This window comes from Streptococcus didelphis DSM 15616, from assembly GCF_000380005.1.
In the GTDB taxonomy this organism is placed as follows: Bacteria; Bacillota; Bacilli; order Lactobacillales; family Streptococcaceae; genus Streptococcus; species Streptococcus didelphis.
On sequence record NZ_KB904189.1, the window covers coordinates 1 to 115343 of the forward strand.

The 115343-nt window shown below is 36.1% G+C and carries 104 protein-coding genes, 1 other RNA gene and 4 pseudogenes (1 of these 109 running past the window's edge); 22 read left to right on the top strand and 87 right to left on the bottom strand.

What is annotated here, in order from left to right:
* Positions 1-358 precede the first annotated feature (358 nt).
* The 7 genes from A3GU_RS0104025 to A3GU_RS0104055 all read right to left on the bottom strand — a co-directional run bounded on the left by A3GU_RS0104025 (position 359) and on the right by A3GU_RS0104055 (position 7303).
* On the bottom strand, positions 359-1360 hold the full coding sequence (locus tag A3GU_RS0104025) for a LacI family DNA-binding transcriptional regulator (RefSeq protein ID WP_018366262.1): 1002 nt from the start codon (positions 1358-1360) through the stop codon (positions 359-361).
* Between the two features lie 97 nt (positions 1361-1457).
* The gene (locus tag A3GU_RS0104030; RefSeq protein WP_018366263.1) at positions 1458-3380 is read right to left on the bottom strand and encodes a heparinase II/III family protein; all 1923 of its coding nucleotides are present in this window, start codon (positions 3378-3380) and stop codon (positions 1458-1460) included.
* Positions 3381-3451: 71 nt separating this feature from the next.
* On the bottom strand, positions 3452-4267 hold the full coding sequence (locus A3GU_RS0104035; RefSeq protein WP_018366264.1) for a PTS system mannose/fructose/sorbose family transporter subunit IID: 816 nt from the start codon (positions 4265-4267) through the stop codon (positions 3452-3454).
* Complete coding sequence (locus A3GU_RS0104040; RefSeq protein ID WP_018366265.1) at positions 4254-5120, bottom strand: PTS mannose/fructose/sorbose/N-acetylgalactosamine transporter subunit IIC; 867 nt, start codon at positions 5118-5120, stop codon at positions 4254-4256. The genes A3GU_RS0104035 and A3GU_RS0104040 overlap by 14 nt, the downstream gene beginning before the upstream one ends.
* Before the next feature lie 24 nt (positions 5121-5144).
* Complete coding sequence (locus A3GU_RS0104045) at positions 5145-5639, bottom strand: PTS sugar transporter subunit IIB (RefSeq protein WP_018366266.1); 495 nt, start codon at positions 5637-5639, stop codon at positions 5145-5147.
* 28 nt (positions 5640-5667) lie between these two features.
* A complete protein-coding gene (locus tag A3GU_RS0104050; RefSeq protein WP_040805353.1) occupies positions 5668-6888 on the bottom strand; it encodes a glycoside hydrolase family 88 protein in 1221 nt (406 codons plus the stop codon).
* Complete coding sequence (locus tag A3GU_RS0104055) at positions 6866-7303, bottom strand: PTS sugar transporter subunit IIA (RefSeq protein WP_018366268.1); 438 nt, start codon at positions 7301-7303, stop codon at positions 6866-6868. The genes A3GU_RS0104050 and A3GU_RS0104055 overlap by 23 nt, the downstream gene beginning before the upstream one ends.
* Positions 7304-7616: 313 nt before the next feature.
* Here A3GU_RS0104055 and A3GU_RS0104060 point away from each other — a divergent pair, with 313 nt between their 5' ends.
* From A3GU_RS0104060 to A3GU_RS0104080, 5 genes are all read left to right on the top strand, one after another.
* Positions 7617-8429: a gluconate 5-dehydrogenase gene (locus tag A3GU_RS0104060; protein ID WP_018366269.1), complete on the top strand. Its 813-nt coding sequence runs from the start codon at positions 7617-7619 to the stop codon at positions 8427-8429.
* A gap of 20 nt (positions 8430-8449) precedes the next feature.
* Positions 8450-9088, top strand: coding sequence for an RpiB/LacA/LacB family sugar-phosphate isomerase (locus tag A3GU_RS0104065; RefSeq protein ID WP_018366270.1), 639 nt, complete (start codon positions 8450-8452; stop codon positions 9086-9088).
* A gap of 31 nt (positions 9089-9119) precedes the next feature.
* Positions 9120-10127 carry a sugar kinase gene (locus A3GU_RS0104070; RefSeq protein WP_018366271.1) on the top strand — a complete coding sequence of 336 codons (1008 nt, stop codon included), beginning with the start codon at positions 9120-9122 and terminating at the stop codon, positions 10125-10127.
* Positions 10128-10141: 14 nt separating this feature from the next.
* Positions 10142-10777, top strand: coding sequence for a bifunctional 2-keto-4-hydroxyglutarate aldolase/2-keto-3-deoxy-6-phosphogluconate aldolase (locus A3GU_RS0104075; RefSeq protein WP_018366272.1), 636 nt, complete (start codon positions 10142-10144; stop codon positions 10775-10777).
* A gap of 155 nt (positions 10778-10932) precedes the next feature.
* Positions 10933-11298 carry a helix-turn-helix domain-containing protein gene (locus A3GU_RS0104080; RefSeq protein WP_018366273.1) on the top strand — a complete coding sequence of 122 codons (366 nt, stop codon included), beginning with the start codon at positions 10933-10935 and terminating at the stop codon, positions 11296-11298.
* A gap of 148 nt (positions 11299-11446) precedes the next feature.
* Here A3GU_RS0104080 and A3GU_RS0104085 read toward each other — a convergent pair whose 3' ends face one another.
* From A3GU_RS0104085 to A3GU_RS0104105, 4 genes and pseudogenes are all read right to left on the bottom strand, one after another.
* Positions 11447-12202, bottom strand: a complete 756-nt coding sequence (locus tag A3GU_RS0104085) for an ADP-ribosyltransferase (protein ID WP_018366274.1) — start codon at positions 12200-12202, stop codon at positions 11447-11449.
* Positions 12203-13580: 1378 nt separating this feature from the next.
* Positions 13581-14234, bottom strand: a complete 654-nt coding sequence (locus A3GU_RS0104095) for a hypothetical protein (RefSeq protein ID WP_018366275.1) — start codon at positions 14232-14234, stop codon at positions 13581-13583.
* A 96-nt stretch (positions 14235-14330) separates the two neighbouring features.
* Positions 14331-14489 (bottom strand): annotated as a pseudogene (locus tag A3GU_RS0104100) (HEPN domain-containing protein); the annotation flags it as partial.
* Positions 14486-15235 (bottom strand): MerR family transcriptional regulator, encoded by a 750-nt coding sequence (locus A3GU_RS0104105; protein WP_018366277.1) that lies wholly within the window; start codon positions 15233-15235, stop codon positions 14486-14488. The pseudogene A3GU_RS0104100 and the gene A3GU_RS0104105, both read right to left, overlap by 4 nt.
* Positions 15236-15328: 93 nt before the next feature.
* On the opposite strand from A3GU_RS0104105, the pseudogene A3GU_RS09555 reads away from it, so the two are divergent.
* Positions 15329-16235, top strand: a pseudogene (locus tag A3GU_RS09555) (DUF2268 domain-containing putative Zn-dependent protease).
* 170 nt (positions 16236-16405) lie between these two features.
* Entirely contained in the window at positions 16406-16705 is a 300-nt protein-coding gene (locus A3GU_RS0104115) for a YbaB/EbfC family nucleoid-associated protein (protein WP_018366278.1), read from the top strand.
* Positions 16706-17244: 539 nt separating this feature from the next.
* On the opposite strand, the gene A3GU_RS0104120 is transcribed toward A3GU_RS0104115, so the two are convergent.
* Both A3GU_RS0104120 and A3GU_RS0104125 read right to left on the bottom strand, forming a co-directional pair.
* Positions 17245-17832 (bottom strand): 3'-5' exonuclease, encoded by a 588-nt coding sequence (locus A3GU_RS0104120; protein WP_018366279.1) that lies wholly within the window; start codon positions 17830-17832, stop codon positions 17245-17247.
* A 44-nt stretch (positions 17833-17876) separates the two neighbouring features.
* The gene (locus A3GU_RS0104125; protein ID WP_018366280.1) at positions 17877-18407 is read right to left on the bottom strand and encodes a DUF536 domain-containing protein; all 531 of its coding nucleotides are present in this window, start codon (positions 18405-18407) and stop codon (positions 17877-17879) included.
* Positions 18408-18584: 177 nt separating this feature from the next.
* Between A3GU_RS0104125 and aao the strand changes: the two genes are divergently transcribed.
* Positions 18585-19757, top strand: coding sequence for an aminoacetone oxidase (gene aao, locus A3GU_RS0104130; RefSeq protein WP_018366281.1), 1173 nt, complete (start codon positions 18585-18587; stop codon positions 19755-19757).
* A 193-nt stretch (positions 19758-19950) separates the two neighbouring features.
* Positions 19951-20220: a 30S ribosomal protein S14 gene (gene rpsN, locus A3GU_RS0104135; RefSeq protein WP_018366282.1), complete on the top strand. Its 270-nt coding sequence runs from the start codon at positions 19951-19953 to the stop codon at positions 20218-20220.
* A gap of 152 nt (positions 20221-20372) precedes the next feature.
* Here the strand turns inward: rpsN and tsaD are convergent, their stop codons facing one another.
* Genes tsaD through tsaB form a run of 3 tightly spaced genes read right to left on the bottom strand, consistent with a single transcriptional unit; the run spans position 20373 to position 22498 of the window.
* Positions 20373-21380: a tRNA (adenosine(37)-N6)-threonylcarbamoyltransferase complex transferase subunit TsaD gene (tsaD, locus tag A3GU_RS0104140; RefSeq protein ID WP_018366283.1), complete on the bottom strand. Its 1008-nt coding sequence runs from the start codon at positions 21378-21380 to the stop codon at positions 20373-20375.
* A complete protein-coding gene (gene rimI / locus A3GU_RS0104145; protein ID WP_018366284.1) occupies positions 21370-21798 on the bottom strand; it encodes a ribosomal protein S18-alanine N-acetyltransferase in 429 nt (142 codons plus the stop codon). The genes tsaD and rimI overlap by 11 nt, the downstream gene beginning before the upstream one ends.
* A 1-nt stretch (position 21799) precedes the next feature.
* Positions 21800-22498 (bottom strand): tRNA (adenosine(37)-N6)-threonylcarbamoyltransferase complex dimerization subunit type 1 TsaB, encoded by a 699-nt coding sequence (tsaB, locus tag A3GU_RS0104150; RefSeq protein ID WP_018366285.1) that lies wholly within the window; start codon positions 22496-22498, stop codon positions 21800-21802.
* A 271-nt stretch (positions 22499-22769) separates the two neighbouring features.
* Here tsaB and A3GU_RS0104155 point away from each other — a divergent pair, with 271 nt between their 5' ends.
* Together A3GU_RS0104155 and rnjA are read left to right on the top strand one after the other, a co-directional pair.
* Positions 22770-23000, top strand: coding sequence for a DNA-dependent RNA polymerase subunit epsilon (locus A3GU_RS0104155; RefSeq protein ID WP_018366286.1), 231 nt, complete (start codon positions 22770-22772; stop codon positions 22998-23000).
* Position 23001: 1 nt separating this feature from the next.
* Positions 23002-24684 carry a ribonuclease J1 gene (rnjA, locus tag A3GU_RS0104160; protein WP_018366287.1) on the top strand — a complete coding sequence of 561 codons (1683 nt, stop codon included), beginning with the start codon at positions 23002-23004 and terminating at the stop codon, positions 24682-24684.
* A gap of 640 nt (positions 24685-25324) precedes the next feature.
* Here rnjA and A3GU_RS0104175 read toward each other — a convergent pair.
* The 21 genes from A3GU_RS0104175 to rsgA all read right to left on the bottom strand — a co-directional run bounded on the left by A3GU_RS0104175 (position 25325) and on the right by rsgA (position 49326).
* Positions 25325-26260 (bottom strand): ABC transporter ATP-binding protein, encoded by a 936-nt coding sequence (locus A3GU_RS0104175; RefSeq protein ID WP_018366290.1) that lies wholly within the window; start codon positions 26258-26260, stop codon positions 25325-25327.
* Entirely contained in the window at positions 26260-27306 is a 1047-nt protein-coding gene (locus A3GU_RS0104180) for an ABC transporter ATP-binding protein (protein ID WP_018366291.1), read from the bottom strand. The genes A3GU_RS0104175 and A3GU_RS0104180 overlap by 1 nt, the downstream gene beginning before the upstream one ends.
* A 12-nt stretch (positions 27307-27318) precedes the next feature.
* Positions 27319-28350, bottom strand: a complete 1032-nt coding sequence (locus tag A3GU_RS0104185) for an ABC transporter permease (RefSeq protein WP_018366292.1) — start codon at positions 28348-28350, stop codon at positions 27319-27321.
* Between the two features lie 9 nt (positions 28351-28359).
* Complete coding sequence (locus tag A3GU_RS0104190; protein ID WP_018366293.1) at positions 28360-29274, bottom strand: ABC transporter permease; 915 nt, start codon at positions 29272-29274, stop codon at positions 28360-28362.
* A 75-nt stretch (positions 29275-29349) separates the two neighbouring features.
* A complete protein-coding gene (locus A3GU_RS0104195; protein ID WP_018366294.1) occupies positions 29350-31005 on the bottom strand; it encodes a peptide ABC transporter substrate-binding protein in 1656 nt (551 codons plus the stop codon).
* Positions 31006-31230: 225 nt separating this feature from the next.
* Positions 31231-32577: a type I glutamate--ammonia ligase gene (gene glnA / locus A3GU_RS0104200; protein ID WP_018366295.1), complete on the bottom strand. Its 1347-nt coding sequence runs from the start codon at positions 32575-32577 to the stop codon at positions 31231-31233.
* Between the two features lie 49 nt (positions 32578-32626).
* On the bottom strand, positions 32627-32998 hold the full coding sequence (locus A3GU_RS0104205) for a MerR family transcriptional regulator (RefSeq protein ID WP_018366296.1): 372 nt from the start codon (positions 32996-32998) through the stop codon (positions 32627-32629).
* 74 nt (positions 32999-33072) lie between these two features.
* Entirely contained in the window at positions 33073-33594 is a 522-nt protein-coding gene (locus A3GU_RS0104210) for an FUSC family protein (RefSeq protein WP_018366297.1), read from the bottom strand.
* A gap of 295 nt (positions 33595-33889) precedes the next feature.
* Positions 33890-35086 (bottom strand): phosphoglycerate kinase, encoded by a 1197-nt coding sequence (locus A3GU_RS0104215; RefSeq protein WP_018366298.1) that lies wholly within the window; start codon positions 35084-35086, stop codon positions 33890-33892.
* A 255-nt stretch (positions 35087-35341) separates the two neighbouring features.
* On the bottom strand, positions 35342-36199 hold the full coding sequence (locus A3GU_RS0104225; protein WP_018366300.1) for a 5'-nucleotidase, lipoprotein e(P4) family: 858 nt from the start codon (positions 36197-36199) through the stop codon (positions 35342-35344).
* A gap of 183 nt (positions 36200-36382) precedes the next feature.
* Complete coding sequence (gene gap / locus A3GU_RS0104230; RefSeq protein WP_018366301.1) at positions 36383-37393, bottom strand: type I glyceraldehyde-3-phosphate dehydrogenase; 1011 nt, start codon at positions 37391-37393, stop codon at positions 36383-36385.
* A gap of 345 nt (positions 37394-37738) precedes the next feature.
* Entirely contained in the window at positions 37739-39817 is a 2079-nt protein-coding gene (gene fusA, locus A3GU_RS0104235) for an elongation factor G (protein WP_018366302.1), read from the bottom strand.
* 367 nt (positions 39818-40184) lie between these two features.
* A complete protein-coding gene (gene rpsG, locus A3GU_RS0104240; protein WP_018366303.1) occupies positions 40185-40655 on the bottom strand; it encodes a 30S ribosomal protein S7 in 471 nt (156 codons plus the stop codon).
* A 20-nt stretch (positions 40656-40675) separates the two neighbouring features.
* A complete protein-coding gene (gene rpsL, locus A3GU_RS0104245) occupies positions 40676-41089 on the bottom strand; it encodes a 30S ribosomal protein S12 (RefSeq protein ID WP_018366304.1) in 414 nt (137 codons plus the stop codon).
* Positions 41090-41297: 208 nt separating this feature from the next.
* The gene (locus tag A3GU_RS0104250) at positions 41298-43994 is read right to left on the bottom strand and encodes an SEC10/PgrA surface exclusion domain-containing protein (RefSeq protein ID WP_018366305.1); all 2697 of its coding nucleotides are present in this window, start codon (positions 43992-43994) and stop codon (positions 41298-41300) included.
* 24 nt (positions 43995-44018) lie between these two features.
* Positions 44019-44831 (bottom strand): pur operon repressor, encoded by an 813-nt coding sequence (gene purR, locus A3GU_RS0104255; protein ID WP_018366306.1) that lies wholly within the window; start codon positions 44829-44831, stop codon positions 44019-44021.
* A 125-nt stretch (positions 44832-44956) separates the two neighbouring features.
* Entirely contained in the window at positions 44957-45895 is a 939-nt protein-coding gene (locus A3GU_RS0104260) for a 3'-5' exoribonuclease YhaM family protein (protein ID WP_018366307.1), read from the bottom strand.
* Positions 45885-47156: a DNA recombination protein RmuC gene (locus A3GU_RS0104265; protein ID WP_018366308.1), complete on the bottom strand. Its 1272-nt coding sequence runs from the start codon at positions 47154-47156 to the stop codon at positions 45885-45887. The genes A3GU_RS0104260 and A3GU_RS0104265 overlap by 11 nt, the downstream gene beginning before the upstream one ends.
* A 1-nt stretch (position 47157) precedes the next feature.
* Positions 47158-47790: a thiamine diphosphokinase gene (locus A3GU_RS0104270; protein WP_018366309.1), complete on the bottom strand. Its 633-nt coding sequence runs from the start codon at positions 47788-47790 to the stop codon at positions 47158-47160.
* The gene (gene rpe, locus A3GU_RS0104275; RefSeq protein ID WP_018366310.1) at positions 47783-48445 is read right to left on the bottom strand and encodes a ribulose-phosphate 3-epimerase; all 663 of its coding nucleotides are present in this window, start codon (positions 48443-48445) and stop codon (positions 47783-47785) included. The genes A3GU_RS0104270 and rpe overlap by 8 nt, the downstream gene beginning before the upstream one ends.
* An 8-nt stretch (positions 48446-48453) precedes the next feature.
* Positions 48454-49326, bottom strand: coding sequence for a ribosome small subunit-dependent GTPase A (rsgA, locus tag A3GU_RS0104280; protein ID WP_018366311.1), 873 nt, complete (start codon positions 49324-49326; stop codon positions 48454-48456).
* Between the two features lie 347 nt (positions 49327-49673).
* Between rsgA and A3GU_RS0104295 the strand changes: the two genes are divergently transcribed.
* Positions 49674-51179, top strand: a complete 1506-nt coding sequence (locus A3GU_RS0104295) for an MDR family MFS transporter (RefSeq protein WP_018366314.1) — start codon at positions 49674-49676, stop codon at positions 51177-51179.
* Complete coding sequence (locus A3GU_RS0104300) at positions 51176-51892, top strand: DUF4811 domain-containing protein (protein ID WP_018366315.1); 717 nt, start codon at positions 51176-51178, stop codon at positions 51890-51892. The genes A3GU_RS0104295 and A3GU_RS0104300 overlap by 4 nt, the downstream gene beginning before the upstream one ends.
* A gap of 97 nt (positions 51893-51989) precedes the next feature.
* Here A3GU_RS0104300 and A3GU_RS0104305 read toward each other — a convergent pair whose 3' ends face one another.
* The 3 genes from A3GU_RS0104305 to argF form a co-directional block, all read right to left on the bottom strand.
* Entirely contained in the window at positions 51990-53549 is a 1560-nt protein-coding gene (locus tag A3GU_RS0104305) for a YfcC family protein (RefSeq protein ID WP_018366316.1), read from the bottom strand.
* Positions 53550-53652: 103 nt separating this feature from the next.
* Entirely contained in the window at positions 53653-54585 is a 933-nt protein-coding gene (gene arcC, locus A3GU_RS0104310; protein WP_018366317.1) for a carbamate kinase, read from the bottom strand.
* 12 nt (positions 54586-54597) lie between these two features.
* The gene (gene argF, locus A3GU_RS0104315) at positions 54598-55596 is read right to left on the bottom strand and encodes an ornithine carbamoyltransferase (protein WP_018366318.1); all 999 of its coding nucleotides are present in this window, start codon (positions 55594-55596) and stop codon (positions 54598-54600) included.
* A 102-nt stretch (positions 55597-55698) separates the two neighbouring features.
* Between argF and A3GU_RS0104320 the strand changes: the two genes are divergently transcribed.
* Positions 55699-56994, top strand: coding sequence for an ATP-binding protein (locus tag A3GU_RS0104320; protein ID WP_018366319.1), 1296 nt, complete (start codon positions 55699-55701; stop codon positions 56992-56994).
* Positions 56991-57839: a DNA-binding domain-containing protein gene (locus tag A3GU_RS0104325; protein WP_018366320.1), complete on the top strand. Its 849-nt coding sequence runs from the start codon at positions 56991-56993 to the stop codon at positions 57837-57839. Before A3GU_RS0104320 ends, A3GU_RS0104325 begins: the two co-directional genes overlap by 4 nt.
* 29 nt (positions 57840-57868) lie before the next feature.
* Here the strand turns inward: A3GU_RS0104325 and rsmA are convergent, their stop codons facing one another.
* From rsmA to A3GU_RS0104340, 3 genes are all read right to left on the bottom strand, one after another.
* A complete protein-coding gene (gene rsmA / locus A3GU_RS0104330; RefSeq protein WP_018366321.1) occupies positions 57869-58741 on the bottom strand; it encodes a 16S rRNA (adenine(1518)-N(6)/adenine(1519)-N(6))-dimethyltransferase RsmA in 873 nt (290 codons plus the stop codon).
* A 119-nt stretch (positions 58742-58860) separates the two neighbouring features.
* Positions 58861-59454, bottom strand: a complete 594-nt coding sequence (gene rnmV / locus A3GU_RS0104335; RefSeq protein ID WP_018366322.1) for a ribonuclease M5 — start codon at positions 59452-59454, stop codon at positions 58861-58863.
* Positions 59426-60199: a TatD family hydrolase gene (locus tag A3GU_RS0104340; RefSeq protein ID WP_018366323.1), complete on the bottom strand. Its 774-nt coding sequence runs from the start codon at positions 60197-60199 to the stop codon at positions 59426-59428. Before A3GU_RS0104340 ends, rnmV begins: the two co-directional genes overlap by 29 nt.
* Positions 60200-60491: 292 nt before the next feature.
* Here A3GU_RS0104340 and A3GU_RS09560 point away from each other — a divergent pair.
* Together A3GU_RS09560 and A3GU_RS0104350 are read left to right on the top strand one after the other, a co-directional pair.
* Positions 60492-61052, top strand: a pseudogene (locus tag A3GU_RS09560) (isochorismatase family protein).
* Between the two features lie 108 nt (positions 61053-61160).
* Positions 61161-61973, top strand: coding sequence for a MurR/RpiR family transcriptional regulator (locus A3GU_RS0104350; RefSeq protein ID WP_018366326.1), 813 nt, complete (start codon positions 61161-61163; stop codon positions 61971-61973).
* Between the two features lie 35 nt (positions 61974-62008).
* On the opposite strand, the pseudogene A3GU_RS09565 reads toward A3GU_RS0104350, so the two are convergent.
* The 27 genes and pseudogenes from A3GU_RS09565 to A3GU_RS0104490 form a co-directional block, all read right to left on the bottom strand.
* Positions 62009-62975, bottom strand: a pseudogene (locus tag A3GU_RS09565) (acetylxylan esterase).
* A complete protein-coding gene (locus A3GU_RS0104360; protein WP_018366327.1) occupies positions 62972-63874 on the bottom strand; it encodes an ROK family protein in 903 nt (300 codons plus the stop codon). The pseudogene A3GU_RS09565 and the gene A3GU_RS0104360 overlap by 4 nt, the downstream one beginning before the upstream one ends.
* 4 nt (positions 63875-63878) lie before the next feature.
* Positions 63879-64805, bottom strand: a complete 927-nt coding sequence (locus tag A3GU_RS0104365) for a dihydrodipicolinate synthase family protein (protein WP_018366328.1) — start codon at positions 64803-64805, stop codon at positions 63879-63881.
* A 52-nt stretch (positions 64806-64857) separates the two neighbouring features.
* A complete protein-coding gene (locus A3GU_RS0104370) occupies positions 64858-65310 on the bottom strand; it encodes a NanQ anomerase/TabA/YiaL family protein (protein ID WP_018366329.1) in 453 nt (150 codons plus the stop codon).
* Between the two features lie 25 nt (positions 65311-65335).
* Positions 65336-66697, bottom strand: a complete 1362-nt coding sequence (locus A3GU_RS0104375) for an ABC transporter substrate-binding protein (protein ID WP_018366330.1) — start codon at positions 66695-66697, stop codon at positions 65336-65338.
* A gap of 37 nt (positions 66698-66734) precedes the next feature.
* Positions 66735-67571, bottom strand: a complete 837-nt coding sequence (locus A3GU_RS0104380) for a carbohydrate ABC transporter permease (RefSeq protein WP_018366331.1) — start codon at positions 67569-67571, stop codon at positions 66735-66737.
* A 13-nt stretch (positions 67572-67584) separates the two neighbouring features.
* The gene (locus A3GU_RS0104385) at positions 67585-68469 is read right to left on the bottom strand and encodes a carbohydrate ABC transporter permease (RefSeq protein ID WP_018366332.1); all 885 of its coding nucleotides are present in this window, start codon (positions 68467-68469) and stop codon (positions 67585-67587) included.
* 19 nt (positions 68470-68488) lie between these two features.
* A complete protein-coding gene (locus tag A3GU_RS0104390; RefSeq protein WP_018366333.1) occupies positions 68489-69193 on the bottom strand; it encodes an N-acetylmannosamine-6-phosphate 2-epimerase in 705 nt (234 codons plus the stop codon).
* Positions 69194-69460: 267 nt separating this feature from the next.
* Positions 69461-70423, bottom strand: coding sequence for a D-2-hydroxyacid dehydrogenase (locus tag A3GU_RS0104395; protein ID WP_018366334.1), 963 nt, complete (start codon positions 70421-70423; stop codon positions 69461-69463).
* 181 nt (positions 70424-70604) lie between these two features.
* The gene (rpmH, locus tag A3GU_RS0104400; RefSeq protein ID WP_000831903.1) at positions 70605-70739 is read right to left on the bottom strand and encodes a 50S ribosomal protein L34; all 135 of its coding nucleotides are present in this window, start codon (positions 70737-70739) and stop codon (positions 70605-70607) included.
* A 220-nt stretch (positions 70740-70959) separates the two neighbouring features.
* The gene (gene jag, locus A3GU_RS0104405) at positions 70960-71844 is read right to left on the bottom strand and encodes an RNA-binding cell elongation regulator Jag/EloR (RefSeq protein ID WP_018366335.1); all 885 of its coding nucleotides are present in this window, start codon (positions 71842-71844) and stop codon (positions 70960-70962) included.
* Positions 71845-71858: 14 nt separating this feature from the next.
* A complete protein-coding gene (locus A3GU_RS0104410) occupies positions 71859-72689 on the bottom strand; it encodes a YidC/Oxa1 family membrane protein insertase (protein WP_026216443.1) in 831 nt (276 codons plus the stop codon).
* Positions 72655-73014, bottom strand: a complete 360-nt coding sequence (gene rnpA / locus A3GU_RS0104415) for a ribonuclease P protein component (protein ID WP_018366337.1) — start codon at positions 73012-73014, stop codon at positions 72655-72657. The genes A3GU_RS0104410 and rnpA overlap by 35 nt, the downstream gene beginning before the upstream one ends.
* A 407-nt stretch (positions 73015-73421) precedes the next feature.
* A complete protein-coding gene (locus A3GU_RS0104420) occupies positions 73422-74165 on the bottom strand; it encodes a response regulator transcription factor (RefSeq protein ID WP_018366338.1) in 744 nt (247 codons plus the stop codon).
* On the bottom strand, positions 74146-75138 hold the full coding sequence (locus A3GU_RS0104425; protein WP_245537476.1) for a sensor histidine kinase: 993 nt from the start codon (positions 75136-75138) through the stop codon (positions 74146-74148). The genes A3GU_RS0104420 and A3GU_RS0104425 overlap by 20 nt, the downstream gene beginning before the upstream one ends.
* Before the next feature lie 329 nt (positions 75139-75467).
* The gene (locus A3GU_RS0104430) at positions 75468-76829 is read right to left on the bottom strand and encodes a GHKL domain-containing protein (RefSeq protein WP_018366340.1); all 1362 of its coding nucleotides are present in this window, start codon (positions 76827-76829) and stop codon (positions 75468-75470) included.
* 76 nt (positions 76830-76905) lie between these two features.
* Positions 76906-78237, bottom strand: a complete 1332-nt coding sequence (locus tag A3GU_RS09570; RefSeq protein WP_018366341.1) for a GHKL domain-containing protein — start codon at positions 78235-78237, stop codon at positions 76906-76908.
* 5 nt (positions 78238-78242) lie between these two features.
* Positions 78243-79553, bottom strand: coding sequence for a hypothetical protein (locus A3GU_RS0104440; protein ID WP_018366342.1), 1311 nt, complete (start codon positions 79551-79553; stop codon positions 78243-78245).
* A 102-nt stretch (positions 79554-79655) separates the two neighbouring features.
* Positions 79656-81101: a glutamate--tRNA ligase gene (gltX, locus tag A3GU_RS0104445; RefSeq protein ID WP_018366343.1), complete on the bottom strand. Its 1446-nt coding sequence runs from the start codon at positions 81099-81101 to the stop codon at positions 79656-79658.
* A 556-nt stretch (positions 81102-81657) separates the two neighbouring features.
* Positions 81658-82158 (bottom strand): beta-class carbonic anhydrase, encoded by a 501-nt coding sequence (locus A3GU_RS0104455; RefSeq protein ID WP_018366345.1) that lies wholly within the window; start codon positions 82156-82158, stop codon positions 81658-81660.
* A 123-nt stretch (positions 82159-82281) separates the two neighbouring features.
* The gene (gene radA / locus A3GU_RS0104460) at positions 82282-83646 is read right to left on the bottom strand and encodes a DNA repair protein RadA (protein ID WP_018366346.1); all 1365 of its coding nucleotides are present in this window, start codon (positions 83644-83646) and stop codon (positions 82282-82284) included.
* Between the two features lie 56 nt (positions 83647-83702).
* Entirely contained in the window at positions 83703-84146 is a 444-nt protein-coding gene (locus tag A3GU_RS0104465) for a dUTP diphosphatase (protein WP_018366347.1), read from the bottom strand.
* 104 nt (positions 84147-84250) lie between these two features.
* Positions 84251-84610, bottom strand: a complete 360-nt coding sequence (locus tag A3GU_RS0104470) for a YbaN family protein (RefSeq protein WP_018366348.1) — start codon at positions 84608-84610, stop codon at positions 84251-84253.
* Between the two features lie 150 nt (positions 84611-84760).
* Complete coding sequence (locus A3GU_RS0104475) at positions 84761-85528, bottom strand: epoxyqueuosine reductase QueH (RefSeq protein ID WP_018366349.1); 768 nt, start codon at positions 85526-85528, stop codon at positions 84761-84763.
* A gap of 200 nt (positions 85529-85728) precedes the next feature.
* Complete coding sequence (locus A3GU_RS0104480; protein WP_018366350.1) at positions 85729-87513, bottom strand: ABC transporter ATP-binding protein; 1785 nt, start codon at positions 87511-87513, stop codon at positions 85729-85731.
* Positions 87513-89222, bottom strand: a complete 1710-nt coding sequence (locus A3GU_RS0104485) for an ABC transporter ATP-binding protein (protein ID WP_018366351.1) — start codon at positions 89220-89222, stop codon at positions 87513-87515. Before A3GU_RS0104485 ends, A3GU_RS0104480 begins: the two co-directional genes overlap by 1 nt.
* Positions 89215-89664 carry a MarR family winged helix-turn-helix transcriptional regulator gene (locus A3GU_RS0104490; RefSeq protein ID WP_018366352.1) on the bottom strand — a complete coding sequence of 150 codons (450 nt, stop codon included), beginning with the start codon at positions 89662-89664 and terminating at the stop codon, positions 89215-89217. The genes A3GU_RS0104485 and A3GU_RS0104490 overlap by 8 nt, the downstream gene beginning before the upstream one ends.
* A gap of 187 nt (positions 89665-89851) precedes the next feature.
* Between A3GU_RS0104490 and A3GU_RS0104495 the strand changes: the two genes are divergently transcribed.
* Positions 89852-90868: an NAD(P)H-dependent glycerol-3-phosphate dehydrogenase gene (locus A3GU_RS0104495; protein ID WP_018366353.1), complete on the top strand. Its 1017-nt coding sequence runs from the start codon at positions 89852-89854 to the stop codon at positions 90866-90868.
* A 26-nt stretch (positions 90869-90894) separates the two neighbouring features.
* Positions 90895-91800 (top strand): UTP--glucose-1-phosphate uridylyltransferase GalU, encoded by a 906-nt coding sequence (gene galU, locus A3GU_RS0104500; protein ID WP_018366354.1) that lies wholly within the window; start codon positions 90895-90897, stop codon positions 91798-91800.
* Between the two features lie 128 nt (positions 91801-91928).
* Here the strand turns inward: galU and A3GU_RS0104505 are convergent, their stop codons facing one another.
* Positions 91929-92603, bottom strand: coding sequence for a rhomboid family intramembrane serine protease (locus A3GU_RS0104505; RefSeq protein ID WP_018366355.1), 675 nt, complete (start codon positions 92601-92603; stop codon positions 91929-91931).
* A complete protein-coding gene (locus A3GU_RS0104510; RefSeq protein ID WP_018366356.1) occupies positions 92600-93127 on the bottom strand; it encodes a 5-formyltetrahydrofolate cyclo-ligase in 528 nt (175 codons plus the stop codon). Before A3GU_RS0104510 ends, A3GU_RS0104505 begins: the two co-directional genes overlap by 4 nt.
* A 1254-nt stretch (positions 93128-94381) precedes the next feature.
* On the opposite strand from A3GU_RS0104510, the gene A3GU_RS0104515 reads away from it, so the two are divergent.
* Complete coding sequence (locus A3GU_RS0104515) at positions 94382-95899, top strand: helix-turn-helix domain-containing protein (protein ID WP_018366357.1); 1518 nt, start codon at positions 94382-94384, stop codon at positions 95897-95899.
* Between the two features lie 50 nt (positions 95900-95949).
* On the opposite strand, the gene A3GU_RS0104520 is transcribed toward A3GU_RS0104515, so the two are convergent.
* The gene (locus tag A3GU_RS0104520; RefSeq protein WP_018366358.1) at positions 95950-97299 is read right to left on the bottom strand and encodes a glucose-6-phosphate isomerase; all 1350 of its coding nucleotides are present in this window, start codon (positions 97297-97299) and stop codon (positions 95950-95952) included.
* A 215-nt stretch (positions 97300-97514) separates the two neighbouring features.
* Here A3GU_RS0104520 and A3GU_RS0104530 point away from each other — a divergent pair, with 215 nt between their 5' ends.
* Positions 97515-98738 (top strand): transglutaminase domain-containing protein, encoded by a 1224-nt coding sequence (locus tag A3GU_RS0104530; protein ID WP_018366359.1) that lies wholly within the window; start codon positions 97515-97517, stop codon positions 98736-98738.
* Between the two features lie 109 nt (positions 98739-98847).
* Here A3GU_RS0104530 and A3GU_RS0104535 read toward each other — a convergent pair whose 3' ends face one another.
* The 8 genes from A3GU_RS0104535 to tgt form a co-directional block, all read right to left on the bottom strand.
* Positions 98848-99837, bottom strand: a complete 990-nt coding sequence (locus A3GU_RS0104535; protein ID WP_018366360.1) for an NAD(P)-dependent oxidoreductase — start codon at positions 99835-99837, stop codon at positions 98848-98850.
* Between the two features lies 1 nt (position 99838).
* Positions 99839-100924 (bottom strand): AEC family transporter, encoded by a 1086-nt coding sequence (locus A3GU_RS0104540; RefSeq protein ID WP_245537477.1) that lies wholly within the window; start codon positions 100922-100924, stop codon positions 99839-99841.
* A gap of 245 nt (positions 100925-101169) precedes the next feature.
* Positions 101170-101265: signal recognition particle sRNA small type (ffs, locus tag A3GU_RS10010), an RNA gene on the bottom strand.
* A gap of 27 nt (positions 101266-101292) precedes the next feature.
* Positions 101293-101802, bottom strand: coding sequence for a tRNA adenosine(34) deaminase TadA (gene tadA, locus A3GU_RS0104545; protein WP_018366362.1), 510 nt, complete (start codon positions 101800-101802; stop codon positions 101293-101295).
* The gene (locus tag A3GU_RS0104550; RefSeq protein ID WP_018366363.1) at positions 101802-102581 is read right to left on the bottom strand and encodes an MBL fold metallo-hydrolase; all 780 of its coding nucleotides are present in this window, start codon (positions 102579-102581) and stop codon (positions 101802-101804) included. Before A3GU_RS0104550 ends, tadA begins: the two co-directional genes overlap by 1 nt.
* A 149-nt stretch (positions 102582-102730) precedes the next feature.
* Positions 102731-103273 (bottom strand): biotin transporter BioY, encoded by a 543-nt coding sequence (locus A3GU_RS0104555; protein ID WP_018366364.1) that lies wholly within the window; start codon positions 103271-103273, stop codon positions 102731-102733.
* Positions 103274-103282: 9 nt separating this feature from the next.
* The gene (locus tag A3GU_RS0104560) at positions 103283-103582 is read right to left on the bottom strand and encodes a CHY zinc finger protein (protein WP_018366365.1); all 300 of its coding nucleotides are present in this window, start codon (positions 103580-103582) and stop codon (positions 103283-103285) included.
* A gap of 112 nt (positions 103583-103694) precedes the next feature.
* Positions 103695-104837, bottom strand: a complete 1143-nt coding sequence (gene tgt, locus A3GU_RS0104565; protein WP_018366366.1) for a tRNA guanosine(34) transglycosylase Tgt — start codon at positions 104835-104837, stop codon at positions 103695-103697.
* A 198-nt stretch (positions 104838-105035) separates the two neighbouring features.
* Between tgt and A3GU_RS0104570 the strand changes: the two genes are divergently transcribed.
* Positions 105036-105839 carry a DUF975 family protein gene (locus A3GU_RS0104570; RefSeq protein WP_018366367.1) on the top strand — a complete coding sequence of 268 codons (804 nt, stop codon included), beginning with the start codon at positions 105036-105038 and terminating at the stop codon, positions 105837-105839.
* Positions 105840-105905: 66 nt separating this feature from the next.
* On the opposite strand, the gene perR is transcribed toward A3GU_RS0104570, so the two are convergent.
* From perR to A3GU_RS10600, 6 genes are all read right to left on the bottom strand, one after another.
* Positions 105906-106376, bottom strand: coding sequence for a peroxide-responsive transcriptional repressor PerR (perR, locus tag A3GU_RS0104575; RefSeq protein WP_018366368.1), 471 nt, complete (start codon positions 106374-106376; stop codon positions 105906-105908).
* A gap of 40 nt (positions 106377-106416) precedes the next feature.
* Complete coding sequence (locus A3GU_RS0104580; protein WP_018366369.1) at positions 106417-106851, bottom strand: CoA-binding protein; 435 nt, start codon at positions 106849-106851, stop codon at positions 106417-106419.
* A 125-nt stretch (positions 106852-106976) separates the two neighbouring features.
* Positions 106977-109622, bottom strand: a complete 2646-nt coding sequence (gene polA / locus A3GU_RS0104585; protein WP_026216446.1) for a DNA polymerase I — start codon at positions 109620-109622, stop codon at positions 106977-106979.
* A 113-nt stretch (positions 109623-109735) separates the two neighbouring features.
* Positions 109736-111466: an ABC transporter permease/substrate binding protein gene (locus A3GU_RS0104590; RefSeq protein WP_018366371.1), complete on the bottom strand. Its 1731-nt coding sequence runs from the start codon at positions 111464-111466 to the stop codon at positions 109736-109738.
* Between the two features lie 22 nt (positions 111467-111488).
* On the bottom strand, positions 111489-112760 hold the full coding sequence (locus A3GU_RS0104595) for a quaternary amine ABC transporter ATP-binding protein (protein ID WP_018366372.1): 1272 nt from the start codon (positions 112758-112760) through the stop codon (positions 111489-111491).
* A gap of 1100 nt (positions 112761-113860) precedes the next feature.
* A protein-coding gene (locus A3GU_RS10600; RefSeq protein WP_018366374.1) for a serum opacification factor crosses the window boundary here: on the bottom strand, positions 113861-115343 show its end. It continues 1766 nt past the right edge of the window; the window shows 1483 of its 3249 coding nt (coding positions 1767-3249); its start codon lies beyond the right edge, outside the window; the stop codon is at positions 113861-113863.

The window sequence follows — 115343 nt, forward strand, 5'->3', positions numbered from 1 at the left end:
GGCAGGACGACCTGTTGAAGAAGTCTCCTCAAGCAAGACGTGTTGAGGAATGGTATCTACAAAGAGGCTGATTAATTTTGCTTCGTGAGTTTCTGGTAACTCGAAAGCAAGATTTAGTTCCAAGCTCATTTGATTTGTGTTATACTGTTGATACATCTAAAAACCCCTTCTGTTGTTTTGTCGTTATTACAATTATAGAGGATTTTAGAACAAAAGACGAGCAACTCCGTAAGGAAATGCTCGTCTTTTTTGGCTATCAGGACTAGTTTTTGCCCAGCCCCTTATGTTTATTAAACAGCTCTGCTATTTTAAAAAAGAGAGTAAGAAAAGGGACTGATTATCACATATCTCTGAAATGTTAATAGGTTGACCCCTTCCATTCAATCTGGCAGTCAAAAATTTTTTGTTTTTCACCCTGGCTGTCTCCTTCAATTTCCTTGATTAAAATATCTGCTGCTTCCATGCCTTCTTGGTAAGCTGGCTGAACAATGGTTGTAACAGAAGGAGATGAGAAATTTGTCCATTCTAAATTATCAAAGCCAACTAAACCAATTTGGGGCATGGTGAAATTCAAAGCCTTCATAGCACTAAAAACTATATGTAAGGCCCAGCAATTGGGAACAAAAACTAAGGTTTTTCTCTCTCTAGTGATTGCCTTTTCCAAGAAAGCTTCTATTTCTTCTAAGGTCATGCTATCTTGATCAATTACTAGTTTTTGGTAATCAAGGTTTTTCTCAGATAAGGCATCAATAAAGCCTGAAGCACGTTCAATGCGCGTGCTTAATAGACTTGTGTCTGCAGTTATCATGACAAAATCTTGGTAACCCTTCTCAAGTGATACCTGAATCATGTCGTAAACAGCATCATAGTTGTTGGTTTTGACCCAATTTGTTTTGTGCTCATACAACTGACTGTCGAAAAAGACCATATGCTTTTCTTTTTCTTTAATAATTCTTGAATACTTTCTGAAATTAGACGTTGGTTGAATAATAAAGCCATCGACGCCTAAACTAAGCATGTTTTCAATGTATTGATCTTCACTTTTGGAATCATAGTTACTATTGCCAACAATAATCTGGTAGCCTTTTTCTTTGGTAACATGTTCAATGCCTTTAACAATCTGGTTAGAAAAGGTATTAGTGATATCTCCTATTAAAACACCTATCAATTTTGTTTTTTTGGAATTAAGGCTACGGGCAATGGTACTAGGCCTGTAACCTGTTTCTTGGATTACTTTTTTGATACGCTGTCTTGTTTCATCAGACATCTTTTCATATTTTTTATTAAGATAAAATGAAACTGTTGTTTTAGAGGTTTGAGACAAGTTAGCAATATCAGTAATTGTAACTTTTTTAGACACTGTGTAGACCTCCTTTTTCTTTCATTTTTAAACTCCTCTTGGTTTAGTAAACCAATTTCTTTCTATCAGCAAGTTTACTAAATTATTATCCCCTATGTCAACTTTTTAAGCAGTAATACTTTTTATGTTTTTTATCATAAACTACTACTTTACCTCTACACTTATGGCCTTTAAGTCTATAGAGTTTGTCACCCTTAATCAGACTAGTTGGCAAGATAGCAATCAGATAGTGATTTTCTTCTCCTTTTATTTCCCAACCAAAACCTTCTTCAATTATCTTCTCAGAACCTGTTTGAATCAGTGGCAAGCTTGTAACACTATAGGATTTATCTACTAAGAGCGTCCAATCCCAAGCTTTAGTGTCAAAAGCTTTTACTTTTTTTAGGAGAATGGTCTCTGTTAACTGGTTATACTTCTGTGAACGAAAGCAATTTTCTGCTTCTAAAGGTTTTGGGCTAATAACTTTTAAATTATTAAGCTCTTGGCCACTATAAGTCACCTGTTCATCTAAGATAAACTGGGTCTGTAGCTCATGTTTTCCAGGACAAGTAAGACTGTCAAAAATAAGTGTTATTCCATCTGGCAATGCTAAAATCCAACGCTTATGCCTAAAGTCCCAAGAAGTACCTGTATTGCTCTGGTAAATCCCTTCAATAAAAGAAATAGGGCCTCTTTGAACCAATTGTGATACTTCTGCCTCTGGATAGTGGTCATAGGTCCAGGAATCCCTTATCTCTTCACTATCACAGTCCCTAAGAAAACAAGTTGAATGACTCTTAGCACTTTTTAAGTGGTAACGCCTTTTTTCTTCTTGATAGGTAAAACGACCCGGATCAATAAAAATAGGCTTACCTTGGTCATATAAGCAAAAACTATTGAGATCACTATGGCTATGGGCGCTCCCAAAAGGACCACATTTAAAAAAGAGATAGCGTCTAGAGTCTCTATGACAAATATGCCCACTTGAAGCAAAGTGATTAGCTTCTATTGATGCTGGTTCAACACTTTCTAATTTTTCAAAAATAGCAACACCTTTTTTGCCAAATAGCAAGAGCGATTCCCTATCTAGATAAGGATAAGCATAGGACTTCAATACTTTTGACTGGAAAAAAATGGCTGACGCTGTCAGAATGTCCCTAGTATCTGTCACATCACTATCACCAAAAGCTAACTGACAATGATCAGACCCTGTCATCATATAAATGTAATAAGCCATTTCCTCAAGCTTAGTCTCTAATTGAGGCTTGTATTCTGGAGCAAAAACAGCTAAGTCAAGAAGGGCTCGATAAACTTCGACATGGTACATAATTGACTGTTCATATTGGCTTCCATCATCAAGAATTTGCAATCTCAGTTGCTCTTCCAATTCCGTCTCTGCAAATACTTTTAAATGAGGCAAATTAATTTCTTTTTCAAAATAGAATAGACAAGCCAAGATAGCAGTGATTTGTAAAATCCCCCAATTACTAAGGCTATACTTAGCTTTATAGTTCTCCTGTAAAAAAGTTAATTGCTGGGCTAAAGAACGGATGATTTTATCAAGTTCTTCTTGATTAATAGCTTCAAAATAAAGTAAATAGAGAATCACTTTTAGCCAGGTAAAGCTTCTAATACCTGTATCTAAGGTACGTGATACTAGAGAATCAGCTTTTAGAGGATAGTGACAATCTATCCAATGAAAGATAAAATATTTGACCTTGTCCAAGTATCTGCTATCTTTTTCCACTAAGTAAACCAAAATGAATTTCATAAGATAGCCTTGCCGATTAAGCATGTAATTCCACTCTTTATCCTCGCTAACCTGCCTATCCCAGCTTAAGGGGTCTAAGTGATAAGGGGTTGAGCATGGTTCCATATCCCAATTATCATCAAAAATAAAGGTATTTGTCATCATCTTATCAAGGGAACTTTTAAGTTTTTGATAAGCTTCAAAATCCTTCTCCAGAATATACTGACGGCAAAAGTCTTCATCAAAGTCCTTAAAAAAATTAGCTACCTTTTCGTCTATTTTCTTATCCATATCTACCTCATAAGCTCTCTATTCTTATTAAAAAAGATGAGTTATCCAGCTAACCCACCTTTTTATTCTCCTTAAGCTAGAATACCTAACCAACTACCAATAATACCAATAATAACTGTCAAAATAACAAGCTTATAAGTTGTCCATTTTTTGTTCTTAATCAAATAAAACATGAGTAAGGTATAAAGAACTGGTAGGATAGCTGGGGCTATTTTATCAAGCATTCCTTGAATGGTCACAATTTTTTGAGAAGCATTGGTCACCTTATCAGGTGCAAAGGTATAAGGGATACTTAGCTTAACCTGACTCGCAGCCAAACTAGAGATTACCGTAACCCCAACAATATTAGCTGCTCTAGAAATCACTGTCATTTGCTCACTTAGTTTATCAATAAACCGGGTCCCCAACTTATAACCATAAAATCCTGTTGTGAGTTTAATAGCTGTCAAGATACCATTCATAGCTACAAAAAATAATATAGGACCTAAAACCAGACCATCAGAAGCCAAAGAAGCTGCAATAGTTGAAAATAAGGGTGCCAAACAAAATTGAGATAAGGAATCACCAATACCAGCTAAGGGACCCATCAAGGCCATCTTAATCCCACGGATTTCCTCCTCAGGACGTTCATTATCTAGCATGGCTAAATGAAGGCTGGTCACAAAGGGAAGGAAGTGAGGATTTGTGTTGTAAAATTCAATATTATCATCTAATGCTTTGGTTAAAGCGACCTTATCGTCACCATAATATTTTTTCAAAGCAGGATAGATAACATTGGCATAGCCTAAACCTTGATAATTACTATAGTTAAAACCATTTTGTAAATAAAATGCTCGAAGGGCTGTCTTAGTGTAGTCACTCTTTACTAACTTATTAGATCCAGTCATCTTGATTGTCTCCTTCTGTCTTAGTTTCTCCAGATACCTGGCTTGGTTTTTTGAAAACATCTATTAAGGCAAATATGGTCGCAATTAAGGCTACACCAATTGTTGGTACCCCTGCTACGGAACTACTTGTCACAGCTGTCAAAAGTCCATCACCATTAGCTGTTGGGGTTAAAACAGGTAAACCAAAGTAAACTGCAAGTACATAACCTAATATAATATAAGGAATAAGTTCTTTTTTAGCCATAACCGAAAGAATCATTGCAAATCCAATTGCTGGCAACATTTTTCCTGCCAAGGTTAAACCATTAAGTAAGACAGGTGGAATTAAGGCAAATAGTCCTGTTAGGGTCTGCATTGAAAGAGCACCAATCAATCCTAATAAGAATCCCAAAGCTGCAAAAGCCCAAATAGTCCCATTAGCTGCTAATTTAAATGTTTTGATATCTCCATTTTGCAAAGCCTTCTTAGCAGTTCCTGGTGCTCCTGCAAAGGCGGTATAAGTAGCTGTTTGTAAAAATTGGATCCCCACAGCAATTGGTGTTGATAGAGCAAGTGCAGCTTCTGGGCTAATCTTATCTTTGGCAGCTACCGTTGTAATAGCCATCAAGGTTCCAAAAATCCCAGGTCCTATTGGATTGGGAGGAACGGTTCCTCCTGCTCCCACACCAAAACCCATATAAGCTAGCTCAGAAATGGCTCCTATTGCTAGGGCTGTTGGAATATCTCCTAAAATAAGACCGACTCCTAGGGAAAGGACAATACAGCGATTGGTATAAAGCCCTAAAAGCATACCACTGAAACAAAAGGCGGTCCATAAACCAATTAAGATGGCTTGAACAATAGTGATAGTCATAATTTTCTCCTTTAGATTAGATGATTATACTTTACTTAGAATATCTACTTCAACAGCTCCATCATTGCCACTTGGGGTTGTTTTAGTATCAAAGCTGATATGGTACTTTTCGTGTAAGCGTCTAATAATGTCCTTGTCTTCTTTTCCTAAGAAGATAGAGCGGCTTACCTGTTCCTTACCTTGGGCATTATGAATATTTCCAATATTGATTTTTGAAATAGGCACACCACCTTCTACCAAGCGCAGAGCATCTTGTAAATCCTTGATGATGATAAAAATGCATTGTGCTGGGTTAGCCTTATGAATAACATCAATTACTTTTTGAATACTAAAAAAACGTAGGGCAATGGAGTCTGGTACGACTGTCTTCATCAAGGTTTGCTGAATCTTATCTTGTGAGACAGCATCATTTGCTACAATCACTGTATTGCAATTTAAAAATTTTACCCAGAGTTGTCCTTGTCCATGGATTAGACGTTCATCTATACGAGTCATTATAATATTTGGCCCACTTGTCATTACTTAATTCTCCTTCTTATATTACGGTTTACCAATAAACTTCCCAGTCTTTATAGAAACGAATAAGTGCTTCTAGATAGTAATAGTCCCCCCAGATATTTCCTTCATCAACACCTTTTCCAGAATGCCATGAATAAACACCATGTAAAAGTAAGGGAGCACCTGACACCACTTCCTTGTTAGCATAATTCTCAATAAGGCTACGAAGCATGGCGTGCATGGCATATTTGTAATTTTCTTTATCAGGGTCAGCTTCTGGAATATATTTGAGCATTTCATGAATCCCACAAACAGCTGTCGCTGTCGCAGAAGTGTCACGGGGTTGATCTGATTCATCACCAAAAATTAAATCCCAGTAAGACACATGGTCATGTGGGAGACGATTCAAAAAATAATGAGTGAGCCCTTTAAAAAGGTCTAATTCCTGCTCATCTTTCATTTTACGATAACTTAAGGGAAGACCATAAACTCCCCAAGCTTGTCCACGGGCCCAGCAAGAGGCATCATTATATCCTTGTCGTGTTACCCCCTTTAAGGGCTGGCCAGTTTGGGGATCAAAATAATAGGTGTGATAGGTTGAAGCGTCATCTCGAATAACAGTATTAACAGAAGCATAAAAATGACTTTCTGCTATGTGTTTGTAATTGCTATCTCCAGTTTGTTCATAGGCAAAGAAAAGTAACTGAATATTAAGCAAACAATCAATAATTAAACGATAGTCCTCAGCCTTTCCTAGTTGTCCCCAAGCTTGAATAAAGCCTCCTTTTTCTTGAAAACGTTCAATCAGCTTATCGGCTGCTTTTAAGGCAGCTTGACGGGCAGTCTCATCACCATTAATACGGTATTCAGCCATACAAGATGGTGTATATAAGAATCCTAAATCATGGTGGTCTAGTTCAATACGCTTATTAACACGCTCTAAAAATGATAAGACGTTGAGGTGGGCCAGGTCACTAATAGCCTTATCCTGACTATACTCATAGGCAAGCCAGAGGCAACCTGTCCAAAAGCCATTGGTCCATTCCTTGTTATCCATGATTTGATAACGATTTTCAAAGGTTGCTGGACTTGGGTAGTGGTCTTTAAAATAAGTCATATTAGCATAGACTTGTTGCAGGGCTAAGTCAATAGCTTGCTCAAGCTCTGCTTTACTTAAGAGGTTTGTTTGCCTGAAACGCTGAGGGTTCTCAATAGTTTCAATAGTTACCTTTTTAATATCGGGCACTTTAAATACCTCCTTCAAAGTCATTATTATGACAATCTGTATCGGCTAAGCAGCTTTCAAAATCAAGAATTCCATTATGGGCTGCAGCAAGAGCCTTATCAGCTAATTGATCAAGATCAGCTACCGTAGAACGTGATAATACAGCTTCCATTAGCATGGCTAGGTTTAAACCTGAAAGAACTCTGATGCTTTTATCTAGATAGTCCATAGACAGAGCTGAGCTGACATTAAAGGGACTACCACCAAGCAAATCTGTCAAGATTAGAACCTTATTAGCAGCTGACAAATCCTTTTGAATAAGAAGCTTAAGTTCCTCTGTTGACATACCAGCTACAAAATCAATCGCTAAAACTTCTTCTTGTTTCCCAGCGATTAATTCTAAAGCACTTAAAATGCCACTTGGAAAGTTTCCGTGAGCAACAATGATTAGTTTGATCATCTTTTCTCCTTCTAAGTTTACCGGTTTACTTTACAAACAAGATTATAGCGTTTTCAAAAACCTCTGTCAACCATCTTTTAAGAAAATTTTGGATTTTCATCCTAAAAAGAGATTCATTCAACTTTTTTAAAATGAATAAAGAAATTTTTACAGGAATTAAAAAGCCTGTAAATAAGTGTTTTGAAGTGTTGTTTACAACTTTTCTATACAGAGAAAAGAAAAAAGGAAAGAGACTTTGTTGACAAAATCGGTTTACTCTGTTACCATGCAAGTGAACAGGTTTACTACCTGAAATTACTCTGGAGGTCTTAAAATGACTGAAACATTTTTAAAGGAACATTTTTCACTAGATGGCAAAATTGCTCTCGTTACTGGAGCTTCTTATGGAATTGGTTTTGCTATTGCAAGTTCGCTTGCTAGGGCTGGAGCTACTATTGTTTTCAATGACATTAAACAAGACTTAGTAGATAAAGGACTGGCTGCCTATGAGGTACTTGGTATTAAAGCTTACGGTTATGTCTGTGACGTTACAGATGAAGAGGCCATCCAAAATATGGTCTCCCAGATAAAACATGATGTCGGGGTTATTGATATCTTGGTCAATAATGCAGGTATTATTAAACGAACACCAATGCTTGAAATGACTGCTGCTGATTTTAGACAGGTTATTGATATTGATCTCAACGCACCTTTTATCGTTGCTAAGGCTGTTTTACCAGGAATGATTGATAAAGGACATGGTAAAATCATTAATATTTGTTCCATGATGAGTGAGTTAGGACGCGAAACCGTCGCAGCCTATGCTGCTGCTAAAGGTGGTCTCAAAATGCTCACTAAAAATATTGCTTCTGAATTCGGATCTGCCAACATTCAGTGTAATGGCATTGGCCCTGGCTATATTGCCACCCCTCAAACAGAACCCCTTCGTCAACTGCAAGCAGATGGCTCTCGTCATCCTTTTGACCAATTTATTATCTCAAAAACACCCGCTGCTCGTTGGGGTCAAGCTGAAGATTTAGGAGCACCAGCAGTCTTTCTAGCCAGTGATGCTTCAAACTTTATTAATGGACATATCCTCTATGTGGATGGGGGAATCTTGGCTTACATTGGTAAACAACCCGAATAAAGAAGGAGAATTAAGATATTATGAAAATTGCACTCATTAATGAAAATAGCCAAGCTGCTAAAAATGCTATTATTTACAAAGAATTAAAAAAAGTAGCTGATGAAAAAGGCTTTGAAACTTATAACTATGGCATGTATGGTAAAGAAGGCGAAAGCCAACTGACCTATGTTCAAAATGGACTCTTAAGTGCTATTTTACTCAATAGCGGAGCTGCCGACTTTGTTATTACAGGATGTGGAACTGGTGTTGGAGCAATGCTTGCTTGTAATAGCTTCCCAGGTGTTATTTGTGGCTTTGCTGCTGACCCTTTAGATGCTTACTTGTTCTCTCAAATTAATGGGGGTAATGCCTTAGCTATTCCCTATGCTAAGGGTTTTGGATGGGGTGCTGAACTCAATCTCCGCTACATGTTTGAACGTCTTTTTGAAGAAACCATTGGTGGTGGTTACCCTAAAGAACGAGCGATTCCAGAACAACGCAATGCTGGTATTTTAAGAGAGCTTAAAAAAATAAGCCATTCAGATATCTTAAGTATTTTAAAAGAAATAGACCAGGATTTCTTGAAAGAAACTATTGCTGGAGAGCATTTCCAAGAATATTTCTTTGCTAATTGTCAAAACCAAGAAATCACAGACTACCTCAAAACCCTTATAGACTAAAAAAGACTTGCTTCATGAAAGGATATTCAACATGTCTAAAATACTCTTTTTTGGTGAACCACTGATTAGGATAAGCCCGCAAAATCCCCATCACTTTCACAATAATTGTCAAAGCAAGCTCTTTTATGGAGGTTCAGAAGTCAATATAGCAAGGGCTCTCCAAGCTTTTGGACAGAGGACCAAGTTGGCCACTTCTATACCTTGTGGGCTTATTGGTGATTCCTTTATCCAATTTCTTAAGGAAAATCATATCGACACTAGTCCTATTCAAAGGGTGGGGCAGAGAATTGGCTTGTATTTTTTTGAGAATTCTTTTGGCTGCCGTCAAGGACAGGTCCTTTATGACCGTGATAATAGTAGTCTACATGATTTTGATCCTTCTAATATAGACTTTGATAGCTTATTTAAGGATGTTTCTTATTTTCACTTCAGTGGCATTACCCTAGCTTTGGGAAAAGATATTAGACATACAATTAACATATTTCTAGAAGAAGCCAAAAAAAGAGGGGTAAGCATATCTTTTGATCTTAATTTTCGCAGTCGCCTCTTACAGCCAGAAGAAGCCAAGTATCTTTTTACAGAGTTTGCTGAATTTGCCGACATTTGTTTTGGAATTGAACCCTTAATGCTAGATGAAACTGACCTAAGTTTTTTTGATAGGGACAATGCTGCTCCTGATACGATTAAAAATCGCATGTTGGCTTTAACCAAACGTTTTAACTTTCAAACTATTTTCCATACCCACCGTAAGCAGGATAGCTTCGGGCGAAACCATTATCAGGCTTTTCTAGCGACAGATCAAGGAGAATTCTTCCTTTCTAAGGCCTTAAAAACCCAGCTACTGCAACGTATTGGTAGTGGGGATGCTTTTGTAGCTGGCGCACTCCATTGTCTGATTGAAGAAACTAACAAGCAAGAGATGCTCAACTTTGCCGTAGCTAGTGCTACTTTAAAATGCACACTTGAAGGGGATAATATGTTTGAAGCTCCCTCTCAGGTTAGACAAGTCTTAAAGGAAGGCAAGGATATTATTCGATAGAAAAGGAGGCTTTCATGACAAAATCAGAAACCATTTCACAGCTATTAGCAGAAAAAATAGTGGTTGTGATCCGAGGCACTAGCCAAAAAGAAGCTTTACAAGCTGCCCGTGCTTGTATTGAAGGTGGTATTAAAGTCATTGAAGTAGCTTATACTAATCCTCAAGCCAGCCAAATCATTGAATGCCTTACAAAAGTCTATGCTAGTCAAGAGATAATTATTGGTGCTGGTACTGTTCTTGACCCTCAAACAGCTCGGACGGCTATTTTAGCTGGGGCAAAATTTATAGTCTCACCAGCATTTAGTAGTCAAACAGCTAAACTATGCCATGGCAATCTAATTCCCTACTTACCAGGCTGCATGACCCCTACAGAAGTCACTAGAGCTCTAGAGCATGGTTGTGATCTCCTTAAAATTTTTCCAGCTGCCAGCTTAGGGCCTTCTCATATCTCTTCTTTAAAAGCAGCGCTTCCCCACTTACAGCTTATGGTAACTGGTGGAGTTAACCTTTACAATGCTAAGGACTGGTTTAAAGCAGGTGCTTCGCTTATAGGAATTGGCGGAGAATTTAACAAACTAGCTAGCCAAGGAAACTATGATGCTATCACTGAAATGGCCCAAAAATACCACAAGCTTATCTTTAATGACTGATGATACCTATAAATAAAGCTATTAAGAAAAGAGAGATTATCACTATAATGATAAATCGCTCTTTTTTTATATTAAGTTTCTTAGCTGCTAGAAAAATATTCCGATTTCAAATCTTTTATGATATTATAATCTGTAAAGAATGTAAGGAGCCATTTATGACAGGTAAGAAAACCTATTTTGCCAGCAACCTAAAATATCTTCGAATGAAAAACAAGATGGAGCAATTAGAACTTGCTAACTATTTAGGACGTAAAAGCGCCTCTTCCATTAGTGAATGGGAAAAAGGAAAGTACACACCCAAATCTGGACTTCTAAGTGAAATTGCAGGTTTGTTTAAGGTATCTTTAACGGATTTAATGGAAAGAGATCTTTCTATGGAAAACAATCTCTCACATGAATATCTATCAAGTCAAGAAATTGTTTATATTTCTGAGCATCTAGACCCTCGCTTGGTTGATGAATGGGTTAATTTTGGCAAGGACCTAATGGATAAACAAGAAAACTTGAAAAAAGACCAGTAACTTCTTAACCTTATAATAAAAAGCACCTTTTAAGACTGAAAGGTGCTTTTATGTGTACTTAACTTAAAACTACTCACTAGCAGCTAAAAAGGGAGAAATAGTTAGCTTTTAAGTAGGCAGTTAAGGAAGCATTGCAATAAGACTATGCTTAGTCACTAGCTTTAAACTGCATTTCAATAAGAAGTTTTGTCTTATCATCTGTCAAGTTTGCTCCAATTACTTCTAACTGACCATTGCGTGAAAATAAAAATTCATTTTCCCACTTGTAGGCAGAGTAAGGTTCTACAAAGGCCGCATGATTTCCCCTTGGAACTCGTAAACGTATCTCAATTGGTCTTGAAGTCATGGCACCATTTTTAAGAGCTGTTGTACTCATAAAACTATATTTAGTATAGAGGGTTTGTGGCTTAATTCGCTCTAATATTTTAGGATCAAATTGATTATTTTTATAATAGCTTTCATATTCTCCTTCAGAAAATCCTATATCCAGTAAAAATTGTGGATGAACATAGCGATAAACAATCATGTCCCAAGGAATGGTCATTTTATGTGTAGCACTATCTAAAAGTCCTACCTCTTCACCTAACTTTTGTGGTAATTTTGTAAGATCACCCTTAGCAGCATCCAAAGCCTCATTGATCGTCGATGCCGTACTAGAGGTATAATCATGCATGGCCTTTTTTTCTTCTTCCGTAAAATTAATATTTTTTGCCCAGCGATTATTGACTATTTCTCGTGTTACCCCTTCATCAAGGAATTTAAAATAGGCTCTTTCTGAATCAAATACAACTGAGCTACTCTCATCATAAGGGTACTGGTCAGCAGCTACCTCAAAGGTCAGAAAAGGACCTAGGGACACAGTAGATAATAAAGCTATAAATAGTTTAGTAAGTTTTCCTTTCATAATAATCCTCCTATATGATAAATAAATGATGATACAAAGCAGACTAGCACTATCTCCTATCAGAAACTATTGTCACTTTTTAGATGATCCTTTTACAGATTTCACTTAAAATAACTTTCTGATAGCAACAGCTTCCTCTCTTTTGTATTTTTATTAAAAATAAACTCATTTAATAGCAATTTATTAAAAAAAGTTTACAAAATTGTATATTAATTATAAAAAGACGTCAACTAAAAAATCTTCAAAAACGCTAGTTTTCCCTTTTTTCAGAACAAAAAAAGCTCCCCTAGTTAGGAGAGATTCCTTTCATATTGACTTTAGCAACAGCAGAGCCAGTAAGTAAAGGACAGTAAGTATAAAATTATCTCATTTATAAGGATTTCAACCACTCGTTAACCTGATTTTGATAGTTATGTTTTTCTATCAATTCTTGCAAATACAAGCTATCTCTCTTACTGTCACCAGATTCCAGACATTTCTGATAAAACTCTAAAAAAGGTAATTAAATCCTTTTAGCATAGGATAATTCTGCAAGACTATCATAGGCTACTTTTTTAAAGCTAACTTCAGAATAGCCACTGTCATCAATTTGTTAAATAGCATATTGGGCACGTAAATCACTTCTTAATCTTTCCCAAGGATAATAAGCTTGTCCCATACTACCGGGATTAATAATGAGTTACCCCTTACTGCTATACCTTAAAAGTTGTTGATGAATATGGGCATAAACAGCAATATCATCTTGTTGATTGATGAATAACTCATCAAAACATTTTTTAAACTTAGAAGGAAGGTGACAATCACACACAATCTCATTTGTTAGATTAGCCTTCTTTAGCTCTTTACCTCTGAGCTTCCATGTACAAGTCATCTACTTTATTATCATAATCTCTAAGATTAATAAATCTAATTTTTCACTATCATTAGGATATCACGATTCATTAAGCCTTGTAATCGTCATAAATGTTGATTTAAAGCCATTAATAACTTTCTAAATTTAACTAAAATAACTTAGATTTATTACAATAAGACAAAAAATAGACAATGACAGTATCAAATGTACAAAAATCACCCTCTTATATAAAAGGCGATTTTTTACTATTAAGTACTTTCTTTTTGAAACTTTACTAAGATTTGGGGACATTATTTAAGACTTCTTTGTTATCTTTTAGCCATCAATAATTAATTACTCGATGAGATTCATCTAGCGAAAAATCATTTTCGAATTTTTATAAGGTGAGTTCTATTCTTTCATTGCTCAAGACGTATACCTTTTTCCACGATCTCACTTTTTCAGTTTCAAGAAATTTAAATATTGAAATGCTTCTCTAAATAAATATACTAAAACCTATCTAGCTATTCTTAATTTCATATAAAGCTATTTACTTTTTTTTACCACGTTTTCAATATCATTAATAAAAAACGAAAGCAAACTTCCTTTACCAACCGATTTTACACCTAAATCTTTTCTCATCTCGTTCATTACCTCTTCCATCAAAATAAGAAGCTCTGAATCATCCTCAGATTTAACTTTTAATGAACTTTGTCTAAAAGTATTCCACTTTTTTACTACTTTAGGAGAGCCCCAAAGTGACAACTTGCTGTTAAAACTACTTATATCCTTGACCATTTCTTCTTGGGAGTAAGAAAATCCATTGTTCCCATTTTGAGTCATTTTATAAACAAGTTCAATAAACTCAGAATATGGAGCTTCTCTTTTAGCTGATAAATATTCTCTACGCTTATTTTTATTATCAGAATACCTAGAGTAAATTGAAATTAATAATGAAATAGAACCTGTGATTAAAGCAACCAAAACTACAGCATCTAAACTTGAGGTCATATTTTGTAAATACTTTATTGTATGGGTAATAAATATGGGTATATATTTAATCAAAAATTTCCCCACATAATATATATCAGTTAACAAAAAAAACAAAAGTAAATAATTCAATAATTTACTTTCTTTCTGTGTATTACCAATCATATACGCAATAATAAAAGTAAAAATCAAACCAATCCAAAAATACATAGTTTCCCTTTCTAATTTTCCCGAAATTTCAAAATATCATATACATCCAACATTCACTACTACAATAAATTCCTTTATTGTAGTAGTTCTAACTTCCTTCTCTTCAAATTCACCAAATAATTCTAGTACAATTTCCCTCAAAGAACAATTTAAAACACCACTCAAGTTATTTTTACTAATGATATCATCAGAATGTGCGGAAAAATAGCCCTTAATCTCAAACTCTTTATCCCAAGTATAATCTTTAAATTTCATTTTCTTCTTTCTAGTTGATTTTCAACAAATATGGCAATCGATTCTGAAATATATTTAGCTAAACCTTCACCAAATTTATCAATATTCTTTCTAAATTCTAGATTATTATAGTAAGTTTTACCTATTATTCCAAAAACTTCTAAAGAGCAATCAAAGGCATACGTATTTAATATGTCAAAAAGTTCTGAACACATCTTTTGAACTTCTTTTTCTTTAGCTTGTATCCTTCTGCTCATTTTTTGGGCAAACTTTATAAAAATATCATTAAATAATTCATTAACTTCTAGCTCTTTCCCTTTTTGTCTCTTTGACGTTTCGATCACGAACTCTTTACCAAATTGCTCCAGCGCTTTACTTTGATATTCAATATTATCTAATATCGTGAAGCCATTAAATTGATTTGAAAATGTAGTTGTAATTTGAGGCTTTTTTGTATCAATTGTCCTTTGTATATTCTCCATAAGAAGAGAAATCTTTTTTTGCTCACTAGCAAGTATTTCTAATTGAGATTGCAATGCTGTGGTGCTATCAAAGTCCTTCTCATTAATAATTTTTCCAATTTTTTCAAGAGAAAAACCAAGAAATCTATAGTATCTAATTATATTTATTTTCTCAATATCTTCATTAGTATAATATCGGTAACCATTATCGAATTTATTTACCTTTAACAAGCCAATTTGGTCATAATGGTGCAAGGTTCTAATAGTAACCCCTGAAATTTGTGCTGCTTCCTTAATTAAGTACATGTCTTCCCCCTCAAGATATTTTATCATAAGCAGTTGACTTTAACGTAGCGTCAAAGTGTATAATTTTTTTATTAAATCAAAGGAGTAAATACGATGAAATTACATTTAATTAAGTCTGATAATATTTATAAAGAAATTTTAGAGACGCCACTTGAAAAAAGAGATGAAGTTTTCAAACAAAATTTACTAGTTCCATTTAATAAGAAATTTGAAAAACAGAATATTTCTTTTGATGAAAATAAACCTTTTAATGTTATGACTCTAATAAGTTTTATGCATAAAATGCCTAAGGATTTGCTAAAAGAAGATATTTCATTTATTAATCGTTTTTTTTGATGAAAAATTCTGGAAAAGCATCACTGATGCCTTTTATCATTCACTTGAAGCTTTCACATCTAGAGGTGTTGATATACCTGAAAAAGATTATTTTCTAACAGCATTATTAGGTAATCCAAATAGTCCAATGATGACTATTAATGACAACTATAGTGGTGATGGTGGAATTCCAGGATATATTTTTCTTTCTCTTGTTCCAAATGATTATACAATTAATAGAATTCCATCAGCAGTTGCTCATGAGTGTAATCATAATATACGTTATCAATTTATTAATTGGGGAAAGGGCCCACTCAAAGAAATGATTGTTTCTGAGGGCCTCGCCGAAAACTTTGCGGAAAAAATGTATGGAAAAGAAAATATTGGACCTTGGGTTACGAAGAACAATCTAGATACCTTAAATAAAGTTATTAAGCCAATAATCAAAGAAAATCTCTATATTGATAATATGCAAGAAGCCATGCCATATTTATATGGTGATGAAATTACAAAAATGCAAGGTGGTATAGGTGTGGGGCTCCCTTATGCATCTGGTTACACATGTGGTTATTATCTAGTTAAATATTATTTACAAAAGACTGGACTATCAATTGAAGAAGCAACACTAAAAACTGCTGATAACATTCTAAATGAAGTAGAGGAATTTTGGACTGAAAATTTATAATTGAACAAACTTGTATGCATCATATTGATATTTTTAACAGAAATTAACTACTTCATCTCAGTTTGCTCTTGCATTCAGTCACTTTATCTAATTTTATCCTAAGCTTATGACACTCTACCTTTCCTATGTTATAATAATAAAGTATTAAAAACTGAGGAGAATAAAATCTTATGATGAATATGCAAAATATGATGAAGCAAGCGCAAAAGCTTCAAAAGCAAATGGAACAAAAGCAGGCTGACTTGGCAGCTATGGAATTTACTGGGAAGTCCGCTCAGGATTTGGTGACGGCTACTTTTACTGGTGATAAGAAGTTAGTTGCTATTGATTACAAGGAAGCTGTGGTTGATCCAGAAGATATTGAAACCTTATCTGATATGACAACGCAAGCTATCAATGATGCTCTTAAACAAATTGATGAAGCGACTAAAAAAACTATGGGAGCTTTTGCTGGCAAGTTACCATTTTAATCCAAAAAGAACCTGAGAAGTATCTCGGGTTCTTTTTGGGTCTAATTATGAAATGGGTTGAGGGAGTTGTGGGTGATTATCAAAGTAGTTTTCCCATTTTTAATAGGATATCCTTTTGTAACCCTCTTTATCTCCTTTATCACTTATTCTTTTAGCTAAGGCCACCGCCTATCTAGGCTTCTATTATCTCCTCCTTTTTATTATGTCTTTAGGATTTTTAATTATGTTAAAATTTACTATACTTATTTTAACCTATTTCAAAAGTGTTTTCAGGTCATTTTTTTAAATCATTATAAAATTTAAATGAGTTTTATATTACAATTACATTAATAAAACCAATTATTTAATAGATCTTCTAATTATGGTTAAGCGAGTTCTATATAAAATAAATCCCCAGCTTATTCAAAAAGACCTGAGATAGCTCTCAGATCCCTGAAGAGTATAAAGCAAAGCCCAGTATCATTTTTAATTATCTTTTGCTATTTCTAAACAATAAGGCATAATATCTCTTACCCAAGGGGATCTTTCTTTTTTTAGAATTAATCAAAAAAATTTCCTAATGCTGCGAATGGATTAGTCACTTCTAAGTTTTCTTGATTAGAAAGTAGGCTTTTGTTCTCATCACATTCTAAAAAGTAATGGTAAACACGTGCCGTCATACGAGCATCTTCTAAGCTATTATGGCCTTTGCCTGTGATGTTTAAAAATTCTGCCACAGTGGTGAGTTTCAGGTTCCGAATTCCATTTAAGTCTGTGCTACGTCTCTCATAAGCCTGATCATATAAATCAACTTTATATTGCTCATTTAAATCCAGCCCATTCTCAGCCAATATTGGAAGGTCAGATTTATAGGCATTGTAACCAATTAGGGGAAGATCTCCAACAAAGTCTTTAAAGCTAGCAATTACACTGTCAACTTTGGGAGCTTGCGCAATTTTATCAGCAGTAATACCAGTTAAGCCATTGATGAAACTTTGCAAGGGAACATCTGTGTAAACATAAGTGTCAAAGCTGTCAATCTCCTGATCTCCCCTATATTTTACAGCTGAAAGCTGAATTAAGTGACTCAGCTCATTAACTGTATTAAATTCTAAATCAAAGGCAATGTAAGTTTCTAATTTTTCCATAATTCTCCTAGCTAAAAGGACCCTTTTAGGGGCCCAAACTCTTTTTATTTCCCAAATAATCGGCCTAAAAAGCCTTTTTTCTTACCAGTTACAGCCTGAACTTCTTCCACTTGGCTGCGAGCTTGGTCAACTTCTGCCTTAGCTTCTTCAAGTTCTAATTTCAAAGTTTCTTTATCAGCCATAGCTTTAGCTGTCAATTGTTGCTGCTGATCAAGCTGTTTATCTTTTTCAGCAATCTGCACATCTTTGACACGCATCTGCTCATCTTTAGCAGCTAATTGGCTGTCTTTAGCCTTTAATTGATTATACAAGCGGGTAATTTCAGTATTCTTTTCATCTACTAGAATCTCTAACAACTCCCGTTGTTTGGTTTCTTCACTAATTGGCTCATCGTCAAAAATAGTTTTTTTGTAGATTTCTTCCAACTTAATAAGGCCACTACGCTTAACCACAGTGACTCCTTTATCATTTTTATCAAGGTCTTCATCTGGAAGTGATTTGACACGGTTATTGACAGCCTGACGGCTAACTCCCAAGATTTCAGCTAGTTCACTAACTGTCTTTTCTATTGCCATATTTTCCTCTTTATACTTAATACTGAATATTCTTACTATGAATAGTACCACAATACTAGAATTCTGTCAATTTCAGCAAAGTTAATTTCTCTCTAGCAGCCCTTAGCGAACTGCTTTCACCTAAAGAGAATAGCTCTATGACTATAATAATTCGCTACAATATGGTAAGATATGACTATGAATACGTTTGATACAATAATTATCGGAGGCGGCCCTGCTGGTATGATGGCTGCTATTTCCAGTAGCTATTATGGCTACAAAACCCTCTTGATTGAGAAAAATAGACGATTAGGAAAAAAACTGGCTGGTACAGGTGGAGGTAGATGCAATGTCACTAACAACGCTAGTCTTGACGACTTATTAGCTGGTATTCCAGGAAACGGTCGCTTTCTTTATAGTGTCTTCTCCCAATTTGATAACCATGATATTATTAACTTTTTCCAAGAAAACGGTGTCCCCCTCAAAGAAGAAGACCATGGCCGCATGTTCCCAAAGACAGACAAGTCACGCACTATTATCCAAGCTCTAGAAAAGCAAATCCAAGACCTAGGTGGTCAGATTCTAACAGCAACTGAAATTGTTTCTGTCAAAAAAATAGATCAGCTCTTCCACCTCAAATCAGCCGACCAAGAATTCACCTGTGACAAGCTTATCGTTACAACTGGTGGAAAATCCTATCCCTCTACTGGCTCAACAGGCTTTGGCCATGACATTGCCCGTCACTTTAATATTGCCCTTACCCCACTTGAAGCAGCAGAGAGCCCTTTACTGACCGATTTCCCCCACAAGGAACTCCAGGGGATTTCACTAGACGACGTCACCCTATCTTATGATAAGCATCATATCACCCACGATTTGCTTTTCACCCATTTCGGCCTTTCTGGTCCCGCCGCTCTTCGCTTATCTTCATTCGTCTCAGGCGGCGAAATAGCAAAGCTGGACTTATTACCCCAAACTTCTGCGGAAAGCTTGGTCCAGTATCTCCAAGAACACCGGGAAAAATCAGCAAAGAATGCCCTAAAACTCTTGATTCCTGAGCGGGTGGCAGAATTCATTTCCAAAGATTATCCTGAAAAAATCAAGCAGCTAAATCCTAAGCAAGTTGAAGAATTAATCACCAAACTAAAGAAATTACCAATTCCAATCACTGGCAAAATGTCCCTGGCAAAATCCTTTGTCACTAAAGGAGGGATTGACCTTAAAGAGATTAATCCTAAAACGCTTGAAAGCAAAAAAGTCCCTGGCCTGCATTTTGCTGGAGAAGTTTTAGATATCAATGCCCACACGGGTGGTTTTAATATTACGTCAGCCCTATGTTCTGGTTGGGTAGCAGGTAGCCCCCACTATTAATAAGAAGTCCTCAAGGAACTGATTTTAAGTCAGTTCCATTTTTTTACTGTTTAAAGTGAATTTTCACTTGCATTTTAATTCAAAAGAGCTATAATAGAATTACATTTACTTAACTGGTTATGCACCGGTTAAGTAAATTCGGAGTTCTGATAAAAAACTCCGAGATTATTAATATTAAAAGAAGGAGAAAGCAATGGCAAAAAAATCAAAAATTGCTAAATACCAAAAGCAGCTCCAACTGATTGAACAGTACGCTGACCTTCGTCGCGAGCTTAAAGCTAGTGGTGATTACGAAGCACTTCGCAAACTTCCTCGTGATTCTAATCCAAACCGCTTGAAAAACCGCGATAAAATTGATGGCCGTCCTCATGCTTACATGCGTAAGTTTGGTGTTAGCCGTATCAATTTCCGCGACTTAGCTCACAAAGGTCAACTACCTGGTGTCACTAAAGCCAGCTGGTAAGCTTATCTCACCTGATTTTGAATGACTTGTTGCAGCAGGTCGTTTGTACATATTAGTAATCATAGTAGCCAATTATTTATCGTTTAACAAGCCGGTATGCCAAGATACCGACTTGTTTTTTTATGTCCTACTAGGGCATCTGTCTCAACTAACTAGATAGAAGGAAAAGCTAGGCTTGGTTTAGCATTCAAGTCCATACCAGCAAAGTGCTGCTTATCATACTCAACCGCTGCTGCTAGGGCAATCATTCCTGCATTATCACCACATAATCTTAAAGGTGGAATAAGAAGGTCAAGATCTTTTATTTCTTGGGCTAGTCTTTCACGTAACCCCTGATTAGCTGCTACGCCACCTGCTACAACTAGCATCTTAACAGGGTATTTTGCTAAGGCCTTTTTAGTTTTAACCATAAGAATATCTAGCACAGCAGTTTGAAATGAGGCACATAAATCCTCTAAGACAAGCTTTTCTCCCTTTTGTTGGGCATTGTGATGAAGATTAATAAAGGCTGATTTTAGGCCTGAAAAGGAAAATTCAAGGTTATCTTCTTTAATCATGGCGCGGGGAAAGTTGTAGACATCTTTACCTTTATGTGCTAGCTGATCAATTTCACGGCCAGCTGGGTAAGTGAGCCCCATAACCCGTCCAACTTTATCATAGGCTTCGCCAACAGCGTCATCACGTGTTTCGCCAACGATATGGTATTCTCCCGCCTTTGGGACATAAACTAGCTCTGTGTGCCCACCAGATACCAATAAGGCCATAAGAGGATAAGTTAATTCTTTTTCTTGACGCGCAGCCATCAAATGGCCTGCCATATGGTTAACAGGAATGAGTGGCAAATTGTTAGCCCAAGCAAAGGCTTTAGCGGCAGCTATTCCTACAAGAAGGGCCCCAACCAATCCCGGACCATATGTTACTGCAACAGCATCTAAGTCACTAGCTGAAAGGCCAGCTTCTTTAAGAGCATCTTCAAAACAAGTGGTGATTACCTCCACATGATGGCGGCTAGCTACTTCTGGAACCACCCCTCCAAAGCGTTTGTGACTTTCAACTTGGCTAGCAATAATATTAGACAGCAAGTGATCTTCATTTTTTAAAATAGCGATGCTGGTTTCATCACAGGAACTTTCAATTGCTAATATATATCTATCTGTCATTTTTTAAATCTCTTTTCATTATCAATGCTGTTTCTAGTGGATTGTGATAATAGTTTTTACGTTTAGCAATTTCGACAAAGCCAAAATGCTGATAGAGAGTCTGCGCAACTAGATTAGACTCTCTTACTTCTAAAAATATTGGCAGCTGGACATCTCTTATTTTTTCTAAGAGCTTCTTAGCCAATCCTTGACCCTGAAAGGCTTTTAAAACAGCAATATGTGTTATCTCCATCTCTCCAACCAAGTGCTGTAAAGATAAAAAGCCAACTATCTTTTCTTCCCTATAAACAAAAAAATAATCAACTTGATCAGAGAGCAAATCTGCTTGAATCTGGTCTTTTGTCCAAGGAGATGTGCCATAAACATCCTGCAAAATGGCAGCTATGGCTGTAACCTTATTTCTAAGCACTTCATCCATATTACACACGCTTAATGTATTGGTCTGTCTGGTCAGATACATGATCTTTTAACCAGTTCTCCTCAGCCTCAACCCTCTTCAAATAATTAGGGACAAAGGCATTAACATCCTGAGCTTCAAGAGAAAGTGCAGCCTTACCCATTTCAAAAGCAGAAGGTAAGCTTGCCTTAATCTGAGCTTGCGGCAATAGCGTCTTAATCTGATCTTCAAAAGGAGCTGTCTCCCCTACAAAAATCAGCTTTTTAGCTCCTTCACCCTTCAAAGAATCAAGCAAATCTGTAAAGGCAATATAAGTATCTTGCTTGATAGCCTTTTTATTTTGATAGAATCCTGCGTACACAAACTGACGACGAGCATCAATCAAGGGAACAACTAACGCATCCGGCTGGCTGCTGGCTGCCGCTAAAGCATAGAGACTAGAAATTCCAACCAAGTCGATTTTTAAAGAATAGGCTAGGGTTTTTGCAGTAGCTACGGCAACGCGTAAGCCAGTATAAGAACCTGGTCCTTGGGCTACTGCGATTCTATCCAAATCCTTAGGGGTCAAATCAATGGATTGCATCAAAAAATCAATGGCTGGCATGAGACTGATGCTGTGGTTTTTTTTGATATTGAGGGTCAAATCGGCTAACAAGCTATCATTGTCAAGGATGGCAAGTGACAAAGTCTTGTTAGATGTATCAAATGCGAGTGTTTTCATTTTCTTTTTCTCCATGATATTCTAGTTTAGATTATAACACAAAAACAAGAGGCTAAGCAAAATCACTGGTTTGACTAGCTAAGACTTGTTCAGACAATTAATTTGGCCTATGCTTTTACTAAAAGCTCTTATTATGGTATAATCTTAATAATTGCACAGAATCACGTTAAATCTATTACACAATAATCAATACAAAAAAGGTCAGAATGTAAAGTCATTGGACTTATTTGTTATTGTTTGGATAAACGATTCACTATGAAAGGAAAAAGAAATGATTTATAAAGTTTTCTATCAAGAAACAAAAGAGCGTAACCCTCGTCGTGAGAACACAAAAGTTCTCTATTTAGATATTGATGCTGAAACTGAAAGCGAAGGCCGTATCAAAACACGTCAACTTATGGAAGAAAAAACTCCTTACAATGTAGAGTTTATTGAACTTCTTTCTGATAAACACCTTGATTATGAAAAAGAGACAGGTGTCTTTGAATTAGCGGAGCTTTAGTATGGCAAATATCGATTTAAAATCTCATGAAGTTGGTGTTTTTGCTATTGGTGGTCTGGGAGAAATCGGGAAAAATACTTACGGCATTGAATACAAAGACGAAATTATCATTGTTGATGCGGGTATTAAATTCCCAGAAGATGATCTTCTAGGAATTGACTATGTTATTCCTGACTACTCTTATATTGTTGATAATATTGACCGTGTTAAAGCTCTTGTGATCACTCATGGACATGAAGACCATATTGGTGGCATTCCCTTTTTACTTAAACAAGTAAATGTTCCTATTTATGCTGGACCTTTAGCTTTGGCTCTGATTCGCGGAAAACTAGAAGAACATGGTTTATTGCGTGATGCTCAGCTTTACGAAATTAATCATAACACGGAATTAACCTTTAAAAATATGAGTGTTACTTTCTTCCGCACTACCCATTCCATTCCTGAACCCTTAGGTATTGTTATCCATACCCCACAAGGTAAGGTTGTTTGTACGGGTGACTTTAAGTTTGACTTTACACCAGTAGGAGAACCTGCTGACCTTCACCGTATGGCAGCTTTGGGAGAAGATGGGGTCTTATGTCTACTATCTGATTCAACAAATGCTGAAATCCCAACCTTCACAAATTCAGAAAAAATTGTTGGCCAATCCATTATGAAGATTATTGAGGGAATCCATGGACGTATTATTTTTGCATCCTTCGCCTCAAATATCTATCGCTTGCAACAAGCTGCTGAAGCTGCTGTTAAAACTGGCCGTAAAATTGTTGTTTTTGGCCGTTCAATGGAAAAAGCCATTGTTAATGGAATTGAGTTGGGTTATATTAAAGTTCCTAAAGGTACCTTCATTGAACCTAATGAACTTAAAAACTACCATGCTAATGAAGTTCTGATTATGTGTACTGGTAGCCAAGGAGAATCCATGGCTGCCCTAGCTAGAATTGCAAATGGAACACACCGTCAGGTTAGTTTACAGCCAGGAGATACTGTTATTTTCTCTTCAAGCCCTATCCCAGGTAATACTACAAGTGTTAATAAACTTATTAACACCATTCAAGAGGCTGGAGTTGATGTTATCCATGGTAAGGTAAACAATATCCACACTTCTGGACACGGTGGTCAGCAGGAACAAAAATTAATGCTTAGTCTTATTAAACCAAAATTCTTCATGCCTGTTCATGGGGAATACCGTATGCAGAAAGTACATGCTGGTTTAGCCCAAGACACTGGAATCCCAGAAGACAATATCTTTATCCTAGAAAATGGTGATGTACTTGCCCTAACAAGCGATTCTGCTCGTCGTGCTGGTCATTTTAATGCCCAAGATATCTACGTTGATGGAAATGGTATTGGTGATATCGGTACAGCCGTTCTCCGGGATCGCCATGATTTATCTGAAGATGGGGTTGTTCTTGCCGTAGCTACTGTTGATTTTGACACACAAATGATCTTGGCTGGTCCAGATATTTTAAGCCGAGGCTTCATTTACATGCGTGAGTCTGGTGATTTGATTCGCGAAAGTCAACGGGTTTTATTTAATGCTATCCGCATTGCACTTAAAAATAAAGAAGCAAGCATTCAGTCTGTTAATGGCTCTATTGTTAATGCCCTTAGACCCTTCCTCTATGAAAAAACAGAACGTGAACCTATCATTATTCCTATGATATTAACGCCTGATAAAGAGTAATAGCTAAAAGTCCAATTCTATTGGGCTTTTTTGCTTGCCATAGACTAAAAGACTTCGAAAAGCAAACTCTTAATAGCTGTTAAACACTAAATAAAAAAGGAAAGACTCAACCTTGAGTTTTTCCTCTTTTCTTATTACAAACTTATCTTTATTGAATCATAATAATCACAGACTTTTTTCATACTTTTCCTATTTTTACACCCAAGGGTAAAGGCTATTTGGATGAATCTTTTTTTCTGAAAATTGGATATACATTGGCAAGAATCACAATTATGAAGATTCCAATGATTTCTAGTAACCTTGATCTTGTATGGTAAAATGGTTTGATAACCAAAATAGTGGTTACTAACATCCCAACAAAGACAACTATATCCATCTTAGAGACATGCTTGCAAATTTTTTTCCAGTTTATTTTGTTATGGTGCATTGTATTCCCAAACTCCCCCTATGATTGTGCCTACAAGAGCTCCCCCAGCTGTACAAATTAAATATGCTTGAGGTCCAGTTGCAACTGTGACAAACTTAGTATAAATCATTTTTTGTTATAAATTCCTAAATTCCCTAAATAGTCATTGAAACGTCCTAAATGGTAAAGTTACAGCTATAAAAAATACGACAAAAAAACAGCCTCGGCTGTTTTTTAGTTATTTAATGTTGCTTTATAAGCTTTTGCTTCTTCTTCAGTTGATAAAACAAAATGTCCAGGTGTGATTTCTCGCATCTCTCTTTCTTGTCCGTCTGTTTCTAGACTTACATCATAAACTTCAGCTTGACGTTTACGTTCTTTTTCAGGGTCTGGTTCTGGTATTGCTGACAAGAGGCTCTTAGTGTAGGGGTGAATGGGATTATTATAAACATCCTCTGATGTCCCAATTTCAAGCATTTTACCCCAGTGCATAACACCAATACGATCTGAAATGTATTTAACCATGGATAAATCATGAGCGATAAAGAGGTAGGTTAAACCTTTTTCAGCCTGTAACTTTTGCATTAAATTAACAACCTGAGCCTGAATAGAAACATCTAGTGCCGAAATAGGCTCATCTGCAATAATAAATTTAGGTTTAACAGCCAAAGCACGAGCAATTCCGATACGCTGGCGTTGCCCTCCTGAGAATTCATGGGGATAACGAGTCACGTGGTCCTTATTTAAACCAACCAAGTCAAGTAACTCTTGAACACGCTCTTCACGCTCTGCTTTACTCTTAGTAAGACCATGAATATCTAAACCTTCAGCAACAATATCCCTGATTTTCATACGACCATTAAGACTAGCTTGAGGATCTTGGAAAATCATCTGAGCATCTTTACGAAAGTCATGTAATTCCTTGCCTTTTAATCGAGAAATCTCTTGATCATTGAAAATGATTTGACCTTCATTAATATCATAGAGTTTTAATATGGCACGACCAACTGTTGTTTTCCCAGAACCTGATTCCCCAACAAGCCCAAAGACTTCACCTTCATAGATGTCAAAGCTGACATTATTAATGGCTTTCACTTCATTTTTCTTACCTTTATTGAAGCTTAAAGAGACATTTTTTAATTGAACTAATTTTTTACCTTCTTCAGTCATTAAGCCTGTCCTCCTTTCATTGTCTCCCATTTTTCCCAGCGTTTTTGAATTTGCATAGGTGGTGTTACTTTTGGTGCACGCTCATCTAAAAGCCAAGTTGCTGCATAATGACTGTCACTAACCTTAAACATTGGTGGTTCTTCTTGGTAATCAATATCTAAGGCATACTCATTACGGGCTGCAAAGGCGTCACCTTTTGGTGGATTTAACAAATCAGGAGGAGTTCCTGGAATTGATTCTAAACTTCCTGCTTCTGTACCAGTTGTTGGCATGGAATTAAGAAGACCCCAGGTATAAGGATGCTGTGGATTATAGAAAACCTCGTCAACGGTCCCATACTCAACAATCTTACCAGCATACATAACAGCAACCCTATCTGCCATCCCAGCAACAACACCCAAATCATGTGTAATAAAGATGATAGATGATGAAATTTGAGACTGGATTTCCTTCATTAATCTTAAAATCTGAGCCTGAATGGTTACATCAAGAGCTGTAGTTGGTTCATCTGCAATTAAAATTTCTGGATTAGCAGCTAGAGCTATGGCTATAACTGCACGCTGACGCATACCGCCTGACCACTGATGAGGGTAGTCATTAAAGTGTTCTTGAGCACTTGGAATCCCAACCTGATGCATTAATTGTAAGGCACGCTCATGAGCATCATTTTTAGAAATGGATTCATGAATCAGGATTGCTTCAGCAATCTGCTTTCCAATTTTCATAGTAGGATCAAGGCTGGTCATTGGATCTTGGAAAATCATGGCAATTTCTTTGCCACGAACCTTAACCCATTCTTCTTCTTTTAATTGATCAAGTCTTTTCCCTTTAAAGTCTATTTCACCAGATAATCTGGCATTTTTTGCATTTAAGCCCATTAGGGTTCGAGTTGTAACTGATTTACCTGAACCAGATTCTCCTACAATGGCTAAAGTTTCTCCTTTTTTAAGGTCAAAATTAATATCACGAATAGCTTTTATATCCCCAGCATAAGTTTTAAAATCAACATGGAGGTTTTTGACACTTAAAATCGTTTCATTTGTCATATACTCTTCCTCCTATTCATTATCTGATTTTGGATCAAAGGCATCACGTAATCCATCACCTAATAAGATAAAGGCAAGAGATATAAAAACGAGAGCCAAAGCCGGTAGCAATACCTGATAAGGATAATATTGCAAGTTTTCTTGAGCATCTGTAATCAATGATCCTAGAGAGGCTGTCGGTGGCTTAACCCCCAAGTTAATAGCTGAAAGCACTGCCTCATACATAATGGCACTAGGTACTGTCATCATGATTTGAACAATAATAATACCAGAGATGTTAGGTAAAATATGCTTAAAGGCAATTTTTAAGTTACTTTCTCCCAAAGCTCTAGAAGCAAGAACAAAGTCCTGCTCTTTGTAGGATAAGGTAAGATTCCGCACCTGACGAGCCATAGAAGTCCATCCAACAATAGCAATAGAAATAATAATAGATGTCACACCATTTCCTAACAATAGCCCTAACATGGTTACAATAACTAAGTTTGGAATTGATGAAATGATTTCAATAATTCGCTGCATTACTGTATCAACCTTACCACCTGTGAATCCTGAAACTAAACCATAGGTAACACCAATAATAAGATCAATCATGGTAGCCACAATAGCAATTAAAAGTGATATACGGATCCCAACTGTAATTCTTTTTCCTAGGCTTCGTCCCAAATTATCAGTTCCTAGTAAGAATTTTTTGCCTTCAGGAACTCCTTGGTCACTATAAGCATCATTTGCTTCTGTATTTCCAGCGTAAGTAATACTGCCATTCCAAACAGGTAAATGACTATTCAACTTAGGTGGTAAGTTACGATAGGTATGCACTTTTTTACTATTAAAACTATTAGCATCATCTCTACTTACAACAAGTGATGAGCCTAGTGAAAAGATAAGTAAAAAAACTAAAAATCCCATTGCAATAACTGCTAATTTATTCTGCTTTAAACGACGCCAAGCATCTTGTAGGAAAGATAATGCTGGCTTTTCAATTTTTTCTTGTGAATCAGAACTTCCTGCTCCTACAAGCTTAAATGTTTTTCTTTCTTCTAGCATGATACTCTCCTATCCTAGACGTACACGTGGATCTGCAAGACTAATAACAATATCAGTAATCAAAATAGCCACCATAAGCATCAAGGCATACACAATAGTTGTTCCCATAATAACAGGATAGTCTTTAGTTGGAATAGATGAAACAAACTGCTGACCTATTCCTGGAATAGAAAAGATTTGCTCAATCAAAGCTGAACCTGTTAGGATATTAGCAGCCATCGGACCAACTAAGGTTAAAACAGGAATCATAGAATTACGATAAGCATGTTTATTGGTTACCTGACGCTTGGTCAAACCTTTTGCTCTTGCTAATTGGATATAATCCGAGTTCAAGGTTTCAATCATTTGACCACGGAAAAAACGTGTAACTTGAGCAAAGACAGGAATAGCTAGTGCCAAGGTCGGCAAGATAGTTTGACCAAAGCTGCCCCAACCAGAAAGAGGAAGTAATCCCCATTTAAAGCCAAAATAATCAAGTAATAGTAAACCAATAATAAAGGCTGGTATCGAAATCCCCAAGGTTGAAATAACACTTAAGACAGCATCAATCTTATTGTTCTTATTACGCGCTGATACTGCTCCTATAAAAAGTCCTGAGGAAATTCCCACCACTAAGGCTTGAAGCCCTAGATGGACAGAAATACCTAAACGTTGCGTAATTAATTTTGAGACTGATTGGTTAACAGACTGATAACTGGTTCCAAAATCACCATGAAGGACATCAAATAGGTATTTGAAATATTGCTGCCATAAGGGCTTATCCAATCCATATTGTTTGTTCAATAGTGCAATCATTTCATCAGTTAACTTCGGATTGTTGTAAGGTGTTCCTGGCATAACCTGCATCAGGAAAAATGATAGGGTTACAACTACCCATAGTGTTACGAGTAAAATAGCAACACGTTTTAAAAGATATTTAGTCATAATTTCCCTCTAACAAAAGCAAGAACTGGCTAAGACCAATTCTTGCACATATTTAAATACTAGTGATACTATACCTTATTTTTTATAAGCGTATGTAAAGTCAACATTTAGACCAGTTGAGTTACGAACTAGCCCTTTGATACTTGGATTTTGTAATCCTTTACCACTACGGAAGTAAAGCGGGTTATAAAGTGCATTGTCATATAAAGTTTTTTCAGCAGCCTTATAATCATCTGCAGCTGCATCTACATTAAGAGCATCAGTTGTTAAAGCTTTTTCGTAGGCTTTATCATAGTCTGCGTTTGAGAATTTACCATAGTTGTAGGCTGAACCAGATTTAAATAAACCATAGAAGGTTGATCCTTCTGGATAATCCCCACCCCAAAGGGTTACTGCTACTTCAAAGTTTTGTGTTTTTGTATCTTCTAAACGTTGTTTGAAAGGTACAAATTTTTCTTCAACTGTTAAGCCTGGAAGAGCTTTTTCCCAAGTTTCCTTGATGTAATCCACTGTAGCTTTGGCAGCAGGAGCATCGGCATCAGATGTAATCGTAATCTTGATGGATGTTTTTCCAAGTTCAGCTAGGCCTTCTTTGAAGAGTCTGCCAGCTTCTTTTTCATCATATTTATAACCTGGAGCTACGTGCTTAGTCAAATCTGTTCCGTCTTCAAGTTTTGCAAGTCCACTTGGAGCAAGGGCAGTCGCAACTTTTGAACCAGTATCAACAGCAGCAGAAACAATACCTTTACGGTCAGTTGCTAAATTCAAAGCTTGACGGATTTTAAGATTGTTCAAGCTTTCTACAGATCCTGTTTGATTATAAACCAAGTAAGCAGTTGTTGCTTCTTCTACTGGAACAATATCTTTATTACTCTTATTAGCATTGTAAATCGGAGCAGTTCCTGAGATATTAGCAAAGTCTAATTTACCTTGTTTATACATTTGAACGGCTGTGTCAGGCTTTTTAACGGTTTGAATGTTAATTGTTTTTGTTTTAACATTTTTAGCATCCCAGTACTTATCATTTTTAACAAGTTTGAATTTACCACTAGTACCATTCCAGCCTTCTACAGTATATGGACCTGAGTAAACTTGTTTTTCAGAAGAAGTACCATAGTCCTTACCAGCTTTTTTAACAAAATCTTCTTTTTGAGGAACAAAGTTTGAGAATGTTAATAAACTCTTGAATTGAGGAGCTGGTTCAGTCAAAGTAAAGATAACTTTATTGCCTTCTGCTTTAATACCTAAAGAATCAAGATCTTTATTTTTACCACTGTTAATCTCTTCAGCATTTTTAAGGTGAGACTCTGTTGCTAGATAAGCATACTCAGAAGCTGTTGCTGGGTCTACCATACGTTTCCAAGTGTAAACAAAGTCCTTGGCTGTTAATTCACTACCATCAGACCATTTTAAGCCATCTCTCAAAGTAGCTGTATAAGTAAGGCCATCTTCAGAGACATCTAATTTCTTAGCTAAATCTGGTTGTAATTTACCTTTTTGATCAACACGAAGTAAATTACTTCCTGAATTTCCGATAGCTAAGCCAGAATAAGTATCTGTGCTTTTAGAAGTATCAAGGGTAATGATTTCAGTAGGGGTATACCAGTTAATTTCATCCTTATTAGCTGTTGAAGCATTCTTGTTTCCACATGCCATCAACAATGCCGCTGAAGCAAGGGTAACTACTCCAAATCCAAGACGTTTTAAAGTGACTCTCTTTGCTCTTATCATCTTTAACTTCCTCCTCGTAACTCTCTTTTTAAATTGATAGATTAAATTATATCACAATTCAGAAAAAATGGAATACATTTATCTGAAAATTTTGATATTAAATTTTTATAACAGAAATAATGGATAAACCCCTGATATTAATGGATTTTCAAAGTCTCTTTTTATAAAAAAACAGTTATAAGTGAATATATACATAAAAAAGAAGCACCATTAGTGCTTCCTTTGTTAATAACTGTGTAAATAATTGTCAATTTCCCATTGAGAAACAAATGTTGCATAAGAAGCCCATTCAATACGTTTAGCTTCAATGAAATTAGTATAAATATGATTGCCTAAAGCGCTTTTAACAACATCATCCGTTTGAAGAGCTTTCAAGGCATTATGTAAGGTAGAAGGTAAATCTAAGATACCTGCTTCTGCACGCTCTTCTACCGTCATGGTATAGATATTCGCTTCTACTGGGGTTGGTGCCTCAATTTTATTTTCAATGCCATCAAGTCCTGATTCAAGTAAGACTGCTAGAGCCAAATAAGGATTGGCTGTTGGATCTACTGATCGTAACTCCAAGCGTGTTCCTTTTCCTCTTGAAGCTGGCACACGAATAAGGGGTGAGCGATTTCGACCTGCCCAAGCCACATAAACTGGTGCTTCATAGCCTGGAACCAAACGTTTATAAGAATTAACTGTCGGATTGGTAATAGCAGTATAATTATAGGCATGTTTCATTAAGCCACCAAGGAAATAATAGGCATCTTGTGATAATTGCATGCCACGGCTGTCATTTTCATCAAAGAAGGCATTGTTACCATTTTTATCAAAAAGAGACATGTTACAATGCATTCCAGAACCATTAATCCCAAATTTAGGTTTCGCCATAAATGTTGCATAGAGACCGTGCTTACGAGCAATTGTTTTAACAACCAACTTGAATATTTGGATATTATCACATGCTTTTAAAACGTCATCATATTTGAAATCAATTTCATGCTGGCCGACAGCAACCTCATGATGGCTAGCTTCAACTTCAAAGCCCATCTTAGTCAAAACATTTACAATTTCCCGACGGGTATTATCAGCTAAATCTGTTGGTGCTAAATCAAAGTAGCCTCCATTATCATTAACTTCAAGAGTTGGATTCCCTTGAGAATCCATCTTAAATAGGAAGAATTCTGGTTCTGGTCCTAAATTGAAGGATTCAAAACCCATTTCATCCATGTGTTTCAAGGATCTTTTTAAATTGCCACGAGGATCTCCTGCAAAGGGTTGACCTTCTGCTGTGTAAATATCACAGATTAAGCCAGCTACTGCACCATTTTCATCACCCCAGGGAAAAACAAGCCAGGTATCCAAATCTGGATAGAGGTACATATCAGACTCGTTAATACGCACAAAACCTTCTATAGAAGAGCCATCAAACATAGCCTTGTTTGATAGAACCTTATCTAATTGTTCATCAGTTGCTGGGATCTCAACATTTTTCATGATACCCATAATATCGGTAAACATTAATCGAAGGAAAGTAACATTTTTTTCCTTAACCTCTCGACGTATGTCTGCTGCTGTAATTACCATAGAAATAATTCTCCTTAACTTTTCTAACTGACTAAGGACTTATCTTAAATTATACACGAAAATGACCCATTGTTTGTGATGGTGATGAAAAGCCACCTTGATTGAGGAGTTCATCATGAAGGATACGTCTGACATCGGCATCTGTTAAAGTCATATCTTTTTTGCTTAAATCTTGCTGACGTTGCGCATATTCACGCTTTATAGCCGCAATATTGAGACCATCATTAATAAAGTCTTTTATCTCTAAGAGACGATCCATATGATTTAAAGAAAATAATCTTCGGTTGCCGTCTGTACGTTCAGGCTTTATCAGTCCTTGATCTTCATAATAGCGAATTTGCCGAGCAGTCAAATCTGTCAACTTCATCACAGCTCCAATTGGAAAGACTGCCATAGAACGTCTCAGCTCTTTTTCTTTCATGAATTATTCCTCCATTTCCCCATTATAGGCCTATCTCTTTTAAAAGTCAAGGATTGATGTCATATTTTCTAACATCAATCCTTCTTTTTTCTCTTTTCTATTTTTTGTTGAATCCACTCAATATCAGTATTAACTAAAATAGCAATAAATACGCCACAAAAGGTTTCAAAAACACGGGCTAAAACATAAACAAAGGTATCTCCACGAGGAATGGACAGAGTAATAATAAGTAAGGCAGCTACTGCTCCAATTACTCCTGATTTATTATTAAAAGCCACATTAAACATAATTGTCAACATTGTTAAAATAGGAATAAAGATTAGGGTTACCCAATAGTCATGGTTAAAAAACATCTGCATAAAGTAAAATACCAAAGCAAAGATACCGCCGATGCTATTGCCTAAAATACGTGATGTCCCAAAAGATAAGGTTTTATCAATACTTTCTCGTAGACTAAAAACTGCTGTTAAGGCTCCAATCTGGACCCCTTGAAAGCCAAATAGATGAAAAAGAAAGATGACCAAGAAAACAGATAAGCCTGTTTTAAAGGTACGCATCCCTAACCTTAATTTCTTTGGATCAAAATAATAATTCATAATTGTAAACTCTTCCTCCCGAATATAGTTCAGTTTACCACATTGATTGAGGTTTTGTCATATTTAAATAGCAAATAAGCTATTTGTATCCGTCTAAGTTTAAAATAAGGCTTGCCTGTGGATGACTATTGCTTTTTACCTTTTCCATAATGACAAAGAGAGTCGGACTTAACCAACTCTCTCAATTCTTTTATTGGCGCAGTAGCTGAATGGCTGTTCGCATCTCTATATGAATGAACAACCTATTTAGCCTTGAGGGGGTGCACTACGGAATCTTAGATTCCTGACTTACCGCCTATTTTTCTGTCAAGGCTGCTAAGCCTGGTAATTCTTTTCCTTCTAATAATTCCATTGATGCTCCCCCACCTGTTGAGATCCATGAGAATTTATCTGCACGGCCGAGGTTAATTGCTGCTGCAGCTGAATCCCCACCACCAATGATTGATTTCACGCCTGGTTGTTTAACAATCGCATCCATAACGCCAATTGTACCAGCTTGGAAGTCAGGGTTTTCAAAGACACCCATTGGTCCATTCCAGACAACTGTTTTAGCTCCTTCAAGGGCTTTTTCAAATTTTTCAATTGATTTAGGACCAATGTCAAGTCCAAGGAAGCCTTCTGATACAGCTTCATCTTTTGTATCATGCACTTCTGTATAGTCTGCAAAAGCATTAGCTTCTTTAGAATCCACAGGTAAGACTAATTTACCATTTGCTTTTTCAAGTAATTCTTTAGCAATTTCAAGCTTATCTTCTTCAACAAGTGAGTTTCCAATTTCGATACCTTGAGCTTTATAGAATGTATAAGTCATACCACCACCGATAAGAACCTTATCAGCTTTGTCAAGAAGATTTTCAATGACACCAATTTTATCTGAAACTTTTGAACCACCTAGGATAGCCACAAATGGACGTTCTGGTTTTTCAACAGCTTCTTTAATATAAGCAATTTCATTTTCAAGTAAGAATCCTGCCACAGCCTTATTAACATTAGCTGAAATACCTACGTTTGAAGCGTGGGCACGGTGAGCAGTTCCAAAGGCATCATTTACAAAGATACCATCTCCAAGAGAAGCCCAATATTTTCCTAATTCTGAGTTATTTTTTGATTCTTTTTTACCATCAATATCCTCAAAACGTGTATTTTCAACAAGAAGTACTTGCCCGTCTTCAAGCGCATCAATAGCTACTTCTAAGTCAGTTCCACGAGTTGCTCCAGGGAAAATAACATCTTGGCCTAATTTTTCTGCTAAGCTTTTAGCAACAGGTTCAAGTGATTTACCAGCTTTATCTGCTTCTTCTTTTACACGTCCTAGGTGAGAGAATAAGATAGCACGTCCACCATTTTCAATAATATATTTAATTGTTGGTAGAGCTGCAGAAATACGGTTATCATTTGTAATCACGCCGTCTTTCAAAGGTACATTAAAGTCAACACGAACAAGGACTTTTTTCCCTTTTACATCAATATCTTTAACAGTCATTTTAGCCATTTAAGAGACTCCTTAATATTTTTATACCATCTATTATACCACATTTTTTTAATAATTTGAAAAAGTGAAAACAATAAATTAATTTTTTCACAAAATGAAAAAGCTTTCATCTCAAGTTTCTCAGCCCTGCTATTCTCCTATAAGCAAAAAGACCATAAATCACAAGTAATGATTTACAGTCCTCGCCTATCTATAAAGAACTACTTAGCAGACAAAGAAATGGCAAAACCTTATCTACTAAGATCTACTCAAAATTTAATCAAAGCCTTTAAGCGCTGCTTTTCTAGCCTTCATTTGTTCCTTGCTATCAAGCTTTTTACCTTGATAAACTGCACTTTCCCATGAACCATACATTGGATTTGGGAAAATAATGAACTTGCTACCAAATTCTTGATGAAGTTGGTTTAATAGTTCACTTCTGTCAGTTGTAGAAACCTTAGAAAATTCTGCAAAGTCTACTAAGTTATCGCCAAAGAGCATAATTAAGTTAGTGTTTTCTTGTACTTTTTGACGACGGCTTTCTTTAGAGGTCATGCCTTTTTCTAAAAATAAGAAATGATCTTTTCCTTGAACTGGAAGGCCTTCATTTTTCAGATTTTCCATTGTTGCATCAACTTGCTTGTCTGTACGGTCAGAAACATAATAGATTTGTACACCATGTTGGTCCGCAAATTGTAAAAAGTCCTTGGCACCAGCTACAGGTTTAGCTGCCTTTTTTTGTACCCATTTATCCCAGCTTTCAGGAGTAAAGCTTGTTCCTTTTTCAACAGTGCTTACCTGGAAAGGGCTGTTATCTAGGACTGTTTCATCAATATCTAGGATAATAGAATAAGGTTTTTCTGTTGGCTTATTAAGCCAGTCTTGTAATTTGTTTGTAGCTACTTGGTATCCTTGTAAATACAAAGCCTTGGCCTCATCAGAATTTTGATACCACAAGACAGACATTGTGTTTTCCCGTGACCGTAATTGATCATTACTTAATTTAACGAGAACTTGCTTTGGCTCAGTCCCATTAGTTTTAGATGTTGCTTTCCCCTGTGGGTTTGCACATGCTCCAAGAACAAGGACTGAAACAGTCACAGAAAGATATTTAACAAGACGTTTTGTTGTCATAACGAATCTCCTTTTCTATTTTCACTCAAATTTTAACCTTTTTATATTCTCATGTCAATATTATAATAACAGAAAAATGAAAGCGGTATCTTTTTTTAATTGTTAAGGGTTAAATAACCTTCTATCTGATAAAATGCAAACAAAAAATCTAGCAAAACTAAGTTGCTAGATTTTATTTACAGATTATTTTGCAATTTTTGCAAAGTACTCAAGTGTACGAACAAGTTGAGCTGTGTAAGACATTTCATTGTCATACCATGAAACAACTTTAACTAATTGATTTCCATCAACAGTTTGTACTTTTGTTTGAGTAGCATCAAATAATGAACCATAAGAAACACCAATGATATCTGAAGATACGATTGGATCTTCTGTGTAACCATATGAATCATTCGCTGCTGCTTTCATAGCTGCATTGATTTCTTCTACTGAAGTATCTTTTTCAAGTACTGCTACAAGTTCTGTAACTGATCCAGTTGGAACTGGAACACGTTGTGCAGCACCGTCAAGTTTACCATTTAATTCTGGAATTACAAGACCGATAGCTTTAGCAGCACCAGTTGAGTTAGGAACGATGTTGCTTGCACCAGCACGAGCACGACGAAGGTCACCACCACGGTGTGGTCCATCAAGGATCATTTGGTCACCAGTGTAAGCATGGATAGTTGTCATCAAACCTTGTTTAATACCAAAGTTATCTTGCAAAGCTTTAGCCATTGGAGCTAAACAGTTTGTAGTACATGAAGCGCCTGAGATAACTGTTTCAGTACCATCAAGAATGTCATGGTTTGTGTTAAATACAACTGTTTTAACGTCATCTCCACCAGGAGCTGTGATAACAACTTTTTTAGCACCATTTTCATGTAAATGTTTTTCAGCAGCTGCTTTTTTAGCAAAGAAACCAGTTGCTTCAAGAACGATTTCTACACCGTCAGTTGCCCAATCAATGTTTTCAGGGTCACGTTCTGCAGAAACTTTAATGAATTTACCGTTAACTTCAAATCCACCGTCTTTAACTTCAACAGTTCCGTCAAAACGACCTTGAGTTGTATCATATTTAAGCAAGTGTGCAAGCATATTAGGGTCTGTAAGATCGTTAATACGAGTTACTTCCACACCTTCAACATTTTGAATACGACGGAATGCAAGACGACCGATACGGCCGAAACCGTTAATACCAACTTTAACTACCATTAGTGATTTCCTCCTTATTGAAAATCAAAAGAATTATTAATAAGGGATTTCTCCCTACCAATTGTGAAAAGATTAACTTATATAGTTAAGTAAAACTTTCAACACGACTATTATATAACTATTTACAAAAAAATGCAAACCATATAACTGTTTTCAAATCTTTAGAAAGTCTTATATAACAAGGCTTAACGATACATTTGAAAGCAGTTTCACTGTTATATATCATAAGGTTTTCATCTTTTATGAGCTAAGAAAAATTTATTTTCAGAACTTTTTATATTAAAAAAGCCAGTTAACCTAAGCTAACTGACCTCTCTTCTTCATAGAATAAGTCTTCTCTAGACATTATTCACCATGATTTTTTTTGATAATTTCTTCTTGTACTGATTTAGGAACATCTTCATAGTGATCAAATACCATCATGAAAGTACCACGTCCTTGAGTAGCTGAACGAAGAATTGTAGCGTAACCAAACATTTCTGCAAGTGGAACAAATGCACGAACAACTTGTACATTTCCACGTGCTTCCATACCATCAACGCGTCCACGACGAGCTGTAACGTGTCCCATAACATCTCCTAGGTTATCTTCAGGAGCTGTGATAGTAACAAGCATCATAGGTTCAAGAATTGCTGGTTGTGCTGATTTAGCAGCTTCTTTAAGGGCAAGCGATGCAGCGATCTTGAAGGCAGTCTCAGATGAATCGACATCATGGTAAGAACCATCATAAAGTTTAGCTTTCACATCAACCAATGGATATCCAGCAAGAACACCATTTGCCATTGATTCTACAAGCCCTTTTTCAACAGCTGGGATGAATTCACGAGGAACAACACCACCAACGATTGCATTTTCAAACTCAAATCCTTTACCTTCTTCATTAGGTGTAAATTCAATCCAAACATCACCGAATTGACCTTTACCACCTGATTGACGTTTGAAGAATCCACGTGCTTGTGTTGAAGCACGGAATGTTTCACGGTATGATACTTGAGGTGCACCAACGTTAGCTTCAACCTTGAATTCACGACGCATACGGTCTACAAGAACGTCCAAGTGAAGTTCACCCATACCAGCAATAACTGTTTCTCCTGTTTCAACGTTTGTTTCAACACGGAAAGTAGGATCTTCTTCAGCAAGTTTTTGAAGAGCAACACCCATCTTATCTTGGTCAGCCTTAGATTTTGGCTCTACCATCAATTGAATAACTGGTTCTGGAACCTCGATTGATTCAAGGATAACTTTTGCTTTTTCATCAGTCAATGAGTCACCAGTAGTTGTATTTTTCAAGCCAACTGCTGCTGCAATATCACCAGCGTAAACTGTTTCAATTTCTTTACGAGTGTTAGCATGCATTTGAAGGATACGTCCAATACGTTCACGTTTATCTTTTGAAGTATTCATAACGTATGAACCACTTTGAAGCACACCAGAATACACACGGAAGAATGTCAAACGACCTACGAATGGGTCAGTCATAATTTTGAAGGCAAGCGCTGCAAATGGTTCTTCATCAGATGCTGGACGTGTTTCGTCTTCATCTGTATCAGGATTAACACCTTTGATTGCAGGGATGTCTAATGGGCTTGGTAGGTAATCAATAACAGCATCAAGCATTAATTGAACACCTTTATTTTTGAAGGCTGATCCACAAAGAACAGGGAAGAATTCAACGTTGATAGTAGCTCTACGGATACCTTCAACTAATTCTTCGTTAGTGATTTCTTCACCTTCAAGGTATTTCATCATAAGTTCTTCATCAGTTTCAGCAACTGCTTCAACTAATTTTTCACGATATTCTTCAGCTTGTTCTAAGTACTCAGCAGGAATATCTTCTTCACGGATATCTGTACCAAGGTCATTAGTATAGATTTCTGCTTTCATTTTGATCAAGTCAATGATACCAGTAAAGTCGTCTTCTGCACCAATTGGTAATTGAATTGGGTGTGCATTAGCTTGTAGACGGTCATGAAGAGTTTGAACTGAATAAAGGAAGTCAGCACCGATTTTATCCATTTTATTAGCAAAAACGATACGAGGAACTTTATATTCAGTCGCTTGACGCCAAACTGTTTCAGTTTGAGGTTCTACACCTGATTGTGCATCAAGAACTGTTACGGCACCGTCAAGAACACGAAGTGAACGTTGTACTTCAATAGTGAAGTCCACGTGTCCTGGTGTGTCGATGATATTAACACGGTGTCCATCCCATTGTGCTGTTGTTGCAGCTGATGTGATTGTGATACCACGTTCTTGTTCTTGTTCCATCCAGTCCATTTGTGAAGCACCTTCATGTGTTTCACCGATTTTGTGGATTTTACCAGTGTAGTAAAGTATACGCTCTGTTGTAGTTGTCTTACCAGCATCAACGTGAGCCATGATACCGATATTACGAGTTTTTGCCAATGAAAATTCGCGAGCCATTTGGTTTCTCCTATTAATTTATTTTACTTAGCTATTATAGCATTATTTATAAAAAACGGATAGGCAGGACCTACCCGTTTACTAGTTATTGTTGGTAAGATGCTAACTATTGCCTTTATAAAGCTTGGCATCTTATTAATTGAGCACGAGTTGCATACTTTCAGTGAAAAAAGATGAACTTCCTTATGCGCAAGCGCATGGTGTCACTTCTCTATTTTTCACTGATACGCTAACTCTTTGCATCTGATTGTTAGTTACATTTTAGCTACACATGTCTACCAAAATAGGAAAATTCTCTAGAAACTGAAGTTTCTGCGTCAATTTTCCTATTTTGGCTAGCATTGGTTTCACGCTAAAATATCCTATATTACCAACGGAAGTGAGCGAATGCACGGTTAGCTTCAGCCATTTTGTGAGTATCTTCACGTTTTTTAACTGATGCACCAGTATTATTTGCAGCATCCATGATTTCTTTTGCAAGACGTTCTTTCATAGTGTGTTCACCACGAGAACGTGAAGCATTTACTAACCAACGTAGACCAAGTGTTGTACGACGTTCTGGACGAACTTCAACTGGGACTTGGTAGTTTGATCCACCAACACGACGTGCACGTACTTCAAGTACAGGCATGATGTTATCCATTGCAGTTTCAAATACTTCAAGAGCATCAGTTCCTGTAGCTTCTTTAATAGCTGTGAATGCATCATATACAATTGTTGAAGCAGTTCCACGTTTTCCGTCAAGCATAAGACGGTTGATAAGACGTGTTACAATTTTTGAATGATATAACGGATCTGGCAATACTTCGCGTTTAGGCGCTTGATTTTTACGACTCATTGTTTCTTATCCCCCTTCTATTATCCTTTTGGACGTTTAGCACCGTATTTAGAACGGCCTTGTTTACGATCAGCAACACCTGCAGTATCAAGTGCTCCACGAACGATATGGTAACGTACCCCTGGAAGGTCTTTTACACGACCACCACGAATAAGTACAACACTATGTTCTTGCAAGTTATGTCCGATACCTGGGATATAAGCTGTAACTTCAATAAGGTTGCTTAGACGTACACGGGCAAATTTACGAAGGGCTGAGTTAGGTTTTTTAGGTGTCATAGTTCCAACACGAGTTGCAACTCCACGTTTTTGTGGCGCAGATAATTTTGTATGAACTTTTTTATGGCTGTTGTAACCAATGTTCAATGCTGGTGAATCTGATTTTTCAACTTTAGATTTACGTGGTTTACGTACCAACTGGTTAATTGTAGGCATCTACATTCTCCTGTAATTTTTTATTTTTGGTTGATATAGCACTTGGTGACAGCCTATATCCGGGTGCACTTTTGCAACAATTGTCAGCACGTCTCTGTACACTTTTGAGAGACCAAAAGTAAAAAGTACCGTCTAATATAATAACATAGACGGTACTTTTTGTCAATTGTTTTTTAATTCTATCTTTTTTAAAAGATTTGCTTTCCCATTACCATTTACGGTTAACTTTTTTTAGTTTATAACCAGACAAACCAACTGCAGCTAACATAACAACACCTGCTCTAATAGCACGTTTTGTACTTTCATCCTGTGAGGAAACAATACTTCCTACAGTTTCTGAACTTCTGCCATAACTTCTTTCAATTGACTGAGTTGCTTGACTAACAGTATGGGTTACTTTTTCAAGGAGTCCTTGGTTAGCAGCCACTTGTGATGAGGCAAGCAGAATATCTCTTACCAATTGCGTAGTGCTCTTAGAAACTAACTTAGAAGAAACAGCTAACATCTGGCTTGTCTTATCTTCAATAGTAGTTACAATAGCAGGATTAATTGCTTTGGTTTTTTGAGCTTCAACTTTTACTTTTTGTGCTAAAACTTGTGAAACAAGACTTGCATTGTTAATAACAGAAGGAGCAGTTGTAGCTGAAAGACTTTGAGATGCCACTGATGACACCACTGAGCTATTACTGATAGTTGTAAGTTCTGCCGTTTTTTCTTTCAAGAGATTTTCAAGTAAATTCAATTGTTGCTCAGAACTTGTAATAGAAGCTAAAAGACTTATCTTTGTAGTACTTAAAGTTTTTAAGTTTTCTTTTTGGTCTATAAGCTTACTATTTAAGGTATTAAGTTGTGCTTGTGCTGTTGCAACATTTTCTTCAGCTATGGCTACACGATTTGGATTATTTTGGAATGCAATAATCTTTTGCAACTGTAGACGTTTTGTAACTAGATTAAGCAGTTGATTTTCAGTGACTTTCAAAGCACTTTCTGTCTTATTCAAAGCTACTTTAGCATTTGAAAGGCTTGCTAAACTTTTATCTAAGGCACTTTTAACATCTTGCTGACTAGCTCTAGCCATTTTAAGTTCATTTTGAAGCCCAGCCTTAGATTGAGCCATCTTAAGCACTTGAAGATTTAATTTAGCTGAAGTTGCTTTAGCAGTTTCTAATTGAGCCTTTAGGCTATTAACAGCTTGTTGAGCTGAAACCACTCCTGCTTCTGCCGACACATTGTTAAGACGGTCTTCAAGAGAAGCAATTTTAGTTGTAATGTTTGAGATATCTGACTTCAAACTGTTGATACGACCAGCATTATTAAGCGCGCTTGTTGGTGCACTTACTAGGTTTTTATTGAATAGCCCTGCATTTTGAATATTAGACTCAGGGAAGACAACAAAGTGAGTGTTAAGACGACCTACCGTGCTTGCTGATAATCCTAAATAGATAGCTTTAGACGGATTTTGCTTGTCTGTACGCAAGAAATTAATAGCATGTCCAAAAGTATTGCCATGAGCAGCATCATCAAAGAACATGTAACGAATACTGTTAAAGATACTACGTTTAAGGCCATTTACTGTATGAACATCATTAAAGCCACCAATGTTTTCGTACATGTTGTCATCATTTTTGATAAGCCCTACACTAGTAGCAGAATTTTCAATGATTGTCTTATCATGTGGGCCAATACCATAATGACCTGCTGTCCCTTGTTGTCCATAATAAAAGTTAGGAATAGTATTACCGTGTGTCGCTTTATAGTCAGAAGCTAGCTTTCTAGCAAAGTCCTGTGACCCAACAGAAACCATAACAGGAGGTAAACCAAGATGCTGACGGACAGAATTAATCATATCTGCCGCAAATAAAGCTAGTTCATTTTGCACTTCAACACTTAGATGATCTGGGTCAACAAGTCTATTTAAGTCACTTGCAATATCAACATAGTTATTAAGTCCAACCCCAACATGAGCACCATTTACAAGAGTGTTTCTCATAGCATTGAAAGCATTCATATAAGATTGAGTTCCAATGTAGCCACTCTGTGCTAGGCGTTTGATTTCTTCATATGGGAATGATGTAGGAACTTGCATCTTGTTGCTACCACTAACATTGACAGCTAACTGTTGAGCTCCTGATTCTAAACTTGACAATTCTGATTTTTTAGCAGATAGACTAGCTTTGTTGGCTGCAAGTTCATTATTTAATTGACTGGTACTTGCACTTGTTGCAGCTGCTAAATCATTTTCAGCTTTTGTTAAATTAGTAGCTGTAACTTTAATATCATTTTCAGCCTTTTGCGCACTTGCTGTAATAGCTTCTGGTTGATTTACCATATTGCTTAAATCAATAACTTTTTTATCTGCTTCTTGAGCTTGTGCTGCTAATTGTTTTGACTGGTTGTCGGCTGAGCTAACTGCTTGTGCTTGTTCTTTAGCTTGTGCTGCTAATTGTTGTTTTTCTGCTTCTTTAGCAACAATTTGTGCATTTGTTGCCTCTAAACCTTTTTTATTTGTTTCAACTAATGTATTGAATTCTTCTTCAGTAACATTCGAAACTGCCGCTAAGGTATCCTTTGCAACTGCTAGGTTTGACTCTGCTTTAGAAATATTAGCTTCTGTGCTAGTAATTTCTTCATTTGTTTTGGCAATATCAGAAGTGACTGCATTTAAGTCAGCTTTTTGATTTTTAAGGGTCTCTTCACTTGTTTTTATAGCTTCACGAGTACCTGCAATAGTAGTAGGTTTTGCTATACTATCAACTGATGTATAGTTTTTACCGCTATCTTGAGCTGACATATCATCAGCCTTAACATGATTGCTTACCCCAACACTGGTACCAAGCAATGCCAAAGTGGATGTAAGGGCGATAGTTGTTTTTACATGTGTAGACTTGTTGTTTTCTAGTTCCATTTACTTACTCTTTTCTTTCCTTCTCTAATCAAAAATATTGCCTTCTTCTACGACTACTTTATTGTTTTTAACATCAATCTCAGAGACTTTGAGCAATGATTTATAGGTCATTTGCTCTCTTTCTTCCTTAGCATTCTCGGCAAAAACAGCAACCCCAACTAAAGTACTATCAAATTCAGCCAAGAGACTTATCATACCTGTGATAGTTCCTCCTCCTTTTAAGAAATCATCTACTATAAGGACACGACTATTAGGTTTTAAACTGCGTTTTGATAGAAACATTTTTTCAATACGATCGCTCGATGCGCTTGCATAATTTACTGAAACCGTTGATCCTTCTGTAATTTTCAAATCTCGTCTGACAATGACAAAAGGGACATTTAAGATATTGGCAACCGCATTTGCTAGTGGGACACCTTTAGTGGCAACTGTCATAACAGCATCAATCTTTTTACCTTTGAAGGCGTTAGCAATAATGCGACCAATATCTTGTAAAGTTTTTGGGGTACTAAGTAAATCAGATAGATAAATATAACCCCCAGGAAGTATACGATTACTTTCTGATAAGCGGTGGCACAAATCTTTTACAATTAATTTGGCCTCTGATTGAGAAATACTGGGTGTAAAAATAACACCTCCACTAGCACCAGTTAAGGTTTCGATCTCACCAATGTTTGATTCCTCAAAAGCCTTTTTGATGATAGCGATATCTTCTGAAATAGAAGACTTAGCAGCTTCATATTTTTGGGCAAAAGTATTTAAACTAGTCAATTTATAAGGGTTGTTAATCAAATAGTTTGAGATGACAACCATGCGCTCACTACGTCTTAATTTCATATCTTCCTCATTACAATATACTTCACTTTATTATAGCACAAGATAAGAAAAAAGACGAACGTTCGTTGAAGAATTTTCGCCTCTTTTTTGCTTTTTTATTGTTTTTGTAACATGTTGTAATACTTTTAATATTTAGGTTTGTAAAAAGATCGGTTATCCATGGCAAAAATACGGTTGGTCATCTCACCTTCTGAAACCCTACTCAAGGCTGTCATCATCATCATCATGCTAGCATCGATATTGTCTATCATATGTAATATCTCAGCCTCCATAATCCGAGGTCGAACAGGACTTCCGTATTCTAACTGGCCATGATGGCTCAAAATAAGGTGGCGTAAGACCGTTACTTCTTCTTTTGTGTCATCAATATTTAATTCATTTATAACCTTTGTAATCTCTTCATTTACCAAGGCAATATGACCAATTAGATTACCTCTTACAGTATATTCTGTATGGTCAGGTCCCGTTAGCTCAATAACCTTAGCTAAATCATGCAACATAATCCCTGCAAATAAAAGACTCTTGTTAAGCTCTGGATAAATATCCCCAATACTATCTGCCAACCTTACCATAGTTGCTGTATGGTAAGCTAAGCCTGACTCAAAAGCATGATGATTGGTTTTAGCAGCAGGATAAGTATAGAATTCCTTATCATACTTTCTATAAAGAGCTCTGACAATCCTCTGCCAAGTGGCATTTTCAATTTTAAACAGCATTTGGTCTAAATAGTCGTGAACCTCATCAACACTGACCGGAGCCTTTTCTTTGAAATCTTTAGGGTTACTAGGTTCTCCTTCCCTCGTTTTTCTAAGGGTAATTTGATTAACCTGAGGAGTTCCGTTATAGACCTCCCGACGCCCTTTCATATAGACAATTTTACCAGCAGTAAACTCTTCAGCATTATAGGCTTGAGCATCCCATAGATTACCAGAAATCTCTCCCGTATCATCCTGAAACGTAAAGGAAATAAAAGCCTTCCCAGCACGTGTTTTTCTAACTTCTGCCGACTTAATGAGATAAAAACCCTCAAAAAGCTGATCTTTTTTCATTTGATTAATCTTCATTTTCTTCCTCTCTTAGATAAGACATATTCAACAAGGCTTCTGTCTCGCTATCTTGATAGGTTTCCACCTGATGCAAGGCTTTGACAATCGCATTAGTCCTAGTTGAAATCAACTGATCAAGGGTCGTATTAGCAGTATTTATCTGTTTTTGCGCCTTGACCAAAAGCCCACCAAATTTCTCAAATTCGAGCTTGACATTACCCAAAATTTTACTAATATCATCTGCATTTTTCTGGATATTTAAGGTCTTAAAGCCTACTGATAGAGAATTTAGCAAAGCTGATAAGGTTGATGGCCCAGCAACAACGATATTGTCCTCTCGTCTTAAAGCATCAAAGAAGGCTGCGCTTCGGACCACTTCAGAATATAAACCTTCAGTTGGTAAAAATAGAATTCCAAAATTGGTGGTTTCTGGTGGCTTAATATATTTTTTATTAATATCCTTAGCAAAACGCTTAATAGCTGCTAAGAGGGTTTTACGTGACTGCTCAACAGCCACCTTATCGCCTGATTCATAGGCATCTTCTAAACGATAATAATCTTCTAAAGGAAATTTAGCATCAATTGGTAAATAAACATAATCACCACTTGCATTACCAGGTAACTTAACAGCATATTCAACCCTATCTTTTGAACCTTTAAAGGTTGGAACTTCTTTTTCATACTGCTGGACGGTTAAAATATCTTCAATAATCTGTCCTAGCTGTAACTCCCCTAAAATCCCCCTAGTCTTGGTATTAGACAAGACCTTGTTTAAGGTACCCACATCTTTAGCAATAGTGCGCATCTCTCCTAGACCCTGATTAACATTTTCTAACTGCCTAGAAACTGTTTCAAAAGAAACCTGCAAACGATTTTTTAGGGTTTGCTCTAATTTTTCTTCTACTGTTAAGCGCATGTCTTCCAAACGTTTTTCATTGGAGTCTTGCATGTTCTTAAGAGATTGTGACAGATTATTATTAATCACATCCAAACGCTGATCACTACGATCTCTATTTTCAGATAAATTTTGGTGTAAAACTGTTTTAACATCATTTAATTGTTGATAAATATCTGTCTGCTGCCGATTCATCAGTGAACTAATCTCTATCAATTGGTTTTTACTAAAGGACTCTAATTGATAAGATAGTTGATCTGATAGATTATCAGCAATGGTTTCTAAACTTTTTTCTTGCTTACTCTCTAAGGACTGCACTTTAAAATAAAGCAAAACTGAAAGTAGGATACTAAAGAACAAGCTAACTAAAATAATGATATTCACCTTATCTCCCATCCTTACTTTGAATAATAACAATATAGCCAGAATCTACTGCTACCTCAATTGCTTGGCCAATAAATTCATTACTAGAGTAGACCTTCTTCTTAAAAAAGTTTTGACTAGATAAATCATACTTAGCATGACGAATCCTCAAATCTGCTTGGCCATCTGTCATAAAAGAAACATAAGCCATTCCCTCTACCTGTTCAATCAAGTGGCTACCTTTTTGCCGGTACTGAATGTGATTTTGCGAATCCCTCAAAACAATCTGAGACATATAAGGAGTCAAATCAGGATCACTAGGTAGGAAAATATTAGACATCAAATGGTCAAGACGGCCCCCAAAAGCACCAAAAATAGTAACTTCTGCACTGGCATCCATAGCAAAAATTGTTTTTAAGGCTAACTCAGTATCTGTATCATCTTTTTCAGCTGGTGCTGTTATTATTTTTTTAGCCTTCTTTTTTATATTCGAAAATTCTTGCTCAGAAACAGAATCAAAATCACCAATTGCTAGATCTAGGGGAAGTTTGTTTTCAAGGAGAAAAAAACTACCTCTATCAATTCCTACAAAATAATCAAAATCCCTTGTGAAAAACTGTAAATCTCCACCAGCAAATAAGGCGTATTTAGTCATTTAAAGCAGTCCTCAAACTTTGGACTTGGCTAACCAAATCATCAGCCTTAAAGAGATAAGACCCTGCTACAAAGACATTTGCCCCTGCTTCATGGCAAGCTGCTATAGTGGTGTTATCTACGCCACCATCGACTTCAATATCAAAATCTAAACCGAATTTATCACGATAATTAACTACAGCTTCAACCTTACTTAAACATTCTGGAATAAAAGCTTGCCCCCCAAAACCAGGGTTAACTGTCATAATGAGGACTTGGTCAACCAAGCTCAAAACAGGCTCTAATGCAAGGGCTGGTGTCCCTGGATTGATAACAATACCAGCCTTCATGCCGACTGCTTTAATTTTTTGTAAGGCTCCATGAATATGATTGGTACTCTCAAGATGGATGGTCATAATGTCTGCACCTGCCTGAGCAAAGGCTTCAACATATCTTTCTGGATTAATAACCATTAAATGACAATCAAAAATCAACTTACTATGCTTACGCATACTAGCCACTACATCTGCCCCAAAACTAATATTAGGCACAAATTGACCATCCATAATATCTATATGAACATATTCTGCATCTGTTTGCTCAATTCTCTTCAATTCAGAAGCAAAATTAGCATAGTCTGCAGCTAAGATAGACGGTGCAATTTTACATGTTCTCATGGATAAACCTACTTTCTTTTTATAACTTTTTTATATGTTTCACGACGGTTTTCAATCTCACTCAGGAATTGCAGGTAATTATCATATCTAACTTGCCATATCTGACCTGTTTTCAGAGCTTCTTTAACTGCACATTGGGGTTCATGCCGATGGGTACATGACCTAAATTTACAGCCATGACTAAAATGCCGGATTTCTGGAAAAGCTTCACTTAAATCTTCTGCATTTGTAATTTCGTAATCCAGAGATGAAAAGCCTGGTGTATCAGCAATCTTTCCCCCATTAACATTATAAAAGCTAACTGCTCTTGTCGTATGTTTTCCTCGACCCAAGCTATCTGAAATTGCTGCTGTCTGAATAAGTAACTCGGGTGCTATTTTATTAAGTAAGGTTGATTTACCAACCCCGGTCTGACCCATAAATACTGTAATCTTATCTTTTAAATAGGGTAATAAATCAGCTACATTAAGAACAAAATCATAACCGATAGCCTTATATTTTTGACAGATTTCTTCTATTTGACTACTTGATTCCAGCAAATCCATCTTAGATATATAAATGAGAGGCTTGATGGCTTTTTGCTCTAATAAAATCAAGAAACGATCTAACAAATTACTATTAAAGTCTGGCTCTTTAGCCGACATAATGACTACTGACTGATCAATATTAACAATGGGTGGTCTGACTAACTCATTTTTACGGTCATGAATAGCTAGAATATAGCCTTCTGAATTAGTCTCTGCAGTAAAATCAACAAAATCACCCACATAAGGGATTTGTCCTTTTTTTCTGAAATTGCCACGCGCACGTGTCTGATATACTTTTCCTTCTGACTCTATATAATAAAAGCCAGCAAGTGATTTTACGATTCTTCCTTGCAAATGAACTCCTTGAATAGTTTGATAGCTCTATTGTAACAAATTTATGAGCTTATTTCAGCTTAATTATACCTTAATATAGGCAAGAAAATTCTTTTTACACTTGGTTTGTAAACTAGCTTGGCTTTTACGAATAATAAAATGTAGGACTTTTTTCTTATTGTAAAATTCACTTATAAGCTTTGATGATAAAACTCCTATTTTCAAATAAAGTAAGAGTTTAAAAGTGTGAATCATCTCTCTTCTGTTTTTATGGTGTTAATGATATTTTCTGAAACATTAATATTGACTTTTCTAAAAATAAGACTAGAATATAAAGATGATATTTTAAAAATGGAGAAAACAAGGAAATGACTAAGAATAAAACAGTAGATATTCACGGCAATGCCTACAATCGTAGTGCCATGGTCATGTTATTATTGATAGCAACTTTTGCTGGGGTTCTTAATCAAACCAGCCTAGGAACTGCTATCCCTACTTTAATGAAAAGCTTCCACATCAACCTAGCAACTGCCCAAGAAGCAACCACTTGGTTCTTATTGGCAAATGGGATTATGATTCCGGTATCTGCTTACTTAACGACAAAATTTTCAACTAAATGGCTTTTTGTCTCCGCCTATGGCATCTTGATTATTGGCCTTTTAATGTCAACACTAGCACCTACATCTAATTGGTTCTTATTTCTTTTGGGACGGATTATTCAGGCTTGTGCTGTTGGTATTACCATGCCTTTGATGCAGGTTGTCATGATCAACATCTTCCCAGCTGAACAAAGAGGTGCTGCAATGGGCTTAAATGGATTAGTTGTCGGGCTTGCACCTGCAATTGGACCAACCTTTGCTGGATGGATTCTCAAACATAATTTTGTTCTTTTGGGACTTAGCTTAACATGGCGAGCTATTTTTATTATGCCACTGCTTATTTTATCCTTAGCATTTTTGCTAGCTCCTTTCATTTTAAAAGATGTTATTCCTAATAAGAATATGAACCTAGATATGCCATCTCTAATACTATCTATTATTGGATTTGGTACCTTCTTATGGGGATTTACCAATGTCGCTAGCTATGGTTGGACTGATGTGACCTATGTTATAGCACCAATCATATTTGGAACACTTGTTATTGGTGTTTTTATGTTACGTCAACTTAAGTTGGAACAACCCTTCTTGGATGTTAGAGTCTTTAAAGTTAAACAATTCTCAATTACAACTGCTGCTATTGCACTCTCTATGATGGCTATGATGGGGGTTGAAATGATGCTACCTCTCTACCTTCAGAATGTCCATGGCTTGTCAGCCTTAAATTCAGGACTTGTCCTTTTACCAGGTGCCTTAATGATGGGAATTGTTAGTCCAATTGCAGGACGTATTTATGACAAGGTAGGAGCTCGTCGGATGGCTTTAATTGGCTTTTCTATTCTAGGAATAGGGACCCTTCCCTTCATCTATTTGACTACAACTACTCCTAACCACTTCATTACCCTTATGTATGCTGTTCGGATGTTTGGTATTGCAATGGTCATGATGCCATTAACAGCTTCTGCCATGAGTGCTCTCCCACCACATGAAGTGGCCCATGGAACAGCTGCTAACAATACTGCCCGTCAAATTGCCTCAGCAATTGTTGTCGCTCTATTATCCAGCGTTACACAAAATGTTATTTCAAGTCACAAACCAAGCCAAAGTCTCTTGACGGAAAACCCTCTAGACTATGCTTCCAAAATGATTAATGCCAGTCTTTCTGGATTTCACACTTCATTTGCCTTAGGGTTTACCTTTGCCCTTGTTGGCTTTATTGTTGCTCTCTTTCTTAGAAAAGGGAAGATTATTGAAACAGAAAAAGGAGGTCTCAAATGATTATTCTCCTAATAGCTTTAGCGACAATACTAACTTTTGTTACCTGGATGCTTATTAAACCAGCAGTCTTACGACTCACACTTGGAATCCTCTCTCTTGTCTTTCTAGTTGCTTCAGTAGCCTTTTTAACAGATCATTTTGTTAATCATACTGGCATGGGTGAAAAAACCCTTACGCAAACGAAACAGATTTACAGTGCTGGGGATCTCAAGGCACCCTTTGGCTTAGTTATTTATCAAAAAGCCGGAACTAAATCAGACCATCACATTCTTGTCTTTCGTGATAAGCCTAGTCAAAAAGAAGCCCAACCACACTTCATTCCAGATAAAAAGAACATCAATCAAGCCATTAAAAAAACAGCTCGCTATCAATTAACAGACAGTGATACTGCTAGCTTGACGACTAAAACAAATCGCTATGTTTGGAAATCTAATTTCTATAAACTTATGTTTGGCTTTGGCGATGAAGAAGGTGAATTAATTTCTCAAGAAGCTATTTTAAATGTTCCTAAAGATACTTGGTTAGTGCTTGATAAAAAAGAAGCTAGTCAACTGAAAAATCTAGCAAAGCAACTACAAGAAAAACAAGCAACTCAAGCACAGGCTAATCCCGAAAAAGCCCTTGAATTAAAAACTCTAGCTCAAAAAAATCCTAAAGCATTTGCCAAAATGCAAGTAGAAGCACTTAAACAAGCCTTAGCCAAGAAGAATTAAACTAACTTTCTGGATGTTTGTCACTCAAATAAACTAAAAACCAAGTATTTAGCTTGGTTTTTAATATGCCTTAATATCCTAAATGTTCTAGTTTTTTCTAAGAAGAAAGTGCAACTAAAAATACTAAAAGGCCACCACCAAAAACTAACAAAAAAGTGACAACTGGCCAAACAAATTTAAGCCAATGTGAATATTTCATATCTAGCATCTGTAAGGTAGCCATGACAAGTCCTGTAGGAGCTAAGAATAACATGGCATATTGCCCAAACTGATAGGCCATAACAACCACAAACCTTGGAATTCCAACAGTGTCAGCTAGGGGTGCTAGGATTGGCATTGATAAAACGGCCAGGCCAGAAGAGGAAGGAACAACAAAACCTAAGACAAAATAGATAAACATCATCACAATAATAAATACAGGACCATTGACATGAGAAGCCAGCTTGGAAGCAAAATAGAGCATGCTATCTGAAATATAGCCCTGATTTAAAATAAGGTTAATACCTCTGGCTAAGCCAATAATCAAGGAGACTCCTACTAGGCTTGAAGCTCCTGTTACAAATTCATCAACAACTTCTTTTTCCCCAATGCCATTAGGTCCAGTTGCTGTTAAAAACATAATGATAATAGTAATAGCTAAAAAGGAAGAAGCCATGGTCGGGAACCACCAACCTTGTGACATAACTCCCCAAACCATGAGAGGAAATGATAGGGAAAATAGAAGTAAAATGATTTTTTGTCTTAGTGTAAAAATAGATTCTGAAAAGTTAGATACCAGAGCCCATTGCTTATCAAATGCTTCTCTATCATCATAGGAATAGGAGAAACTTGGATCTGCCTTGATTTTTTTAGAATACCAATAAAGATAAGTTACAACAAAGATAGCACCAGCTACACAGCCAAAGGCACGCCAGGCTAAACCTTCTGTAAAGCTAATTCCAGCAGCATTGGAGGCAATAACAGAAGAAAAAGGATTAATAGTAGAAAAGGATGTCCCCACTGAACTAGCAAGAAAAATAGCACCCATACAGATGATAGAATCATAGCCCATAGCAATAAAAATAGGAACCAAAATAGGATAAAAGGCCACAGCCTCTTCTTCAATACCACATAAGGTACCCCCTAACACCATAAACAAGGATACCATGAAAATCAGCAAAAATTCATGACCCTTTGTCTTTTTAGTTAAGGCAATCAAGCCGGATTCAAAGGCCCCACTTCTGCGTACCACTCCTATCATTCCACCTAAAACCAGGATAAAGACCATAATATCTACAGCTTCTATTGTTCCATTGACCATGCTTTTAGTAATATCTGCTGGGCTGGCTGGTCTTTGCTTTAATCGCTTATAGGTATTAGGAACCGAAACAGGTTTGTTAATAGCACCTGAGGTAAATTCTTCAATCTTGATTTTAACCCCAATTTTGTCTAACTCTGCTTGCTTAGCTGCTAGATGGCTAATCTTGCCATGAGGGTCTGTCACAACTAATTTGGCACTTTCTGCTTCATATTGTAATTTTGAATAAGAGCCAGAAGGTATCATATAAGTTGCCAAAACAGCTACTATGGTTAGGACAAATAATATGGTAAATGCCCCTGGCATGCGCAGGGCTTTTTTAGGAAGCAAACGACCACCTTCCACTTTATGTTTTAACATGGGAATCCTCCTTATAACTTTATTTCTAAGTGAATACTAGACAACCTATATAGAAAAAGTGCGAAAATGAAAACCATCCAGCTTTTATTTTCACACCTTAGATCTATTTGGTAATATGAGTACCAATATTACCCTTTAAGGCTTCTTCTAGTCCTTGAAGGGAAGTGATAATAGCTATTCCCTGAGGATTTTTACCTAAAAAGCTCATGCAGGCAATAATTTTTGGTAACATACTTCCTTTAGCAAATTCACCATTATTGACATGTTCAATAATGTCTTTTGTCCTTACATGACTAAGGGCTTTTTGATCTTCTCGTCCAAAATGAATATAAACATAATCTACAGCTGTTAGAATAATTAATTGGTCTGCACCAAGTTTTCCTGCTAGTAGTGCACTGGATTTATCTTTATCAATAACCGCCGCAACGCCTTGATAGTTATTATCTTGTTTATTAACCACAGGTACCCCGCCTCCACCACCAGCAATAACTAGGGTACCAGATTCAATTAAATGCTTAATACTTGATAATTCAAGAATTTCTTGAGGTTCTGGGGAGGCAACGACACGCCTATAACCACGTCCTGAATCTTCGACAAAATGATAAGCTTTTTCTGCAGCAATCTTTTCAGAACTTGCCTTATCATAAAAACTACCAATTGGCTTGGTTGGATTATCAAAGGCTGGATCAGCTGGATCAACTTGAACTTGGGTGATAATAGTAGCAACCTCTTTAGAAATTCCTTCTTGGATTAGTTCATTAAGTAAACTTTGTTGCAGATGATAACCAATATAACCTTGACTCATAGCACCACATTCCGGAAAAGGAAAGCTTGCTCCTTGTCCCTGCTCTGCTGCATAGTTCATCCCCAAATGAATAGCTCCTACTTGTGGCCCATTCCCGTGGCTAATGACAAGTTCATGACCCTCTTTAATAAGAGCTACTAGAGATTTAGCAGTTTTTTTAACTAAGTGTAGTTGCTCTTGAGGAGAATTTCCTAATGCATTTCCGCCTAAAGCGACAATAATTTTTGCCATCTCTTGCCCCTTCTAATCTCCTAAAGTAGCTACCATAACAGCTTTTATGGTGTGCATACGGTTCTCAGCTTCTTGAAAGACAACAGAATGTGGTCCCTCAAAGACCTGATCAGTAACTTCCATTTCTTTTAGACCATATTTTTCATAGATATCATGTCCAATTTTAGTGTCACTATTATGGAATGATGGGAGGCAATGCTCAAAAATAACATTTGGGTTTTTAGTCATATCAAGCATTTCTTGAGTTACCCGATAAGGTTCTAATAAGGCAATCCTTTCTTTCCAGATATGATCAGCTTCTCCCATAGAAACCCAGACATCAGTGTAAATAACATCTGAATGAAGAACTCCTTTTTCGATATCATCAGTAATTTCAATTACTGCACCTGTTTTTTGTGCAATTTCCTGACATTTTTTCAATAATTCTGGCTCTGGACTCAATGCTTTAGGACAGACTAAATGATAGGTCATCCCAAGAATGGCAGCCCCTGTCATAAGTGCATTAGCCACATTGTTACGTCCATCTCCAACGTAGGTAAAGTTCATTTCCTTGTAATCTTTTTTGAGACATTCTTTTGCTGTTAAAAAGTCAGCCAAGACTTGGGTTGGGTGGTCAGCATCCGTTAGACCATTCCAGACTGGGACACCAGAATATTTTGCTAGTGTTTCTACAGTTTCCTGAGAAAAACCACGATATTCTATACCATCATACATGCCGCCTAAAACACGTGCTGTATCTTTTGCAGTTTCTTTTTTGCCCATTTGACTACCAGTAGGGCCTAAGTAGGTGACACGAGCTCCTTGATCATAGGCAGCAACTTCAAAAGCACACCGAGTCCGGGTGGAATCTTTTTCAAAAATTAAGGCAATGTTTTTACCCTTTAGCTTTTCTTGTTCAATCCCTGCATACTTGGCCCGTTTTAAATCCTCTGACAGATTTAAGAGAAATTCAAGTTCCTGACTTGTAAAATCCAATAGGGTTAGAAAATGGCGATGACGTAGATTTTTCATTGCTTATTACCTCCTTTTTTTCTATACTTATATTGTCGTTAACGTTTTCACAAATACTCAATTTTACTCAAAAATATTCTTATTATTTTTTTAGGACTGACTATGCTTGATATTCTCTCTGAAAAACATATGGAAAGACGACAAAGAATTATTATTGCTGCTGTGACGATTGCTCTGGCTGCTCAGGTCCACATTTCAGTCATCACAGACGGCTTTATTTTAACCTTGTCGCTTTTTATCTTGCCTATTTTTCTCTACTACAATGATGATGTTAATCCGCTCCATATTTGTATGGGAATTGCTGCTGTTTCGCCAATTTTCAGAGGTTTAATTCTCATCTTAGTAGGCCATGCCTCCTTAATCAAAATTTCTGAATTTGTTTTTACAGATATGGTCTTTTACCTCTGTTATGGGGCTTCATTTTATTTCTTATATTGGAGACGTTCCTACCGAAATAAAGGAACTTTTTTCTTAACCATTATTATTTGTGATTATCTATCAAATATTTTAGAAATTAGCCTATTAATTAATTTCCAAAACTACAATAGCAATATCTTTCAAATCCTTTTTTTAGCAGCCTTGGTGCGCGCCTTTGTCAGCTGTAGCTTAGCTTATGTTTATAATTACTTATCCTTACTTCTTTTAAAGGACTACCATGAACAACGCTATTATTACTTTATCTGGTCCACATCGGCAGTTAAAAGCGAGGTTTATTTTATGCAAAAAAATATTCTGGAAATTGAAAATATTATGAAAAATGCCTATATCTTAGATAAAGAGCTGGAAAACTATAATCTTCCTCCAAATTATCAACACCTGTCCTTAGATATTGCTCGTGATGTCCATGAAATAAAAAAAGACTACCAAAATGTCATCAAGGGTTTAGGAACCTATTTTAGTGTGGAAAATGAAGCCAGCATGCTCTTAGAAGATATCTTTCATATTGCCTTATCTTATATTAGAAGTTTAATTCATGCCCACCAGCAAGATATCCTTATCATAGAAGATATCCAAAGTCAGCTCAGTATAAGCAATTATTATTTTCTTTTGACAGTGATTTCTAACATTGTTTTAAATGCAGTTGAAGCAATTGGCAAGCAAAAAAAGGGAACCATTACTGTTACTACCAAAGAAGATGATCATTTTCTTAAAATAATCATCGGAGATAATGGTCCAGGTATTCCAGCCAAGATGAAAGACTATATTTTTCAAGCAGGATTTTCTACAAAATTTGATGCTAAAGGCGACATTTACCGGGGAATTGGCTTACCAAATGTTAAGGTTATTCTGGAAGAAGAGTTTCACGGCTCTATCATCTGTAGTGACAATCACCCTAAAGGGGCTCTATTTACAGTTTTATTGGAAAAAAGCCAACTGCTGAAAGGAAGAGACTTATGAAATTTTATATCATTGATGATAATCCTTCTGTGACTATGATTCTCCAAGAAATCATTGAAGAAGATTTTAATCACCGCGTCTGTAAGGTTAGCAATGATTCCAGAGTAGCCTATAATGATCTCTTAGTTTACGATGTTGATATTGTTTTAATTGACCTGTTAATGCCTAATCTAGATGGTGTCACTCTTGTTAAGAAAATCCATCATAGTCGCCCAAAGCTAAAATTTATTATGATCTCTCAAGTTAAAGATAGTAGCTTACGTCAAAATGCCTACAAAGCTGGCATTGAGTTCTTCATTACCAAACCTATTAATATAGTTGAGGTTAGAAGCGTTGTTCAAAAGGTTAAAGCAGCTCTTGAAATGGAAGAGAAATTAAATGTGATTCAAAGCCTGCTAGGACCTTCATTAGCTGAAAAAAGACAAGAAAATCTTCAAAATCAGCAACTCCAAAAAATCCGTTCCATTCTTAGTTACTTAGGAATTACTTCAGAGGCTGGCTATAATGATATTATCAGTATCTGTAGAATCATGCTAGATTACAAGCTTAGCTTTGAAGAATTAGACCTTCACAGTTATTTTGCTATGGATACTCACAGCCAGAGAATTATGCTGCAACGTGTGAGAAGGGCAATCAAAAAAGCAATGATTAACATTGCTCACTTATGTCTTGATGATTTTGAAAACGAGATAAGCTTACACTATGCTAATGCCCTTTTTGGCTACCAAAACATCCATATGGAAATGCTGGTTATCCAAGAAAAAGCCTATCATGGTGGAAAAATTTCTCTGAGAAAATTCTTTGATGAACTTCTTGTCCAAAGCCAAGACACCTTCTTGCCTTAGAATAAAGGCTAGAATACTTATTTAAAGCTTTACAAGCCTACTTCTATTAAGGCATCTGCTAATTTTCCATATTCTGAAATAGTGAGGGCTTCACCACGAATGGAAGGCTTGATATCAGCAAGAGCAAGTGCTCTTTCTAGTTGATTCTTAACAGTTTCTGTCTTGCCGAAATGGCTGAGTAAATTGTTCCAGAGTGTTTTTCTACGATGTACAAAACCTACTTTTGCTATTCTGAAAAAGAAATCTTCATCTTTAACACTAATTAAAGGTTGGGGACGTCTAACCATTTTTAAAATAGCAGAATCTACATTAGGGGCTGGTACAAAAACAGTTCTAGGTACAATAAAAGCGACCTTAGCTGACATATAGTATTGAACAGCGATAGACAGACTTCCATAAGCTTTTGTATTAGCTTGGGCAGAGATTCTATCGGCAACTTCTCTTTGCATCATGACTACAAATTCTTGGAAGGGAATTTTACTTTCAATCAGGTGCATAAGAATTGGAGTAGTAATGTAATAAGGTAGGTTTGCCACTACTTTAATAGGCAATTCTGGATTTTTAAAGTTTTGAATATGGGTTTGTAGAGCCGTCTTCAGGATATCTTGATTGATAAGCTGTACATTATCAAAATCTCCTAGCGTATCTGCTAAAATAGGAAGCAGTCTATCGTCAATTTCAAAGGCCATAACTTCAGCTGCCTTTTCTGCTAAAAATTCGGTTAAGGCTCCGATACCAGGACCAATTTCGATAACATTGACAGTTTTATCAACTTCAGCCGTATCAACAATTTTTTGAAGAATATTGGTATCTGTTAAAAAATTTTGCCCAAAAGACTTCTTAAAGGTAAAGCCGTGACGGTCTAAGATAGCCCGGGTGACATTAAAATCTGCAATTCTCATTTTTACTCTTTTCTTTACTTTCTTATTCCCTTATAAGATGCTGAAGGACTGGCATGGGCCAGAAACCATCAAGCATCTCTTGTTTATTCTTGCTTTTGAAGCTTGAACTTATAGCTTTTTTAGTTTGAAGCGTAGCCTGACATAGCTTGTTCTAGCTCTGCTAATTCTATCCCAAATAATTCTAATCGTTTAAGTAATTGCTTGCCATTACAGTAACCAATACGTAAATAATCTCCTAGGTATTCTCGTCTTTGTCGGCTATCGACCCCAAGTGTCAGCCCAAGTCTAGTTAGGTCTGCTGCTGTGATATCAAAATGATGGTCATTATCATAGGTCTTTGTAACCTTACTAAGAGCCTTTTCAAGATCTTCAAAGGAGGCGTGTTCAACTCCCAAAGATTTTCCCTTGCTTTTTGATTTAGGAATAGCTTCACCTCGTTTCAGAAAGGCATGACGAGCATTAGGAACAGCTGCCATGATTATTTTTCGGATTCGTTCCCCATTGTAGTCAGGGTCGGTAAAAACAATCACGCCCCGTAATTCATGAAGACGTGCAATCCTCTCTAAATCATCATCAGTAATAGCTGAACCTCTAGTTTCATAGGTGTCCACATCATAGAAGCGATGGAGGTTAGCGGTATCATCTTTTCCTTCCACGACTAATACTTCATAAATTTTAATTTTTTTAGTCACAGTTAAATATCCTTTTTGCATTGGCTGTAGTTGCTGCTGCCACTTCTTCTATAGAAATTCCTCTTAGTTCTGCTATTTTATCAACAACATAGCGAGTATAGGCGGTGTGATTTTCACGGCCTCGTTTAGGTACTGGGGCAAGATAAGGAGCATCTGTTTCCACAAGGATTTTATCTAAGGGTAATTGCTGAGCTGCTTCTTGTAGTTCTATAGCTTTTTTAAAGGTTACTACTCCAGAAAAAGAAATCATCATCCCGAGAGCCATAAATTTTTCTGCCATCTCTAGTGAGCCCGAATATGAGTGCATAATCCCGCCTCTTGGTCCGACTCCAACTTCTTTAAGGACATTATAGGTATCTTCTAAGGCATCTCTTGTATGAACCACAAAGGGTAATTCATGGTCCTTGGCAAGTTGGATCTGACGTTTAAAAACCTCTATTTGTACTTCTTTTGGGTCTTGCATCCAATGGTAATCCAGACCAATTTCACCTAGAGCAATGACCTTGGGATTTTTAAGGTGAGCCACTATTATATCTTCTATAGCTTGATTATAAGAACCAGCTTCTGTCGGATGCCATCCAACTGTAGCATAGACTTCTGGATATTTTTGGGCTAATGCAATGGCTGCATCAATTGTTTCATAATCAAAACCAACTACATTATGATAGAAGACCCCCATTTCTTTAGCTAAAGCTAATTCCTGGCTTTCTTTATCCTTAAAATTTTCTACATTTAAATGGGTATGTGTATCAAAAATCTCTAGCATCTCTAGTCCTTTCTTTGATTCTATCAGTACCTAACTTTTGGTCCTTTTCCTAGCTATTTTCGCCAGCAGGGCTAAAAGCTATACAAGTCCTATTCTAATGACCTATTATATCATATCTAGCTAGTATTCTCATATATTCTTTTAGCTCTGCTATTGACTTAACATTAACCATAAAAGCTAGGTGGGCTCCTTATAAAGAGGGCTTTTCAATTGAAATGTGAACTTTTTTTCCTTACAATAGGCTTATGATGAACTACTATATAGTGGTATTAACAAGATGATGGGAGTAGAAATGGATTTTAAAAAAACAGCTTTAGTATTACTTGATTTACAAGAGGGCATCTTGGATTTGCCTGCTATACCAGGATCTATTGATAGAGTCTTAGAAAATGCCAACAAAATGATTGAGCTCTTTCGTCAAAAAGGAGCCTTTATCGTTTTTGTACGAGTTAAGTTCCATGACGGAAAAGATATGCTTAAACCTAATGCTAGTCAGCCACTTCCTGGAGGTCAGCCTGCTAAAAATTTTGCTGATTTTCCTCCTTCTTTTGCTGTTAGTGACCAGGACTACATTGTCAATAAACGAGGTTTTAGTGCTTTTTTTGGTACTGACTTGGATTTGTAGTTACGTCGCAGAGGAATTACTACTTTGGTCCTTGGTGGCATCTCCACCCATATTGCAGTAGATTCTACAGCTCGGGATGCTTATCAATATGCCTATAACCAGTATTTTCTTACAGATATGATGACAGCAGCTACTTCTGAACTCCAAGAGTTTTCGATTCAAAATGTTTTTCCTCTAATGGGGCAAGTTCTAACAAGCGAGGAGTTTATCACTTTAGCTAAGTCCTAATTACCCAATAAGACAAGAATCCTTCTTCTCCATCTTAGTCCCTGCTCAACTTTCCAAATAATTTTTATGATATACTATTATGGAAGGCCTTACAATAGGAGAAGAATCATGACAAACAACCATCGCCTGATTGCTCAAATTGAGCAGAATATAGATCAAATGACCAGTCTTGAAAAGAATATTGCTTCCTTTTTCATGGAGACTGATTTAAAGGCAGAAGACTTAACTGCCTCAGAAATGATTAAAAGGTTACATGTCTCACAAGCTGCCTTAACAAGATTTGCTAAAAAGTGTGGCTTTTCTGGTTTTAGAACCTTTTCCTTTGATTACATCAAAAGCCTGCAGAATGCTAAAAATAATTTTCAAACCATCAATAGAGAATTAACTAAAAGAGTTTTGGTTAACTATGATGCACTTATCAACAAAACCTATGACTTGGTGGACGAGGAAAAGTTGCAAAAATTAGCAGAGTCCATTGATCAATCTGAACGGGTTTATTTTTATGGCAAGGGAAGTTCAGGTCTAGTTGCACGGGAAATGAAGCTTCGTTTTATGCGTCTGGGTCTCATCTGTGATGCCTATTCAGATACTGACGGCTTTACCTGGGCTAATAGCTTGGTCAATGAAAACTGCCTTGTTTTTGGTTTTTCCTTATCAGGCAAAACAAGTTCTGTGATTAATGCTTTAAACATTGCCAACCAAAGAGGAGCTAAGACTGTCCTCTTAACTACCGAAAATGACTTAAACTTCCCCAAGAATATTGATGTCATTCGAGTGTCTTCAAGTCATCAACTTAATTATGGTAATCGTGTCTCGCCACAGTTTCCTCTCCTTATTATGATGGATATTATTTACGCCTATGTTCTAGCAATTGATAAACCACACAAAGAGGAAATTTTCGAAAAAACGATTATTGACTAAAAAGGTACCTGCCTGCTCAACAGATACCTTTTTTATTATCTTGAAAAATGTGTTCCTACTAAATAATCATAAACCAGATCATTAACACCTGCATTCAAGGCTTCATGCCCATATTCTGGCAGGATATAGTGCTTTTTGTGACAAGTCAAACGATTATATATAGCAAATTGAGTGGACGGGGGGGCAAACCTCATCTTCCATTCCTGTAATAAAAATCAGGGGAGCTGTGATACGATGAGCAAAATTCTTCACATCAATATAAGCTAAGCTTTCTAAAATATCATTTTCTGTCCTATGTAAGGGATCAGAAAACTTAAAATAACGGAAAAGTTCATCGTAAGCCTGACTGTGGTTACCCAATTCTAGAACCCGTTTAAAATCTGACAAAAAGGGATAGATACTTGCTACCTTTTTTATTTTAGGATTTAAAGCAGCTGCAACCAAAGCCAAGGCACCTCCTTGAGAAGCTCCATAAGTGGACAAAGCCTTTTCATCCACCCTATCAAAGCTAGAGACAATTTCAATAAGCTGATAAATAGCTAAATAAATAGATTTATAATAGAGCCTTTCTCTTCCCTCAAGCATTCCTCTGATAACATGGCCTTTTACAGTCATTCCCTTATAATTACCTGCTTCTACAGACTGTCCAGCTTGCCCTGGTAAATCCATAGACACAAGAGCATAACCAGCAGCTAGATAATTCAAACAGGCACTCCAATCAGGACTTTGTCCTTGATAGCCATGAAAATAAAAGATCAGAGGAACTGGTTTTTCTACCTTTGGGAAGAGACATTTAGCAAAAATCTCATGACCTGCTGAAGATTCAAAGCTAAGTGTAAAGGTTTCTACAAAATCAAGACCAGAAGCAACCTTTTTCAACTGATAAGCTGGCTCTTTTTCGAGTTTTTTTAGTTCCTGATTCCAAAAGCTATCAAAATCCTCGGGAACTTCTTGTCTACCTTGATAACTTCTTAATTCTTCTAGTGATAAGGTCTCTATCATGCTTTAACTCCTCTTACTTCCTGTTTTTGCTTAAAGTGATAAAAGGCTCCCATCATTCCTGCATCATTACCATATTTTGCAAAACGAATCGTTAATGGATCATAAAGAGATGAGACAAGATAGGTCTTTAAGGCTAGGGAAATCTTATCAGCTAGGTAGTCTTCTTGGGCCATGATGCCACCTCCCAGTACAATCAAGCTAGGATTGATGATATATGAAATATTTGCTAAGCCCTGAGCTAGATAATCTACCATATTATCAATAGCAGTTTGACAAATCTGGTTCCCATTTTTTGCTTCCGCAAAGATACGTCTACCATTCCACTTATCAAGAGGGTCTCCATAGGCATTTGCAACCTCTTTGACCAGGGCTGTAGTAGAAGCTAAATCCTGAAAAGAGCCATCCTTAAGGTGCATATAGCCGACTTCACAGGCAGAATTCCCAAAACCATGAAAGATTTTTGAATCTATTAAGAAACAACCCCCAATTCCTGTGCCAACTGTCACACACAAGGTAACAGGACTGTGACTAGCATTGCCTGAGATACTTTCTGCTAAGCCTGCACAATTGACATCATTTTCAATTTCACAGGGAATCTTAAAGCTATCCTCAATGGTTTTTTTAAATTGCGTGCCAGCATAATTAGGAATTTGAGGACCTGAGTAAAAAATCTCACCCTTATCTGGATCCACCATGCCCGCAGAGGAAATAGCTACACCTGAAAGAAGAACTTGTTCTTTATAAGTGGCAACCAAATCCATTACCTTCTGAAGAATAGCAGGGCCCCCTTTATAGGCCTGGGTTTCCATCTCATTTTTTTCCACAATCTGACCTTCTTGATTTAGGATACTGTATTTTATGGAGGTGCCACCAATATCAATTGCAAGGTATTTTTCCATATGTTCACCTCTTAGCAATAAACTGGCCTTTAACATTTTCAATCATTGAAGCTGCCTCTTGACAAATGCTTTTATCACTTTCAATCAAAACAGATAGAGGCGAGCGAACTGAACCAATGTCTAGCTTCTCATTAATCCTTAGAACTTCCTTAATAACAGCATACATATGCCCGTGAGCAGAAACCAAAAGCCCAATAATAGCATTAATCTGGTACTGTAATGCTTTAGCTTTTTCTAATTCCTTTTTGGCAATCAAAGCATTTAAATGTAAGAAAAGTTCTGGCATAACACCATAGGTACCACCGATTCCTCCAATAGCTCCCATCAACCTTCCTGCTAAAAATTGTTCATCTGGTCCATTAAAAACTAGATGATCTTCCCCACCAATCGTAGCTAAAGTCTGGATATCTTGCACAGGCATTGATGAATTCTTGACACCTATAACAGCTTCATTTTTTAGCATTTGCCTATAAAGAGTTTCTGTCAATGCTGTTCCTGCAAGTTGAGGAATATTATAGATGATAAAATCTGTCTGTGCTGCCGCTGCAGATATGTCATTCCAATAATTAGCAATAGCGTATTCAGGAAGTCGGAAATAAATGGGTGGAATGGCAGCTATAGCGTCAACACCTAAGGCCTGAGAATGCCTTGCTAGCTCAATACTGTCTTTACTATTATTACATGCCACATGATTAATAATGGTCAGTTTGCCCTTGGCAATTGCCATAACATTTTCAAGAACTTTTTTTCTGTCTTCGACACTCTGATAGATGCACTCCCCAGATGAACCATTAAGGTAAAGGCCCTGCACACCCTTATCAATATAGTGCTGGGTTAAGGCTTGAACCCTTTTTGAACTAATCTCGCCAGCCTCATCATAACAAGCATAGAAAGCTGGGATAATGCCCTTGTATTTACTTAGATTTTTCATGATGATTCCTTTTCCTAACTTTATTTTTTGTAAATAACAAACAAGAGCTAAACTAATCCACCAAAACTTTAAAAACTTGTTTTGTGACCATATTATTTTTACCTATTAGCTTACCTGGTTGATGTTGTTCATTAGGTAAAAGTATCATAAAATAACCTGCTTCTAATGCCAATGTTTGTTGAACATTACAAGTTACCAAGCCATAATCATCTTTTTCCTGATAATCTTGCACTGTATCTTTTGCCTGAAAACCTAGTGTCAAACCTTCTTGTCCCTCCATGACTAAATGGATATCAGCATATTGTTTATGGTATTCAAAAGTATCTGTAAGACTTAAAGCTAATTCATTTTCGCTCACATTTAAGAAGACCTCTTGCTCTGATACCTCGTGTCTCCCTACAGGAAGCCCCTTATTTTTACCTGCTAAAATAAATGCAATAGCCTTATCTAAATTAGGATGAATGTTTTTATAATGTGAAAGATTCTCAATACTATCAAAAATCATAGAACAGCTCCTTTTCTATTCTTGGTTATTTGTTGTCTTTCAAAGCTTTTGAATGCTCTTGTCCTTCTGAAATAGCTTTATTACCTTTTTCAACAAATGCATCTAAAGCCTCTTTTGAACTTTTTTCACCTGTTAGAACAGCTTGAATTTCAGGGAAAAGAGCATTTCTGATTTCAGCATAACCAGTAGTATTATTTGAAAAATTAATAACATTTTTATCGTTATTGATATAGGTTTCAAGTAGGGGGTTATTAGCCTTTTCTTTTGCAACAAGAGATTTTCTAACTGGCATGAAATTCATACTAGCCTTAATGAGTTCTTCATTTTCAGAATAATATTTCACAAAATCTTTTGCTAATGCTAAACGGTCTTTACCATTGGTGTTGAAAACACCTGAACCTAATACATATGTAAAGGATTTTGGCTGATTACTGTTTGGAATATTTGCTAGACGGGCATCAAACTTAGTCAATGTCCCATTTTCCATGCTTTCTAACATGCCTTTATAAAGTACTGCATTGGTAAAACTAATAGCTACTTGTTTATTTTGGAACATAGCATTAACATCATTACTTGATAAAGATTCTGCACCACTAGTTATTATTTTTTTATCATTCAGTTCTTTAATATAGTTCAGAGCTTCAACCCCTTTTTTATCATTGACAGTTAACTTACCATTTTTTCCAAAAAAACTATTTCCAAACATCCTTAGGTACATCATTGTCCATGTATCTGCTTGATTATTTTTGGCATAAAAACCTAATGGTGATATCTTACTGTCACTTGCCTTTAATTTGGTCAAAATAGTTTTAAAGTCATCTACTGACCAGTTGGCAATTTTCTCCTTATCTGACATATAATTTTGTAAGCCTGCTCTTTCAAACATCTCAGCATTATAAACTAACATACCTGGATTTTGAGCAAATGGATAGAAATAAGTTTTTCCATTAATTGATACATTGTCCCAGACAGATTTTGATATATCAGCCTTGTTTTTTTTATCAATAATTGTATCTAATGGTTCTAATAAACCTTGATGTGCATAACTAGATAAGGCAAAGGTAGACTCAAAAAAGATATCTGGTAGGGTCTTAGTTTGAGTAGCAACACTCAATTTACTATCTCTTTCTTCTCCAGGAATAACTTGAACTCTAATTTTTTTACCTGGGTGATCCTTTTCATACATTTGTGCAGCAGTCTTGAAAAAGCTGTCATAGTCTGCACCTGCTTCATTACCAGTATAAGTACCTTTCCATTGTGGTGTCAGCCAAACCTCAATTTGATTTTGATCTTTCTTTTCTTTCACAGCTTCCTTAGAAGAACAAGCACTAAGAGCTATTAAAGGGAGCATTGCGAGGGTTACTAACCGAAGAACTTTCTTTTTCATTTACAAATTCCTTTCTTCATAATAAATTATCTTATTCTTATTCCTTAATAGCACCATTTGTAGCACCTTTTATAAAGAATCTTTGAAATAAGAAGAAGATAAGTATCATAGGGAGTGCTGCAATTGCAGCACCAGCAACTTTTAAACCAATATTTGGATTAATATCTTGTTGAAGACTAGCAACTCCTATCGTTAGCGTTTTCATTTCTTTGCTACGTGCCATTAGTAATTGCCATAAATAATCATTCCAAGCTGTGACAAAATTGAGAATAAATAAAGCTCCTATACCTGGTTTTACAATCGGGAGCATAAGCTTAGAAAAAACTGTCCACTCACTAGCCCCATCTATTTTGGCAGATTCACGAATAGACTCTGGAATAGTTTTAAAATAAGAGTAGAGTAAAAAAGTTCCAAAACCAGTTGCTAGATTAGGAATAATCATAGACTGATAAGTATCTATCCAGTTTAACTTTTCAATAATATCAAATAAAGGAACAATAAAGGTCTCTTTAGGAATCATGATTGACGCAATGATCACTAAAAAAAGTACTGTACGCCCCTTAAAATACAATTTTGAAAATCCATAAGCAGCTAAAGCTGAAATAAAAACACTCAATAGAGCTGTGAAAAATGAAACAATAAAACTATTTAAAACCCATTTTAGAGTTGGCTGACCTGAAAAAAGTTCTCCTAGGTTACCCATATACCATCTTTTAGGTAAAATATCTGGGGGCATGTGATATATTTCTGAAGACGTTTTAAAGGTGTTAGTCACTAACCAAAATAAGGGCAGTAAAAACAAGATAGCTAGAATAAAGACAAGGATATTAGTAACTAAATCAAAGCCTTCCATTCCTTTTATTTTTTTCAACATGTGATTTCTCCTATTATTTTGTATTAATAAATGACCTTAATTGTGGAACGCTTAAGAAAAGAGCGATAATAAACATGAGAACACCAATAGCAGAGGCAACTCCAGTATTGTTATAAACAAAGGCATTTTGATAAAGATAGTACATCATTGTAACAGAGGCATTATTTGGTCCTCCGCCTGTTAATAATTGAATAACAACAAAAATCTTTAAAACAGCAATAATATTAATGACAATTAGATAAGCAGTTGTTGGTCTTACCAAAGGAATAATAATATGCTTGATCCGTTGCCACCTTGTAGCACCATCTAATTGAGCTGCTTCAAAATAGTCTTGTGATATACCAATCATGGTTGCCAGATAAAGGATAATCGCTTGCCCTACATTTCCTATAAAAGTTACAAAGACAATAATAGGCATAACAGTTCTACTATTCCCCAATAAATTAAGATGATGGACACCTACACCCTCAAAGAGATAACTAATTAAACCATTTGAAGGATTTAATAAAAAATTCCAGACAATACTCATTACAACCATTGAAACCATAACAGGTAAATAATAAGACCCCCGTATAAAAGAGACATATTTTGGATTTTTATCATAGACTGTAGTTGCTACAAAAAGGGCAAAAGTAATCGTTAATAAAACAATTGCTACTACAAAAAAGACAGTGTTAATAATTGATTTGATAAAAACAGAATCTTGAAAAAGAAGTTTAAAGTTATCTAGACCTACAAAATAAGAATCCAGTCCATATACTTTATAAAGGCTCATTTTAAAACCTTTGATAACAGGATAAACAATGAAAACCACTAATAGTAGTAGTTGTGGGGCAATAAATAGATAACCAGGATATTGTTTTTTAAGATTTTGAGAAAAAGTAGCTGTTTTTTTCACATTCCATGTCCTCCTCATATTATTTCTTCAAAGCAGATATAAACCGCTCTGCTATTTCTTTTGGTCTGGTTATTGCACCTCCGACAACTATGCCAGCTACGCCTAAATCGTGAATTCTTTTAGCTTCTTTGGGATAATGGATTTTTCCTTCTGCAATTACTGAAATTCCTTCTTGGCACAGCTTGTCTATTAGTTCAGTATCTGGGCCCTTCTCCTGTCTACTGTAAGACGTATATCCAGACAGTGTTGTTCCTACAAAATCAATCCCTGCCTGATAAGCTTCTAATCCTTCTTGGTAGGTACTAATATCTGCCATTAATAATTGCTGAGGGTATTTGTGCTTGATTTGCTGGATGAAATCTTTAATATCTTGGCCATCATGGCGTTCTCTCTTGGTACAATCCAAAGCTATTACAGCTATATCTAGAGCTGCTAATTGATCCACCTCTGTCATTGTCGCTGTAATAAAGGGCTCTTGGGGAGGGTAATCCTTTTTGATAATCCCAATAATAGGTAAGTCGGTAACCTCTTGTATCTCCTTGATATCTCTGACAGAATTCGCCCGAATGCCAACAGCACCTGCTTCTTCTGCTGCTTTTGCCATCAAAGGCATGATACCACCTTGCTCAGTGTAGAGAGGTTCACCTGGTAATGCTTGACAAGAGACGATAATACCACCTTTAATCTGCTCGATAAAGCCTTCCTTAGTCATGTGGTTTGGCATATATTCTGCTCTCCTTTATATGATTCATTGTGAACGTTCATATAGTTATTATATCAATATTTAAAGCGTTTTCAATAATAATTAGACATTTAGAAATTACATTCATATTTAAAGGATTAGAGATAAGATTCTGAATTTATTTTCAGTAAAACTACCTTCACTTAATTATTTCGCTAATACAATAGATTAAAAAAAGCCCCATTAACTGGAGCTGATTACAATTCAATTTATGGAGCACATCACATTTCAATAAGCTTTTAGCTGAATTTAATTAATAAGATTTTCTTCTTTACCAGATAAGAAGGCTGATAAATTATCAAGGGCAATTGCCATCAAATCCTGTCTTGTCTCTAAGGGGCGCCAGGCAATGTGAGGCGTTATAAAACAATTTTTAGCTTTGAGCAAAGGATTATCAGCTGCCATTGGTTCTTTGCTGACAACATCTACACCAGCTGCATAAAGTTTTCCTTCATTTAAAGCTTGTGCAAGGGCGGCTTCATCAATTAAACCACCACGAGCTGTATTTAACAAAATAGCTCCTGCTTTCATTTGCTCTAGGGCCTTTTGGTTAATCATCTTTTCTGTATCACTAGTTTGAGGAAGGTGTAAACTAATAATATCTGATTGCTGATAAAGTTTTTCTAAGGATACTTGTTGAGCCCAATCTGCTTGGGGCCTTTTTTCTCTATGATTCCAATAAATGACATGCATTTTGAAGGCATGTGCAATTTTAGCTGTTGCCTGAGCAATTTCTCCATAACCAATCAAGCCAATTGTTTTTCCACACAATTCCATTAAGGGTGCCTTTTGGTAGGTGAAGTCAGGATTAGTTTGCCATTCTCCTTGATGGACAGACTCATTATGGACTCCAACCTGATTAACAATTTCTAGAAGTAAAGCAAAGGTCAACTGGGCAACTGCATCTGTCGCATAAGCTGGAATATTTGTTACTTTAATAGAAGCTTTTTGGGCTGCTTCAATATCAATCACATTGTAACCTGTTGCCAAAACACCAATATATTTAAGATTTGGAACAGAATCAATAACCTCAGCATCAATTGGCGTTTTGTTGGTCAAAACAACCTCTGCATTGCCAATGCGACTAATGATTGCTTCTTTATCAGTAAATGAGGTACGATCATACACTGTCAGGTCTCCTAGATCTTCAAATCCTTTCCAAGATAAGTCCCCAGAATTAAGAGCATAGCCATCTAGTACTACAATTTTCATTCCTTACTACCTCACTTTCTATTTAAAGGTATTTTATCAATATTTTAGCTAAAAGAAAAGTAAGAACTCAGAATAAAAACAAGGAGGCATTACCTTTACCTAGGCTTAGGAAACTTATTCAAAAAACAAAAAAACTAAGAGTCTCGAGCACTCCCAGTTTTGATTATTGTATACTTGCTAATTAAGCAGATAATACTTTGCGTCCTTTACGACGACGGCTTGCTAGCACGCGACGTCCATTTTTTGTTGACATACGGTGACGGAATCCGTGTTTACGTTGACGACGGATTTTACTTGGTTGATAAGTACGTTTCACAGTGAATACCTCCTCATAGATTTTCGTATTCGTTTAGCCGGCTACTTGTGATATCAGTTACTAAACATACCTTAATATTCTATAATATATAGTGGACCTTGTCAAGATATATTTTTTTAAAGCTTGACTTGGCCTGTTTAGAAACTTCTAAAAATACAGATACTGCTAATCTCATATAGATATAGGGTAGCCTACTTAATGTGAGCTAGATAGAGCTTCATTAGCGTTGTAAGCTAACAACTACATAACGGTTAGGATCATTACCTTCTGAGTAACTTTCAACACCTTCAATGGTTGAGATGGTCTTATGAACGATTTTACGTTCACTATTACTCATAGGATCCATAGTGTAGTTTTCATGACTTTCAAGCACCCGATGAGCGATCTTTTGAGTAAAATCAATTAAGGTTTCTGTTCTATGTTCTACATAATCATGGACATTTAAGGAAACAGAGAAATTCTTAGAATAACGATCATGTAAAAAATTTTGAGCCAATAATTGAAGTGATTTTAAGACCTTACCATGATAGCCTATCACACGACCTGCTTCTTGGGTTTCGATCTGTAGGTTAATCTGACGTCTATTATATGTAATTTCTAAACTAGCCTCAATATCCATCTCATAGATAACCTTAGTAATATAATCAGAAACTTCCTGGGCTGCTCCTTCAATATCTTTACTGAAATCCTCACTAGGAAATTCACTAGCAACAAATTCTTTAAAGCTTTGTTCTTTGTGAGTAAGGGAAGGTCCTTCACTAGTTTTAGGCATTACTTGTTCAAGATTTTCTTTAATTTGTGAAGCCCCTTCTTCTACCTCTGAGCTTATGCTATCTCTTTCAGATCCCACCTCAGTATTTTCAAGAGCTTCATTTTGTTTACTAATAGCAGCTGAACCAGTAGCTTGGGACTGGTTATCTACCTTATTAACAGGCTTTTCACTAATTCCTTCGATATCTACTCGGGCTGGTTTTTTCCCAAAACCTAGAAAGCCTTTTTTCTCTTTTGAAATAACCTTAATATGTGCCTTAAGTCGTGGTAGTTGAAGATCAGCTAATCCTTTTTCAATAGCTTCTTCAACAGTCTTACCTGTATATAATACCATATAACCTTATCTCCCTACTTTTTTTGTTTCATGGCTTTTTTACGAGCTCGTCTTTCACGTTGACGGCGTTCTTTTTCTTCTATTTCTAAACGCTTTCGTTCTGCAATAATTTTAAAAGGATTATTAAGTAACAAGAGTTGAAGTACTTGGAAAGCATTTGAGACAGTCCAATAAAGCACAACCCCACTAGCCAATTTAAATCCCATAAAGAAAATCATTACAGGCATTAAATAAGTCATCATAGTCATGACCATATTTTTTTCTTTAGCTGCTAAATTAGTTAACCAACTTGATAGAAAAGTAAAGAGTGCAGCTAAGACAGGTAGAATAAACAAATGGTCATAATGTGATAATTCAACCCATAAAAAAGTACCTGTCTTTAAGAAAGGAACACGGGTCAAGGCTTGGAATAAAGCAATCATGACTGGCATTTGAACAAGTAGTGGGAATAGACTAGCATAAGGGTTGACACCATATTTCTTATAAAGTGCCTGACTTTCATCTGCTAAAGCCATTCGACTCTCTGTATCCTTACCGGGATATTTTAATTGCAAACTCTTTAGTTCAGGTTGTAAATCCTGCATTTTTTGGCTTGATTTAATTTGCATATTAAAAAGCGGCATCAGTAATATACGAATAAGAAGAGTAAAAAGGATGATGCCTACTCCAACAGAACTATTAAAGGATAACCACTCAATTGATTTGGCAAAAAAATAAACCAATTGGTCCCATCCATTTGTAGAACTTGCCTTTACTTCTCCACGTCCACAGGCAGCTAAGAATAATACCAAGGGTAGTAAGCTTGCTACTTTAATTTTCTTTTTCAATTTCAAAACCTTCCTCAAGTAAGTTTGCTAATCTCAAGACATGTTGTAAGTTTCGTCTGAGATCCTTATAATCTAAAGTTTCTACACCTTTACGAGCAATAACCACAAAATCATCTTTTTTTAGATGATCTGAAAGCTCCATTATCACGTGTCTTATCTTGCGTTTCACAGCATTTCTGATTACAGCATTCCCTAGTTTTTTGCCTACAGAAATGCCCACTCGAAAGTGATCTTGTTCTTTATCTAAAAAATAAATGACAAATTTGCGATTAGCCTTACTTTCTCCACCATCAAAAATGGCTTGAAAATCTTTCTCACGCTTGACACGATAGGATTTCTTCAAAATTTTACTCCAACTATCTAAATTATTACTATTATACCATAAAATTTTAAAAAGCCTCAAGCCCGCTAAATGACTTCATTTCCTAAAACGTTTAAAAACAATCATCATCTCTAGAATAAACAAAAAAGCCCAGAAAAACTGAGCTTTCGACTAATAAGATTATTAGTCAAGTATCCAAACAAAGACAACTAACTTTATTCCTACACATCACGTAGCATTTCAACAATACTATTTGTTAGTGGAGAGAGAGAAAGAAAATAATATCTAATTGAATAGGGGATTAGCTACTTGAAAATTTGCAGGAACAAATGAAGTCTTGATTGATGTAAACTATTATACCTAAAATTTATTATTAAGGTCACTTTTTTCCTGAAATGTTACATATTCATCCTAAAATGTTCAAAATTTTAGGAATAATGTAATAGTTCCCAATTTTCAATCAAGGCTTTCATTTTTAAACGAGAAACCAAGCAAGAATCTCCATTTCCAAAACAAACAAGCCGATTAGTTTTATCAATCCTCACAACATTGCCCAAATTGATAAGAAAAGACCTATGGCATTGAAACAACTGGGGAGCAACAGCTTGGATTTCTGCGAGATTGCCATAAAACTCTAAACGTTCTGTCTGTGTCCACAAGCAAACCTTATGAGGAGTTGTTGATGTAGCAAAATACAAGATATCTTTAAAAGGCAAACGCAAGCGAGCTTGTGGCGTTTCAAATAAAAATAATTCCTGAGTTTCTTTATGAGACATCATCTTTTGAGTATAGATAATACATTCTTCAATTTGTTCTTTGAATTGGTGATGATCTACAGCCTTATCAATAAAGTCTAAAGCAGATACCTTATATTTAAATGAAATAGGAGCAAATTCAGAATGAGTAGTGACAAAAACAATGACTGCATTAGGATCCATCTGTCTAATCTCAGTAGCAAGCTCAAGTCCTTTTCTACTTTCATTTTTGATTTCAATATCAAGGAAAAATAGTTGATGCTCTCCTCTTTCTTCAATACTATCTAATAATTTTTGAGGACTAGCAAAGACCTCTAAGAGATTATGATTTATTCTTTTTTCTTCTAGTATCTCCTCAACAACTGATTCTATACGATTTTGTTGGATAAAATCATCTTCAAGAATAAAAATATTCATCTGGTTTCCTCATCTCTATTATTTGTCGCAACCTATAATGATCACTCCTAGTAGATAAGATGACATTGGGATAAGCTTTTAATCTTTCCAAAATATCATTTGTTTGCTCTTCTTTTTTATAGTCCATATCAAACTGACTCTGACAAAAAAATCTAGCCATATCAATACGTTTTAACTGACTACTATTTTCAATAATAAAAAATTGTTTGTGATCCTGGTTAAAGTAAGCAATGGATAAAAAAGCCCCTCGGCTTTCTTTGGCTGCCTCAATAGCATTATCAAGTAAGCTTCTTAAAATAGCCATGAAATCTAATAATTCAATGGTCCCCTGCTCAACAGATTCTGGAATCTCGACATAAACCTCAATTCCCATTTGCTGCGCTTCTAATAATTTGGCATTGAGTAGACTTCGGATAGCTGACTCTTTAATATTAGCAAGAGAACTATAGCCTGAGCTAAGCCGTGTCATACTGCTAGCTGAAGCTCTGATGACATTATAGTAAACTTTAGAAATAAGATCTATTTCCCCCTGGTCTACACTATCTTTTAGACTAATTAGAATATTTTCCGAGTCATGCTTTACAGTTCTAATTTCTCGATAGAGCTGTTCAATGTAATTATTATAACGCTTAATGCTATCAATTCGCTCCTTTTGAGCCCTGTCTAATTGCAATTGAAGCTGGTCCTTAGCATGCCTATCTAATTTCACAAAAAGCCAAGCTATAATAAAGAGATAGGTAGCCACAAACAAGCTACGATACTGCCAGAAATAGCGCGTCAAAAAACTATTAAAATTTACAATATAATGTAAGAGTATATAGTAAAAGACCATGGCACAGTTAACTCGAATCAGCCATTTTCTAAGTTGTTTTTGATTAATAAACTTGATTAGGGTAATATTCATGTCAAAAAAATAACTAAATGAACTAAAGATAGGAATAACCAATAAATAAAGAGAGGTTAAAAGAGTCATGTTATTATCTATCTCCTGAAATGTTAATTCTAGTATAGTAGCCAGAACGAAACTTTCAACTGTACGGGAAATAAGTTCCACAGTCATTACTGGGAAAAACCCATAGAAAATATGTTCTGACAGTTTCTTTTCTGGAGATAATAAAAAACTAATCAGAATAAAAAAGAGAGAATCAAGAGTGGCGTAATCATCAACGAGAATATTAACTACAATAAACAGCCCGCAAAAAAGAAAAAATTTCCCCCAACTTAAAAGTTTTCCCGTGCTTCTATAAAAAATAAAATAACTATCACAAAAAACAACAAAATAAAAAATGATTAATTGGGAAATCAAGAACATTGGTCCACCATCTCCTTTGCTTTAGAAATAATTAAGGTCTGCGTAAATGTAAAATCACAACTTTTTGTCAGTAAATTAAGCTGGGGATACTTTTCTAAAATATCTTTAACATGTGATAAGCCAATTCCCCTACCAAAACCTTTTGATGAAAACCCTTCCTCAAACAGACTCGCAAGATCAATACTTTCTTCTAACGTAGAGTTTGATATGACAAGCATCTGCCTTTTTTCGTGTAAAAAATAAGCTACTGACATTTTTTTAGCATTGCTTTGCAAACTAGCCTCAATGGCATTATCACAAAAGATAGATAGCAAGAGTAAAAAATCTAAGACTGGTATATAGCTTTCATTAATAGTATCTGGGACCTCTACTGATACCTGCAAGCCTGCTTTTTCAGCCTCAATAATTTTAGCAGAAAGAAGACTCTTTAAAGAAGACATCTTAAGCTTAGCTAACTTAGAAATATTATAATGCTTATGGTCCCAGTAAACTTGAGCATCCTTAACACTATTTGCATATATTTCTTGAATTTTCTGAATATTATTATCTTGGATAGCCTCCTCAAGCTGATTCAAGCAGTCCATATAACTGATCTGAAAACTTTTCACATCACAGTAAAGTTTTTCTAAATGTTTACCATAATTTTCTAAATTGGTAATATAGCTTTCTTGTTCATTTCTTATTCTAGCCTCTAGGCATTCCTTGGACTTTTTATTAAAATAAGCAATCAAATAAAAGAGTAAGACGGTAAAAAAGAAAAAGTTGAGTTTGTGGAGTTCGGTGCTAGCATTTGGGTACCTATAGGGTAAAAAGAGGTCATAAAAACCATGAATCATAAAAATATTCAGATAATAGGATAGGATAAATACAAAACTCGTAACAACAAAGTAGTAACTGCAAGTAAACCTATTATTGTTTATAATTTTTTGATACTCACTGCCTACAAATAAATTAATAACGATAAAGGCCGGAAAAAGTAAGAGATAAGAAAAGAGATTAATCCAAATACATTTTACTGTTAACTTATTTATTATTAGTAAATGAGGAATAACAATCATACTAATAAAGCGAGATAACAAGTCCACAAATAGAACTGGTGCCAATATTAAAAAGACAGTTCTAAGAGAAAATGACACCTTTCTTTCACTTAAGTAGACTCCTAATAAAAGAAAAGGATCTAACATTAAGGGACAAAGGACACCAAATTGTTTACAAAATACGGCTATAGAAATAATAAGGGCTTTCTTCCAAAAAGCTAACTGAAGCCCTGATAGGAAGGAAAAGACCGTTATTTCTGCTATGTAATAAACAATAATTGTTAGTAAAACACCAATGTAGTCAAACAGATACATCTAGCTTCCTTTCTCATACATTTTAATAATAACTTTAAGCAAAATACTTATATTTCACCTTTTGGTTAAATGCTTCCTATTTAATAGGCATTCTTAGGTGTTGTTTAAGAAGATAAGAGTCACTCTTAGTAGATAAGATGAAGTAAGGATACTGATCTAATATTTTTTTGACATTAGTTAAACCAATACCACGCGCCTGATTTACTCCCTTTTTAGTTGAATAATTTTCCTCAAAAATATGGGATATGCTTATCTGTTTTTCAAGAGTACTATTTTCAATAATCAAGACTAACTGCTCCTCCAGATAAAACAAAGCTATACTAAGCCTCTTTTCTTGGCTTTCTTTAGCAGCTTCAATGGCATTATCACAGAAAACAGATAGAATAACAATAAAGTCCAGAATTTTTAGAGGGATGTCTGAGATAATATCTGGTATTTCAATATCGACCTTTATACCTTCTTTTCTAGCCTCAAAAAGTTTTGCTGCTAAGAAACTCTTGACCGTGGCTACTTTTATATTGACTAGCCTATCCAAACTATATTTATTATTTTTGAAAGGATTATTTTCTCTGGGAAATAGCTTTTCAAAGTCTTGATTTATCTGATTAATATCATGACTTTCAATACTTTCTTCTAATTTATCCAAGGAATGGCTCAGATGATTTTTGAACTGTCCCAGTTCACGATAAAGTGATTCTAAATAATAATTATAATCCAAAAGATGATGGAAATAGTTCTTTCTTTCCTCATATATTTTTTGATAAACTGTTTCGATGGAAACCTTATTGAGATGATGAAGATTCCAGGTAAAAAGAATAAGATAAAAAAAGAGAATATCATATCTTAATCTGGTTGAAATGTAGTTAATCTGAGGAAAGTTAGCTTGGATAAAAAGCGAGGATTGAACAAGAAAGTAAAAAATAATCATATTGATGGTTAATTGACTAAAAAGCTTTGAAGCTGCCTTATCATTAGTCTTTCTAATAGCAGTGTAGTCAATATGAAGCAGATAATGAAAGATGAGACAAAATGGAATAACCATGATATAAGATAGCCAATTAGGACTATTGTGCAGTAGGTTTGCTTGATTAGAATGATTAAATAAAGTAGGAATAATAACATAGCCAATAATTTGTAAACTCAAATCAGTAGTTGTAGCTACATAAAAACCATAGTAAAGATGCTTAATAAAAGGTAAGTTCTTTTGTGTTAAATAACTAAATAAAAACATGTATAAAGGGGTAATCGTAAGAGAATGAAGCTCACTCACTGTAGCTGGAGGAATCACAAGTAAACCAAAAATCAGGATTTTCCAAAATGCTTCTGTCTTACCCATAATAAAAGCAAAGAAGAACATATTATTTAAATAAACAGTAGTGCATAAAAGCATATATAAAAAAACCAACATCCGAATCAACTACCTCTAACTTGATTTTCTTCATAAACAATTGTAACTTTCTGAGTAAAGTGCTTATCCTCAATTGCATTGGTATAAGTATAATTAGTATATTTTTTCATGTAGTCATCAATAATATAATGCGTTCTATCAATAATTTCTAAAATCGTACTAGAATTTTTTTCACTTTCTTGATCTAAGGAACTACTACATAAAAATTGAAAAGTATTAGCATCAATCTTATTAAAAACAATAGCCAAATAAGGCGACAAGCATCTCTCAGCACGAGCAATAGCATAATCAATAATGGTTGAAATAAAAACGAGCATATCTAGACTCTCTACCTCATCACTTTTAAGTGGGCCAATAATATGGGTTGAAATTTTAAAGCCCTTTTGTTTTGCTTCTGTAAGCTTTAGGGCAATAAGGGTTTTAAGAGGAGCTGACTCAATAGTTAGATAGCGTTCTAAGTCTAAATCTGACATTTCTGCTTGTGTTTTTTCTAAGAGAATCTTAATTTCATGACGAACAAGCTCCATGGTCTCAAAATTTCCTGTTTCTATACTTCCTGCTAGACTAATCATAAAATTCTCATAGTCATGCTTAAAACAACGCATCCTTTGATAGAGGTATTCCGTCTGTTGGTTACAGCTCTCCAAAAGGACGATATGAGCTCTTTGCTCTGCTTCAATCTGCCTTCTTCCCTGTTTTTTGGTATAGTTAGACAAAAAAGAAGCAAGGTACATAAAGATAAGAAAATAAACAATCACAATTAACCTTCGTATCCAAATCAAGGAGTCATCTCTTGCATTAATAAAGGGGATGGTTAAGGTATACGTTATTAAAATTAAGTCTGTAGTTATTAAAAAATGACTTATCTTCCTAGAATAAAGCCCCAAGAAAGAAAAGGATTGAATAGAAAATACCTTCTTAATAAAATGGAAAAAGGGAATTGTCATAATGACTGAGACAATCTCATAAATTGGGTGGCTAACAATAGCAATTTCTGACTGATTAACAAACAAAGGAATAATAAAAAAGAGGATGACTTTTGAAAAAATATTTAAAATAATAATGGGGAAAAAAGAAAAATAAAGGTGATAAATCATCTTTAAATTTCTATAAAAATAATAATGATAGATAAACATACTCCCAATAATAGAAAATAATAGAGGCAGTTTCCATAAAAGTATCATAAGCAGGGTCAGGGTACTAAGAAGGGGTGCCCAAAACCAGTCTATCTTCTCCTTGCGATTAATAAAAAAGAGAGCCCAACCAATGATTAATTTTGTAGCTATGAGTAAAGCCTGTATGTCTTCGCTTTTCACATTTTAACCTCCTTTTTTAATATAATTATAATACTATATCGTGAAAAATAAGACAATGGGAATATTAAAAGAGACTCCCTTAATTCTAAGAGAGTCTGCTTTTTAAAGCATATTTGAGATATGTTCAATAGATTTTTCACGGCCCAATAAGTAAATCGTATTAGGTAAATCTGGCCCGTGCATTTCTCCTGACACAGCAATCCGAATTGGCATAAAGAGGTTTTTACCTTTAATACCCGTTTCTTTTTGGACAGCCTTAATTTGTGGGAAAATATTTTCTGGTTGGAAATCTTGATCAGACATTGCTTCTAGTTTTTCCTTAAATGCCTTTAAGACTGTGGCAACCGTTTCTCCTACCATAATTTCTTTTTCTGCATCATTTAGTTCTGGAAAATCACTGAAGAATAAGTCTGTTAAAGGAAGAATTTCATCTGCTGCTGTTAGTTGTGGTTGATACAATTCAACCAACTTTTCAGCCTTCTCAGTCAGACGTCCGGCAGCTTCTAAAAATGGTTTACAAAGAGCAAAAACAGTCGCAAAATCTGTACGTTTCAGATAATCATTACTCATCCAATCCATTTTCTTCTGGTCAAAAGCTGCTGGTGACTTGCTAAGACGATTTTCATCAAAAAGTGCTATCAATTCTTGACGGGAGAATATTTCATTCTCACCACCAGGATTCCAACCTAAAAGTGCAATAAAGTTAAAGACTGCTTCTGGAAGGTAGCCCTTTTTACGGTAATCTTCAATAAATTGAAGGGTATTGGTATCGCGTTTAGATAACTTCTTACCTGTTTCTGAGTTAATAATTAGGGTCATATGCCCAAATTCTGGTGCTTGCCAACCTAGAGCCTCATAAATCATGAGCTGTTTAGGGGTATTAGCAATATGGTCGTCCCCACGAATAACATGGGAAATTTCCATATCATGATCATCAATAACAACAGCAAAATTATAGGTAGGATAGCCATCTTTTTTCTGGATGACCCAGTCCCCACCTATGTTGCCACCTTCAAAGCTAATATCCCCCTTAACCATATCATGCCAAGTGTAAATACCAGCTTCATTAACAGCTAAGCGAACTGTTGGAATAATCCCTGCCGCTTCCCGTTCAGCAATGTAAGCTGCTTTTTCTTCCTCTGACATACCAAGGAATTCATTAATGTAACGAGGTGTTTCACCAGCTACTTCTTGACGTTCCCGTTCTGCTGCTAATTCCTCTTCTGTCACATAAGATTTATAGGCTTTTCCTTCTGCTAACAGCTGATCGATGTATTTTTGATAGATGTCTAATCGTTCTGATTGACGATAGTTAGCATGGGTTTCAGGACTTTCATCCCAGTCTATTCCCAACCATTTCAAATTTTCAAGTTGCGAACGTTCACCATCTTCTACATGACGTTTACGGTCTGTATCTTCAATACGGATAATAAATTCCCCACCATGATGACGAGCATAGAGGTAATTAAAAAGGGCAGTACGAGCATTCCCGATATGTAAGAGCCCAGTTGGACTTGGGGCGTAGCGAACACGAATTGGTTTTGTCATTCTTATTCTCCTATTCTTAGTGTAAAACAAGTTTCTTTATCTAAAAACAAGCAACAAATAAGGATTTGAGCTTGTTTTACTTAGTAAAAATTGTTTTTTCTAAATCAAATGATTACAATCATTTCTATTATAGCATATTAGAGCTCATTGAGTGAAGTAAATCATAGGCTTATTCGTAGAGAATTGACCTGAAATCCTTAACTAGTCTATGACAAGCCTTCACCTCTTCTATTTTTTATCCTTATCCTTCAGTCTCATTACTAATTTCCCTAAAAAAATAAGTATGATAAAGGTAATAAGCCAAGTTATAATGGTTTCAATCATTTTTTCTAACCTCCACTAAAAGTGATAAGACAGACTTTAAGGAAATTTCTAACAAGTAATTAGCCTTAAATATCTGAAGCAATAAGTTACTAGTGTTAGACTTATTTTTTCTAATGAATTCTAAGCCCTTTACATTTGTACTACTGTAGCAACACAAATAGTATATCGTATTGAGATTAAATTGTCTAATAAATAGTATAAAAAAGAAGTATTGTAAGAATACTTCCTGAGTTTATTTAAGGTTAACTTGGGTCATACGTCCAGTATCCACATCATAGACTGCACCATTAATAAGAATATCATCAGGTATAAGAGGGGATTTTTGCAACAAAAGCATGTCTTCTCGCACTGATTCTTCAATATCTGTAAAAGGCAAAAAGTCTTGTCCTGAAACGTCAACTCCTAACTTCTCCTTAATGTGACTAGCTAGTCCTTGGTTGGTAAAGGTTTGTGCTCCACAATCAGTATGATGCAAAACAACAATCTCTCTTGTTCCCATTTGCTGCTGGGAAATAAGTAATGAACGTATCATATCGTCTGTTACACGTCCACCAGCGTTTCGTAAAATATGGGCATCACCAAGTGCTAAGCCAAGTGCTTGAGCTACATGCAAACGAGAATCCATGCAGGTCACAATAGCTACCTTTGTCTTGGGTTTTAAGGGTAAGTGGGCATTACCATGTAGGGCAACATAGGCTTGGTTAGCAGAAATAAATTTCTCAAAATATGACATATAAGCTCCTAGACTTTCAAATTATAGTCTAGTCTATCATTTTCTGACAAAAAATAAACTTTAGATGAACTTTAATAATGATATTTGCTTTTAAAAATTATAATATCTATCTTTTGAAGACTCCTAGGAAGAAAAGACAGCTTTTAAGACTTGACTTACAGTTGTAACTCCAATTACTTCCAAACCAGCAGGAATTTCTAAGCCTTGTAAAGAATTTTTAGGGACATAGAGCTTGGTAAAACCTAATTTTGCAGCCTCATTAATCCTTTGCTCAATTCGTGTTACCCGTCTAATCTCGCCTGTTAAACCAATTTCTCCCAAAAAGGCCTCCTGCGGGCTTGTCGGCTTTTCCTTATAGCTTGAGGCAATAGCTACTGCAACAGCTAAATCAATAGCTGGCTCATCTAACTTAACGCCTCCAGCTGATTTAAGATAAGCATCTTGGTTTTGTAGTAGTAAGCCACAACGCTTTTCTAGTACAGCTATAATTAGACTAACTCGGTTAAAATCCAAGCCAGTTGTTGTTCTTCTAGCATTCCCAAAAACAGTTGGTGTAACTAGGGATTGAACTTCAGCTAACATTGGTCGACTACCTTCCATGGTGACCACAATTGCTGATCCTGTTGCCCCAGCTAGCCTTTCTTCCAAGAAAACTTGACTGGGGTTGAGCACTTCTACCAATCCCGAAGATTGCATTTCAAAAATACCAATCTCATTGGTAGAGCCAAAGCGGTTCTTTACTGCTCTTAAAATCCGGAAGGTATGGTGTCTTTCCCCTTCAAAATACAAGACAGTGTCAACCATATGTTCTAACATTCGAGGACCAGCGATAGCTCCTTCTTTTGTGACATGACCAACAATAAAGGTCGCTATGTTATTAGTCTTAGCAAGTTGCATTAATTCAGCTGTCACTTCTCGCACTTGACTGACAGAGCCTTGTACACCTGTAATATCTGGGCTCATAATGGTCTGGATAGAATCTATAATCAAAAAATCTGGTTTTAGTTTTTCGATTTCATGGCGGACATTTTGCATATTGGTCTCAGCATAAAGGTAAAATTCATTATCAATATCACCTAGGCGCTGACTTCTTAACTTAATTTGTTCAGCTGATTCTTCACCAGAAACATATAAGACAGTCCCCTTATTAGCTAGTTGTGTTGACACTTGCAGCAGTAAGGTCGATTTCCCGATACCAGGGTCTCCTCCAATTAAGACTAAACTACCTGGCACAAGGCCTCCTCCTAAGACACGGTTAAACTCTTCCATATCTGTTTTAGTGCGGGCATAACCAATATTATCAATATCCTTAAGTTTAACTGGTTTGCTTTTTTCACCAGTTAAGCTGACACGTGCATTCTTAACTTCCTTTGTCTCAACTTCTTCTACAAAAGAAGACCAAGCAGAGCAATTAGGACAGCGTCCCAAATACTTTGGTGACTGATAGCCACATTCTTGACAGACAAAAGTCGCTTTCTTTTTCGCCATAAATTAGTATTCTTATCCTTTTCTAAAAACTTTTACTTAAAAGCTTTTTGAGCTACTTAGTTTCCTGTACTACCAAAACCACCTGTCCGCAATCCCTCTGCTTGATCGCCATCAGCTAACAAGTAAGGGGCAAAAACAGCCTGAACAATACGTTCTCCAACTTGGAGTTCTGCTATTTGATCACTAATATTTTGCATTTGAGCAAAAATATGGCCTTCATTAGCATCATTATTATAATAATCACTATCAATAACCCCAACAGAGTTAATCAAGACCAAACCTTTTTTACGAGGATTAGAAGAACGGTCAAACAAAAAGAGAACCTCATTAGCTTGCATATAGGCTTTGACACCTGTTGGAACCAGTTTGATCTCACCTGGTTTAATACTTATATTTTCTGCTACCTTTAGGTCATAGCCTGCAGCATGCTTTGTTTCACGTTTTGGTAATAAATTATCATCATTATAGGCTGAAATTAATTCAAATCCACGCAACTTCATACTTAATTATTTCCTCACTTATTACTTTAGAATGTCTTTATTATATGTTATTCGTAACATATTAGCAAAAATCTCCCTAGAGGAGAAAGTTTTTTCTTATCCTGTTACTTCTCAGCTACAAAATGCAATAATATGAAGGACATAAGTGCCGTCATAGCAAAAAAGAGGATTTTCATCCAAATAAAGGGGACAAAGATAATAGATATGCCCATTAAAATCCACACTTGAACTAAAATTTTCTTTTTACGATCCCGTTTGATAGCTCTTGTTTCTAAGTAATCCCCAACATAAAATTTATAAACCTTGGTTCCCTTTAGCCAATTATTGAATCTGTCAGAACTTCGAGAAAAGCAAAAACCTGCTAGTAGCAAAAATGGGGTCGTGGGTAAAATAGGCAAAGGAATCCCTAAAATCCCCAATAAAAAACTAAAACAGCCAACACTAATATATATTATTTTTTTCATAATCATCCTTTACCTTACTTACAATAGTATACCAAAGCTATCTGTTTGAGCCTACTGGCTAGCTTGTAGAAAGTTTTTTTCTTATTTAATAAGCATAAATCAGTAAAAGACCTCTTTCTACTTATTATTCGAAAAAGATCCTTTAATTTTTTATATTTCTTTTCCTTCATATTTGAAAGCAATCTGCGGAAAATCATGCTTGCCATCTTTTGTTGCCATGAAGGCCTTGGCTTCTTTTTTTATCTGTAAAAGATTAATACCTTGGGCACTGGCAGCATAGACACAGCCACAATAGCATTGGCGATAAATATCGTATTCATCACACATTTCAACCGACCTACGGTAACCATTATTTTTCTTAAAATCACTAGGTAAATATTTGGTAGTGTAGACCTTTTGGACATCGATACCAACATCGTTAATGATTTTAGAATTTTTATGGGGACTTATAGTAAGGGCACTTGCAAAGTAATCAAAACCTAACTCTACTGCCTTAAGAGCAGTTTTATCCAGACGATAGTCAAAACAAACCCGGCAGCGTTCTCCGCCTTCAGGTTCTTTTTCCAAGCCCCGAACTTTTAAAATGTACTCATTGGGATTATAGTCTGCTTCAATAAAGGAAACGGACTGGCCTGTTTTAGCATTAAATTCGGAGACAAACTTTTGTGTGACATAGGCTCTACGATGATATTCATCCTTAGGATGAATATTAGAATTGGCAAAGTAAATGGTCACATCCGCAAACTGTGTTAAATATTCTAGTGAGTAAGTCGAGCAGGGTGCACAACAGACATGCATGAGAATTTTTGGCCGCACAGCTTCTTTTGCCCAAGCCTTGGTCATTTCTTGCATAACCCTATCATAATTAATTTTTTGGTTAGGGTTCATTCTAGCTAAAATATCTTGTAAGTCAATCATGAAAGTTTCTTTCTATCCTGTTATTTGTTTATTATAACATATTGGCTCTGCAATAAAAGTCCCTGTCATAAGCTTCTTTGACTGCATCAGCTTTTTATCTAAAAAATGACTTCCAGAAGTCTGTAAAACGAATATTTAAGTCTGTTTGCAATTACCAGAGCTGATCAAAGAAAAAAGCTGAGATTGCTCTCAACTCTTTTTTATTCAAAAACAAATTGGTTATGGTAAAGCTCAGAATAGAATCCTTTTTGATGAAGTAATTCACGGTGATTTCCCTGCTCAATAACCTTACCGTCTTTTAAGACAATAATTTCATCTGCATTTAAAATCGTTTTTAAGCGGTGAGCAATGACAAAACTTGTACGTCCTGCCACAATAGCTTCCATAGCCTTTTGGATTTTACTTTCCGTAACGGTATCTACATTTGATGTTGCTTCATCAAGTATTAGGACTTGTGGATCCGTTAATAGGGTTCTAGCAATAGAAATTAACTGTTTTTGTCCAGTTGAAAAGATATTTTCATCATCTGAAACTTTGGTTTCATAAGCATCTGGTAAAGACATGATAAAGTCATGAATGTGGGTAGCACGTGCTGCTATTTCAACCATTTCTTGGCTAATTGAGGCATCTCCAAAACGGATATTATCTGTTATGCTACCAGAGAAAAGCACGGATTCTTGCAGAACAATACCAACATTTTTACGTAAACTATCCAAATCATAATCTCTAATATCAACCCCATCAAAGGTAATAGAGCCACTGGTCACATCATAAAATCGATTAATTAAGTTCATAATGGTTGTTTTACCTGAACCTGTTGGACCGACAACAGCAATCATTTTCCCTTTAGGTGCTGAAATAGTGACATCAGATAACACTTTTTGACCTGGTAAATAACCAAAATCTACATGATTTATAGCTACACCTTCTTTTAATTCAGTAAACAGCATTCCCTTTTCTGGGCGAACTTCTTCTTTTTCATCAAACATTTCTTGAATGCGACCTGCACCTGTAAAGGCCAATTGCAGTTCCCCCCAAGATGCGGCAACTTGCATGATAGGCTGATAATATTGTTGTGAAAATTGTACAAAAGTAACAACTAAACCTAGACCCACGGCCATAGAAATAGATTTATCATTTAAGACAATATCTGAACCAACAAAGATAACAATTGCTGTATTAAGCAAGCTCATCCCATTCATTACTGGGAATAATAAGCCAGAAAAGAGACGACCTTTAAAGGTAGCTTGACGTACCTTTTCATTATGGTCTATAAAGTCATCAATTACTTCTTTTTGGACACCCTGAACAATAATAGCCTTTTGACCTGAAATTTTCTCATCCATATAGGCATTTAAGGCTGAAACCTCTTTTTGTTGTTTATCGGTATATTTACGCGCCATACGAATAATGATAATTAGGAAAATAAGAGCTACTGGAGTTGAAGCCATAGTCAGTAAAGCTAAACGTGTATCTTGCCTAAACATCATCCAAACCAAGCCAATATATAAAGCAATATTGGTCACCACTTGGACTAGGGATTGGTTAAGGGAGTTTTGTATATTATCAAGGTCACTGGTAAAGCGTGATAAAATATCACCATCTTTATGTTTGTCAAAAAATGATACTGTCAAACGTTCCAGCTTTCCAAAAAGTCCCTTTCTCATGCGGTTTGTTGAGTGGGCAACAATGCGGGTAAAAAGTAAGCTATAAATCAAATTAGCCATAGCAGTAAAAATATAGGCCAAAAGTAATTTCCACATAATTGCCATAAAGGCTGTTGTATCAGGTTTAAAACCTACTTGACCAGCCATTTTCGCCCCATAATACTGCTGACCAATTTTCCCTAACTCTGCCAAAGATTGTCCCAGAAAAACAGGTGCTTTGACTTGAAGATAAGTTGCAAGAATGATTGCCATAAAAATAAAGATAAATGACACCTGATAACGTTTAAAATAGAACCAGAAAAAACGTGCTGTTTTCATTATTCTTCCTCCTTACCTTTTTGTGTTTCATAGATTTCACGATAAACAGTATTTGTTTCAATCAAATCAGCATGTTTACCCTGACCAATAAGTTGACCTTCATCTAAAACAAGAATGACATCAGCCTTAACAACAGAGGAAATCTTTTGTGCAATAATAATAGTTGTAGTCTCTTTCAAATCCTTATTCAAAGCTTCTTGAACTAAACTTTCTGACTTAGCATCTAGTGCTGACGTTGAATCATCTAAAACTAGAATTTTAGGATTACTAATAACTCCTCGTGCAATAGACATTCTTTGCTTTTGACCTCCAGAGAAGTTGTTTCCCCGCTCTTCCACTTCACTCTCATAGCCCTGATCCATCCGATCAATGAATTCTCTAGCCTGTGCAATCCTTGCCGCATTTTCCATACTAGCAAAGTCGGCCTGATAATTTCCCTGTCTTAGGTTATCAGCAATAGTCCCTGAAAAGAGAATTGCCTTTTGGAGGACAATTGAAATATTTTTTCTGACAGTTTGTTTACTAAGGTCTCGTAAATCCTTACCACCAATGAGAATGCGGCCTTCTTGTGGATCAAATAAACGAGGGATTAATTGGGCAAGGGTTGTTTTCCCTGCACCTGTTGCTCCTACAATACCAACCATTTGACCCTCTTTTAATGTAAACGAAATATCTTTCAGAGTTGGATCTGTATCATTTGGATAAGTAAAGCTGACATGTTCAAAAACAATATCACCAGTAACTTCTTCTTCCTGATCAGTTTTATAAGACATAGCAGGCTCAGTTTCAAGAACTTCTTTGATACGACCAATTGAAATAAAAGCACGGCTTGCTTGCATCCCCATAAAGCCTACCATAATAATAGAAAACATGATTTGCATCATATAGGTCATAAAGGATGCCACACTACCAATTACCGTGGGGTCTGATTCCACCATACCAGATACTAGTAAAATAGAAACATAAATAGCAAGATAAGAAATCAGCATGAGGGCTGGTTGCATGAGTGAAAAACCATAGCCGATAAATAAATTTAAGCCCAGTAATTCATTTGAAGTTTCCTTAAATTTTGCATATTGTTCTCTTTCTTGGACAAAAGATTTAACAACACGTACCCCACGTAAATTCTCTTTAGCAATCTGATTAATCTTATCCATTAAGGCCTGGAATTTCCCAAAACGGGGCCCCATTTGACTCATAACAAGAGCCATCACTAAGGCAATCAGAATAACCATCAAAACAATAACCCACCATAGTTTAGGTAAGGTCTGTACAGCCATAATAAAGGCACCCACAAACAAAATAGGCAGTCTTAGGAGAACCTGAAAAAGCATCATAACCAGGTTTTGAATCTGATTAACGTCGTTGGTCATCCGTACAACTAGATTACCTGCATTAAAGGATTCAATGTTCGCATAGGAAAAGCTTTGGATTTTTCGGAAAGTTTTTTCCCTGATATCAGCTGATACCCCTTGGGCAATCTTTGCTGCTAAAATCGTATTAACTGTCCCTGCTACCAGTCCTATACCTGCTATAAGTAAGAGTAAACCTCCTACCTCTGAAATTTTGGCCTGGTCATTTTTAATAACAGCCTCCAAAACATCTTTTAAATAATGTGGCTGTAATAAGGTACTAGAAACAACACCAATCACCATCAGTATCGCGCCTAATGCATACCATTTATAGCCTAAAATTACCTTCTTAAGCATCTTTATCTCCTTTAAAATGTAACATATTATAGTTTAATTGATTAACAACTTTTTTTATAGTCAGAAGTTCTTCTTTGGTAATATCTTTAAAAAAGTAATTTTCAATATCTTTTCGACATTCTTGTAGGAGGGGAATTTTCTCTGCCCCTTCCTTTGTCATCACCACTTGTTTATAACGCTTATCAACTAATGAATGTTTAATGGTAATAAAACCATTTTTCTCCATTCTTTTAACCAGATTACTAGTTACTGACTTAGAAATCTGCAGTTCATTTTCAATATCTTTGACAAAAATTTCTTTATCTAAATGCCTATCAAGAAATATCAAAACATGACCCTGGGGACCAGCCAAATGTTCAATTTTATACTTTTTAGCAATAGCTTCACAAATATGCTCAAACTGATGGCTTAATTCTCTTAAATCAGCAATAAAACGTGACATATTCTCCTCCTTAGTTCTCGTGGTAACTATTTTAGTTCTCTTAAGAACTATTGTCAATTAAAAAGCTCAGTAAATTTATCAAAAATGAGAAATTTATTTTTATCCCTAAGCCTCAATACCCTTTCTAATAGAGTTAGTAGGCTTCTTATGTTATAATAAAACGATGACTCTAATAAGGAGATTAAGAATGTCAAAAGAAAAAGTTGCAATATTAGGACCTGGTTCTTGGGGAACAGCATTAGCCCAAGTCTTAAATGATAATGGTCACCAAGTTTGCCTTTGGGGAAATATTGAGGAACAAATTACTGAAATCAATGCCAAACACACTAATAAACGTTATTTTAAAGATATTGTTTTAGATCCTAAAATTAAGGCTACTACTGATTTGAAAGAAGCCTTAAAGGATGTGGATGCCGTACTCTTTGTAGTCCCTACAAAAGTAACCCGCCTAGTCGCAAAACAAGTAGCAGAAACCCTAGACCATAAGGTCATCATGATGCATGCCTCAAAAGGTCTAGAACCAAGAAGTCATGAACGCCTTTCAACTGTTATATCAGAAGAGGTGCCCACAGAGCTTCGAAGTGAGCTTGTGGTCGTTTCTGGACCCAGCCATGCCGAAGAAACAATTGTCCGTGATATTACACTTATCACAGCAGCTTCTGCTGATTTAGAGGCTGCCAAATATGTACAAAGTCTCTTTAGTAACCACTATTTCCGTCTCTATACAAATAGTGATGTGATTGGTGTTGAGACTGCTGGCGCCCTCAAAAATATTATTGCCGTTGGTGCAGGTGCCCTGCATGGCCTTGGTTACGGGGATAATGCTAAAGCAGCTGTTATTACACGAGGTCTGGCTGAAATCACACGTCTAGGGGTTAAATTAGGCGCTGATCCCCTCACCTACAGTGGCCTATCAGGTGTCGGCGACTTAATTGTTACGGGAACATCTGTCCATTCCCGGAATTGGCGTGCTGGCGATGCCCTTGGTCGTGGGGAAAAGTTAGCAGATATTGAAGCCAATATGGGGATGGTTATTGAAGGTATCTCAACTACTAAGGTGGCCTATGAAATCTCACAAGAATTAGACGTTTACATGCCTATTACAAGTGCTATCTATAAATCAATCTATGAAGGTGCTGACGTTAAAGAAAGCATCCTAGAAATGATGTCAAATGAATTCCGTTCTGAAAACGAATGGCACTAAGAATTAAGCCTATTGAGGAGATTAGAATGACTAAAGTAAGAAAAGCCATTATCCCTGCAGCAGGGCTAGGAACTCGCTTCTTACCTGCCACCAAAGCTCTAGCCAAGGAAATGTTACCTATTGTAGATAAACCAACTATTCAGTTTATTGTTGAAGAAGCGCTCAAATCTGGAATTGAAGAAATACTAATTGTTACAGGTAAGGCAAAACGTTCCATTGAAGACCACTTTGATTCCAATTTTGAACTCGAATATAATCTTAAAGCCAAAGAAAAAACAGAATTGTTGAAATTAGTAGATGAAACAACTGCTATCAACCTGCATTTTATTCGTCAGAGCCATCCTCGTGGTTTAGGAGATGCTGTTTTACAGGCCAAGGCTTTTGTTGGAAATGAACCTTTTGTAGTCATGCTAGGTGATGATTTAATGGATATTACTAATAGCAAGGCTGTGCCTCTCACAAAACAATTGATGAATGATTATGAAACAACACATGCTTCAACCATTGCTGTGATGAAAGTGCCACATGAGGATGTCTCTTCCTATGGTGTTATTGCTCCTCATGGTAAACCCATTAATGGCTTATACAGTGTTAGCACCTTTGTAGAAAAACCAAAACCTGAAGAGGCTCCAAGTGATCTAGCCATTATTGGTCGTTACCTCCTAACTCCTGAAATTTTTGCTATTCTTGAAAAGCAAGAACCAGGCGCTGGTAATGAAATCCAACTAACAGATGCTATTGATACCTTAAATAAAACCCAGCGTGTCTTTGCTCGTGAGTTTAAAGGGCAACGTTATGATGTCGGGGATAAATTTGGATTTATGAAAACATCTATTGATTACGCTCTCAAACACTCTCAAGTTAAAGATGATCTAAAAGACTATATTATCAAGCTAGGTAAAGAACTAGACAATAGTAAGGCACAAAACTAAGAGAAAATAAAAAAGAAGCTATTACACTTCAAGCAGTCTAAACTGAGCCTTAAAGCCCTTGTTTATTCTGACAGGTAGAGATAGTTTCTTTTTTTTTGCTTATTTAAAAAATAGTCTGCTTAAGAGTTTCAATGACTATAGGCTAGAGCTAACAAGCCAAGTAGAATAACTAGGAAAAAGAGCACAGCCACTAGTCTTTTTCTTTTGGAGAAAAGGGTTTTTTCAAGATTATTAGCTAAAAAGACTGCTCCCAAAGCTCCACCTATTAGGCCACCTAAATGTCCTACAATTCCTACATTTGGCATAAAGAGATTCATAATTAAGTTAATAACAATTAGGGCCTGATAATTTTTTCCCATGCTTTTAATAAGTGGGTTTTTACCAAAAACGCCAAGAACTGTAATGGCTGCAAAAAGGCCAAACAGAGAAGTTGATGCTCCTGCTGCAATAACATTTGGAGTTAATTGGAGAGTAAAAATATTCCCCATAATACCAGACAAAATATAAAGCAGGAGAAAATTTTTAGATCCCCAAATACTTTCAGCTAGTTGCCCTACAAAAAAGAGGGTAAAGCTATTAACAAGGAAATGCTCCCAGCCAATATGGACAAAGATAGGGGTTACCAAACGCCAAAGCTGGTTGAAATCTGTTCTAACAAGAATGCCAAACATACCTCCAAACTGGTAAACAGCTTGTGAACTACTGGCAAATTTCCCATAGACAAGTTGCATACTTAAAAACACAAGGACGGTAATTGACAACAAAAAGAAGGTCATGGGATTTCTTTTAAGATTATAGTTCATAAACAAAGTACCTCTTCTACAGCAATATCATGGGGCTGAGCGTGAAAATTATATTTTTGACAATGATAGATAGTACTCAAAGTAGAACCCTCATAGTCAGCTAAGTAACGATCATAATAGCCACCTCCATATCCTATTCTATGGCCTTGCTCATTAAAGGCTAAGCCAGGTACATGGATCAGGTCAATCTTATGCTTAGCAAGACCTATACTGCTATTTGGTTCTAAAAGACCAAATGATGTGGTAAACAAGTCCTTAGGATCATACTCTACAAAAATCATTTCCCCCTGCGAAAAGGTTTTGGGGATTAGGATTTGCTTGCCATCTTTTAAAGCCTGTTTAATTAATAACTGGCTATTATATTCATGGGGCATGGCCAGATAAGTTCCTATTACATCAGCTTTTTGATAAGCTTTCGACTTTCTTAACATCTCTAATAAGACTATATCTTTTTGAGCTTTGTCCCTCTGATTAATTTTCTTTAGCTGAAAAATAGCAGCCCGTCTGAGTTCTTTTTTAGTCATACTATTATTTTAACATAAGTGAGGCTTATCTTTCTTTTATTTATAAAGCAGAGCAAAAAAGGTAAAAACTCTAAAGTAAGTTTTATAAAGCCTTGTCTATGCCTAATAATAAATGAGAAAGCTCTTAAAAAAAATAGTTAAGGAATCTTTAAGCTTGTCAGGTTATATTATATGTATCCTAAACAACGGCTTCCTAAGCCGTTAGGGAAAATAAGTTACCTCTTATTTACCCTTTCATAAATCTCCCGTCTCCTTCCCCTAGGAGACATCCTTTAAAAAGAACGACTCTAAGGAGCCGTCCTTTTTTAACTTAATCTCATAAGCAAAAAAGTTAGGAAATATCTCCTAACTTTTTCTAACAAATGAGAAGTCCTTATTAGCTCTAGAGTTTACCACGGGGAGAAGAGTTACCAAGTAGGAAGCTCCTGACTATTTTCTTATCTTAGTTATATCAATATAAGTAATGGCTATAAAACTATTATTTAGTCTCACATTTATTTGAGGTTTGAGAAGAAGACTAAATTACAAATTATAATCATCCCTCATCTTAATATTGCTAATAATTGAATAATTCATTTGTTGCTGGGAGAACTATCGCAGATGAATAGTTCTTGGTAGACTCTCTTTGTGATGGAAGATAGCTAACTCACCTTGTCGACAAAAGGTTTATCTGGAATCCGCTTTTTACCAGATTTTACTTTAGGTCTATAAATTTCAAATAGGTTGTAGTTACCAGACAAATCTCCTTTAACTAATTAATTAGTTAAATTGAAATATCTTGCCTACCATCCTCACTAGGATTATCTTACAAGTTTAGAATACCTGAACAATCTTGGACTACCTTGGGGGCCTCCCTAGATACCTCTCTCCACTTTCTCCTAGATTATCTTTAATCCTATCTCTCTTTAACTTGCCTTCTCCCTTCTAATCATCTACTAATCTAGAATACCATACTCTGGGATTTTCTTAATACTTAAAAAGCCTATTCCCTCTCTAAAATTAGTTTTGTTTTTTTCTAATTTTAATAATATAAATATAATTATTTTAATATTTTATATTTATATATCATATTTAAATAAGAATATTAAAATAGATACTCTATAAAGGCTATAAATGTATTTTTATAAGTCATTAGCTTAATCTACTTCTAATCAAATTAATAGACTTTTCTTATGAAAGTGGTTTGACTTTTTCAAATTTTTTCAGTTAAAATAAGGAAGCATTATACAAATTAATTTGAGGAGAGAGATTACTTTGTTAGATTATTACTTAGAGCCTGATATTATTGAACAAAAAATACTATTAGCAATCTTATTAGCAGAAAAAGATCTTTCTATGGAGACTATTTGTCAGAAAACTTCTCTGACACTCCCCAAGGTTAAACAATATATCAGGCAATTCAATACCCTTTTTAAGGGAAGACTTTATGTAAAGATAGATAAATCCTATATCATCTGCCAGATTAAGTCCAACAGAAAAGAAAGCTTTTTTCATGAGGTTTACCATCTGTCAGATACCTTAAAGATGCTCAAATTTTTACTAGCAGAAAGTCGCTATCCCAAGTCCATTGGTTCTTTTTCAAGACGGTATTTTATTTCTAAAGGAAAAGCCTACAGGCTTATTAATAAATTAAAAAGTTATCTGAAAACAGTTGGACTGACTATTATAGATAATACTGTTAGGGGTGAAGAATTTCGCATTCGTTACCTTATCGCCATGTTGCATAAAGAATATGGTATTATCCTTTATAAAATTGAATCTGAAGACCTCAAAGTTATTCATGCTTTTATTTTTTCAGCCCAATTTAACCTGAAACCATCTTATTTCTTAAATCAGAAATTTCTTTTTTTTGATGTATTGCTAACCTTAGCCTGGAAGCGTCAAAAATACATGACCCCCTTACCTGCCGTAGATTTATTCACTCGTTTTAAGGAATTAAGTATTTTTAAGCATCTTACTGATCATGTCAAAAGCCAAATCGAAGCACGTATAAATATTAAATTCAGTACCGATGATCTAGACTATCTCTACTTAATTTACTTAACTGTTGACAATTCCTTTTACAGTAATTATTGGCAAAATGATAATTTGAAACTAGTTTCTCACATCCTCATTACAGATCCTCAATACAAGAAACTAGTCCACCGACTAGAAGCATTATTTAAACATCAAATTGATTTAAGAAACCAACTTTACTGCCTCATTCCTTTCTTTAGAAGGGCACTCTTCAATCTTAATGGACTTATTAGTTTTCATGATTACTATTCTAAGAAATATCAAGGTAATCAGTTACTACTAAGAAATGTTGATGAGCAAATCAAGCAATGGCTGCTAGATACCAGTCAGCTAACAAATGTCTGTACAGGTCACTTGCATTTCTTATGCCTTCACTTGGAACACATAATTGAAACTTCACTAAAACCTATAACCATTACTATCGTAGAAAACAAGAGGATGCTAGGAGATGTTCTCTCCTATTTTATCACTGCTAGCATCCCATCATACAAGGTTTGCATTACCCGCTTTAATATGATGCTAGAGAGTCTTGAAAACTGCGATAAAGACGTTGATTTTGTTATCACCAGCGAAAATATTTTGCCAATCTTAGAAGAACAAAAAATATTTTCTACTAAAACCACCTTATTTGGACTCAGTATGGACTGCATTCAGGAACAAGGACAAGAGGTGGTAAATAGCATTTACAAGGCTTACTGGCAACACTATCAAAATTATATCAGAGAACTTCTTACAAAAGAAAAAGAAGAGCCATAGAAGATTCTAAAAATGACAAAGAAAAAGCCCTCGAAGGGCTTTTTGTAGGTTTACAGACGTGCATTTAATTCTGCACTAAGTTCTTCAAAACCTGGTTTTCCAAGTAAGGCAAACATGTTTCTCTTGTAAGCTTCTACTCCTGGTTGGTCAAATGGGTTAACCCCATTTAGATAACCTGAAAGTGCAATCGCAATTTCAAAGAAGTAGATGGTATAACCAAGTGTAAACTCATCTTGTGCTGGAAGTGTTACAAACATATTTGGTACACCCCCATCTGTATGAGCTAGAAGCACACCATCAGTAGCTTTTTTGTTAACAAAGTCAATATCTTTACCTTGTAAGTAACCAAGACCATCAAGATCTTCTTCCATTTCAGGAATAATCACATTTTTACGAGGTTTATCAACACGCACAACTGTTTCAAAGAGATTACGGTAACCTTCTTGGATAAACTGACCAAGTGAGTGTAAATCTGTTGAGAAGTTTGCTGATGTTGGGTAAATGCCTTTTTGGTCCTTACCTTCAGATTCGCCTGCTAATTGTTTCCACCATTCTCCAAAGTATTGAAGTGATGGCTCATAGTTAGCTAGAATTTCGGTAATATAACCTTTACGGTAAAGAACATTACGAACAGCTGCATATTGGTAAGCAATGTTTTCAGAAATTTTATCTGAAGCAAGCTCTTTACGGGCAAGGTTTGCACCTTCCATAAGGGCTTTGATATCCGCACCTGAAGCTGCAATTGGAAGCAAACCAACAGCTGTTAAGACTGAGAAACGTCCACCAACATTATCTGGAACAACAAATGTTTCCCAACCATTAGCATCTGCTTCAACCTTAACAGCTCCTTTAGCCTTATCAGTTGTAGCATAAATACGTTTATTAGCTTCTTCTTTACCATATTTTTTAACAAGAAGTTCTTTGAAAATACGAAAGGCAATAGCTGGTTCAGTTGTTGTTCCAGATTTAGAAATCACATTAACTGAGAATTCTTTGTCTTGAACATACTCCACAAGGTCAGCTAGGTAAGTTGATGAAATAGAGTTTCCTGCATAAAGAATTTGTGGAGCCTTGCCTTTTCCTGTTGCTTGTAAGTTAGCAAAATGGTTATTCAAGAAATCAATAGCCGCTTTAGCACCAAGATATGAACCACCAATACCAATCACGACAAGAACTTGACTATCTGATTGAATTTTTGCAGCAGCTTTTTGAATACGTGCAAATTCTTCTTTATCATAGTTTTCTGGAAGGTCTAGCCAGCCCAAGAAATCTGCACCTGGTCCACTTCCTTCACGCAATAATTTATCGGCTTCTGTTACTTGACCTTGTAAAAAATCAATTTCATGTTGTCCGGCAAATGATTCGAGGACTTTTGAATAATCAAATTTAATATGTGCCATAATCTACCCCTTTTATTTTTACATTCACTTACTATAGTAACTCTTTACAAGAAAATTTTCAATCTTTTTGAATACTTTTTCACAAAAAGAAAAGTCTTTATTTTCAAAGCTTCTACTATATCTGACCTCCTTAAAAGTCTTCTTTTCAAAATACAATAAGATTGACTTATGATATAATCTTCTTATTATAAATACTAGCAAAAGAGAGGAAGGACATGAAAAAATCATATATTTATTTCTTTACAGTCTGCTTTAGCCTAATAGCCCTGACTGCCTGTACAAGTCCTATGAAAAATGCCTCAGCCACTCAAAATGACTATTCCCTAATAGGGAAAGATCGTCAAGACACCCTTAAAATAGTTAAGGATTACTACTACTTTAATCAGCTAAGCAATGAAGAAAAAGAAAATTATCTTATCCTTAGAAAAAAAGCTAGCCAATTTAAGGATACCATCAGCCTGAGCCCTGCCTCTTCTGAAAGCATCTTTAAAACAATTGATGCTTTTGTCATGGATAATCCTGACCTCTACTGGTTAACCTCAGCCCCTTATAAAATTGAAAGCTCTAGTAGTAACGTCTTTGTCGAATTTGAAGTTCCAGAGGATGCCAAAGAAACATATGGCAGATTGCAAGACATTGGTAACCAGATTCTTGCCCAGGCACCTAAAGAAGATGATTATCAAAAGGTTCTTTATTTCTATAACTATATCATCAAAAATACCGACTATAATAAAGAGGCCTTTGATGCTTTCAAATCAGGTGATGAGGCCTTAGTAGCTCAAAACCAGGATATTAAGAGTGTCTTTATGGATCACTTATCTGTATGTAATGGCTATGCCCAAGCCTTCCAATTTCTTTGCCAAAAAGCAGGCATAGAGTCCTTGTATGTCAGAGGTAGCGTCACATCAGCTCAATCTCAAGAAGAAGTTCGCCATGCCTGGAACCTTGTCAAACTTAAAAATAAATTCTACGCTGTTGATAGTACTTGGGGAGACCCTGTCTTTGAAAATAACTTATCTGGTCATAATCAAGAGGCCATTAATTATAACTTCTTATGCCTGCCTGATAAAATCCTAAACATTAGCCACAAAGCTAGCTCAGATATTACTTATCAAGATCATAAATCCCTTAAAAATGTCTGGAAATATCCTGTCTGTGATGATGATTCTCTCCTTTATTCTAAGTTAAATGGTTATTATGCAGACCATTTTGACAATAAAATCCTAAGTAAGCTCCTAAAAAATCAACTCGAAGAAGGAAAACCCAATCCTGCTCTGCAAATGAGTTCAGAAGCTGATTATAAAGTACTTAGTCAAGATATTGAAGCTAATAGTCAATTCTATCACAATCTTTTTAAGGCTTATTGGCCCCAATATACAGGCTTTTCTTATAGTACCTCTCCAGAAACTTATAGTATCAGCTTTAGTCAGAGTAACTAAGTCAAGCCTTCAATAAATACTAATCTCTTTACACATTTGTAGAGGGATTTCTTTTATTTTACTAGCAAAAAAAGAACTTGGTTAACACCAAATTCTTTTAAGTAGATTTTTAGGCTAGTCTATTTGGGCTTTCACCTTTTGTCAAGATATCATTAAAGTTGTTAAAAGAAATGGAAATCATATCTGTCAGGGCATCAGCTGTATAAGAACCAATGTGAGGTGTGATAATAACACGTGGATATAAAGCCTGCATCTTATCAACCAGTTCATCACCAGTTTTACCATCAAAGTCTCTGTTAAAGAATTCTTTTTCACGGCTAATAACATCTGTGGCAAAGCCTCTCAATTTACCTGATTCAATAGCTTTTAAAATAGCTTCTTCATCAGTAATTTCTGCTCTTGCTGTATTAACCAAGATAGCTCCGTCTTTCATTTGTGAAAGACAGTTACTATTAAAGCTCTTATCATTTACCCCAATAATGTGTGGCACATGAAGAGAAACAATATCAGATTCAGCTAATAATTCTTCTTGTGTACGATAGTCTAGGAATTCTTTGGCTGCTTCATTTTCATAAATATCAAAACCAATAACCTTAGCTCCAGTAGCTTTCCAAAGTTTTGCTTCTGCTAAACCAATACGACCTGTTCCAATAATCCCCACAGTCAGGTTAGAGAGTTGTGGTGCAAACATTGAAGGATAGACTTTGAAGTCACCTTTTTGAGAATTATCCATTGCTGTAATGAGGTTACGGTGCAATTGCAGAGCAAGAGCAAAGGCAAGCTCAGCTACGGCATATGGAGAATAAGTTGGAACATAAGCCACAACTTGATTATTAGCTTTGGCTGCATCCAAATCGATATGAGAATAACCTACTGTTCTTGTAAAAACATACTTAATGCCATAGCTGTTTAAAATATCAAGATTTTTCTTGTCAGCAACATTATTAGCTCTAAGTAAGACAGCATCATGACCTTTTGCTGTTTCAACATTATCATGGGATAAGTTCTCTGAGCATAAGGTTAAGTCATAGTTATAAGTATTTAAATCATTAAAGTAAGGAATCTCGTTGTCACGAACACCATAACAAATTATTTTCATTTTATAAAATTACTCCACTTGTATGTAGGGCTGCTAAAACAACTACCCAGAAGATAATAGCAAGCACAGATAAGACTGAGGTTACTAAAGAAGCATTTGAAGCAAGGACTTCTTCTTTTTCAAATTTAATAGCATATGATACTGCCACTGTTGCTGGAGGTGTTGCAAGCATAATCATAACCCCAACAATAGCATAGTAACCTAATGGGAAGAAGCTATTTACTGCTAACATAACTGCTAGGAATACAGCTGGTACGACAAATAATTTAACCACAGTATAAATCCAAACAAACTTGTCTTTTACAGCATCCTTCATTGAAATTGAAGATAATGTCATACCAATTGCCAACCAAGCTAATGGTGATGACAGACTTGCTAAAAATCCTAATGCCGTTACAAACCATGGAAGTGTTAAGTCAAAACGGAAAATAGAAACTGTCAATTTAGCAGGAAGGTCACTACCCACAACATAAAGCGGATTAGCTACTGTAGTTTGTGGCATTGATTTTTGGAAGAACCAGAGAATCATCCCTACAAAAGTTGCTACAACAATTGGGTTTAAAAAGATAGTTTTCAAATGTTTAGGGTCAAACTTTTGATCACTCATTGTCATTAAAGCATATGAGTATAGGAAAACACGGTAGGCAATGTTAAATAGGTTAGCATAAATAACAGCTTCTGGATGGTCTTTCAAGAAGAAGGCAGTAATAATTGGAATACCATAGAAAGTTGTTGACCCAAAGGCAGTCAAAACAGTCATTGTATCACGTTTATCTTTAGCTAAGCCTTTATATAATAGCCTTCCAATTAAAATCAAAATGATATAAGCAATAAAACCAAAGATAAAAATGTTACGACCTGATGTGAAGGTTTTAGCATTGATATCTGATAAAAAAGCTTTAAATGCTAATGCAGGTAAGGCTACAGATAGCAAGACACTTGATAAGACTTTGGCACTATTTGCAGGTACCAAATCCTTTTTACGGATGTAGTATCCTAATAAAATAATAAAAACAGTTGAAAAAACCGCCCCACGTAAGGACATATTCATAAGGACAGCTTTTGTAATCTCTAAAAAGTTCATCATTTCTCCTATGTATAGTTGTGATTTACCTCACACATTTTACTTGTTTATCAAGTCTTTGTCAATACGTTTTTTGCTTTAGTGACGCGGGAAAGCCCTATCATTTTCATTTTTTTAGAAATTAAAGTTATTTTTTATATTTTTTTACGAATAATAATATAAGCAGCTTCTTAAAGTCATTTAGGTGATTAGTCATCACAACTTCTCCAAACAAAAAAGCTTTGAAATGTTAATTCCAAAGACTTGTAAATAGATAAAAAAAGAGCACACACTTGACATCGCTTAGGGCTGCTGGATTCCTCCCCTGACCCACTTCACGCACAAATGTTGCTCCATAATTATTCTATCATAAACTCCCTATCTTTTGCAAGTCATTCCTGCGAAGAGAGATCTAAAAGTTCTTTCTTAGCTTTTTTGGACTGTCGTCTATGACGGAAAAAGTCCTGCATAATTTTAGCACAGTCTTCAGCTAGGATACCTCCTTCAAGTTTAACCCGATGATTGAGCCTTTCATCTGTTAACACTTGATAGAGACTGACTACACCTCCAAATTTTTCATTGCTTGCTCCAAAAACCAGGCTTGGAATACGAGCCAAACCAATAGCACCACTACACATCAAACAAGGTTCAATGGTTACAAACAAGGTACAATCTAGTAACCGCCAATTAGCAACACAGGCATTAGCTTGGTTGATAGCCATGATTTCAGCATGCATGATTGCTTGATTAAGTTCTTCTCTGGCATTATGACCCCGACCAATAATCTGGCCATCTTTAACAATGACACAACCAATGGGGATTTCATTTTTTACAAGTGATTTCTCAGCTTCCTTGAGGGCCTGCCTCATAAAATATTCTTTTTCTTCTAAACTGTATGTCATCAGTCTAAACTTCCTAAATCCCAGCTACAATGTGGCAAAGAGACTTCAACAGGAATTGCACCAGCATACCTTTGGCTTTCTTCCTGTAAGATTTGCAAATGCCTATCAGGGTCTATTCCTTGCGGAGCAAGTGGTGGTGTATGAGTGAGTACTAGTTTTTTAACCTTAGCTTCTTTGGCGATAAGCCCTGCTTCTTTGCTTGTTAGGTGGGCTTGATGGTTTTCGTTTCCTTCATATAAGAAGACATCTGCTAAGAGGAGGTCGGCATTTTGGGCAAAGGGGGCTAACTGGTCGAAATAGCCTGTATCAGCTGTATAGACGAGAACTTGTCCTGTGCTTCTTTCAAGTATGCGAAAAGCGTAGCAAATAACGGGATGGACTGTCTTGATAAAGGTAATGTCAAAGGGACCTATTTCTTGTTTTCCTTGGACGTCATAGGCAATGCCCACTGATACGCCATCCATACTTAATTTAGCAAATTCAGCTTGGTCTTCATCATGGGCAAAAATCGGTAAAAGCTTGGGTTCCCGTAGATGTTTAGGGTAAAGTTGACGGTAATGGCGAAGTACTCCTAGGTCTGCCACATGATCAGGATGATAGTGACTGATAATGACTGCATCTAGATCAACTGGATTTATCACTTTTTCTAGTTCATTTAAGGCGCAACTTCCTACATCCATTAGTAATTGAAAGCCATCTTCTCCTCTTAAGAGATAAGATGTGGTTCCTTGATTATTATGTGGATATGCTCCCCAAGAGCCTAGGGTTGTAACTTTCATCTGGTGTCACCTTCTTTCTTGATTTCCTATATTATATCAAAATTGTCTTTTTCTAGCTGAACTCTAGTCAAAGAGACCAAAACCTAATGTTTCAGTCTCTTGATGTCTCTGTAAATGGCTCTATTTATTTCTAAATACGCCTATTTTTATTAATGACCTTTGTGAATATAGGATTCCTTCAGTTTTAGGGCAATGATAGTAGCAATTAGGGCTTTAATGGTGTCTCCTGGGATAAAGACAAGGTTTGAAGCTAATGCTGAAAGAAGAGGCATACCCGTGTAAGAAGCTAACCAGATGGCACCTAGCAGATCTACCCAAAGAACACCTGCTATCCAGATAAGGGCAAAGATAAGGAACTTGTTTTGCCTTTTCTTGCTATTTTGGTATAAAAATGAAAATAGTAAGGGGGTAAATAGCCAAGCAACAATATAGCCCGCTGTTGGTCCCATCATGACTGACAGGGTTGTCTTACTGGCAGAAAAAACTGGAAGAAAGAGTCCTATTACTAAGAAGAGTAAGATAGATAGACTCCCCTTTTTGCCTCCTAAAATCAAGGCAGCTAGCATAATAGCTAAGTTTTGAAGCACAATAGGTACTGGAATAAAACCTAATGGTATAGCGGGAATCATCCCTAGGATAATAATCAAGCTTGTCATTATTGCTATATAAGTGACATTTTTAGTTGAGAACATGTTTACTCCTTATGAAAAATAAATAGCTTTGTGGGCAGAACATTTTGGATTAAATGGCTTGGAACAATATGGGCAGTAGCCTTTTTCATAGGCAAGTCGACTCATGACCTTTCTGCAAGCACCACAAAGTACAGGATAGGCTTCAGCCTTTGAGCTTGCCTTAAAAGAATGACTTTCTAAGCTATCATGACAGATATAGCAAGCATAATATTTTTGGCAAGTTTGGCATTTCAAAGCAGCAATGTCTCTTGCAGTATGATAGTGTCTACAACGTGTTTCCTTATCTAAATCAAGGCCAAAACAGTCCATATCTTTCCACCTTTTTTAATAGTCTAATAGAATAGAAGGGTCTTGTCAACCTATTTTATAAATAGGGTGACAAGAAAAACACTAAAAAAAATGAGCTAGGCCCATTTTTAGTTTAAAAGTTTCGAGATGACTTATTGTAGCCATATGCTTCTAGAAAATCTTGGCGGAATTCTAAGAGATTATCATCTATGATAGCCTGACGTACTTGCTTCATAAGGTTAAGCAAGAAATAAAGATTATGATAGCTTGTTAGGCGAATGCCAAAGGTTTCATCTGCTTTTAAGAGGTGACGGATATAGGCTCTGCTATAGTTTTGACAGGTGTAACAATCGCAATTAGGATCTAGGGCCGTGAAATCTTCTGCAAATTTTGCATTTTTGATGACCAAGCGTCCCTGACTTGTCATGCAAGTTCCATTACGGGCAATGCGGGTTGGCAATACACAGTCAAACATATCAATACCTCTTATAACACCATCAATAAGGCTATCTGGGGCACCAACTCCCATAAGGTATCTTGGTTTATTTTCTGGTAAGAGCTGCGTTGTAAAATCAAGTACGGCATTCATTTCTTCATGGGTTTCACCAACAGCTAAACCGCCAATAGAGTAACCTGGAAAGTCCATAGCTACCAAGTCAGCAGCTGATTGACGACGAAGGTCTTCAAAACCAGCCCCTTGGACAATTCCAAATAAACCTTGATCCTGAAGACGACGATGGGCTTTCAACCCCCGTTCAGCCCAGCGGCTAGTTCTCTCAATTGATTTTTTGACATAATCATAAGGTTGATAAAATTGTGGACATTCATCAAAACTCATCATGATATCAGAACCAAGATTATTTTGAATGGAGATGGCTTTCTCAGGGGATAGGAACATCTTAGAACCATTGAGATGGTTTTTAAAGGTTACCCCTTCTTCAGTAATATTGCGTGATTCTGCGAGAGAATAAACCTGAAAACCACCTGAGTCAGTCAGGATAGGTTGATCCCAGTTCATAAACTTGTGCAGGCCACCTGCTTTTGCAATGAGTTCATCTCCTGGACGTAGCCATAAATGGTAGGTGTTAGATAGAATAATGCCTGACCCCATGGCCTTGAGTTCTTCTGGAGATTGTGTTTTTACTGTTGCTTGAGTACCTACAGGCATAAACATAGGTGTTGGAAAGGTCCCGTGTGGCGTGATAATTTCACCAAGCCTTGCACCTGTATGCTTTTCTTTTTTAATAAGGCGATACTTAATTGGATAATCTGTCATTGTCTTCCTCGCTATCAAGATAAACAGTCTTGAGCTTCTTGTTTTAAAGAGACTAATAGCCTTCTTCTTTTTGCTGGTCTTACAGCTCTCTCATTCTATCAAAAAATTCTTAGCTTGTCATGAGGCTTGCCAATTTTTTAACTAATAAAGAACTTACCTCCAGATAAAGATATGCTATAATGGTTTAAAGGAGTTTCTATGAAAATAAGACACATAAAAAAAGAAGCCAAAGCTACATTAAAAAAACTTCCCGGTAAATATACCTTATTTCTAATACCAATTCTAATTCAATTTGCTTTAATTGGTCTACAGGTTCACAAAAATCACTTAATCGGTGAAGGGGTTCAGATGTCATTGACAGCTTCATTTTTCCCCATACTTTTAAATATTATTGCTGGTTTTTTTACCCTATCAGCTGCTTTCACCATGATTTCTGTAATCCGGAATAAGCGTCAATCTGTTTCATTTTCAGATACCAGCCTAGCTTTTTCTACAGATTATTTTGGAAAGATTATTGTCCTTTACCTTCTCAAGACCCTCTTAATCCTTGTGTGGTCCTTAGTTTTGTTCCTTGGTCTAGCCCTTCTTATTATTAGTTATTTTGCCTACTTATCAAATGCAGGGGGTGGAGCTTCAACTAACTTATCCTTACTTTTTGGTGTGCTTGGGTTTCTTATTACTATAGTGGGACTTGCTCTGTCTATTAATCGACAGCTTGCTTATGGTATGGCTGAATTCCTTCTTTTTGATAGCCTTCAAAATGGCACTTACATTGGTCCACTTGTTCTTATTGAAAAAAGTGTTGCTATGATGAAAGGGTTTAAGTGGAAATACTTCCTCTTAGGGCTCAGCTTTATTGGCTGGTATTTCTTAGCTATCATAAGTTTAGGACTTGCTTATATCTATCTTTTACCTTATATCACAACCAGTTCTGTCTACTTCTATGAGCATCTGAGACAGGAAAAAAATATTAGTAATGAGCAAATCCCTACCCTTGATTAGTTGAACAAAATAGATTTATTTCTGCGGATAATAAAAAGCCTACCCACTTTTATGAGGGATAGGCTTTTAATAATGTCTTTTTGTCTTTTTTTGGCATTCTGGGCAGATGCCATAGGCAATAACCGGAACTCTGGTGATGAGATAACCTGTTTGGTCATGGGCCTCTTTAGCAACATCCACAACATCTACGTCCATGAAATCGGCAATACGGCCACAAACTTCACAGACAACATTAACATGCTGATGGCCCATAAAGTCATAGTAGGTGGTTGAGTCATTACTGATTTTAATTTCAGAAACCAAACCTTCATCAACCAAGACCTTTAAATTATTATAGACAGTCGCTAAACTCATATTGGGATAGTCCCCTTTTAGGTCACGGTAGATCTTGTCTGCACTAGGGTGTTCTGTTGACTCTACCATATAAGAGATGATAGCTTTACGTGTCTGTGTTATACGAATTTGTTTTTCTCTCAGGTGCTCTAGAACATTTTCATAAGCATCTAGAGCTTGTTTATTATGTGAGTGAATATCCATGATTCAGCTCCTAACATCTATTTATTTTATGCTTAGCCTACTAGTCCAGCATCAATTGCTTGTGTTCGATCTTAGTGCACTTGTTCATGACAATAGCTTGATGCCCAGCTTCTCTTAAGACTTGTTCAGCTTCTTGGCTTTCTAAACCTAGTTGAGACCAAAAAACCTTGGCATCTGTTTCAATAAAGTCTCTTGCCACACCAGCTAGAGCTGGGCTAGGTCTAAAAATATCTACAATGTCTATACTAACAGGAATATCCTGCAAGGCTCTATAAACCTTTTCTCCTAAAATCTCTTGCCCTGCTAGTTTGGGGTTGACAGGTAGAATGTGATAGCCCACCGACTGTAGAAATGCTGCTACTTTATAAGCAGCAGTCTCTTGTCGATGTGATAGTCCTACAATAGCAATTGTCTTGGCATTTTCTAAATAGGACTTTATGATGTCTTGTGATGGATTTTGAAAAGAATATGACATAGATTTCCCCTTATTAAAACAGCAAGTGGAGGGGCTAGCTAATAGGTAGCATAAGCACAATTTCCCCTCATTATAACACAAAAATTAAAGCTAAAAGTGAGCAATTTATCATTTATTTAGAGATTTTACTTGGCTTCGTACCAGCTTTGACCTTCATTTTCATCAGCCCGTAAAGGAACCAACAAGTCCACAGCATCTTCCATTGTCTCTTTGACCAATTTTTTAACAGCTGCTAACTCATGATTTGGCACCTCAAGAACAATCTCATCATGTACCTGAAGCAGCATTTTGGTCTCATAACCAGCTGCTAGTAAGGCTTTATCCAAATTGATCATTGCGATTTTAAGAATATCAGCTGCGCTGCCTTGGATAGGCGAGTTGATGGCTGTACGCTCCGCAAAAGACCTGAGGTTGAAATTACGAGAATTGATATCCGGTAATTCACGACGGCGTTTAAAGAGGGTTTCCACATAGCCTTTATCCTTGGCCTCACGAACAATGGTGTCCATATAGTTTTTAATTCCAGGATAGCGTTCAAAGTAGGTCTCAATATAGTCTTTAGCCTTTTTACGGCTAATGCCTAGATTATTGGACAAGCCAAAATCAGAAATCCCATAAACAATTCCAAAGTTAACTGCCTTTGCATTGCGACGGTCATTAGCTGTCACATCTTCTTCTTTTTCGATACCAAAGACACGCATGGCTGTTGAGGTGTGGATATCCGCATTGTGGTTAAAGGCAGCAATTAGGTGCTGGTCTTGTGAAATGTGGGCCAAAACACGTAACTCAATTTGAGAATAATCAGAACTTAGAAGAACAGAATCCTCACTTGAAGGTGTAAAGGCCTTACGAATTAATCTTCCTTGCTCCATTCTAATAGGAATGTTTTGTAGGTTGGGATCTGTACTTGACAGACGCCCTGTCTGGGTCAAGTCTTGCACGTAACGGGTGTGGATTTTGCCATCTTCCATGATAAAGTCTTGCAGGCCAATGACATAGGTAGACTGTAGCTTAGTAATCTGACGGTAATCTAATATTTTAGCCACTATTGGCGCTATTGGTGCTAAGCGTTCTAAGACATCAACGGCCGTTGAATAGCCGGTTTTGGTTTTCTTAGTCATTTCTAGCGGCAACTGCATCTTCTCAAATAAAATACTACCTAGCTGTTTCGGGGAGTTAATATTAAAGCTCTCACCAGCCATATCATAGATTTCTTCTGTTAACTTCTCAATAATAGCCTTATTTTGCTCTGCCATTTCCGCAAGGCTAGCCTTATTGACCTTGATACCATTAATTTCCATTTTAGCTAGGACATTGGCAAGAGGGAGTTCAATATCAAAGTAGAGTTGACTTTGCTGGTTGTCAGCTAATTTTTCTAAGATGGTGGCTTTACTGTCAAGTAGAACTTTTATTTTTCGGGCTAGATGGGCAAATAAGATGTCCTTTTCTGGAAAGGCTCGTTTGACCCCTTTGCCATAGACTATGTCATCTGATTCCAGCTGAATGTTTGTATGCATGCGGGCAATGGTTGATAGTTGATTATCGTCTACATTTGTTAGTAAGTAATTAGCCAGGCGGGCATCAAAGGAGGCTTGCGCTAAGTCTAGTCCAAGATGGCTAAGAAGAACCTTACTTCTTTTGAAATCATAAGTAGCAATTGGTTTTTGAAGAACCTTCTTAAAAAGGTCACTGGTTAATAAGTCTGCCTTGTTTGATACATAAATGTGGTCTTGATTGCCCCAAGCAAAGGTTTGGATATTTTCTCGGTGATAATTATCTTTTAAGACTTCAAAGTAGAAAAAATCATCCTCTGAGAACATGTCTTCTGAAAGATTATCTACTTCTGTGTAAGTAATCTCTTCATTTGCTGGGCTAGGGAGTTGACTTTTGAGGGCATTTTTTAATTGAACAAAGCCCATCTCATCATAGAAGGCAGCAAGACTTGCAACATCAGCAGGGCCATTATAAAGAAGATCATCTAAAGTGATTGTAATCGGTGCCTTGGTGTCGATGGTGGCTAGGGTTTTTGATAAGAAGGCTAGCTCTTTATCATTAATCAAGTTTTCCTTCATTTTTGAGGCTTTAAAGCTATCAATATGCTCATAAATCCCCTCTAAACTACCATATTCATGCAAGAGTTTAAGGCCTGTTTTTTCACCAATCTTGGTAACTCCTGGAATATTATCTGATTTATCACCCATTAGTGCTTTTAAATCAATAAATTGTTGGGGGCTTATCCCCATTTTCTCCATAAGATAGGCTGGGGTAAATTCTTCAAATTCAGCGACTCCCTTTTTAGAGATTTCAACAACAGTATTGCTGTCTGTCAGCTGAATTAAATCCTTGTCTCCACTGACAATAGTGACATCAAAGGGAATCTCTGTGCTTTCTGCCATCTTATCAAGGGTACCAATAATATCATCTGCTTCATAGTTAGCCAAATCATAAAATGGCACTCCTAGAGCTGTTAGCATTTCTCTGATATAGGGAAATTGCTCTCTAAATTCATCAGGGGTCTTGGCACGGCCACCTTTGTAGTCAGCATACATTTCCGTACGGAAGGTCGTTTTGCCAGCATCAAAAGCAACCAAAACATGGCTTGGTTGCACGCGCTTCATCATGTGGTCAAGCATTAAATGAAAACCATAAATAGCATTGGTATGAAGACCATTTTGGTTCCTAAAGCGATCAATCTGGTTGTAAAGTGCAAAAAAGGCGCGAAAGGCTACTGAAGAGCCATCAATTAAGAGAAGTTTATTCTTGTTTTTCATAGCTTTATTATACCACAAGCCACTTTGCTTTGGCCTTCCAAGACTTCATATTTCCTTAATTCAAAAGAAAAGCCTCTGAATAAGCTTCAAAGACTTTCTTCTATTAATATTTTTTATTTTTTAGTCCACTCTTCAACCTTGTCTGAATTTGCTTTAATCCATTTCTTAGCAGCATCTTCAGGGCTCATGCCTTTGTTAACATCTAACATAACAGCTTCCATGTCTTTTTTGGTCCATGAGAAACGGTCAATGATTCGGTAAAGATCTGGTTGTTCTTTTTTCAAGCCTTTACGAGCAATGGTGTGGATATCTTCACTTGTGCCAAAGGATTTTTTCGGATCTTCTAAATATTTCAAATCATACTTAGCAAACATCCAGTGTGGAGACCAGCCGGTTACAACGATTTCTTCTTTTTTCTTAATAGCTTGGTCTAAAGAAGTTGTCATGGCACCTGTTGAAGCAGATGTTAAATCCCAACCCGATAAGTTAGCATAGTCTGTGGTAGCCTGTTTAGCAGCAGTCATAATTCCTGCCCCAGGTTCAATCCCAATAATCTTTTTCTTAGCTTGGTCTGATAAATCTTCAATGCTATTAACATTTGTCATGTATTTAGGAACTACTAAACCTAGTTTAGTTCCTTTCATATTGACACCTAGATCATCAAGTTTAGACTTGTATTTTTTATATTGTTGGCCATGAGTTACTGGTAACCAGGCACTTGTTGAAAAGTCTGAGTTGCCGTTAGCCACACTTTGCCAGGCTACTGCATTATCAAGTGGTGTCATTTCCACAGCGAAGCCTGCTTGTTTGAGTACCTGAGCAATAACATTGGTTGAAGCTACCTCAGAATCCCATTGCACATAAGCAATCTTGACTTTTTGCCCCTTACCAGTATTGTCAGAACTAGCTGTAAGAATGGTTCTTCCTAGGCCGGCAATTAAAAAGACAGCTAAGGTTAGGATTCCAACCCATTTATTAACTTTTCCTCTTTTAGCCTTATTTTCTGTTTTTGTATTAAAGGTTTGCGTAATTCTATCTAGAATAATAGCCAGAATAACCAAGGCTAAACCTGATACAAAACCTGTACCAATATCTGCATGTTGAAGAGCTGATAAGACTTCACGTCCTAAACCAGGAGCTCCAATCATAGAACCCGTCACAACCATTGATAGGGCAAGCATCATGGTTTGATTGATACCAGCCATGATGGTATTTTTAGCTAGGGGTAATTCGACCTTTAAGAGTTTTTGACGAGGGGTTGAACCAAAAGCATCTGAAGCCTCAACCAATTCTCTTGAAATTTCTCTAATCCCTAAGTTGGTAAAACGAACAGTCGGTGGTAAGGCAAAGATAACTGAAGCAAAGACCCCTGGCACCATACCAATGCCAAAGAAGGCAACTGCTGGAATCAGGTAAACAAAGGCCGGCATGGTTTGCATAAAGTCTAGGATAGGATTAACCACCTGACGAACTGTCGCATTCTTAGCCATCCAAATCCCCAGAGGAATCCCAATAATAATAGAAATTAAACTGGCTACTAATACCAAGGTAAAAGTATTCATCAGATGTTCCCAAAGACCTTGGTTATAGATAAATAAGAGCCCAAGTAGGGTAAAGGTTGGCAAGGGCCATTTTTTCTTAGCCAGGAAAAAGACAGCTAAGCTTGCTAAAACTATAAATAGTAGAGGGTGAATAAAGAGCAGGGTGTCAGTCATCCAATTCATGACAAAACTTCCCACTTTTTGCATAAGCTCAAAAAGACCAGAGAATGTCTTAGTAATCCATTCTGTGATATTTTCTACCAATTGAGCAACTGGTAGTTTGGTTTGTAGTATATTCTCCAAAATAATATCTCCTTCTTACTCTTTATTCTTGACTTGTCCCTGTTGGATGCACAGTTACAATCTTTTCTTCTACTTCAAGTATTGGATTAACCTCAAGCTCCTCCTCAGGCTGGTCAGAAACATTAGCTAGCGCTTCAATAACCCGTCCTCGGATGATTACCCCCAGTAAACGATTAGCCTGATCTGTTACAGCAATAGGAGCTGATGAATCATAGATTAATGGCATAATGTCTGTGATAACCGTATCAGGAGTGACTCTTGTCACCTCACGGTCAATAACCTCTGTTAGAGGTAGACCCTTTTTACGTGCTTCAATAGCCGCATCAGCTGTTAGGATCCCTACTAACTGGCGACGACGGTCAGTAGCCATTAACATAGATACCTCTTCCGTGTGCATTCTATTTAGGGCCACCTGAGGACCATCAATCTCAACAGTTGTTGTTAATGGTTTAATCATGATATTTTGTGCCGTTAAAACTTTGGAACGATCAACATCTTCCACAAATTCACGGACAAAATCATTAGCTGGCTTAGTAAGGATTTCCTCACCTGTTCCAATTTGCATAATTTGACCATCCTTCATCAGGGCAATTCGGTCCCCAATGCGCAAGGCTTCATTCAAATCATGACTGATAAAGATGATGGTTTGTTGGGATGTGGCTTGCAGTTCCACAAGCTCATCCTGCATTTCACGACGAATCAAGGGATCAAGGGCAGAGAATGCCTCATCCATTAAAAGAATCTTTGGACCATTGGCAAGAGCCCTAGCTAAACCGACACGCTGTTGCATCCCACCAGATAACTGATTAGGATATTGGTCCTTAAAGTTTAAAAGACCAGCATTAGCAAGAGCCTTTTCAGCCCTTTCTTGTCTTTCATCCTTTGTTACGCCCCGCAGTTCTAAGCCAAACTCTGTGTTTTCCAAAATCGTCTTATGAGGAAATAAAGCAAAACTTTGGAAAACCATGTTGATGTCATGGCGACGCACTTCACGTAGATTTTCTGCATTCATCTTGGAGATGTCTTTTCCTTGTAGTAAAATACTACCTGCTGAAGGTTCAATCAAGCGGTTCAACATACGAACAAGGGTTGACTTCCCACTACCAGACAGACCCATAATAACAAAGATCTCGCCTTCTTTTACCTCAAAACTAGCATCATAGACCCCAACAGTAGCACCTGTTTTTTTCAAAATATCAGTCTTACTTTTACCTTGCTTAACCATCTCCAAGGCAGCTTTTTGTCTTTTACCAAAAATCTTAGATAAATTTTTGACTTCTAAAATAGTTTCCATTCATATCTCTCCTTATGGGTGATGTGTTCCTATCTTTATTAATGTTTTTATACAAACTTCATAACAGTCATAGCTCACAAAGCAAAAACCATTTTCGCAAACAGAACATAACTAGAATATCAAGTGTGGTCACTTTTGTCAAATGAGAAAACCCGAAAAAACAGGAGAAAGCGTTTCCCACAGCCTTTCTTTAAACATGTTTAAACCTATTAAAAAGCAAAGTGACCCTAAAAGAGACCAGCATAGCTTTGCTGATCTCTTTGGTTTTTAGATAAAAGACAAAAAATAAGATAGCCTCAGACAGGAGAACACAGCGTTATTCCTTCTCAAGCTATCTTTAATAATTCTGTAGTAATATTTCACATTACTAGCAGTCTACCTTCTGTATTAGCAAATGATGAATATATTTCCCAAAAATCTTTAGGTAGAGATCTTTTAGCTTTTTTATACTCAAGATACCTATTTTCTCGTTGCAACTCTAGCATTAGTTACCTCTTTTCTAACCCTTCTATTTAGAATTTCTACCGTATTTCATATTTTTCTACCGTATTCTTAATTATCAATAATAAATGATTTAGTTTTTGACTATAAAAGCTGCTTTTTTGTTAAAAATTAACGCTTGTTAATATATCGTTTATTTCCACCACTGTAAATTCTATAATAATTTCCCCCAGGCTGATATAAAGAAATTTTTCTTTTTTTGACAAGGTAATCAAGAATTATTTTGATGTATGCAGCTTTTTCAATCTTTGGTTTTTTTCTGCCATTTAGCGTAGGAACTATCTTGTCTAACTCAACGCAGCCAGCAAATCTATAAGTTCTGTATCACTCCATAAGAAATATAATTTGTTAGTATGGAACGACGGTTCTCAATAATTATATCCGTATTTCTAATTGTTAATAATATTAATTCTTTGTCTATTAAATAAGGTTCTTTCAAAGTAGATTCAGCAAAAATCTTTTCTCTAATTTTTGGGATACTAAGCAAAAAACACGCTATGGCTAGTTGGGTGCTAGCTTTAACGTGTTTTCTTTTTATTAGGATAGTTTTTTCTTATTTAAATAGTAGAAAAGCTATCTGTTTTTAAGGTTTTGAAAAGTTAGTTCTTTTCTTGGCGTTTTTTCTTGCCATACCAACCGGCTGTGCTAATAAGGCCAAGGCCAACAAGCATAGCAGTAAAGTTAGACACATTATCATCACCTGTAGCAGGGAGTGCTGGTGTGTGATGAGCTGGTGCTTTGGCAAATATATCAGTTGCTTTAGGTGTTTCTGATACTTGAGGGTTTTCTGATTCTTGAGGCATTTCTGGAAGGGTATCCTCAATAATCGTACCGTCTTTATCTTGTCCGTAAAGCTTGATAATATCGCTGTTATCACCTGACATATCCGTGTTATGACCAATCATATCTGGACTTGTTGATATGTCAATATCGATAATTTGACCGCCACCGATTTCAATATCAACTTGAGGACGGGTATCTTCCATAATATTACCGTCTTTATCTTGTCCATAAAGCTTGATAATACTGCTGTTATCACCTGACATATCTGTATGATGACCGAGCATATCTGGATTAGTTGACATATCAATATCGATAACATTACCACCACTGATGTGAACATCACTATGAGATTCTTTTTCTGGCATAGTGTCTTCAATAGTAGTATCACTTCCTTCTGAGTTAAGAATGCTACTGTTATTACCAGAAATTGATGGGAATTGGTTATTGAATTCCAATTCAATGTGCTGACTATTAGTATGCACTTCTGGTTCTGATGGCACTTGAGGCTCAGATGGAATCTCAGGTTCTTGAGGAACTTCTGGTGCTGATGGAACATCTGACTCGCCTGGTGCAATTGGCTCGCCTGGTTCTGATGGCGGCACTGGCTGTGGAGTTGGTAACGAAGGAACATCTGGTTTGCTTGGAAGTTCAGGTTTAACTGGGGGAGGAGTTGGTCCCTCTGTCGGAGGAACAGAAGGCTGCTCTGGTTTAACAACTGGTGGAACTGGAGGTACTGGTGCGGGCATAGGCCTTGTCACCATAGCACCTTTCAACTTAACTTCACCTAGATTTACTTTTTTACCATTTTTTTCATTTATTTTATATGATAAAGAAGAAGAAACAATTTTTGAGGATTTATTTAAAGACTTTTTTGAAGATTTAGTTGTAAACTTAGCGGGTGTGTCAACCTTAATTTTATAAGTAAATACTACTGATCCTTTTTCTAAAGCTTTTAATATTTGCGCTTTATCCATCTTTAAAGTTACACTTTCTTTTCCTCCATTTGAAGAAAAAATTGACAATAAAACTGATTTAGCATCAGTGTGTTTTATACTGTAGTTTGAATTTTTACTTGCTGATTCTTTTACATATTTTATATTCGATTCAAATACATCTGTTAGCTCTATCGAACTGTATAAATCTTTAAAATTTTCTTCTAATTTTTTCGAGTCTTGTAGTTCTTCTAAGAAATTTTTATTTGAAGTCATATTTTTAAGGTAATCACTAAACATATTATTTTTATTAACATCTCTTTTACTACGTGCTAATTTTTTTTCATTTTGTTTATAATCCATAATA

Coding starts and splice junctions, on each gene's coding strand:
- A3GU_RS0104080 (WP_018366273.1), top strand. CDS start 10,933: ATGACAGGTAAGAAAACCTATTTTGCCAGCAACCTAAAATATCTTCGA.
- A3GU_RS0104360 (WP_018366327.1), bottom strand. CDS start 63,874: ATGGAAAAATACCTTGCAATTGATATTGGTGGCACCTCCATAAAATAC.
- radA (WP_018366346.1), bottom strand. CDS start 83,646: ATGGCGAAAAAGAAAGCGACTTTTGTCTGTCAAGAATGTGGCTATCAG.
- A3GU_RS0104475 (WP_018366349.1), bottom strand. CDS start 85,528: ATGATTGACTTACAAGATATTTTAGCTAGAATGAACCCTAACCAAAAA.
- A3GU_RS0104535 (WP_018366360.1), bottom strand. CDS start 99,837: ATGAAAATAATTTGTTATGGTGTTCGTGACAACGAGATTCCTTACTTT.
- A3GU_RS0104495 (WP_018366353.1), top strand. CDS start 89,852: ATGTCAAAAGAAAAAGTTGCAATATTAGGACCTGGTTCTTGGGGAACA.
- A3GU_RS0104270 (WP_018366309.1), bottom strand. CDS start 47,790: ATGACTAAATACGCCTTATTTGCTGGTGGAGATTTACAGTTTTTCACA.
- rpe (WP_018366310.1), bottom strand. CDS start 48,445: ATGAGAACATGTAAAATTGCACCGTCTATCTTAGCTGCAGACTATGCT.
- jag (WP_018366335.1), bottom strand. CDS start 71,844: ATGGTATTATATACAGGTAAGACTGTTGAAGAAGCTATTGAAAAAGGA.
- A3GU_RS0104555 (WP_018366364.1), bottom strand. CDS start 103,273: ATGTTCTCAACTAAAAATGTCACTTATATAGCAATAATGACAAGCTTG.
- A3GU_RS0104485 (WP_018366351.1), bottom strand. CDS start 89,222: ATGCTTAAGAAGGTAATTTTAGGCTATAAATGGTATGCATTAGGCGCG.
- A3GU_RS0104300 (WP_018366315.1), top strand. CDS start 51,176: ATGATTATTCTCCTAATAGCTTTAGCGACAATACTAACTTTTGTTACC.
- A3GU_RS0104305 (WP_018366316.1), bottom strand. CDS start 53,549: ATGTTAAAACATAAAGTGGAAGGTGGTCGTTTGCTTCCTAAAAAAGCC.
- A3GU_RS0104050 (WP_040805353.1), bottom strand. CDS start 6,888: ATGACTTTGAAGGAGGTATTTAAAGTGCCCGATATTAAAAAGGTAACT.
- A3GU_RS0104295 (WP_018366314.1), top strand. CDS start 49,674: ATGACTAAGAATAAAACAGTAGATATTCACGGCAATGCCTACAATCGT.
- A3GU_RS0104430 (WP_018366340.1), bottom strand. CDS start 76,829: ATGTATCTGTTTGACTACATTGGTGTTTTACTAACAATTATTGTTTAT.
- A3GU_RS0104420 (WP_018366338.1), bottom strand. CDS start 74,165: ATGAATATTTTTATTCTTGAAGATGATTTTATCCAACAAAATCGTATA.
- A3GU_RS0104030 (WP_018366263.1), bottom strand. CDS start 3,380: ATGGATAAGAAAATAGACGAAAAGGTAGCTAATTTTTTTAAGGACTTT.
- rpsN (WP_018366282.1), top strand. CDS start 19,951: ATGGCAAAAAAATCAAAAATTGCTAAATACCAAAAGCAGCTCCAACTG.
- aao (WP_018366281.1), top strand. CDS start 18,585: ATGAATACGTTTGATACAATAATTATCGGAGGCGGCCCTGCTGGTATG.
- tsaD (WP_018366283.1), bottom strand. CDS start 21,380: ATGACAGATAGATATATATTAGCAATTGAAAGTTCCTGTGATGAAACC.
- A3GU_RS0104480 (WP_018366350.1), bottom strand. CDS start 87,513: ATGAAAACAGCACGTTTTTTCTGGTTCTATTTTAAACGTTATCAGGTG.
- A3GU_RS0104260 (WP_018366307.1), bottom strand. CDS start 45,895: ATGAAGATTAATCAAATGAAAAAAGATCAGCTTTTTGAGGGTTTTTAT.
- rsmA (WP_018366321.1), bottom strand. CDS start 58,741: ATGAGAATTGCAGATTTTAATGTCACCCGGGCTATCTTAGACCGTCAC.
- fusA (WP_018366302.1), bottom strand. CDS start 39,817: ATGGCTCGCGAATTTTCATTGGCAAAAACTCGTAATATCGGTATCATG.
- A3GU_RS0104370 (WP_018366329.1), bottom strand. CDS start 65,310: ATGATTTTTGATAGTATTGAGAATCTTTCACATTATAAAAACATTCAT.
- A3GU_RS0104055 (WP_018366268.1), bottom strand. CDS start 7,303: ATGATCAAACTAATCATTGTTGCTCACGGAAACTTTCCAAGTGGCATT.
- A3GU_RS0104225 (WP_018366300.1), bottom strand. CDS start 36,199: ATGACAACAAAACGTCTTGTTAAATATCTTTCTGTGACTGTTTCAGTC.
- A3GU_RS0104060 (WP_018366269.1), top strand. CDS start 7,617: ATGACTGAAACATTTTTAAAGGAACATTTTTCACTAGATGGCAAAATT.
- A3GU_RS0104190 (WP_018366293.1), bottom strand. CDS start 29,274: ATGACTAAATATCTTTTAAAACGTGTTGCTATTTTACTCGTAACACTA.
- A3GU_RS0104320 (WP_018366319.1), top strand. CDS start 55,699: ATGCTTGATATTCTCTCTGAAAAACATATGGAAAGACGACAAAGAATT.
- argF (WP_018366318.1), bottom strand. CDS start 55,596: ATGAAAAATCTACGTCATCGCCATTTTCTAACCCTATTGGATTTTACA.
- tgt (WP_018366366.1), bottom strand. CDS start 104,837: ATGACAGATTATCCAATTAAGTATCGCCTTATTAAAAAAGAAAAGCAT.
- A3GU_RS0104540 (WP_245537477.1), bottom strand. CDS start 100,924: ATGATGAACTTTTTAGAGATTACAAAAGCTGTCCTTATGAATATGTCC.
- A3GU_RS0104205 (WP_018366296.1), bottom strand. CDS start 32,998: ATGAAAGAAAAAGAGCTGAGACGTTCTATGGCAGTCTTTCCAATTGGA.
- A3GU_RS0104510 (WP_018366356.1), bottom strand. CDS start 93,127: ATGACTAAAAAAGAACTCAGACGGGCTGCTATTTTTCAGCTAAAGAAA.
- perR (WP_018366368.1), bottom strand. CDS start 106,376: ATGGATATTCACTCACATAATAAACAAGCTCTAGATGCTTATGAAAAT.
- A3GU_RS0104250 (WP_018366305.1), bottom strand. CDS start 43,994: ATGGAACTAGAAAACAACAAGTCTACACATGTAAAAACAACTATCGCC.
- rnjA (WP_018366287.1), top strand. CDS start 23,002: ATGGCAAATATCGATTTAAAATCTCATGAAGTTGGTGTTTTTGCTATT.
- A3GU_RS0104210 (WP_018366297.1), bottom strand. CDS start 33,594: ATGAATTATTATTTTGATCCAAAGAAATTAAGGTTAGGGATGCGTACC.
- A3GU_RS0104085 (WP_018366274.1), bottom strand. CDS start 12,202: ATGAAAGGAAAACTTACTAAACTATTTATAGCTTTATTATCTACTGTG.
- tadA (WP_018366362.1), bottom strand. CDS start 101,802: ATGACATACAGTTTAGAAGAAAAAGAATATTTTATGAGGCAGGCCCTC.
- A3GU_RS0104125 (WP_018366280.1), bottom strand. CDS start 18,407: ATGGCAATAGAAAAGACAGTTAGTGAACTAGCTGAAATCTTGGGAGTT.
- A3GU_RS0104035 (WP_018366264.1), bottom strand. CDS start 4,267: ATGACTGGATCTAATAAGTTAGTAAAGAGTGACTACACTAAGACAGCC.
- A3GU_RS0104175 (WP_018366290.1), bottom strand. CDS start 26,260: ATGACTGAAGAAGGTAAAAAATTAGTTCAATTAAAAAATGTCTCTTTA.
- A3GU_RS0104325 (WP_018366320.1), top strand. CDS start 56,991: ATGAAATTTTATATCATTGATGATAATCCTTCTGTGACTATGATTCTC.
- A3GU_RS0104530 (WP_018366359.1), top strand. CDS start 97,515: ATGAAAAAATCATATATTTATTTCTTTACAGTCTGCTTTAGCCTAATA.
- A3GU_RS0104570 (WP_018366367.1), top strand. CDS start 105,036: ATGAAAATAAGACACATAAAAAAAGAAGCCAAAGCTACATTAAAAAAA.
- rimI (WP_018366284.1), bottom strand. CDS start 21,798: ATGGATGAAGTGCTTAGAAATAAGGTTACAGCCATAGCTGCCATTTTG.
- A3GU_RS0104425 (WP_245537476.1), bottom strand. CDS start 75,138: ATGACTCTTTTAACCTCTCTTTATTTATTGGTTATTCCTATCTTTAGT.
- polA (WP_026216446.1), bottom strand. CDS start 109,622: ATGAAAAACAAGAATAAACTTCTCTTAATTGATGGCTCTTCAGTAGCC.
- glnA (WP_018366295.1), bottom strand. CDS start 32,577: ATGGTAATTACAGCAGCAGACATACGTCGAGAGGTTAAGGAAAAAAAT.
- arcC (WP_018366317.1), bottom strand. CDS start 54,585: ATGGCAAAAATTATTGTCGCTTTAGGCGGAAATGCATTAGGAAATTCT.
- A3GU_RS0104350 (WP_018366326.1), top strand. CDS start 61,161: ATGACAAACAACCATCGCCTGATTGCTCAAATTGAGCAGAATATAGAT.
- A3GU_RS0104040 (WP_018366265.1), bottom strand. CDS start 5,120: ATGACTATCACTATTGTTCAAGCCATCTTAATTGGTTTATGGACCGCC.
- A3GU_RS0104045 (WP_018366266.1), bottom strand. CDS start 5,639: ATGACAAGTGGGCCAAATATTATAATGACTCGTATAGATGAACGTCTA.
- A3GU_RS0104395 (WP_018366334.1), bottom strand. CDS start 70,423: ATGAAAATTGTAGTACTAGATGGCTATGCTCTTAATTCTGGGGACTTA.
- A3GU_RS0104195 (WP_018366294.1), bottom strand. CDS start 31,005: ATGATAAGAGCAAAGAGAGTCACTTTAAAACGTCTTGGATTTGGAGTA.
- A3GU_RS0104465 (WP_018366347.1), bottom strand. CDS start 84,146: ATGAAGTTGCGTGGATTTGAATTAATTTCAGCCTATAATGATGATAAT.
- A3GU_RS0104390 (WP_018366333.1), bottom strand. CDS start 69,193: ATGCCAAACCACATGACTAAGGAAGGCTTTATCGAGCAGATTAAAGGT.
- A3GU_RS09570 (WP_018366341.1), bottom strand. CDS start 78,237: ATGTTGGTTTTTTTATATATGCTTTTATGCACTACTGTTTATTTAAAT.
- A3GU_RS0104580 (WP_018366369.1), bottom strand. CDS start 106,851: ATGTCATATTCTTTTCAAAATCCATCACAAGACATCATAAAGTCCTAT.
- A3GU_RS0104455 (WP_018366345.1), bottom strand. CDS start 82,158: ATGTCATATTTTGAGAAATTTATTTCTGCTAACCAAGCCTATGTTGCC.
- A3GU_RS0104095 (WP_018366275.1), bottom strand. CDS start 14,234: ATGTATTTTTGGATTGGTTTGATTTTTACTTTTATTATTGCGTATATG.
- A3GU_RS0104155 (WP_018366286.1), top strand. CDS start 22,770: ATGATTTATAAAGTTTTCTATCAAGAAACAAAAGAGCGTAACCCTCGT.
- purR (WP_018366306.1), bottom strand. CDS start 44,831: ATGAAATTAAGACGTAGTGAGCGCATGGTTGTCATCTCAAACTATTTG.
- A3GU_RS0104375 (WP_018366330.1), bottom strand. CDS start 66,697: ATGAAAAAGAAAGTTCTTCGGTTAGTAACCCTCGCAATGCTCCCTTTA.
- A3GU_RS0104560 (WP_018366365.1), bottom strand. CDS start 103,582: ATGGACTGTTTTGGCCTTGATTTAGATAAGGAAACACGTTGTAGACAC.
- A3GU_RS0104180 (WP_018366291.1), bottom strand. CDS start 27,306: ATGACAAATGAAACGATTTTAAGTGTCAAAAACCTCCATGTTGATTTT.
- gap (WP_018366301.1), bottom strand. CDS start 37,393: ATGGTAGTTAAAGTTGGTATTAACGGTTTCGGCCGTATCGGTCGTCTT.
- A3GU_RS0104215 (WP_018366298.1), bottom strand. CDS start 35,086: ATGGCTAAAATGACTGTTAAAGATATTGATGTAAAAGGGAAAAAAGTC.
- A3GU_RS0104520 (WP_018366358.1), bottom strand. CDS start 97,299: ATGGCACATATTAAATTTGATTATTCAAAAGTCCTCGAATCATTTGCC.
- rpsG (WP_018366303.1), bottom strand. CDS start 40,655: ATGAGTCGTAAAAATCAAGCGCCTAAACGCGAAGTATTGCCAGATCCG.
- gltX (WP_018366343.1), bottom strand. CDS start 81,101: ATGACAAAACCAATTCGTGTTCGCTACGCCCCAAGTCCAACTGGGCTC.
- A3GU_RS0104105 (WP_018366277.1), bottom strand. CDS start 15,235: ATGTACTTAATTAAGGAAGCAGCACAAATTTCAGGGGTTACTATTAGA.
- A3GU_RS0104595 (WP_018366372.1), bottom strand. CDS start 112,760: ATGGAAACTATTTTAGAAGTCAAAAATTTATCTAAGATTTTTGGTAAA.
- A3GU_RS0104075 (WP_018366272.1), top strand. CDS start 10,142: ATGACAAAATCAGAAACCATTTCACAGCTATTAGCAGAAAAAATAGTG.
- A3GU_RS0104365 (WP_018366328.1), bottom strand. CDS start 64,805: ATGAAAAATCTAAGTAAATACAAGGGCATTATCCCAGCTTTCTATGCT.
- rnmV (WP_018366322.1), bottom strand. CDS start 59,454: ATGCAAAAAGGATATTTAACTGTGACTAAAAAAATTAAAATTTATGAA.
- A3GU_RS0104185 (WP_018366292.1), bottom strand. CDS start 28,350: ATGCTAGAAGAAAGAAAAACATTTAAGCTTGTAGGAGCAGGAAGTTCT.
- A3GU_RS0104550 (WP_018366363.1), bottom strand. CDS start 102,581: ATGAAAGTTACAACCCTAGGCTCTTGGGGAGCATATCCACATAATAAT.
- A3GU_RS0104380 (WP_018366331.1), bottom strand. CDS start 67,571: ATGTTGAAAAAAATAAAAGGAATGGAAGGCTTTGATTTAGTTACTAAT.
- A3GU_RS0104505 (WP_018366355.1), bottom strand. CDS start 92,603: ATGAACTATAATCTTAAAAGAAATCCCATGACCTTCTTTTTGTTGTCA.
- A3GU_RS0104065 (WP_018366270.1), top strand. CDS start 8,450: ATGAAAATTGCACTCATTAATGAAAATAGCCAAGCTGCTAAAAATGCT.
- A3GU_RS0104470 (WP_018366348.1), bottom strand. CDS start 84,610: ATGAAAAAAATAATATATATTAGTGTTGGCTGTTTTAGTTTTTTATTG.
- rpsL (WP_018366304.1), bottom strand. CDS start 41,089: ATGCCTACAATTAACCAGTTGGTACGTAAACCACGTAAATCTAAAGTT.
- A3GU_RS0104115 (WP_018366278.1), top strand. CDS start 16,406: ATGATGAATATGCAAAATATGATGAAGCAAGCGCAAAAGCTTCAAAAG.
- A3GU_RS0104340 (WP_018366323.1), bottom strand. CDS start 60,199: ATGCTAGAGATTTTTGATACACATACCCATTTAAATGTAGAAAATTTT.
- A3GU_RS0104120 (WP_018366279.1), bottom strand. CDS start 17,832: ATGGAAAAATTAGAAACTTACATTGCCTTTGATTTAGAATTTAATACA.
- A3GU_RS0104070 (WP_018366271.1), top strand. CDS start 9,120: ATGTCTAAAATACTCTTTTTTGGTGAACCACTGATTAGGATAAGCCCG.
- A3GU_RS0104490 (WP_018366352.1), bottom strand. CDS start 89,664: ATGTCACGTTTTATTGCTGATTTAAGAGAATTAAGCCATCAGTTTGAG.
- tsaB (WP_018366285.1), bottom strand. CDS start 22,498: ATGAAAACACTCGCATTTGATACATCTAACAAGACTTTGTCACTTGCC.
- galU (WP_018366354.1), top strand. CDS start 90,895: ATGACTAAAGTAAGAAAAGCCATTATCCCTGCAGCAGGGCTAGGAACT.